This window comes from Nonomuraea sp. NPDC003214, from assembly GCF_053590035.1.
The window spans coordinates 1-83,719 of record NZ_JBSFSX010000022.1 but is presented as its reverse complement, the minus strand read 5'-3'; the positions used below and the strand labels follow the sequence as shown (position 1 = coordinate 83,719).

Genomic DNA, 83,719 nt, shown 5'->3' with positions numbered 1-83,719 from the left:
GTCGGCGCACTTGGCGAGCGTGCGCTTGAGCACCCAGCGGGGGTCGGCGTGGGAGGGCGAGCCGTCGGGCATGAGGATGTCGCAGAAGATGCGGCCGGCGCCGGGCGTCTCGCTGCGCCAGGGCAGGATCTGGAACGTCGACGGGTCGGGCTTGGCCAGCATGTCGGCCTCGTAGACGCGGGCGAAGCCCTCGATGGCCGAGCCGTCGAAGCCGATGCCCTCGGCGAAGGCACCCTCCAGCTCGGCGGGGGCGATGGCGACGGACTTGAGGAAGCCGAGCACGTCGGTGAACCAGAGCCGGATGAACCGGATGTCGCGTTCCTCAAGGGTGCGGAGCACGAACTCCTGCTGGCGGTCCACGGCGTCCCCTCGTCAGTGGCAGTACAGGTCTCATATCAGCATGCCGTGTCCGTGTTTCGCACAGGTTACGCGGGCCGCCGGTGCGAGCCTCGCTGACAAAGGGCCCGGCCGGACTTACTGTGATCACGCAGTCAGTCTCGGGGGAGGCATTGGTGGCTATCGACCTGCTCAATCACAAGCTCGATCGGGCCTTCGACCACATCGACGCCGGGGGCGCGGGCGTCGTGGCGCGCGAGGACCTGCTGGGGCTGGGCGCCCGCCTGCTCGTGGGTTTCGGGGAGTCCCCCACCTCGGTCACCGGCAGCAGCCTCGTCGACAGCTTCGACGGGATCTGGACGGCGCTGTCGGAGGCGCTCGGCCGCGACCGCGATCTGGGCCTGACGCGGGAGGACTTCCGCGTGGGCATGACTGCCGCCTTCGTCACCGGCGGCGGCTACGACGAGGTGTTCCGGCCGGCGGCGGTGGCGGTCGCCGAGCTGTGCGACATCGACGGCGACGGGCACGTGGGCCCGAAGGAGTTCCGCACGATGCTGGCCGCGTTCGGCACCGCCTACGACGACGTGGACGAGGCGTTCGAGCGGCTGGACCGCTCCGGCAGAGGGGCGCTCACCGTGGAGGAGCTGGTCCTGGCGGCTCGCGAGTACTACGTGAGCGAAGATCCGAACGCCGCGGGCAACTGGCTCTACGGACCGCTGTGAACGCCACCAGGGACACGGCGGCGAACACGACGGCCAACACGGCGGCCAACACGGCGGCGAACACGACCGTGCTGGCGTCGGTGCGGTCCGCGCTGCGGTCGGTGCTGCACTGGAAGCCGCTGCTGCCGTTGCCCCGCAGGGGCGGCTCGGCGGCGGTGGCGCTGCTGGCGCTGACCGAGCGGGTGCCGGCGATGGCGGCGCCGTGCCGCATGCATCCGGCGGTCTACGCGATCGAGGCGGCCGTCATCGACTGGGCGCGGCGCACCGGGCTGCGCGCCGATCCGGGGGTGGGCTTCCACCGGATGGCGGGGCGGGCGTTCGCCGAGTTCGACGCGGCGGCGGCGGCGCTGTTCGCGCAGTGGCTGACGTGGCTGTTCCACCTGGACGACGAGCTGGACGAGGGGCAGTGCCGGCTGGAGGTGTTCCAGGGCATGCTGGAGGGCTCGACCGGCCATCCGCTGGAGGCCGCGTTCGCCGATCTGTGGCGGGTGACGAGCTCGCGGATGAGCGACCAGTGGCGGCGCCGGTTCGCGGTCAACCTGCAGCGCCAGCACTACGCCTGCCGGACCGAGGCGGCCAACCGGGCGTCGGGCGCGGCGCCGTCGCTGGCCGACTACCCGGCGCTGCGCCGGGGCACGGTCGGCCCCTACCTGTACGACCTGGTGGAGCCGTGCCTGCGGGTGGAGGTGCCGGCGTGGGTGCACCGGTCCGAGCCGTGGCAGGAGCTGGTCAACGCCTGCAGCGACGTCACCGCCTGGTGCAACGACGTGGCGTCGCGGCCGAAGGAGCGCGGCGACGCGCACAACCTGGTGGTGATCGCGGGGCGGGAGCTGGGCCTGGGCGAGCGTGAGGCGGTGGCCTGGGTGGTGGACCGGATCGCCGAGCGCTGCCGCGACATGCAGGAGGCGGCCAGGCGGCTGCCGCTGGACGACCTCGGACCGCGTACGGCCAGGGACGTGAGCAAGGTGGCGTGCGCCTATCTGGCGGCGCCGCGGGCGCACCTGGACTGGCTGATGGAGTCCACCCGCTACAGCTGAGCGCCGGTGGCGGCCAGCGCGTCGCCGGTGGGGGTGCGGCGGTAGACGACCTGCTTGCCGACGCGCATGCCGACGGCCAGGCCGCTGCCGCTGAGCACGCCGAGGTGCTGGCTGACGGCGCCGGGGGTGAGCGCCATGCGCCCGGCGAGCGCGGAGGTGGTGCTGGGCTCGTCCAGCGCGAGCAGGATCGCGGCCCGGCTGCGGCCGATGAGGGCGGCGAGCGCGCCGGGCGCGGGCGGCGGCCCGCTCTCCCACAGCGTGCCGACGCCGAGGACCGGGTAGACGAGCATCGACTGGTAGGGCGCGGACATGACGGCCACCGACGGCCAGTAGAAGGCGGTCGGGACCAGCACCAGGCCGTCGCCGTGCAGCCCGCCCGTGGCGCACCAGGGCCGGTCGACGAGCAGCCGCTCCCCCGTCCAGGTCACGGCGGGGCCGAGGCCGGCGAACAGCTCGCGGGCGCCGCCCTGGGCGAGCTGCCGCGACCGGCGCAGCACGTCGCGTTCCAGCAGGCCGTAGACGCGCGGCCAGAACTCGGCGAAGCACGTCTCCCAGTACGCCTCCAGCGCGGCGGCGACGCGTTCGACCCCGGCCGCCGGGTCGGCCAGGAACCGGTCGAGCACCGCCCGGTCGGTGCCCTGGACGCGGGCGGCCTCGGCGGCGGCGCGTTCGGGACGGGTGGCGCGTACGCGGGCGAGCTCGGCGGCGAAGTCGGGCAGCGGCGTGTCGGGCGGCGGGGTGAGGAAGTCGGCGAGGTAGCCGGAGGCGGGCACGAGCGCGAACAGCTCGGCCAGGTCGAGGCCCGCCAGGCGGGGCCGCACGCACTTGATCCACGGCAGGTGGATGGACTGGCGGGCGGGGTCCTGGAGCGTGCGCAGGCTGGCCACGAGCTCCCACATCGGGGAGAACGCGAACCGGATGCGCGCCATGTCCTCGGGCTTGAGAGTCCAGGTCACCGACATGCCTTTTAGTGTGCGCTAAATCGTTCGCCCCGCCAAATCCCCCAATATCACTCTTAGCGGGTGAATAGCACGACTGTCGAGAAGCCGTCCTTCCTGCGTTCGCAGCTCGGCGGCCTGCCCCGCCCGTTCTGGGCCCTGTGGGGCGGCACCCTGGTGAACCGCCTCGGCACCATGGTGATGCCGTTCACCGGCGTCTACCTGACCCAGGCGCGCGGCCTGTCGCTGGCCGCCGCCGGGATGGTGATGGCGGTGTTCGGCGCCGGGTCGCTGGTGTCGCAGCTCCTGGCGGGGGTGCTCGCCGACCGGATCGGCCGCCGGGCGACGCTGGCGGGCGGCATGCTGGCCACCGCCATGATGATGCTGTCGCTCGGCTACAGCACGACGCTGCCGGCGATCCTGGCCTCGATGTTCGTGCTCGGCCTGGTCGTCGACGCCTACCGGCCGGCCTCCAACGCGCTGGTCGCCGACCTGGTCTCGCCGGTCGAGCGGCCGCGCGCGTACGGGCTGCTGTTCTGGGCGATCAACCTGGGCTACTCGGTCGGGATGACGGCGGGCGGGTGGCTGGCGCAGCTCGGGTTCCACTGGCTGTTCTGGGTGGACGCGGTGGGCTGCGTGGCGTTCGCGGTGCTGGTCTGGCGGGCGATCCCGGAGACGCGGCCGGCCGAGCGGGAGTCGTCGGGCGGGTTCGGGATGGTGCTGCGCGACAGGCTGATGGTCGCGTTCACGCTGGTGACGCTCGGCAACGCGCTGGTCTACGCGCAGACGTACACCACGCTGCCGATGGCCATGACGGAGCTGACCGGGCTCACCACGGGGCAGTTCGGGCTGGCCATGGCGCTCAACGGGGTGCTCATCGTGATCGTGCAGCCGCTGGTGTCGGGCTGGCTGGGCCGGCTCGACCCGGCCAGGACGCTGGCGCTGGGGCTGGCGGTGATGGGCGTCGGGTTCGCGCTGACGGCGTTCGTCACGACCACGTTCTGGCTGGCGGTGACGATCGTGGTGTGGACGGCGGGCGAGATCGTGACGGCGGGCATCGCGGGCGCGATCGTGGCCCGGCTGGCCCCCGCCCACCTGCGCGGACGCTACTCGGGGCTGTTCGGGTTCGCCTGGTCGGCGGCGGCCGTGCTGGCGCCGCTGCTGGGGAGCTGGCTGCTGGAGGCCGGCGGGCAGGCGGCGCTGTGGTTCACGGTCGGCGGCATCGGCCTGGTCTCGGCCGTCGCGATGCTGGCGCTCGGGCCCGCGATCCGCCGCCGCTGACCGCTGTACCGGGGCCGCCGGTGGCCCTACGCTTGCGCCTACCATGCTGACCTTCACCGCCTTGGGGCCGTTCCGGGCCTGGATCGGTCCCGACCCCCTCGACCTGGGCGGGCAGCGGCAGCGGGCGGTGCTCGCGCGCCTGCTCGTCGCCGGCGGCCGCGCCGTGCCCGTGAGCACGCTCATCGACGAGCTGTGGCCCGCCGGGCCGCCCGCGCAGGCGCTGTCGACCATCCAGGGCTACGTCTCCCGCCTGCGCCGCGCGCTCGAACCCGGCCGGGCTCCCCGGGAGGAGGCCGCCGTGCTGGTGTCGGCGCCGCCCGGCTACGCCCTGCGCGCCGGGCGGGACCAAGTCGACGCGTGGCGGTTCGAGGCGCTGGCCAGGACCGAGGGCACCGCCGCCGAGGTGTGGGCGGCGCTCGACACCGCGCTGGCGCTGTGGCGCGGGCCGGCGCTGGCCGAGTTCGGCGAGCTGCTGTGGGCGGTGACGGAGGCGGCCCGCCTGGAGGAGCTGCGGCTGACCGCCGTGGAGCGGCGCGCCGCCGCCGGGCTGGCGCTCGGCCGCGCCACCGCGCTGGTGCCCGACCTGGAGGCGCACGCCGCCGCCTGCCCGCTGCGCGAGGAGCCGTGGCGGCTGCTCGCGCTGGCCCTCTACCGCACCGGCCGCCAGGGCGACGCGCTGGCCGCGCTGCGCCGCGCCCGCGCGCTGTGGCGCGACGAGCTGGGCCTCGACCTCACGGCCGGGCTCAAGCGCCTGGAGGGCGACATCCTCGCCCAGCGCCTCGACGCCCCCGCCCCGCATCCCGCCGCCTTCACGCCCCCCGCCGCCGCCGCTCCTGCCGGGAGCGCCGGCCGGCCGTTGCGGGTGCTGGTGGCCGACGACCAGGCCCTCGTACGGACGGGCCTTCGGGTGATGCTGTCCGCCGAGCCCGGGCTGGAGTTCGCCGGCGAGGCCACCGACGGTGAGCGGGCGATCGCCGCGGTCCGCGAGGCCGCCCCGGACGTGGTGCTGCTCGACATCCAGATGCCGCACCTCGACGGCCTGGCCGCGGCCCGCCGCATCCTCGCCGACCCGGACCCGCCCAAGGTCATCATGATGACCACGTTCGGCAGCGACGAGAACCTCTACGCCGCGCTGCGCGCCGGGGTGAGCGGCTTCGTCCTGAAGACCTCGCCGCCCGAGCAGCTCGTGGCGGCGATCCGCGCCGCGTCGGCGGGCGACGCGCTCATCGACCCGGCGGTCACGACGCGGCTCATCGCGGGCTTCGCCGGCCGCGCCGACCCGGGCTCGCCGCCCGCGCTGGCGGGGCTGTCCGACTCCCGGCTCGACGTGCTGCGCCTGGTGGCGCGCGGCCTGACGAACGCGCAGATCGCGCAGACGCTCGCGCTGCCGGAGGAGGAGGCCGCGGCGTCGGTTCGGGCGCTGCTGGAGCATCTGGGGCTGTCGCAGCGGGCGCAGCTCGTGGTGGCCGCCTACGAGTCGGGCCTGGTGACTCCCGGCACGACCGTCTCGCGATGACCGACTTCTCGTCGCTTGGACGATAAAAATCGGGCCGTACTAGGCTGGTGCCCGTGGCACAACTGCGCATTGCCTTGGCACAGACCAACCCGACCGTCGGCGATCTGGCGGGCAACGCCGACAAGCTCGTCGCGTGGACCCGCGACGCCGCCGACCGCGGTGCTCACCTGGCGGTGTTCACCGAGATGTTCCTCACCGGCTATCCCGCCGAGGACCTGGTGCTGCGGACGTCCTTCGTGGACGCGAGCATCGCCGCCCTCGAGGCGGTGGCGGTCAGGCTGGCCGAGGAGGGGCTGGGCGAGCTGCCCGTGGTCGTCGGCTACGTCGACCGCGCCGGCCTGGAGCCCCGGCTCGGCCGTCCGAAGGGCGCCCCGCTCGACGCGGCCGCCCTGCTCCACCGGGGCCACGTCGTCACCCGCACGGCCAAGCACCACCTGCCCAACTACGGCGTGTTCGACGAATACCGCTACTTCGTGCGCGGCGACCGGCTGCCGATCTTCCGGCTGCACGGGGTCGACGTGGCGATCGCGGTGTGCGAGGACCTGTGGCAGGAGGGCGGCCCGGTCGCCGTCGTGGGCCAGGCGGGCGCGGGCCTGCTCGTCGTCCCCAACGCCTCGCCGTACGAGAAGGAGAAGGACGACGTACGCCTGGAGCTGTGCGCCCGCAGGGCGCGCGAGGCCGGGTGCGCGCTCGTCTACGTCAACCAGGTCGGCGGCCAGGACGAGCTGGTCTTCGACGGCGACTCGCTGGTGGTCGGCGACGCGGGCGAGCTGGTGGCGCGGGCCGCCCAGTTCCGCGAGGAGCTGCTGATCGCCGACCTCGACCTGCCGGTCTCCTCGGCCGAGCCCGGCACGTTCCCGTACGACGCGGGCGACGGCACGGCGATCACCGTGGAGCGGCTGGTGCTCTCCCAGGACCCGGTCGAGCCGTACGAGCCCGAGCCCCCGTCGATCGCCGAGGCGCTCGGCACGCACGCCGAGGTCTACTCGGCGCTGGTGCTCGCGGTGCGCGACTACGTGGCCAAGAACGGCTTCCGCTCGGTCATCCTGGGCCTGTCCGGCGGCATCGACTCGGCGCTGACCGCGACGATCGCCGCCGACGCGATCGGCCCCGACCGGGTCAACGTGGTGCTCATGCCCTCGCGCTACTCCTCCGAGCACTCGCTGGCCGACGCCGAGGAGCTGGTGCGGCGGCAGGGGCTGCGCTCGCAGGTGGTGCCCATCGCCGAGATCGTCAACTCCTTCGAGAAGGAGATCGACCTGTCCGGCCTGGCCGCCGAGAACCTCCAGGCCAGGGTGCGCGGCATGATCCTCATGGGCCTGTCGAACGAGCACGGCCACCTGGTGCTGACCACCGGCAACAAGAGCGAGCTGGCGACCGGCTACTCGACCCTCTACGGCGATTCGGCCGGCGGGTTCGCGCCGATCAAGGACGTGCCGAAGCTGATGGTGTGGGAGCTGGCCCGCTGGCGCAACGAGCACACCGACCCGGGCTTCCTGCTGGAGGCGGAGCGGCCCGTGCCGGAGAACTCCATCACCAAGGAGCCCAGCGCCGAGCTGCGGCCCGACCAGCGCGACACCGACTCGCTGCCGCCCTACGAGGTGCTGGACCGGCTGCTGGACGACTACGTGGAGAAGGACCTGGGCTCGCGCGAGCTCATCGCCGCCGGGCACGACCCGGCGCTGGTGGAGCGGGTGATCCGGCTGGTGGACCTGGCCGAGTACAAGCGGCGGCAGTATCCGCCCGGCCCCAAGATCACGCCGAAGAACTTCGGCCGCGACCGCAGGCTGCCCATCACCAACCGGTGGCGCGAGGCCGCGCCCTGACGGGCCGGCCCCGGCCGCCGCGAGGGCTCAGGGCCGGGGCAGCAGGCCGGCGAGGACCCGGTCGACGACCCGCTCGGCCAGGTCGGCCGGGAGGTCGCCGGCGGGGCCCCACTTGGTGTACCAGACCATGGCGCCCGACAGCAGCGCCATGCCGACCTCCACGTCGAGGTCCGGGTCCAGCTCTCCGGTGGCGACGCCGCGCGCCAGCACGTCCTCCATGGCCCGCCGGCGCGGCTCGACCGCCCGCTTGAAGAAGCGCTCGGTCAGGCGCGGGTGCCGGTCGGCCTCGCCCATCACGACGTTCATGATGCACCGGGAGCGCATCGACCGGCCGCTCTCCAGCCGCATCACGTCGACCAGCGCGATCAGGTCGTCGCGCACCGACAGACCGGCCAGCGGCGGCAGCGGCGCCTTCAGCGTGGCGAGGGCGTCGACGACCAGGTCCTCCTTGTTGGACCACCGCCGGTAGATCGTCGTCTTGCCGACACCCGCCCGCGCGGCGATCGCCTCGATGGACAGCTCGGAGATCCCCATGCCGTCGGCTATCAGGTCGAGGGTCGCCTCGACGATCGCCTTCTCGGCCTTCTCGCTGCGTGGGCGGCCCGCTGGGCGGGTCGTCACCGGTTCCCGGATGGTCATCGAGGCCTCACACTACCGCTGGTTCCTTCTGCTCCGCCTGCTGCGCCGGCCGGGGCTTTCCCGGCATCCAGCGTGCCACGACGGCGATGCCCACCAGGCCGATGGCCGCCGACACCCACGCCGTGGTGTGCATGCCGTGGACGAAGGCGTCGAAAGCGGGCTGCAGCAGGGCCTGGCCGCGCTCGCCGAGCGACCGGGCGACCTCGACGGTCGCCATGACCGACTCGCCGCCGGCGTGCTGGACGTCGGCGGGCAGCCCGGCCAGCGCGGGCGCGATCTCGCCCCGGTAGCTGGAGGACAGGACGGAGCCGAGCACGGCCACGCCGAGCGCGCCCGCGACCTGCCGGACGGTGTTGCTCATGGCCGAGCCGACGCCGGCCTTCTCCCGGGGCAGCGACTCCATGATCGCGGTGGTGGCGGGCGGCATGACGTTGGCCATCGCCGCGCCCTGCACGAAGAACACCGCCTCGATGAGCACGATCGGCGTGTTCTGGTCGAAGAAGGCGTAGGAGGCCAGCGCCAGCGTGACCACGATCAGGCTGACCGTCGCCGAGAGCTTGGCCCCGAACCGCTGGGTGATCCGCTGGCTGAGCGGCGCGAAGATGAGCTGCGCCGCCGCGAACGGGATCATCAGCGCCCCCGCCTGCACCGGGCTGTAGTCCAGCACGATCTGCAGGTAGAAGGTCAGGAAGAACATCCCGCCCATCATCGCGAAGAAGACGATGCCCATCATGCCGATGGCCGAGCTGAACCGGACGTTGCCGAAGCTGCGCACGTCGAAGACCGGGTTGTCGATGCGCCGCTCCCACCAGACGAACACGGCGAGCACCGCCAGGCCGGCCAGGGTGGGCACGAGGACCTCGGCGGAGGCGATCGTGGCCAGCTCGCCGCCCCGGATGATGCCGTAGACGACGGCCACCAGGCCGACGATCGACAGCAGCACGCCGACCGGGTCGAGCCTGGACGGCTTGGGGTCACGCGACTCGGGCACGACGGTGGCGATGAGCACGAGGCTGATGAGCACGATCGGCACGTTGATCAGGAAGACCGAGCCCCACCAGAAGTGCTCGATGAGCAGCCCGCCGGTGATCGGGCCGACCGCCACGGCGAGGCCGACGCCGCCGGCCCAGAAGCCGATGGCCTTGCCGCGCTCGCCGGGCGGGAAGACGTTGGAGATGATGGCCAGCGTGGCGGGCATGATGGCCGCGCCGCCGATGCCCATCGCCGCCCTGGCCATGATGAGCTGCGTGGGGTCCTGGGCGTAGGCGCTGGCCAGTGATGACAGGCCGAACAGCACCATGCCGACGAACAGCATGCGCTTGCGCCCGGTGCGGTCACCGATCACGCCGAAGGTGAACAGGAGCCCGGCGAACACCAGCGTGTAGGAGTTGATCGCCCATTCCAGCTCGCTCTGCGTCGCCCCCAGCCCCGCCACCGGGTCGGCGATGGTCTTCATCGCCACGTTGAGGATCGTGTTGTCGATCACGACCGCCAGCAGGCTGAACACCAGCACGCCGAGGATGGCCCAGCGGCGTGGGTGTCCTGTGTTCTCGTCCATCAAAGGGAAGCCTTAATTTCGATACGGCAATGTTTCGCTACGCCACCGTATCGCAAGGCATTCCGATACGCAACGGTATCGTTTCGTTAACTCAGGCGGACACCTCGTCCGGCACCGTCTCCGGGGCCGTCTCCGGGACCGTGTCCCGGCGCTCCGCCGCCGTGCCGCCCTCGCCACCCTTGCCGCCACTATCGCCGCCCCGGCTCGTACCGCCTCGCCAGAACGGCAGCGCCACCAGCACCATCAGCACCGCGACCAGCCCCGCCACCGCGAACGCCCAGGCCGAGCCGTGCGCGTCGATGACCGCGCCCGCGATCGGCGCCGAGGCCGCGCCGCCGATGAGCAGGGCGGTGCCGTGCAGCCCCATCGCCTCGCCCCTGGCCGCCGCCGGCACCCAGCGGGTCATGGTCTCGACCGTGGACGACAGCGACGGCGCGCACAGCAGGCCGGCGGGCAGCAGCGCCAGCACCAGCCACCACCAGCCGCCCGAGACCAGCCCCACCGGGACGGTCAGCAGCCCCATGCCGCCGATCAGCACCAGCGGCGAGAACCCGCGCGACAGCCCGCCGTAGACGAACCCGCCGATCAGCGAGTAGAGGCACCAGATGCCGACCGCCAGCCCGATCCACTCGGTCTGGCCCGCGCCCTCGATGCTGCCGACCAGGGCCAGCTCGCTGGCGGTGAGCACGAACGTGGCGGCGGCCGTGGTGCCGAGCAGCGCGGCCAGCCGGGGCGTGAGCCACTGGCGGCGCGGCACCTTGACGACCGCCTCCGCCAGCTCCGCCTCCGACCTGATCGGCGGGTTGAGCACGATCAGCGCCAGCCCCGAGCCCGTCAGGCCCACGGCGATGAAGGCCAGCGTCGGCCCGCTGCCGAACGCGGTCATGCCGAACACCGCCAGCGCGGGCCCGGCCATGTAGGACAGCTCGACGAACATCGAGTCGAGCGAGAAGGCCACCCGGCGCTGGTCCAGCGGCACCATGGCGGCCATGCACTGCCGGATCACGCTGAACACCGGCAGTCCCAGCAGCCCGGCCAGGGCCGCCGCGGGGATCAGCGCCGGATAGGGCAGCGAGGGCGCCGCCGCCCAGAACGCGGCCTGCGCGGCCGTGGTGACGATCAGCACGGGACGGAGCCCGTACTTGTCGACGAACCTTCCCGACAGCGGCGAGCCGAGGGCCATGCCCACGGTGCTCGCCATCGTGACCACGCCGGCCTGGGTGTAGCCGAGCCCGAGGCCCTTGACGACATGCAGCGTCAGGGCCATGCCCGTCGCCGTCGAGGGCACCCTGGCCAGCAGGCCGACCAGGAGCAGAACGCCCACACCGGGCAGCCGGAACAGGCGCCGGTAAGGTTCGATAGCCATGGTGATTGCTTACCTCCCGAGCCATTGTGTCAAGGAGCACCGACACTTTCGCCACCGGTTTGTTCCGCGTGACATCATCGGGAGGAGTCCGGGGACGCCACCGGGGCGCCTCGAGACGTTTCTGGAGGCTGACCCATGTCTTCACCGTCCCTCTACGGCGGCGTCACCGGCCGCCGTGTCACCGTCCGCGACCTCGCCGCCGCCAAGCAGCGCGGAGAGCGGTGGCCCATGGTCACCGCCTACGACGCGATGACCGCCCGCGTGTTCGACCGCGCGGGCATCCCCGTCCTGCTCGTGGGCGACTCGGCCGCGATGGTCGTGTACGGGCACGACTCGACCCTGCCGGTCACCGTCGACGAGTTGCTGCCGCTGACCGCGGCCGTGGTGCGCGGCTCGTCCCGCGCGCTCGTCGTGGCCGACCTGCCGTTCGGCTCCTACCAGTCCTCGCCCGCGCAGGCGCTGGAGACGGCGGCCCGCTTCATGAAGGAGGCGGGCGCGCACGCCGTCAAGCTGGAGGGCGGCCGCCGCGTGCTGCCCCAGGTCGAGGCGCTGACCGGGGCCGGCGTGCCGGTCATGGCGCACCTCGGGCTGACGCCGCAGTCGGTCGGCACGCTCGGCGGCTACCGGGTCCAGGGGCGCGGCCAGGCCGGCGACGAGCTGATGGCCGACGCCAAGGACCTGGCCAGGGCCGGGGCGTTCGCGCTCGTGCTGGAGTGCGTGCCCGCCGACCTGGCCGAGCGGGTGACCACGTCGCTGGCGATCCCCGTGATCGGCATCGGCGCGGGCCCCGCCACGGACGCCCAGGTGCTCGTCTGGCAGGACCTCATGGGGCTGACGCCCGAGCCGGCGCGGTTCGTCAAGCGCTACGCCGACCTGGACGCCGACCTGGAACGGGCGGTGCGGGAGTTCGCCGGCGACGTCGCCTCCGGGGCCTTCCCCGCCGCCGAGCACACCTACCGCTAGCGTCCCTTCCCGGCCGTCGTCCCGGGAGGGACGCGCGCGCTCGCACGGCGCCGCCGCCGGGACGGGGTCACGCCCGTCCCGGCCTGCTCAGAGGGTGGCCGGGTCGGTGTTGGAGCCGCACACCAGCACCGCGACCCGCTCGCCCGGCGCGGGCTCGTACGCGCCCGACAGCAGGGCGGCGTACGCGGTGGCGCCCGCGTGCTCGGCGACCACGCGGTGCTCGGCCCACAGCGTGTGGCGGGCCGCCACGATGGCCTCGTCGCTGACGAGCACGCTGCGCGCGCCCGCCCCGGCCAGGATGCCGTAGGCGAGCTCGCCCAGGCGGCTGGCGCCCAGCGCGTCGGCCGCCACCCCGCTCACCTCGACCGGGACCGGCCGCCCGGCCGCCAGCGCGGCGTGGAAGGTGGGGATGCGCTCGGGCTCCACGGCCACGATCCGCGGCCCCTCGCCACCCGCCGCGCCGGCGCCGACGGTTGTGCCCGCGGCGAAGCCGCCGCCGCCCACCGCCACCAGGACGGTGTCGACGCCGCCGGTCTGGGCCATGAGCTCCAGCCCGGCGGTGCCCTGCCCGGCGACGACCTCGGGCTGGTCGTAGGCGTGCACGGGCAGCGCGCCCGTCTCGGCGGCGCGCTTGGCGGCGGCCTCGGCCGCCTCCGCGTAGATGGCGCCGGTCTGCGTGATCTCCGCGCCGAGCGCGCGCAGCCCGGCGACCTTGACCGCGCTCGTCACCTCCGGCACGAAGATCTCCGCCCGGACGCCGAGCGCGCGGGCGGCATAGGCGACGGCGAGCCCGTGGTTGCCGCCGCTGGCCGCGATCACCCCGCTGTCCGGCACCTCCCCGGCCGACAGCAGCCGGTTGAACGCGCCCCGCACCTTGAACGACCCGGAGTGCTGGAGCAGCTCCAGCTTGAGGATCAGGCCGGGCGACACCTCGAGGACCGGGGTGCGCAGCACGTGCCCGTCGATGCGCCCGGCGGCGGCCACCACGTCCTCGTACGACACCGGCATCACAGTTCCTCCACGATCGTCCGTTTGAGCTGTGCCATCCGCTCCTCGTCGCGCCGGTAGAACACCCACTGCCCGATGCGCCTGCCGCGGATGAGCCCGGCACGCTCCAGGATCTTCAGGTGCCCGGTGGCGCTCGGCTGGGTCATGTCCAGCTTGTTCGCGATGAACTGCGCGCATACCCCGTCGTCCACGAGGTCGCCGTGGACCTGGGGCGGGAAGTGCGCGACCGGGTCCTTGAGCCAGCTCAGGATGAGCAGCCTCGGTTCGCTGGCGAGCGCGCGCAGATCGGACAGCACTTAGGCATTTTCCTAAATGCCTAAGCGTTATGTCAAAGCCTGCTCGATGTCGGCCCAGAGGTCCTCCGGGTGCTCGATGCCGACGGCGATCCGTACCGTGCCCTCGCCGATCCCGTGGCGTGCCAGCTCCTCGGCGGGCAGCGCGCGGTGGGAGGTGGTGGCCGGGTGCAGGACGAGCGTCTCGACGCCGCCCAGCGACGGGGCCAGCAGCGCGAGCCGTACCGAGCGCATGAACCGCTCCCCCGCGGCCCGCCCGCCGGTCAGGTCGAAGGCCAGCACGCCGCCGAAGTCGGGCAGCAGCTTGCCCGCCAGCTCGTACGACGGGTGCGAGGGCAGGCCGGGCCAGTGCACGGCGGCCACGGCGGGGTGCTCGGCGAGCCGGGTCGCCAGCAGGCGGGTGTTGGCGCAGTGCCGTTCCATGCGCAGGGCGAGCGTCTGCAGGCCGCGCAGCGTCAGCCAGGCCGCGAACGGGTCGGCCGACGCGCCGAGCTCGATGGCGAAGTGCCACGTCTTCCGGTGCAGGGCGTCGTCGGCGAACACCGCGAGGCCGCCGACGACGTCGGTGTGCCCGGACAGGTATTTCGTCGTGGAGTGCAGGACGATGTCGGCGCCGTGCTCGATCGGGCGGCACAGCATGGGCGTGGCGAAGGTGTTGTCCACGGCGACCGGGACGCCGAGCTCGCGGGCCGCCGCGCACATGCCGGGCAGGTCGGCGACGCGGCCCATCGGGTTGGCGATCGTCTCCAGGTAGACGAGGCTGGTCTCGGGCCGCACGGCCGCGCGCAGGGCGTCGGGGTCGTTCTCGGGGACGAAGCCGACCTCGATCCCGAACCTGGCCGCCAGCTCGTTGATCATCGCCGCGGTGCCGCCGTACAGGGCCTGCTGGGCGATCAGGTGGTCGCCGGGCTTGAGCAGGCCGAGCAGGACGGTGCTGATCGCGCCCATGCCGGAGCCGGTGGCGATCGCGGCGGCGCCGCCCTCCAGGTCGGCGACCGCCTCCTCCAGGGAGCGGACGGTCGGGTTGCCGTAGCGGCCGTAGACGAACGAGCCGTCGGGGCGGCTCATCGCGTCGGCCATGACCGCGGGGTCGTCGAAGACGAATCCGGACGTCTGGTACAGGGGGACGGCGATCGGGCGGCTGCCCTCGACCGGAGGCTGGGGCAGGTGGACCGCTCGGGTTTCGGGGCGGTATGCGCTCATGACGGTAAGCGTCTCCGGAAATGCCGTGGTAAGTCAGGGCCAATCTGACAAAATTGGTTCATGAATGGGGCCAATCTTGATGGTCTCGTCGACCTGCTGGGCCGGTGGGCGTCCGGGCGCGGGCCGCTCTACCTGCTGCTGGCCGCCCGGCTGCGGGCCCTCGTCGACGACGGCGTGCTGGCCCCGGGCGAGACGCTGCCGCCCGACCGGGCGCTGGCCGCGCGGCTCGCGGTCGGCCGGGGCACCGTGGTGGCCGCCTACGACCTGCTCCAGCAGGAGGGCCGGGTGGTGCGCCGGCAGGGCAGCGGCACCCGGGTCGCCCCGATGGACCTGTCCGCCGCCCGCTCGCTGGACGGCGTGCCCGCCAACCCGCTGCTCATGCACATCCTGCATCCGCCGGACGGCGTGGCGCTGCTGACCTGCGCCGCCCCCGACGAGCCGCCGCCCGAGCTGGCCGAGGCGTACGCGGAGGCCGCCGCCGCCCTGTCCGGCGTGCGCGACCTGGGCTACCAGCCCGCCGGGAACGCGACGCTGCGCCAGGCCGTGGCCGACTACTACACCGGCCGGGGGCTGCCCACCACCCCGCACGAGATCGTCGTGACGAACGGCGCGCAGCAGGCGCTCACCCTGCTCGCCGGGCTGCTGCTGACGCCGGGAGACACGGTTCTGACGGGCTCGCCGACGTACCCGGGCGCGCTGGAGGTCTTCCGCCACGCCGCCGCCGTCGTCCGCCCGGCCCGCCTCGATCCCGCCCCCGATCCGGCCCTCGATCCGGCCCTCGATCCCGCCCGCCCGGATTCTGGCGCGGCCTCCGTGCCGGACGTGGCCGCCGCGATGAGGGACCGGCCCGCCCTGGTGTACGCGGTGCCGACGGCGAGCAACCCGACCGGTTCGGTGATGCCCGCCGGAGCGCGGCGGCGGCTGGCCGAGCTGGCCGCCCGGCACGACGTGCCGCTGATCGACGACGAGGTGTGCGCGGAGCTCTGCTTCACCGGCGAGACCCCGCCGCCCCTCGCCGCGTACTCCCCGGGCTCCCCAGGCTCTCCCGGCTCCCCCGGCTCGCGCGGCGAGCAGGTGATCACGATCGCGTCGCTGTCGAAGGTGGTGTGGGGCGGGCTGCGGATCGGCTGGATCCGCGCCCCCGCCGCGCTGGCGTCGCGGCTGTCGCGGCTGCGCGCCGTGCACGACCTCGGCGGCGAGGTGATGGGCCAGCTCGCCGCCGCCGCGCTGCTGCGCCGCCTCGACGGCATCCGGCGGGCGCGCGTGGCGGAGCTGCGCGCCCGCCACGACCACCTCCGCACCGAGCTGCGCGCCCTGTTGCCGTCGTGGTCGTTCGAGCCCGCCGCGGGCGGCCAGACGATCTGGGTACGGCTGCCGCGCGGCGACGCCGACTCCTTCGCCCAGGTCGCGCTCAGGCACGGGGTCGCGGTGCCGCCGGGCCGCTCCTTCGACCCGCTCGGCGGCCACCCCCGTCACCTGCGGCTGCACTTCCTGTTCCCGGAGGAGGAGCTGTCCCGGGCGGTGCGCGCGCTGGCCGCCGCCTGGGACGCCTACGACGGCACGGCCACGCCCGCCGCCCGGCAGCCGCTCGTCGTCTGATCGCCGGTAGCTGACACGCCGCCGCCGGGCGGGCCGGGTGCGGCAAGGTGAGCACATGACGTTCGTGCTCGTACACAGCCCCAGCGTGGGACCGTTCACCTGGGCCCCCGTGGCGGCGGCGCTGGAGCGCCGGGGCCACACCGCCGTCGTGCCCGACCTGACCGGGGTGACGGCCGGCCCCGCGCCCTACTGGCCGCGCGTCGTCGCCGCCGTGCGCGACGCGGTCCAGGAGACCGCGCCCGGAGGCGGGCCGCTCGTGCTGGCCGCGCACAGCAACGCCGGCCTGTTCGTGCCGGTGATCAAGGAGGGGCTGGGCGAGCGGGTGGTGGCGTGCGTGTTCGCCGACGCCCACCTGCCGCCGCCGCGCGGCCTGGTGCGCCCCGGGCAGGACGACTTCCTGCCGTTCCTGCGCGAGCTGGCCGGCGCCGACGGGCTGCTGCCGCGCTGGACCGACTGGTGGGACGAGCAGGACGTCGCCCCCATGTTCCCGCCCGACGCGGCGGCGCGGGCCCGGGTGGAGGCCGAGCAGCCGCGCCTCCCGCTCGCCTTCTACACCGACCCCGTCCCGGTGCCCGCCGGGTGGGACGCCGTCCGCTGCTCCTGCCTCTGGTACGGGCCGCCGTACGACACCGTGGCCGACGACGCGCGCCGGCGCGGCTGGCCGGTGCTGCACGCGCCCGGCCTGCACCTGCACCAGCTCGTCGACCCCGAGGGGGTGACCGCCGCCCTGCTGAAGCTCTCGCGCAGGTCGTGAATTCCTCACTGCCGCCGCGGCTCCGGCTCCGGAAGAGTCGTCCGCATGACAGCGATTCAAGTGCGGGGGCTCGGCAAGAGCTACGGCGGCTTCCCGGCCGTGCGTGACGTCTCGTTCGAGGTGCCCCAGGGGGAGATCTTCGCGCTTCTCGGCAGGAACGGCTCCGGCAAGACCACGACCGTCGAGCTGCTGACCGGGCTGCGCCGGCCCGACGCCGGGACGGTGCGGGTGCACGGCCTCGACCCGGTCGCCGACCGGGCAGCCGTGCGGCAGCGCACGGGCGTCATGCTCCAGGAGGCGGGGTTCTTCCCCGACCTGACGGTGGCGCAGACCGTCGACACGTGGCGCGGCTTCACCGCCGCGCCCCGGCCCGGCGGCGAGGCGCTGGAGCTGGCGGGGCTGTCGGCCAAGGCGGGCACCCGGGTGCGGCAGCTGTCCGGCGGCGAGAAGCGGCGGCTCGACCTGGCGCTCGCCCTGCTCGGCCGCCCCGACGTGCTCTTCCTCGACGAGCCGACCACCGGCATGGACCCCGAGGGCCGCCGCGACACCTGGCAGGTGATCCGCGAGCTCGCCGGGCGCGGCACCACCGTCCTGCTGACCACCCACTACCTGGAGGAGGCGCAGCGGCTCGCCTCGTCCCTGGCCGTCATGGACGCGGGCCGGATCGTCGCCTCGGGCGGCATGGCCGAGACGCTGGCCGCGCGGGGCGGCCGGGTCGCGTTCCGGCTGCCCGACGGGGTGGACCCGGAGAGCCTGCCGCTGCCCGTCACCCTCGAAGGCGACCTGGCCGTGTGCCGCGCCGACGACCCCGACCTGGCGGCGCAGACGCTGCTGACCTGGGCCGCCGGGCGCGGCCTGCGACTGGCGGGCCTGGAGGTCCGCGCCGCCACCCTCGAAGACCTCTTCCTCGACCTGCCCGGGAGCGTTCGATGACCCTCGCCGCCGCCTACAACCTCGGCACCCGGCTGTTCTGGCGGGACAAGGCCATGCTCTTCGCCTCCGTCGTCACGCCCGTCGGGCTGGCCGTCGGCATGCCGGTGCTCATGCGCAACGTGACCTCCGAGGGCGTGACCGCCGCCACCGAGATCTTCCAGGGCACGCTGGCGATCCTGCTGTCGATCACCACGTTCATGAACATCGCCGTCGCCCTCACCGGCCGCCGCGACCAGCTCGTGCTCAAACGGCTGCGCACCAGCAGGCTGACCGACGCGCAGATCCTGGCCGGGCAGATCGCCAGCACGGTCACGCAGACCGTGGCGCTCGTCGCGCTGTCCACGGTCGCGGTGCGGGTGCTGGCCGACGTGCCGTTCCCGCCCGACCCCGTGCTGTACGCGGCCGCCGTGGTGCTCGGGTCGGCCGTGATGGCCGTGCTCGGCGCCGCCTACACCGCCGCGATCCCCCGTGCCGAGCTGGCCGCCGCGTACACCATGCCGGTGTTCCTGCTCGCCGCGGTGGGCGCGGGCGCGATGCCGATCCCGCTGCCGGGCTGGGCCGACACGCTGCTCGGGCTGCTGCCGACGAGCGCCGTGGTCGACGCCGTCGCCCGCGGGAACGTGCTGGCGCCCGCGATCAACCTGGCCGTCTGGGGGGCCGCCGGGCTGGTCGCGCTGCGGTGGTTCAGGTGGGAGCCTCGGCGATAATCGTGGCCGTGACGTCCTCCCCGGCCTCCTCCGCCGTCTCCTCCGCGTCCTCCGCGTCCTCCGCACGGCGGCTGGCGAGCGGCCTGCTGATCGCCGTGTCCGTGGCCTACTCGATCATCGGGCTGCTCTACTTCCTCACCGGCACGCTGGCGAACGGGCTCGTGGCCAGCGCCGCGATGGCGGGCGTCGTCGGGCTGAACCACGTCAACATGCGGGCCGCCCTGCGCGGCGGGCGGCCGCCGCTGTTCCCGCTCACCGTGCTGCTGCAGGCCGTGGTCACCTACCTGCCCGACTACCTGCTGCCCGCAGGCTACTCGGCGGTGGCCGCGCCGATGCTCGCCGGCGCCGCGCTGGTGTTCCTGCCGCTGGGCTGGGGCGCCGCGGCGGTCGCCCTCATGATGGCCTACATGTGGACCGGGCTCTTCCAGGTCCTTCCGCCCGTCGTCATGCTCTTCTACCTGATGACCGTCCCCATCACCGGCGCGCTCAGCTACGCCCTCGTCCGGTTCGTCCGGGTGTCGGCCGACCTGGAGGAGGCCAGGGCCGAACTGGCCGAGGCGGCCGTGCTCAAGGAACGGCTGCGCATCTCCCGCGACCTGCACGACGGGCTGGGCCACAGCCTCACCGCGATCGCGCTCAAGGGCGACCTGGCCGCGCGCCTGATCCCCCGCGACCCCTCCGCCGCCCACGGCGAGGTCGCCGCGCTCGTCAAGGTGGCCAGGGAGGCGGCCCAGGACGTCCGCCAGGTGGCGCGCGGCTACCGCAGGCTGTCGCTCACCGGCGAGGTCGACCGCGCCGTGGCGCTGCTGGAGTCGTCCGGCGTGAGCTGCCAGGCGCACCTGGCCGACGCGCCGCTGCCCCGGCACGCCGACGAGACGCTTGCCTGGGCCGTCCGCGAGGCCGCTACGAACGTCCTGCGCCACACCCGCGCCACCACCTGCACGATCACCACCTCCGCCCACGCCGGCCGGCTCCGCCTGGAAGTGGCCAACGACGGCGTCACCCCGCCCGCCGCCATGTCCAGCACCCTGCCCGCCACCGTGCCCGCCGGGTACGCGCATCCGGTCCCCGGCGGCGCGGCCGTCACGGAGCCGCCCGCCGGGGGCGGGCTCGTCGGGCTGGCGGAGCGGGTGGAGCAGGCGGGCGGCACGTTGCACGCGGCGCGGTCGGGCCCCGACGGGTTCCTGCTGGCGATGGAGGTGCCGGCGTGATCCGGGTGCTGCTGGCCGAGGACATGCACATGATCCGCGCCGCTCTCACGGCGCTGCTGCGGCTGGAGCCGGACCTCGAGGTGGCCGCCGAGGTCACGCGCGGCGACGAGATCGTGCCCGCCGCCCTGCGGACGCGCCCCGACGTGGCGATCGTCGACATCGACCTGCCGGGCGTCGACGGCATCACCGCCGCCGCCGAGCTGCGCGAACGCCTCCCGTCGTGCCGGATCCTGGTGCTGACCGCGCTGGGCCAGCCGGGCCAGGTGCGGCGCGCGCTGGCCGCCGGCATCGAGGCGTTCCTGGTCAAGGACGCGCCCGGCGACCGGCTGGCCGACGCCGTCAGGCGCACCGCCGCCGGGCTGCGCGTGCTGGACGCGGAGCTGGTGTCGTCGGCGATGGAGTACGGCGAGAGTCCGCTCACGCCGCGCGAGGCGACGGTGCTGAAGGAGGCGGCCAGGGGCGCCCCCGCCGAGGAGATCGCCGCCCGCCTGCACCTGTCGCCGGGCACCGTGCGCAACTACCTGACGGGCGCGATCACGAAGACCGGCGCCCGCAACAAGATCGACGCCATCCGCATCGCCGAGGACGCCGGCTGGCTGTGACCGCCGTCAGATGTCGGTGATCCGCACGCCGGCGTGCGCCTTGTAGCGGCGGTTCACCGAGATGAGGTTGGCGGTCAGCGCCTCGACCTGGTGGGCGTTGCGCAGCCGCCCGCCGTAGACGCCGCGCACCCCCGGGATGACCCCGGCCAGGGCCTGCACGGTGTCGGTGGCCTCCCGGTCGTCGCCGAGCACCAGCACGTCGAGGTCCACCTCGTCCACCGCCGGATCCAGGAGCACGACGGCCGACACGTGGTGGAACGCGGCCACCACCCGGCTGCCGGGCAGCACCGCCGCCGCCTGCTGGGCCGCGCTGCCCTCGGCCACGGGCAGCGCGTAGGCGCCCTGCTTGTCGAACCCGAGCGGGTTCACGCAGTCCACGACGATCTTCCCGGCCAGCTCGGCGGTCAGCGATTCGAGCAGCGCCTTGTGCCCGTCGTACGGGACGGCCACGATCACGATGTCGGCGCCGGCGGCCACGTCGGCGTTGGCGCCGCCGGTCGCGCCGGAGCCGATGGACTCGGCCGCCTCCCGCGCCCGTTCGGCGCTGCGCGACCCGATCGCCACCTGGAGCCCGGCCAGCGCGAACCGGCGCGCCAGCCCCTTCCCCTGGTCGCCGGTGCCGCCGAGAATGCCGATGGAAAGCCCGCTCACGTCAGTCATAGGCTCGATCATGCCAGTCCGGCAGGTCACCGCGTCCCTCCGGGGCCGCCGCTGCCCAGGGGCCCGGCCGGGAAGCCGGGCCCGCTGGGGTGGCGGGCCCGCTGGGGTGACGGGTCCGGTGGGGTGGCGGGTCCGGTGGGGTGGCGGGTCCGGTGGGGTGGCGGTCAGCAGTTGCCCGACGCGGGCAGCCCGTATAGGCGCAGGGCCAGCCACTCGATCGCGAGCGGCCCGCCCTGGACGGCGCCGAGCACGTGGCTGGAGGCCGACAGCGACGCCCAGCGGACGTTCGCGCCGGCGGCGCAGTACTCGTCGCGCAGGGTCGCGCCGACCGCGTGCGGGATCGTCTCGTCGCCGCGCGCGTGATAGAGGAACAGCGGCACCCTCGGCGTGGCCGAGCCGAGCCGGTTCTCGGCGAGGCGGGCCAGCCACTTGGGCTGGTTCAGCAGGTCGACGGGGCTCAGGTCGGCGAAGCTCAGCCCGGCGAGCTCGTCCAGGTCGCCCACGCAGTCGTCGGCGGCGTCGGCCAGCAGCGCGCGGCCCCGCTCGTTGAGGTCGGCCTCCAGGTCGAGCTCCGGGTAGGCGGCGTCGAGCCCGACGCCGGCCGCCGCGGCGAGGCCGAAGTCGGCGGTGCCGTCGAGGTGGTCGGCCACCGCGTGCAGGTCGGCGGGCACGCCGCCCGCGGCGACGCCCTTGAGCCGCAGCTCCGGCGCGTACGAGGCGTGCAGCTCGGCGGCCCAGCCGGCCGTGGCGCCGCCCTGCGAGTAGCCCATGACCGCCACCGGCGCGCGGTCGGACAGCCCCGCGCCGGGCACGCGCGTCGCGGCCCTGATCGCGTCGAGCACGGCGTGTCCCTGGGAGACGCCCGCCATGTACGTGTGCTGGCCCGGCGTGCCGAGCCCCTCGTAGTCGGTCACGGCGACCGCGAAGCCCTTGAGCAGGAGCAGGCTGACGAACGCCAGCTCGGCCTCGGTGCCCTGCCGCATGGCGGCCGACGGCGCGCACTGGTCGCCCAGCCCGTGAGTGCCGGGCGCGTAGCCGACGATGGGCCGCCTGCCCAGCGGGTAGCCGGCCTTGGGCACCAGGAGCGTGCCGGAGACGGCGTTGGGCTGACCGGTCGCGGAGGTGGAGCGGTAGACGACGTGCCAGGCGTTGACCGGCACCTTCAGCAGTTCGCCGGGCAGCAGGTAGACGGTGGTCGGCTCGGCGGAGACGACGTCCCCCGCCGACTCCGCCCGGGCCGGGGCGGCGACGAGAGACATGATCAGTAACAGGGCGATGGACATGCTGACGCGGACACGTAATCTCATGTGCCGCCCCTCCTCAGGGTGGGATCGCTCACGGGACGGCGGCGCCGCGAGCCGATCGTTACCCGGGAGTAACCACCTGTCAAGGCCCGAAATGACACCTTCTGTCAGAAGATTTGCGACGCCCGAACGGCACATCCGGGAGAACGGTCACCGAAACGGCACCAGTCATGCACCATGGGTGGATGGACTCAGGATCGGTCAGCCTCCTGCGCGAGCTCCTCGCCGATACCGGCTGGGTGGAACGCACCCGCGAGCTGGGCCGCGCCCTCCGGACCACCCGCACCCCCGGCGGCCTGCTGCTCGTCGGCACCCCCGACGACGAACCCTGGCACCTGACCGCCCACCTCGCCGACGAAGCCCGCCTGTCCGACCTGCCCCAGCTCACCCCCACGCTGGTGCGCTGGTCCCCGCCCCCCGGCGCCCCGCCCCACCTCAGCGTCACCCTCGACCGCATCCAGCAGGCGGCCCGGGGCGAGACGCTGTTCGTCGTCGCCGGGCAGCAGGCGCCCGTCCCGCTCCTCGAACGCGTCGACGACGCCCGCCGCACCGGGGCCACCATCCTCGCCCTGGAGTCCGGCGACCCCGAACTGTCGAGCCTCGCCCACGACTCGCTCGCCGTCCCCGCCCGCGGGCCCGTCACCTTCGACGGCGCCCAGCACCTCGTCAGCACCGCCGCCGGCGAGATCCCCCAACGCCCCGGCCTCCGCGACCGCCTCGCCCGCCTCCTCACCCGAGTGAGCGGCCCCCACATCCCCGACTAGCGGTGCTCACGCCCGTCCGACCGCCCGCGCCTTCGGTGGTGGGCCGGGCCATTGGAGCGGCCAGACCCTCCAGTGGTGGCCGTCCCTTCGGGGCGCCGGGCCCTCCGGCGGTGGCCGTCCCTTCCGGGCGCCGGGCCCTTCTGGGTGCCGGGGCCCTTCGGTGGTGGCCTGCCCTTCGGGGTGCTGGGCCCTCCGGCGGTGGCCGACCTTCCCGTGGACGGCCGGGCCCTCCAGGGTGACCGCCTCGGAGGCAGCCAGGCGGCCCGGCTGAGGCGCGCGTACGTGCTGAGGGCCGCCCCCCCTTCCCGGCGCCGGGTCGGCGAGGGGGTGGACGGCGGAGTTCGGCGCCTATGTACGGCGGCCCGCACGGGCGCCCGCGTACGGCGACCAGCCCAGGACTCGGCCGGTCCGCCGTGTGCGGGCCGTCGCGGGCGGGCCGTCGCAGGCGGGCTGTAGGGGGCGGGCTGTGGGGGCCTCGACCTTCAAGGGGCCTGGACCCTCAGCGGCCAGGCAGTGGGCGAGGGACGGCGGGCGAGGGCCGGCGGCGGGCCTTCCGGGTCACCTGAGCGCCTTCAGTGGCCGGGGCCGGCGGGCTGCAAGCGCAGGCGGGTCAAGGATCCTGCGGTTGGGGGAGGTGGGTGCGGAGGGTGGGGTCGAGGGCGGCGGTGGCGGTGGCGATGGCGGAGATGACGACCGCCTGGACGGGGTCGGGTTCGCCGGAGCGGGTGCGGCTGACGCGGGTGACGGCGTCGATGCGGCGGGAGCCGACGTCGCGGATGTCGGTCACCCGTACCTGGCCTTCGGGGACGTCCAGGAGGGCAAGGGTGGGGACGATGGCGACGCCGTGCCCGGCGGCGACGAGGGCGAGGGCGGGGCCGAACTCGGTGATGACGTGGAGCTTGCGCGGTTCGAAGCCGTGCAGGCCGGCGAGGCGGTCGAGGGCCTGGCCGCTGGCCTGGCCGGGTTCGCCGGTGATCCAGGGGACGTCGGCGAGGTCGGCGACGTCGCGGGGCGGGTCGGTCCAGGAGGCGGGGACGACGATGCGGTATTCGTCGACGTAGAGGGCGCGGGTGGACAGGGACGGCTGGGCGAGCACGGGCAGGCTCATGTCCTGCTCGGTGATGAGGACGTCGACGACGCCGTGCCTGAGTTCCTGGAGGGCGGGCTGGCCGTACACCTCGTGGATGGAGGGGACGATGCGGGGGTGGCGGTCGGCGAGGTCGCGCAGGGCGGGGACGAGCACGTGCGTGATCACGGTGGGGAAGGCGGCGATGCGGACGGGTCCGGCGAGGCGGTCGGTGAAGCGGGTGAGCTCGCGCCGGGCCTCGGCGAGCTCGTCCTCGACGCGTTCGGCGTATCCGGCGAGGACGCGCCCGGCGGGGGTGAGGGAGACGCGGCGCTGGGAGCGGTCGATGAGGGGGAGGCCGACTTCGCGTTCGAGCTGGGCGAGTTGCTGGGAGATCGCCGAGGGGGTGAGGTACAGCGCCTCGGCGGCCCGCATGACGCCGCCCCGGCGGGCGACCTCGTGGAGAATCCGCAGCCGTCGAGGGTCGATCTCCATAAAGGACAGCTTACGACATCATTTAGGATCTTTTATTTGCGCTTTAACCCTATAAATCCGGACAATGGCGCGCATGGATCTGCTCCTCGACGTCGTGGGCTGGATCGGCGCGGCGCTGCTGCTGACCGGCTACTACCTGGTCTCCTCGTCCCGCCTGAACGGGGACGCGGTCCCGTACCAGCTCATCAACCTGGCCGGATCCATCGGCCTGATGGTCAACAGCGCCTACTACGCCGCCTGGCCGTCGGCGTGGCTCAACCTCGTGTGGGCGGCCATCGGCATCGTCGCCCTCGTCAAGCTGGCCCGCCTCGCCGCCGCCAGAACCCCGTCGGAAGCCCAGGAGCAAGGATGATCGTCGAGCTGAGCCACCGCATCACCCCCGGCCTGGTCACCTACCCCGGCATCCCCGGCCCCGAGCTGGGCGTGCACCTGTCGCGGGAGGACTCCAGGAAGGTGTACGCGCCGGGCACCGAGTTCCACATGGGCACGGTCACGCTCGTCGGCAACACCGGCACGTACGTCGACACGCCCTTCCACCGCTACGCCGACGGCCCCGACCTGGCCGCGGTCCCGCTCGGCAAGCTGGCCGACCTGCCGGGCCTGGTGGTGCGGGCGGGCCCGGAGCGCGAGGTGACGGTCGGCGAGGACCTGGACGTACGGGGCCGCGCGGTGCTGATCCACACCGGCTGGGACCGCCACTTCGGCACCGCCGCCTACGCCCACGGCCACCCCTACCTGGCGCCGGAGTCGGCGCGCAGCCTGGCCGAGCGCGGCGCGGCGCTGGTCGGCATCGACTCGCTCAACATCGACGACACCCCGCCGCACGGCGAACGGCCCGCGCACACGATCCTGCTGGCGGCGGGCATCCCCGTGGTGGAGCACCTGACGGGCCTGGGCGGGCTGCCCGCCGAGGGCTTCAGGTTTCACGCCGCCCCGCCGATGATCGCGGGCCTGGGCACCTTCCCCGTACGGGCCTACGCGGTGGTCTAGTCGTCGGCCTCGTCCGCCTCGTCCCAGGTCTTGTTGCGCTCGGCGGCACGCTGCAGGGCGCCGGCCGCCTCCTGCTCGCTCTCGTAGGGGCCGAGCCGGTCCTTGTTGGGGCAGCCCTGGTCAGGCTCGACGCGCATGTGCTTGAGGCAGAACCACCACTGGCCATCGCTCACGTGACCAATTCTGCCCCGTAGACTCGGTTTTCATGACGACTCTGCTCCAGCCCGGCCGAATTTCGCCCATGCGAAAGGTCCCCGCCCACATCGAGCGGCCGGAGTACGTCGGCAAGAAGCGCCCCAAGACCGGCGAGCCCGACGTGAAGACCCCCGAGATGATCGAGCGGATGCGCGTGGCGGGCCGGATCGCCGGTCAGGCCCTCGAAGAGGTCGGCCGGCACGTCCGGCCGGGCGTCACCACCGACGAGCTCGACCGCATCGGCCACGACTTCCTCGTCTCCCACGGCGCCTACCCGAGCACGCTCGGCTACAAGGGCTACCCCAAGTCGCTGTGCACCTCGATCAACGAGGTGATCTGCCACGGCATCCCCGACGACACCGTGCTGCGTGACGGCGACATCGTCAACGTCGACATCACCGCCTACATCGGCGGCGTGCACGGCGACACCGACGCGACGTTCCTGGTGGGCGAGGTCGACGAGGAGTCGCGCCTCCTGGTCGAGCGCACCCGCGAGGCGATGATGCGGGCGATCAAGGCGGTGGCGCCCGGCCGCCAGCTCAACGTCGTGGGCCGGGTCATCGAGGCGTACGCCAAGCGGTTCGGCTACGGCGTGGTGCGTGACTTCACCGGTCACGGCATCGGCACCACGTTCCACTCGGGCCTGATGGTGCCGCACTACGACGACCCGTCGCTGCGGGTGGAGCTGGTGCCGGGCATGACGTTCACGATCGAGCCGATGCTGACGCTGGGCACGATCGAGTACGACATCTGGCCCGACAAGTGGACGGCCGTGACCAAGGACGGCAAGCGCACCGCCCAGTTCGAGCACACGATCGTGGTGACCGACACCGGCAGCGAGATCCTCACTCTCGCCTAGGCACGACCCCTGACACGGTGGTGCCCTCGCCCTCCACGCTGCGGACGGTGAGGGTGCCGCCGATCTCCGCGAACGCGGCCCGCATGCGGGCGATGCCGCGCCCGGACCGGCCGGGTGCGAAGCCGCGGCCGTGGTCGCTGACCGTCATACGCAGCCCCCCGCTGCTGACGGTCACGGCGACCGACACGACGGAGGCGCCGCTGTGGCGCTCGGCGTTGGCCAGGGCCTCACGCATCGCCGTGAGCACGCCTTCGGCGATGGGCGCGGGCACGTCCTCGGCGGGCAGCGCCCACGTCTCGACGGTGACACCGGTGCGCCGCGACCAGTCCGCGAGGTAGCTTTCGAGCGCCTCCGCCAGGCTCTCTCCCCCGCGCATGCGCGTCTCTTCCGTCAACCGACTTCCGCCTTCCTCAGCGCCCCGAACGGGCGCGGCCCGCCTGCGGCCTGGCGGATCGCGCACACCTTCCCCCTTGCCGGAAAGGCTACCCGCCGGGGCCGGAGGGTGGGGGGCAGGAGGGCTCGCGGCGGCTATTCGGTCTTGTCGAGGCGGTTGAGCTTGGCCAGGTAGTCGTTGTAGGAGTTGAGCTCGGGGTCGCCGCCCTCGGCGCGGTCGGCCTTGCGGTCGTCGCGGCGGGCCTTGCGGTCCTCGCTCTGATACCACTGCACGGCGATGGCCAGCAGCACGATCAGCGTGGGGATCTCGCCGAAGCCCCAGGCGATGGCGCCGCCGTTCTGCTGCTCCTGCAGCAGCGGGCCGCCCCAGGAGCGGTCGAGCTGCTCGTACCAGCCGGAGGCGATGACCGAGCCGGTCATCATCAGCGCGATGCCGAAGAACGCGTGGAAGGGCATGGTGACGAACAGCAGCAGCAGCCGTCCGACGTGCGGGAGCTGGTGGGGGCCGGGGTCGACGCCGATGACGACCCAGAAGAACAGGCTGCCGCTGATGAGGAAGTGCAGCGTCATCGCGATGTGCCCGAGGTGCTCCTGCATGGCCGCCTCGAACAGCGGCGTGAAGTAGAGCGCGTAGGTCGACGCGATGAAGATCGCGGTCGCGATGGCCGGGTGGGCGGCGACGCGGACGAACCTGCTGTGCAGGATCGCCAGCAGCCATTCGCGGGGGCCCCGGTCGCCCCGGACGGCGGCCGGCTTGAGCGCGCGCAGCGCGAGCGTGACGGGCCCGCCGAGGACCAGGAAGATCGGCACGATCATGGCCAGCGTCATGTGCTCGATCATGTGCACGTCGAACATGACCTTGGCGTAGCGGGCCAGGCCGGTCTGCGTGGCGATGACGAGCACCACGACGCCGATGAACCAGGACGCGGTGCGGCCCCACGACCAGGTGTCGCCGCGCCGCCGCAGCCTGACCACGCCCGCCCCGTACAGCCCGGCCAGCAGGGCGGCGACGGTGGCGAAGAACAGGTCGAACCACCACAGCGAGGCGATGTTGGCCAGCGAGATCGGCGGCGGGACCGGGTAGCCGAGCAGGTCGAAGGCGCGGTCGGCGGGCAGGCTGACGGGCGGCGGCGGGGTGCGCGCGAGCGCGACGGCCAGGCCGATGGTGGCGAGCATGAGCATCAGCTCGCCGACGGCCAGGCGGGTGAAGGCGCGCGGCGCGCCCGCCTCCAGCGCGACGAGCGTGCGCTGCCGGTGCCACCAGCCGACGTAGCCGAGCAGGACGAACGCGACGGTCTTGGCGACGAGGAGGATGCCGTAGCTGGACGTCCACAGGTCGGAGACGGCGGTGAGCCGGGCGAGCACGCTGAAGACGCCGGACAGGCCGACGCCGATGAAGAGCCATACGGCCAGCCGGGAGAAGCGCTCGGCGGCGATGCCGAGCTGCGGCTGCTTGCGCACCGCGTGCAGGGCGAGCACGCCCAGCCCGCCCACCCACAGCGCCAGCGTCAGCAGGTGCAGCGACAGGCCGATGGTGGCCAGGCCGTGGTTGGGCGAGGACGAGGAGTGGCCGGTGAGCGCCGGCGGCAGCATCGTGATCAGCGAGAACACCAGCAGCGCGCCCGCCGCCCCGGCGGTGATGGCGCCCCGCGAGAACAGCGCGATCGACACCCCGAACAGGATCACCAGCGTCAGCGAGATGCCGGGGCTCTCCTGGGTGGCGTAGCCGACGAGGAAGTCGCGGTTGAGGATCTCCGGCACGGGCTTGGCCCACACGTCGGAGACGCTGAAGACCATGGTGAGGAACGCGGCCCCGGCCCAGGTCAGGGCGGTCCAGGAGGCCGCGCGCAGGTAGTCGAGCGCGCTCGTGCCGAGCAGGCCCTTGCCGGACTTGCCGTTGGGCAGCAGGACCGCCGCCGCCAGCAGGAGCCCGACGGTGGTCACGCCGGCGACGTCCATGAAGAGCTTGGACACCGGCAGGCCCCACCGGGTGAGCACCCCCGAGGAGGGGACGCCGAGGATGATGCGGGGGAAGGCCGCGCCTCCGGCGACCATGGCGACCACGAGGGCGGCGAGCGCCGCCCCGGCCGCCGCAAGCGCGAGACGCGCGGCCCTGGTCACGGCTTCTTCTTCCGTGCGCTGAGCAGGAACCCGATGCCGATGCCGACGAGCGCGCCGACGACGATGATCAGCCAGACGGGGAACGTGCCGGAGCTCTCCTCGGCCGCCGCCTGGTCGGCGGCGGGCGCCGCGCTGGACGGCGCGGCGGAGGGCGCCGTGCTCGCTTCGGCGGTCGCCTCCGCGGTGGCCTCAGCGCTGCTCTCGGCGCTCGCCTCCGGGGACGGCGACGCGCCCTTGACCGTGAACGGGATCTCCCCCTCGATCGGGTGCCCGTCGGAGGAGACGACGCGGTAGGCGATCGTGTACTTGCCGTCGGGCAGCTCGCCCTTGAGCCGCTGCTTCACCACCGGCCCGTCGGACTCGGGGTCGCCGGCCTGGTGCTGGGCGTCGCCGGGCCCGCGCACGATCACGAACGGCATCCGCACCTTGTTGGAGAACTCGAGCGTGACCTCGTCCACGGACTTGACCGTGGCGCCCTTGGCGGGATCACTGCTCTTGAGCGTGTCGTGCGCCTGCGCGGGGGCGGCGGTGGCGAGCACGAACAGGGCGGCGAGAATCGCGGTGAGGGCCGCGAGCGGGGATTTCTTCATGGCACCCCCAAGGCTACCGACGCCGCCGCCCGGTCCGGACTCCGCCGCTACAATCCCGCGCAGGCGAGCGCACGGCGGTAGAGGTCGGCGCTGCCCTCGGCGTCGCCGAGGACCTCCATCGTCTCGGCGGCCGCGTACCAGGTGCGGGCGGCGCGGCGGGAGTCGGGCAGCGGCTCCAGCCAGTCGCGCACCCCGCGCAGCTCGGCCTCGGCCTCGGCCTGCCTGCCGAGCGCGCCCTTGGCACGGCTGAGCAGCAGGTGCGCCTCGGCCTCCAGGGCCCTGGAGTTGCCCGCCATCAGCGCCTGGCCGGCCTCGCCGTGGACGATCGCCTGCTCGTGGTCGCCGGCGATGAGGGCGGCGCGGGCCAGCTCGACCTCGCTGTTGGCGCGGTCGGTGGTGCTGGCGGAGGTCTGGGCGAGCTCCTGGCGGGCGCGCAGCAGCGCCTGGCGCGCCTCCTCGACGGCGGTGGGGCGCAGCCGCAGCAGCATGCTCGCGTACGCCATGCGGATGCGGGCGCTGTTGCGCGGCTGGCCGTTCTCCGTCTGGACGGCCAGGGCGCGCTCGGCCAGGCTCAGCGACTCCTCGCCGTGGCCGGTGCTCTCGGCGACCAGGGCGGCGTTCCAGTAGGCGGCGACGGTGGCCCTGGGGGTGTTGAGCATGTCGGCGGCGTTGAGCAGCTCGCCGGCGAACTGGCGGGCGCGCAGCAGGTCGCCGCTGTCGAGGTAGGCGGCCAGCAGCGTCGCGCCGAACTCGACGAGCGCGTCGGACCAGGCCGGCCGGGCCGGGCCGCCGAGGATGTCCTCGCCGACCTTGACCGCCTCGCTGAGCCGGTCGCTGACGCGGTAGGCGCGGCACAGGGCGATGGCGACCTCGATGCGGCGCTCCGGGCCGAGCTCCTCGGCCTGCAGGCGGCGGAGGATGGAGATCGCCTCGTCAAGGTCACCGCACGCCTCGACGGCGAGCGCCAGGCCGTATTCGGTGTCTTGACGCAGCGCCGTCAGACCTGTCAGGTTATTGTTCTCCAGCAGCTCGGCGAAGCGCGTGCGAGCCTCGCGAACCTCTCCGTTCTCGAGGGCGAGCCTCGCGTAACCGAGTGCGAGTTCGATATCTTCCATCTGCTCGGCAGTCACGCCATTGAGCAGATAGGAGAGCGAACAGTCCAGCTTCTGAGCGAGCAGCTCCAGCACCGAAGGGGTGGGAGTACGTTTGCCGCTCTCGATCAAGGAAACGTAGCTGTCCGACAATTCAGGGTGCGCGAGCTGTGCCTGCGACATGCCGCGCTGTCGCCGGACCGTCTTGATACGGAGTCCGACCAGGTCTGATGTGGTCACAGCCGCTGCTCCCTGAGATGATGATGTCCAAGCAACGCACACCGCCCGAGGGAGAACCCCCCATGCGCACACGTCTTGCCCTGACCGCACTTACCGCCATCTTCACGGCCGTTGTGGCCGTTGGCAGCAATGGTACGACCGTGGTGGCCGAAACGTCTCCTGCCATCGCGCATTTCGAGGTCTCGCCCTGCTGCTGACCCCCGAGGGCTCCCGCTCTCACGAGTCTACGCAACGGCCCGGGAGATGCCGCCTTCCGCACAAGGAGGCGTCTTCCGGGCCCGCGAACAGCACCGGGAGGCCGTCCGGACACCTCGGACGCCCCCGCATCACGCACAGCCCCCTCAAGCTAGACGATAGTTCTATATTTCTTCTACAGAGCTTCTAGTCGCCCCTTCCAGGACGATCCGGATCACGCAGCGTCGCACGCGGGGAGATCGCTCATGGCCGAGCACGTCCGCATCCGGCTCCTCGGTCCGGTCGCGGCGTTACGCGGCGCCGCCGCCGTCGACCCCGGCTCACCGCGCCAGCGCGCCGTCCTCGCCGTCCTCGCCTCCCACCCCGGGCAGGTCGTGCCGATCCCCCGCCTCGTCGAGAGCCTGTGGGGCGAGCACCCTCCGCGCAGCGCCGAGCAGAGCGTCTACACGTACGTGGCCGGGCTCAGGCGCGCCCTGGAGCCGTCCAGGAAGCAGCACCGCCACTCCGAGCTGCTGGTCGGCGGCGGTGGCGGCTACCGGCTGGAGGTCGAGGCACGCCACGTCGACGCCGTCGCCTTCGCCGGCCACGTCGAGTCGGCCCGCCTGGCGATGCGCCGCGACGGCGCCGCCGAGGCGCTGACCAGCCTGGAGGAGGCGCTGTCGCTGTGGCACGGCGACCCGCTGACGGGCGTGCCCGGCCCCTTCGCCGACGCCGAGCGCGCCCGGCTGGCCGAGCTGCGCCTGACCGCCGCCGAGCGGCACGCCGAGGCGCTGCTCGGGCTCGGCCGCCCGCACGACGCGCTCCCGCCCCTGCGCGACCTGACCCGCCGCCACCCGATCCGCGAACGGCTGCGCGAGCTGCTCGTCCTGGCCCTGCTGCGCAGCGGCAACCGGGCCGAGGCGCTGGAGGTCTACAACGAGGGCGGCCGCATCCTGCGCGAGGAGCTGGGCGTCGACCCGGGCGCCGCCCTGCGCGCCGCCTACGAGCTGGCCCTGCGCGAGCCCGGCCCGGCCCCCGCAGCGCCCCCGCCCGGCCGGTCCCGCTCCCCCGAGGCCGCCCCCGCGGCGGGGCGCATGCCGGTGGTGCCCCGGGAGCTGCCGCGCGATCTGGGCGGGTTCGTGGGCAGACGGCTGGAGATCATCCGCATCCAGACGCACCTGGCCCCCTGGGACGGCTCCGCGCCCAGCCCCCTGGTCGTCATCTCCGGCCCGCCCGGCGTGGGCAAGTCCGCGCTGGCCGCCCGGGTCGCCGCGATGGTGAAGGACCGCTTCCCCGACGGGCAGCTGTACGTGAACCTGCGCGGCGCCACGACCGGGATGCCGGGACTGGAGCCGCTGGAGGTGCTGGGCCGGTTCCTGCGGGCGCTCGGCGCCGCCGGCGACGCCGTGCCCGCCGACGTGGACGAGGCCGCCGCGGCCTGGCGCAGCCGCATGGCGGGCCGGCGCATGCTGGTCCTGCTGGACGACGCCGCCGGGCTGCCGCAGATCCAGCCGCTGCTGTCGGCGCCGCGCGGCACCGCGATCCTCGTGACGAGCCGCGAGAGCCTGGCCGCGGGCGACGACTCCGTGCAGATCCACCTGCCCCGGATGGCCGGCCCCGAGGCCGCCGCCGTGCTGTCCACGCTGGCCGGCGCGCAGCGGATCACCGCCGACCCCGAGCAGACGGCCCGGCTCGTACGCTTCTGCGACGGGCTGCCGCTGGCCCTGCGCATCGCCGGCGCCCGCCTGGCCGACCGGCCCGACTGGAGCGTGGCCGCGCTCAACGCCCGGCTCGGCGACGAGCGCAGGCGGCTGCACGAGCTGGAGGCCGGCGAGCTCGCCGTACGCTCCAGCCTGGCCGCGAGCTGGAACGCGCTGGCCCGCAGCGCCAGGCCGCTCGACCGGCTGGCCGCCCGCACGCTCGCCCTGCTCGGCCTGCCGCACGTGCACGACATCACCGCCGAGGCCGCCGCCGCCCTGCTCGGCACCGGCGTCCTGGAGGCCGAACGCGCGCTGGAACGGCTGGTCGACGCCCACCTCCTCGACCAGTCCGGCTCCGACCCGGCCGCGCCGCCCCGCTACCAGCTCCACGACCTCGTCCGCATCTTCGCCGCCGAGCTGACCTGCGGCCCCGCCGGGCCCGCCGATGCCCACGCCGGGCCGGGGCGGCTGTCACCCGGCGAGGCGGCCGCCGCGCTGGCCCGCGTGCTGGGCCACTGGATCGCCTCGGCCCGCCTGGCCAGCACCACCATGGACCCGCACCGCGTCCAGCCCGACGGGCCCGAGCTCGACCCCGTCGACGCGACCCCGCACCACGTGGGCGACGCCGACGAGGCCCGCGACTGGCTCGCCCGCGAGGAGCCCAACCTCGTCGCCGCCGCGGCCCAGGCCATGGCGTGCCCCGACGAGCGGCTCGCCAGGCTCGGCGTGGCCCTCGTCTTCTCCCTCCAGTGGTACCTGCACGGCGCGCACGACTCGGCCAACCTCATCGCGCTCAACCGTGAGGCGCTGCGGGTCAGCCGGCGGCTCGGCGACCGGCTGAGCACCTACCACGCGCTCGGCCACCTCGCCGGCGGGCTCAGCTTCCAGCGCCGCACCGCCGAGGCCGTCGAACACCTGCGCGCCCAGCTCGTCCTCGCCCGCGAGCTGGGCGACCGCTTCAGCGAGCAGCGGACGCTCGGCAACCTCGCCAACACCTTCCTGGTACGGCGCGAGTACCGCGAATGCCTGAGCCACGCCCGCGCCCAGCTCGCCCTGGCCAGGGAGATCGGCTCCCAGGTGGGCGAGCGGTACGCGCTCATCATGCTCGGCACCGCCCGCCACGGCCTCGGCCGCTCCGCCGAGGCGCGCCAGGCCCTGACCGAAGCGCTGGCCAGCGCGCGGCGGGTCGGCGACATCAGCCACGAAGGGCTCGTCCAGACGGTGCTCGGCGAGATCTTCCTCGACGAGGGCGAACCGGCGGCGGCGCTGGAGCCGCTGCGGCAGGCGCTCGGGCTGCGCCGGGCGAGCTGGTTCCGGATCGGCCAGCTCCGCTGCCTCGTCCGCCTGTCGCAAGCGCACCGGGCGCTCGGCGCGCCCCGGGCGGCGCTGCCGTACGTCACCGACGCGCTGCCCCTGGCCGTGGAGCTGGGCAACCCCGAGTGGCTGGTCATCACCGAGGAGGAGCACGCCGCCGTGGACGCGCTCCTCGGCGCGGTCACCCGGCCCTGAGCGCCAGGAAGAAGTCGACCCGGTCGGCCATCGTCGACAGGTCCCTGCCCGTCAGGTCCTCCACCCGCTTCACCCGGTAGCGGACCGTGTTGACGTGCACGTGCATCCGCGCGGCACAGGCGTTCCACGAACCGGCGCAGTCCAGGAACGCGCGCAGCGTCGCCACCAGCTCCGACTGGTGCCGGGCGTCGTACTCCAGCACCGGGCCCAGCAGGCGGGCGGCGAACGAGCTCCGCACCTCGCCCGGCACCGTCGCCAGGAGCAGCGCGTGCGTGTAGATCTCATCGCTGGTGACCACGCCGCCGCCGCGCGCCGCCGCCAGCCGCCTGGCGTGCCCGGCCTCCTCGACGCCGCCCCTGAGCGCCGCCGCCCCCGTCAGCTCCCCGCTCACCCCGGCGCACACCCGCACCCCGGGCAGCGCCCCCAGCACCTCCGCCCCGGCCCGCACCCGCGCCGCCACCTCCCCGGCGCTCCGCCCCCGCAACGGCACCACGGCCACGGCCCCCTCCTCCCCCGCGACCGCCACCACCTCCCACCCCAGCAACCCCTCCAACACCGCCACCTCAACGCCGAACCCGCCCTCCCCATAAGGAGCACGGGCAGCCGAACCGGCACTCGCAACGGAAGCCCCTTTGGAGGGCGCACCAACCCGGCCAGCCACCGCCCCAGGGGGCGCGCCACCAGCGGCGGGAGCGCCCCCGGCGGGCGGTGCGGCCCCGGCGGGCGGCGCGCCCCCGGCGGGCGGCGCGGCCCCGGCGGGAGCGCCCACCCCTCCGGGAGCGGCACCGCCACGCGCGCCACCCCCCTCCTCGGAAGGCGCGCCACCGACGGCGGGTGCCCTACCGGTGGAGGGCGCGGCCTCGGCAGGGGCGGCCGCCGTCCGGGGAGGGACGCTGCCTGTCGATGGCCCGCCACCACCCCGGACGCCAGCCCCGCTCCCGGGAGGAGCGCCACCAGCGGCGGGGGCGCCCTCAGCAGGAGCGCCCACCCTCCCGGGGGCGGCACCGCCACGCGCGCCGGCCCCCTCCCGGGAAGGCGCGCCACCGGTGGAAAGCGCGCCGCCACTGGTGGAGGGGGCGGCATCGGTAGAGGCGGTTGTCGGCCTGGGGCCGGTTGTCGGTCTGGGGCCGGTTGTCGGTCTGGGGCCGGTTGTCGGTCTGGGGGTGGTGCCGGTTCTGGAGGGTGCGCCGTCGGGGTGGGGGCTGGGGTGGGTGGTGGTGGAGACGATCGTGTAGGGCTCGGCGGGGTCGAGGGCGCAGGTGCGGAGGCGGGCGGTGAGGTCGGCGGGGTCGGCGCCCGTGAGGGCGGCGGTGACGAGCTGGGCGGCGAGCCGGCGTTCGACGCGGCGCCCTGCCTCCATGCGGGCCCGTTCCAGCGCCACGAAGGCGGCCAGTTCGTAGCCGAGGTCGGCCCGGTCGAGCAGGTCGCCGTCGCAGGCGAGGGCCCAGGCGGCGGCCCGGGGCCCGCGTCCGGCGGCGAAGAGCGTGTGCCCGCCGGCCAGGCAGGGCAGGCGGGGCGCGGTGAGGAAGGCGCGCGCGAGCCGTACGGGGTCGTCGGGGGCGCCGGCGATGACCTGGCCGGTGGCGGAGACGACGGCGCCGGTGACGCCGAGTTCGGCGGCGGTGAGGGCGAACAGTTCGGGCAGCCCGGCGCCTTCGGCGACGGCGGCGACGAGCCGCCGGTGGCGGCCGAGGGCGTCGCGGGCGTCGCCTGAGAGGCGGGGGGCGACGAGCTCGGCGAGGGTGCGGAAGGAGGTCTCGGTGGGCACGTCGAGCAGCGGCAGCCCGGCTTCGCGGCAGGCGTCGACGAGGTCGGCGGGGACGTGCCCGAGCCGGGCCTGGCCGGCGCCGAGCGCGGCGACCCCGGCGTCGGCGAGTGCGGTGACGAAGGGGCGGGAGTCGGCGGCGGTGTGCCACCACATGAGGCCGGTGAGCACGAGTTCGCCGCCGGACAGGTAGCGGCCGGGCTCGGGCAGGTCGGTGATGTGGACGGTGCCGAACTCGCGCCCGGCGTCGCCGGTGAGCAGCGTCAGCCGCAGCTCCTCCATGGCCAGCAGATCGCATATCCGCACTTGGAGGAATATACAAGGCGGCCGGTGAACCGCTTACCGTGATTTCACTCCGCGCGCATTCCGGGGCCGGTCGGCCGGTGCTCTACTCGAAGGATGACGGAGCTCGGACGATGACGGAGACGGCACGGGCGTCGCGGCACGGCGTGGGCGAGAGCGCGCGGCGGCCCGACGCGGCGCTGAAGGTGCGGGGCGAGTTCGCGTACGCGTCGGACCTGTGGCTGGAGGGCATGGTGTGGGGCGCGACGCTGCGCAGCCCGCATCCGTCGGCGTGGATCCGGTCGATCGACGTGGGCCCGGCGCTGGCGATCCCGGGCGTGCGGGCGGTGCTGACGCACGAGGACGTGCCGGGCGAGAAGTTCTACGGCCTGGAGCGCAGGGACCAGCCGGTGCTCGCCATCGACCAGGTGCGTTACCAGGGCGAGCCGGTGGCGCTGGTGGCCGCCGACCATCCGGAGACGGCGCGGCGGGCGGTGGCGGCGATTCGGGTGGACTACGAGCCGCGCCCGGCGGTGACGGATCCGCGTGAGTCGCGGGAGTTCGTCAGGAGCCAGCCGGTGGTGAAGGGCGACACGTTCGAGGCGGAGGTCGTGGTCACCGGCGAGTACGAGGTGGGCATGCAGGACCAGGCGTTCCTGGGCCCGGAGTCGGGGCTGGCGGTGCCCGCGGACGACGGCGGCGTGGACCTGTTCATCGCCACGCAGTGGCTGCACGTGGACCGTGACCAGCTCGCGCCCTGCCTGGGGCTGCCGCCGGAGAAGGTGAGGCTGACGCTGTCGGGGGTGGGCGGCGCGTTCGGGGCGAGGGAGGACCTGTCGATGCAGGTCCACGCGTGCATGCTGGCGCTGCGGCTGGGCCGGCCCGTCAAGATCGTGTACGGGCGGGAGGAGTCGTTCTTCGGGCACGTGCACCGGCATCCGGCGCGGATGCGCTACGAGCACGGCGCCACGCGCGACGGCCGGCTCGTCTACGTCAAGGCCGACATCCTGCTCGACGGCGGCGCCTACTGCTCCTCCTCCCCCGCCGTCGTGGGCAACGCGGCGTCGCTGGGGGCGGGCCCGTACGAGGTGCCGAACGTGCGGGTGCGGGCGACCGGCGTCTACACGAACAACCCGCCGTGCGGGGCGATGCGCGGGTTCGGCGCGGTGCAGGCGTGTTACGCGTACGAGTCGCAGATGGACCGGCTGGCGGAGGCGTGCGGGCTGTCGCCGGTGGAGATCCGGGTGCGCAACGCCGTCTCGCAGGGGTCGGCGCTGATCACCGGTCAGGTGATCGACTCGCCGGCGCCGCTGGCGGAGATGCTGCGCGAGCTCGAACGCTTCCCGCTCCCGCCGCCCGCCGGGAGCGACCTGCGCGGGCTGCCGGGCGGGGTGTCGCAGACCACGCACGGGGAGTCGGTGCGGCGCGGCGTCGGCTACGGGGTGGGCATCAAGAACATCTGCTTCTCGGAGGGCTTCGACGACTTCTCCACGGCGCGGGTGCGGGCGGAGCTGGTCGGGGGGGAGCCGCACGTCACCGTGCACACGGCCGCCGCCGAGGTGGGGCAGGGGCTGGTGACGATCCAGGCGCAGATCGCCCGGACGGAGCTGGGCGTGGACGACGTGACGGTGGCGACGGCCGACACGTCGGTGGGCTCGGCGGGCTCGTCGTCGGCGTCGCGGCAGTCGTACGTGACGGGCGGGGCGGTGCGGGAGGCGTGCCGGGCGGTGCGGGAGCGGTTCGGCGGGCTGCCGGCGCGGGAGGCGCTGGCGCTGTTCGGGCCGATCGAAGAGACGCGCGAGTACCGGCACCGGCCGACGTACCCGCTGGACCCGGCGACGGGGCAGGGCGACTCCCACACGCAGCTCGCGCTGTGCGTGCACCGGGCGGTGGTGGACGTGGACGTGGAGCTGGGCCTGGTCAAGGTGGTGGAGCTGGCGGCGGTGCAGGACGTGGGCCGGATCCTGAACCCGCAGGCGCTGGAGGGCCAGATCCACGGCGGTTCGGCGCAGGGGCTGGGGCTGGCGCTGATGGAGGAGATCCGGGTGCGTGACGGCGTGGTGCTGAACCCGTCGTTCACCGACTACCTGATCCCCACCATTCTCGACATGCCGCCCATGACGATGAAAATCCTGGAAAATCCGGACCCGGCCGCGCCGTACGGATTGCGCGGCGCGGGCGAGCCTCCGACGCTCTCCTCCACCCCGGCGATCGCGTCGGCGGTGCGCGCGGCGACCGGGCTCCGGTTGACGCGCGTTCCGATCAGACCCGAAGATATCGCCTTGGTTCAAGACGGGGAGGGATCCTGATGACGGACGCGCGTGAAGCGGCCAAGGCGGAGTTCACACGGTTCGACGCCGACGGCGACGGCCTGCTGACGGCCGAGGAGATCCGGAAGGCCAACGACGCCCTGGGCGGGCTCGGCGCCTCCGAGGCGGAGATCGAGGCGTTCATCGCCTCGGCCGACCGCGACGGCGACGGCCGGATCGGGCTGGAGGAGTTCGCCGGCCTGGTCGGCGGCGGGCGGCACGAGCAGGCGTGATCACGTCCCCCGCCGGGTAGGCCACCCGGCACTCCCCCTTGATCGCGAAGGGGGTTGGCGGTGCTCGACAGGTTCTTCGAGCTGTCCGGGCGGGGGACCACCGTCGGCCGTGAGGTGCGTGGCGGCGTCACGACCTTCATGGCGATGGCGTACATCATCCTGCTCAACCCGATCATCCTGGCGGGCGCGCAGGACGTCACCGGCGCGAAGCTGACGATCGCGCAGCTCACGACCTCGACGGCGCTCGCGGCGGCCATCTCGACGCTGCTCATGGCGGTGGTCGGCAACGCGCCGTTCGGCCTGGCGGCCGGGCTGGGGCTGAACGCGGTGGTCGCCTACCAGGCGGCGCCCTTCATGACGTGGGCGCAGGCGATGGGCCTGGTCGTGCTCGAAGGCTTCGTCATCATCCTGCTGGCCGTCACCGGGCTGCGCACCCTGATCATGAACGCGATCCCGCTCGCGCTCAAGCACGCCATCAGCGTCGGCATCGGGCTGTTCATCGCGCTGATCGGGCTGGTCGACGCCGGGTTCGTCGCGGCGGGCAGCGGCACGCCGGTGCAGCTCGGCGCCACCGGCCACCTCACGGGCTGGCCGGTCGCGGTGTTCTGCTTCGGCCTGCTGCTGATGATCGTGCTGTACGTGCGCCGCACGCCGGCGGCCATCCTGATCAGCATCGCGGTGACGGCGGCCCTGGCCGTGCTGGTCAACTCGGTGGCCGAGATCGAGCCGGGCGCGTGGGGCGTGGTGACGCCGCACCTGCCCGAGCGGCTGGTCGCGGCGCCCGACTTCGGGCTGGTGGGGCAGTTCGACCTGTTCGGCGGGTTCGCCAGGGCGGGCGTGGTGACGGCGACCGTGGTGCTGTTCACGCTGGTGCTGTCCGGGTTCTTCGACGCGATGGGCACGATCATCGGCGTCAGCGACGAGGCCGGGATGGTGGACCAGGTCGGGCGGGTGCCCCGGCTGGGCCGCATCCTCACGGTCGACGGCGTCGCCGGCGTGGTCGGCGGCGTGTCGAGCTCGTCGGCGAACACGGTGTTCGTCGAGTCGGCCGCCGGTGTCGGCGAGGGCGCCAGGACCGGCCTGGCCAGCGTCTGCACCGGGGCGCTGCTGGCGCTGACGCTGCTGTTCACGCCGCTGGCCGCCGTGGTGCCCGCCGCCGCTGCCGCCCCGGCGCTGGTGCTGGTCGGGGCGCTGATGATGACGCTGAGCCGGAACGTGCCGTGGCAGGACCTGGAGCTGGCGGTGCCGGCGTTCCTGACGATCGCGCTGATGCCGTTCACGTACTCGATCACCAACGGGGTGGGGGCCGGGGTGATCTCGTACACGCTGATCAAGGCGGCTCGGGGCAAGTTCGCCGAGATCCCGTGGCTGCTGTGGATCGTGTCGCTGGTGTTCCTGGCCTACTTCGGGATCAACGGGCTGGAGGAGCTGTTCGGTTAACGGATGTCGCCGGAGTTGCAGGCGATGCCGTTGCCGTCGACGTCGGTGTACCACTCGTACTCGGCGCGGAAGCCCTTGCTGTAGGGGCCGTAGCCGCGCGCGACGGCCTCCTTGCAGCTGTCGAACTTGGGGTCGAGGGCGCCGTCGGCGGCCGGGTTGCCGGTGTCGGGCCGGCCCGTGTTCGGTTGGCCGGTGTCGGGCTGGCCGGTGTTCGGTTGACCCGTGTTCGGTTGACCCGTGTCCGGCTGGCCGGTGTCGGGCTGGCCGGTGTCCGGCGGCGTGGTGGCCGGAGGGGCGGTGGCCGGGGGCGCCGTGGAGCCCGCCAGGCGGGCCGCCAGGGTCTCGGCCTCCGCCTTGGCGAAGCCGACGATGCTCAGGCTGTCGCCGTCCATCGCCTGCGTGACGATCGGCGCGGCGACCACCGTCCGCGGCACCAGCACGACCGCCACCTGCCGCTGGTCGGTGACCTGCTCGTCGATGAGGTCGACGAGCTTCTGCTTGAACGCCGGCGCGACGGCGATGCGGACCGAGTAGGTGCCGTCGGGCTCACGGATGGCCTCGATCTCCTGCACGGCGTTGACCGTGACGCCGTCCTCCAGCAGGTAGCACGTGGTCTGCGTGTCGTCGAGCGCGGCCTCCTCACCCGGGCAGGGGGCCGCCTTGGTCTCGCGCACCGGGGCGAAGTGGATGGGCGTCGGCAGCCGCTGCGGCGGGGCGCCGCCGAGGAACGGGCTGTCGGGGCTGCGGGTCATCAGGACGGCGATGGTGCCCAGCACGCCCGCGATCAGCACGACCAGGACGAGCGAGACCGTCAGCACGACGGTGGTGAGCCTGCTGGCCCGCGGCGGCCCCGGATCGGCGGGTGGTGGCTCTTCCGGCTTGTCCAACGTTGACGACCCCATCCTGACGTCCGTGCTGCCGGTGAGCTTATCGAGGACGACCGGATGCCGGGTAATCAGCCGAATATTTCTCGCATGTCCGTCCACACCGGGCAAACGGCCACCCGGCCGCTACGGGCGCGGCCATCACCGGCGGCCGTCCGTCAGGATGGCGAGCAGGTCGCCGTCGCAGGAGAGCGCGGCCTCGCGCAGGGCCGCGACGCGGGCGCCCTGCTCCCGTTCCGGCACGGCGCGCAGGTCCGGCCACGCCTGCTCGACGAGCGCGTTGAGCTCCTGGAAGACCGGGTCGGCCGTGGGGGCGGCGACGTCGCCCATGAGCCAGCCCGCCGCCATCCTCCGCGCGGCCTCCTCGCGCAGCCGCCCGTCGAAGTCGCCGCCCCTCAGGCTGTGGCAGGACGGGGTCCCGGCCCCCGCGAGCAGGTGGCGCGTCAGTTTCTCCCCGGTGCTCCGCGCCTCGCGAACGTCGAAGTCCACGTACACGATCCCGGCGTCCCTGGCGGGCGGGTGGTGGACCGCGTCGCGCTCGGCGGACTCGCGTACCTGGCTGGGCGGGCCGGGGAGCCGGGCGAGCAGCCGCAGCGCCTCCTCCCCCGGCCCGGCGACGACGGGCAGGAGGTCCTCGTGCGCCCTGGTCACGCAGACCCGGCCGGAGCACACGGGCTCGGCGGCCGCGTTGACGACGTAGACGGGCTCGGAGCCGGACGGCAACAGCGGCAGCGCGACGGCCGCGCCGAGCACAGCCGGAAGCAGGGCGGCCGGCCGTGCCCACGGCCGCGTGGCCGCCAGCAGCCCGAACCCGGTGGCGGCCACCCCGAGCAGCCACACCGCCTGCGCCAGGCTGACCTGCCCGGACAGGTCGTGGACGAGACTGCGCGCGTTGTCCAGCGCCGGCGCCAGATACGCGACCTTGGGCACGACCTCCTCCTGCCACAGGCCCACCACGGGGAACATGGCCAGGAGCGTCGCGATCGCCAGCGCCGGCGGCGTCAGCACGGACGGCAGCGCCCGTGCGACGCCCAGGCCGAGCCAGCCCGCCGCCACGAGCGACAGCGCCCCCACCGCCACGACGGGCGCCCAGCCCAGGTGGAAGACCCCGCCTCCGGCCGCCACCTGCACGGCCCCGACGCCGTACAGCAGCAGGTACGCCGCCACCAGCGCGATCGCCAGCGCCCCGGCGGTCGCGGCGGCGTGCTGCCAGGCGGGCCTGGGCGTGGCCGCCAGCAGCTCACCGGTGCCCGCCCGGCGGTCGCGCAACCCCTGCAGCGCCCCCGCCCCGACGACCAGCGGCAGCAGGAAGAGCAGCAGGTGACGCTCCCACAGCGCGGCCGCGCTCCACTGCGCCGTCCACCTCTCCCCGTACGCCGTCCACGGGCCGGTGAGCCCGAACAGGAAGGCGAGGGCCGCCAGCAGGAACACCGTTCCCGCCCACACCGCGATGGAGCGCCGCAGCTCGATGCGGAGGATCCGGCCGCTCACCACGCGCCCCGATCGTCGCCGGGGGCCGCCAGCAGCGCCGAGTAGCCGCGCTCGATCGGGCTGTCGCCGACGTCGCCGGGCCCGCCGGCGGCGGCGAGCCGGTCCGGCGTCCCCTGGAACACCAGCCGCCCCCGCGCCATCAGCACGACGTCCGAGCACGCGGCGGCGACGTCCTCGACCAGGTGCGTGGAGACCACCACGCAGCTGTCGGCGCCGAGCACCTGCAGCAGCTCGCGCAGGCGCAGCCGCTGCGCCGGGTCGAGGCCGACGGTCGGCTCGTCCAGCAGCAGGACGCGCGGGTCGTTGACGATCGCCTGGGCGATCCCGGCCCGCCGCACCATGCCGCCCGACAGCGTCCGCATCCGGTCGTCGGCGCGGTCGGCCAGGCCCACCCGCTCGATCGCCCGCTGCACCGCGCCGGGCACCTCCCGCTTCGGCATCTCCTTCAGCCAGGCCATGTACTCGACGAACTCCCGTACGGTGAACCGCTTGTAGTAGCCGAACTCCTGCGGCAGGTAGCCGATGGCGCGGCGCAGCTCCCGCCTGCCCGCCTGGGCGGAGGCGTCGGCGCCCAGCAGCGTCAGCTTCCCGCCGGCCGGGCGCAGCACCGTGGCCATGGCCCGGATGAGAGTCGTCTTGCCGGCGCCGTTCGGGCCGAGCAGGCCGTGCACGCCCGTGCCCAGCGCCAGGTCGAGGCCGTCGACGGCCATCGTGCGCCGGCCCGCCCGCACCCTCAGCCCGTCCGCCTGGATCTCCCAGGCGTACGTGGCCGGCGCGATCTCCGCCGCGCCCACCGCGCGTGTCATGAAAGTGTCCTTCCGCTCGTTCATCGATGTGCGTCCAGCAGGGAGTAGGCGCTTCCGCGCGCCAGCACCCCGGCGATCCCCAGTGCGGCGAGCGCGCCCCACACGGGCACGCTGCCGGGCTCCAGCGCGAAGGAGAGGCGGCTGAGCAGCGTCGTCGGCGCCACGATCACCACGGCCCACACGCCCGCCAGGACGGCGGCGGCGCGGACCATCCCGACGAGCCCGCCGAGCAGGAGCGTCCCGGCGGTGAACGCCAGGCACGGCAGCAGCCACAGCGCCACCATGACGCCGCTCGCCCAGCCTGCGGCGGCCAGCACGGGCAGCACCACGGCGAGCACCGCCGCGGTGCGCCGCGCCAGCAGCCCCAGCCCGGCCCTCGGCGTCGCCGCCACCACCTCGTACGCCGGATCGATGGCGCGTCCCCACGCGATGGCCACCCCCGCCACGGGCAGCACCGGCGCGACCAGCAGCACCAGGGACACGCCGCCGGCGGCCGGCCGTTCGAGCGCCACGCCCAGCGCCGTCACCAGCACCGTCATCAGCACCCACGGCGCGGTCACCGGAGAGGCCCAGCGGGCCCACACCGGCCCGCGCCGCCGTGGCGCCGGGGCGACGCGGCCCAGCCGGGGCCGCAGCTCGTCCCACACGCCGCCGACCAGCGCCGCCACCTCCGGCGCCGCCGCCCGCGCCAGCCGCTCGCGGCACGGCGCGCACGCCTCCAGGTGCGCCTCCAGCGCCCACAGCTCGTCGCCCGCGAGCGTGCCGCCGCGGGCGTAGCCGGTGATCTGCCGGTCGGACGCGTGCGCGCCGTCCCAGGACCCGCTCATGACAGCGCCTCCCGTACGATCTCCCGCAGGTTCTGCCGCATGGCGATCCGCGCACGCCTGGCGCGGGTCTTGATGGTGCCCTCGGGCACGCCGAGCAGCACGGCGGTCTCCCGGACCGACAGGCCGTCCAAGACCATGGCCTGCAGCACCTGCCGCAGCTCCGGGGCGAGCAGGCGCAGCGCGTCGCCGACGTCGCCGCCGACGGCCGAGGCCAGCGCCTCCTCCTCCGCCGCCGGCGCCGTCCCGGCCGGCGCCGCCGCCGGGGGCGGCTCGGCGTGGTGCGCCCGGCGCCGGAACGCGTCCACCAGCCGGCGGGCGGCGATCGTCCACAGCCAGCCCACGGCCGTGCCGTCGGCCGCCACGCCCGCGAACGCGCCCGCCGCCCGCCACACCGCCAGGTACGTCTCCTGCATCACCTCGGCGACGATCTGCTCGTCGGCGCAGCGGCGGCGCAGCCGCGTCGCGATCCACGGCGCGGTGCGCCGGTAGAGCTCCTCGAACGCCGCCTGGTCACCCTTGGCGACGCGCCGGACGAGCTGTTCCTCGTCCGGTGCCTTCCTCGACCTCACACTTCACAGACGCCACACTTTGCCCGCCCGGTTCTCGCCGGCCGGTGACATGGCTCACACCCGCTCGGCGACCCGCCCCAGCGGCCCCAGTGGCGCGCCTCCCAGGTGACGCGGTCGCCCGCCGCGAGCTGCCCGGAGGTGACGCCGCCGATGGCCCGCTCCCCCGAGCGGGCCATCGAGGCGGTGTGCAGCTCGACGGAGAGCGACACGTCGAAGACGCGCGCGGGCGGGGCGAGGACGCGCGTGCTCACCTCGAAGCGGGGCATGCCGCGGAGCCTACCGGCCGGCACGCGAACGGCCCGCGCCCCCGGAGGGAACGCGGGCCGCCGGTGTCGATGGCGTGCTGCCCGAGGGCCGGCTAGGAGGCCGCAGGGCTGGCCGAGGGGCTGGCGCTGTCGTGCGGCGTCTGCGTCTGCTGCTGCTGCGGCTCCGGCGGGAGCGGCGCCTCGTCGGCGGTCGTCTCGACCGCCTGAGGGCCGCCGCAGGTCGCGCCGGGCTCAGGGGTGTCGGGGCCGTTCTGGTACTTCTTGATGAACGCGCCCAGCTTCGGGTCGCCCGGGTCGGTCAGCTTGAGCTGGTGCCCCCAGGAGGAGACCACGATCGGCGACGGCAGGTTGGGGAACGGGCTGACCAGCATGTAGTCCTGCTGCCCCGTCGAACCGGCGACGTCCTTCAGCTGGTCGATCTGCGCCTTGGGCAGGTCGGGCCGGTAGGTGATCCAGATGGCGCCGTGCTCCAGCGAGTGGACGGCGTGCTCGGAGTGGATCGGCTTGTCGTAGACCCGGCACAGCTGCCAGTAGTTGTTGTGCTCGCCGCCGACCGGCGGGGTCTCCTTGTACGAGACCGTGCTCCACACGTGCTGACCGGCCTCGTACTTGACGCTGGCGACCCCGTCGAGCGAGGTCTCCTGTGCGCGTTTGACCAGGTAGAAGCCGACCACGCCGATGAGCAGCACGATGACGAGGCCGCCCGCGCCCCACATCAGAAAGGCTGCACGGCGCTCCTTGCGCTTCTGCGCGGCCCGCATCTGCTGCAGATGCTCGCGCCGGGCCTGCGCCTTCTCCTTCGTCATCGTTCCTCCATCGGCGTACCAACTTGGGTCACCCTATGCCCTCCGGGCGTATGCGGAGAATAAGCGGCGTATAAGCATGCGATCACAACCGCTCGCGCAGGTGGGTAACCTGGTCATGCCATGGAGAAGCCCGCCGGAAAGCCGCTGTTCGCCGTCCTCGCCGTCCTCGTCGTCGTGGTCGCGGCGGCCTTTCTCGTGTTCGGGGGCCGGGGCACGCCGGGTGAGACGTCGGCGGAGGCCGGCTTCGCCCGCGACATGGCCACGCATCACGCGCAGGCGGTCGACATGTCGTTCACGATCCGCGACAAGAGCGAGTCGCGCGAGATCCGTAACCTGGCCTTCGACATCATCAACACGCAGGCCAACCAGCGCGGCATGTTCCTGGGCTGGTTGCAGCAGTGGGAGCTGACGCAGGCGACGGACCTGCGGCCGATGGCGTGGATGAGCGGTCACGGTCACGGCGCGCAGCAGCCGCAGGGCGGCGCGATGCCGGGCATGGCGTCGCGGGCGGAGCTCGACAAGCTCGGCGAGCTTCAGGGCACGGAGGCGGAGGTGCTGTTCCTCCAGCTGATGATCCGCCACCACGAGGGCGGGGTGCAGATGGCGGAGGGCCTGCTCAAGCTGTCCGACCGGGCCGAGGTGACCGGCATGGCCCGCAAGATCGTCGAGGGGCAGTCGGGCGAGATCGACCTGATGACGAAGCTCCTCGCGCTCCGGGGCGCGCAGCCGTTCCCGACGATCCTGAAATGAGCTGATGGGCGCCGACGCGGTCGTGGTCGGATCGGGCCCCAACGGGCTCGTGGCGGCCGTGACGCTGGCCTCGGCCGGGCGGCGGGTGCTGCTGCTGGAGGCCGCCCGGGAGTTCGGGGGCGCGCTGCGGTCGGCGGAGCTGACGACGCCGGGCCGGGTGCACGACCTCGGCGCCACCGTGATGGCGATGGCGCTGGCCTCCCCCGCGATGCGCGGCCTCGCGCTGGACGGGGTGGAGTTCGCCCATCCGCCGGTGGTGGCGGCCCATCCGCTGGACGACGGCCCGGCGGTGCTCGTCCACCGTGACGTGGACCGCACCGCCGAGGGCCTGGGGCGTGACGCGGGCGTGTGGCGGGGGATCGTGGGGGCGGCGGTGCGGGCCGGGTTCCCGCTCACCGACCTGCTGCTGAAGCCGCTGGGCCCGTGGGAGCCGCGGCCCGCCGCGTTCGCGGCGGCGGCCCGGTTCGGGGTGGCGGCCGCGTTGCCGGCGACGACGCTGGCGCGGCGGGCGTTCCGCACGGCGCGCGGGCGGGCGCTGCTCGCGGGCATGGCGGCGCACTCGATGCTGGACCTGCGCGCGCCCCTCACCGCCGGCTACGGGCTGACGCTGGCCGTGCTCGCCCATCTGGTGGGCTGGCCGCTGGTGGCGGGCGGCTCGCAGCGGCTGGCCGACGCGCTGGTCGCCCGGCTGCGGGAGCTCGGCGGCGAGGCGGTGGCCGGCCACCGGGTGCGCTCGCTGCGCGAGCTCGACGCGCCGACGGTGGTGCTGGACGTGTCGCCGCGCGAGTTCGCGGCGCTGGCGGAGGAGCCGGGCCGCCACGGCCCGCTGCCCGCCCGCTACCGGGAGCGGCTGCTGCGCTTCCGCCACGGGCCCGGCGCGTTCAAGGTCGACTGGGCGCTCGACGGGCCGGTGCCGTGGCGCGACCCGGCGGTGGCGGGCGCGGGCACCGTCCACCTGGGCGGCACGCTGGAGGAGATCGCGCTCGGCGAGGCGGAGACGGCCGCCGGCCGCCACTCGCCGCGCCCGTACGTGCTGCTGGTGCAGCCCTACGCGGCCGACCCCGGCCGGGGCGGGCACACGCTGTGGGCCTACTGCCACGTCCCGAACGGCTCCCGCGCCGACCTGAGCCGGGCGATCGAGGCGCAGATCGAGCGGTACGCGCCCGGCTTCCGCGACCGGGTGCTGGCCCGCCACGTCATGGGGCCGGCCGCGCTGGAGGCGGCCGACCGCAACCTGGTCGGCGGCGACATCGGCGGCGGGCTGGCGAGCCTCGGCCAGTTCGTGCGGCGGCCTGTGTGGTCGCCGGCGCCGTGGCGCACCCCGCTGCCGGGCGTGTTCCTGTGCTCGGCCTCGACGCCGCCGGGGCCGGGCGTGCACGGCATGGGCGGCTGGCAGGCCGCCCGCCTGGCCCTCGGGCGCTAGCCGGCCGCCAGCTCCTCGGCGATCGCCGCGGCGAACGCGTCGACGTCCTCCTCGGTGGTGTCGAACGCGCACATCCAGCGCACCTCGCCGGTCGCCTCGTTCCAGGTGTAGAAGCGGAAGCGCTTCTGCAGCCGGGCCGTGACGTCCGCGGGCAGCACCGCGAAGACGGCGTTGGCCTCGACGGGCCGGGGCACCTCGACGCCGGGCAGCTCGCGCACGGCCTCGGCCAGCCGCCTGCCCATGGCGTTGGCCTGCCGGGCGTTGCGCAGCCACAGGTCGCCCGAGAGCAGCGCCTCGAACTGCGCCGACACGAACCGCATCTTCGACGACAGCTGCATGAACGTCTTGCGCAGGTAGTCGATGCCCGTGGCCGCCTCGGGATTGAGCACCACGACGGCCTCGCCGTACAGCAGCCCGATCTTCGTGCCTCCGAAGGAGAGCACGTCGACGCCCGCGTCGGTGGTGAGCGCCCGCAGGGGCACGTCGAGCGCGGCGGCGGCGTTGGTGAGGCGGGAGCCGTCGAGGTGGACGAGCATGCCGAGCTCGTGCGCGTGGTCGCAGATCGCGGCGATCTCGGCTGGCGTGTAGACGGTGCCCAGCTCGGTGGTGTTGGAGATGGAGACGACCTTCGGCTGGGCGCGGTGCACGTCGCCGAAGCCCCACGCCTGGCGGTCGATCAGCTCGGGGGTGAGCTTGCCGTCGGGCGTGGGCACGGTGAGCAGCTTGATGCCGCCGGTCACCTCGGGGGCGCCGCCCTCGTCGGTGTTGATGTGGGCGGTCTCGGCGCAGACGACCGCCTCCCAGTGCGCGGTCATCGCGCGCAGGGAGACGACGTTGGCGGCGGTGCCGTTGAACACCGGCCATGCCCGCGCCCCCTCGCCGAAGTGGCGGCGGAAGACGTCCTGGAGCGCCTCGGTGTAGACGTCCTCGCCGTAGGCGATCTGGTGGCCGCCGTTGGCCTCGGCGATGGCCTGGAGGATCTCGGGATGGACCCCGGCGTAGTTGTCGCTGGCGAACGCCTTGAGCCGGGGGTCGTGCCGGGGAGTCACGTAGTGAGGTCCAATCGGGTGGCGTTGATCTGGTCGGCCGGCTGGTCGTAGAGGCCGCCGATGGCTTCGGCCAGGTCGCGCACGTCGGTGAAGCCGGGGAACCTCGCCTCCGGCTTGGCGGCCCGCATGGCGTCGTTGACCAGGGCTTTCACGACCAGGATAGTGGCCGCGGAGCCGGTGCCCCGCAGCGCGTCGGCCAGGGAGAGCGTCCACGCCTCGGCGGCGGCCTTGGCGGCGGCGTAGGCGGCGCCGCCGGCCTCGGGCTTGCCGGCGGCCTTGGCCGAGACGATCACGAACCGGCCGTTGCCGCTCTTGCGCAGCAGCGGCTCGAAGGCCAGCGACACGTGCTGCAGGGTGCGGATGAGCAGGTCGTGCAGGGTGTCCCAGTCGGCGAGGTCGGTGCGGTCGAACGAGGGCGAGCCGCGCCAGCCGCCGACGAGGTGGACGACGCCGTCGACGCGGCCGTGCTCGGCGTCGATCCGCGCGGCCAGCTCCTCGACGGCGGCGCGGTCGAGGAGGTCGACGTCGTCCTTGTCCACGCCGATCACGGTGTGGCCGTGCTTGGTGAAGTGCTCGGTCACCGCGGCGCCGGTGGGACCGGCCGCGCCCGTCACAAGAATGATCATGCCCGGATCCCCTTCGTCGACTCGACCACGTCGGTCAGCTTACGGCGCAGCGCCTCGTAGAACATGCTGAGGGGGAACTCGTCCGGCAGCACCGCGTCCACCTTGGCCTTCTGCTCCTCGGGCAGCGCGGCGACGCCCTTGGCCCACACGGAGGCCGGGTCGGGGGCCACGTAGGCGCTGACCAGCTCGTGCGCGGCCAGCCAGTGGGCCAGCTTGGACCGGTCGATGCTGTCGCGGTAGAGCTTCTCCACCTCGCCACGCAGGTCGGCGACGCCGTCGGCGACGCGCTCCCAGTCGATGGACAGCCGGTTGTCGGTCCACCGCACGATGTCGTTGCGGTGCAGGTAGGCGAACAGGAGCTGGCCGCCGAGCCCGTCGTAGTTGCGCACCCGCGCCCCGGTGATCGGGAAGCGGAACAGCCGGTCGAACAGGATCGCGTGCTGGACGTACCGGGCGTGCGGCACCCCGCGCCGCTCCAGCTCCACGGCCTCGCCGAACGCGGTCAGGTCGCAGCGCAGCTCCTCCAGCGAGTACAGCCAGTACGGCATCCGCTGCTTGATCATGAACGGGTCGAACGGCAGGTCGCCGTGGCTGTGCGTGCGGTCGTGCACCAGGTCCCACAGCACGAACGTGTCCTGGGCGAGCTGCTGCGACTCCAGCAGGCGGGCGGCGTCCGGCGGCAGGTCGAGCTTGAGCGTCTCGGTCGCGGCCTTGGACACGCGGCGGAAGCGGGCGGCCTCGCGGTCGGCGAAGATGCCGCCCCAGGTGAAGCGGGCGGGCGCCTGCCGGACGGCGACGGTCTCGGGGAACAGCACGGCCGAGTGCGTGTCGTAGCCGGAGGTGAAGTCCTCGAACGCGATCGGCACGAACATCGGGTTGTCGTAGCCGCCCGCCTCCAGCTCGGCCAGCCAGTCCGGCCAGATGGTGTGGATCCAGACGGCTTCCAGGTTGCGGTCCGGGTTGCCGTTCTGCGTGTACATGGGGAAGACGACGAGGTGCTCCAGGCCGTCCACGCGCTGCGTGTCGGGGTGGAACAGCTCCAGCGAGCGCAGGAAGTCCGGGACGCCGAGGTCCTGCTCGGACCACTGGGCGAGGTCGTCGCGGACGGCCTGGAGGTAGGCGGCGTCATGCGGGAAGCTCGGAGCGATGTCGCCGATCGCGGCGGAGATCTCCGCGACCAGCTCCTTGGCCCGGCCCTTCTCCTCCGGCACCGAGCCGTCCTTGACCTGGAGCGGGCGCAGCTCCTCGACGGCGGCCTTGATCCGGGCGAACAGCGCCGCCTTGACCTCGTCGCGCTCCCCCGCCCCGGCCCCGGCGTCGGGCACCCGGGCGGCCCAGGTGACCACGTTCCCCCACAGCCTGCGGTGGTCGTAGTCGTCGATCGAGTCGTCGCCGAACAGGTCGGAGTCGGCGAACACCACGACCCGGCCGCGCCCGTACGTGAGCGCGACGGCGAGCGGCGCGCCCGCCGGGTCGGCGTCGGCCGAGGTGGCGAACAGGACGGTGGCCCCGTCCCCGGCCGCGAGCACGCCGGAGCGGTAGAAGCAGGCCCGCTTCACGCCGGCCAGCAGGCCGTCACCGGTGGCGCGCTCGCCGAGCACCCAGGTGGCCACCTCGCGGTGGGCGTTCCTGGGGTCGCGCACGGTGGTGTGGCCCACGCTCACGCCGAACCGGGCCAGCAGCTCTGCCAGGTTGTTGCCGTACTTGTCCTGTTCCTCCTCGGCCAGCACGACCAGGCCGCCGCCGCCGGAGACGAACGCCTCGACGGCGTCCAGCTCGTCCGCGGTGAACACCGGGCTGCCCTGGCCGGTGGTGCGCTCCCAGCGCTCGCCGGACGGGTGCGCGATGACCAGGACGTCCTGGTCCTGGAGCGTTCCCGCGTCGAGGGCGCCGGCGGTGTGGGCCGTCACCGTGTGGCCCAGGTGGCGCAGCAGCCCGGCGGCGCGCGCGTAACTGTTGTCGTCGGGGTGGGCGGGGTTGATGGCCTCGGCGACATCACGCCGGATGGTCCACGACTCGCTGTGGGCCTCGTCGAACAGCACTCGGGGGAACGCTCGCATGAAAATCTCCTGTTGCTACCGCCTTATGACGAAAAATATACACATACGTTCCCAGTGCCTCGCAAAAGCCTTCCGCATGTTGAGATCAGTTCGCGTCCCCCGGGCGCACCACGCCCGACTCGTAGGCGAACACCACCGCCTGCGCCCGGTCCCGCAGGCCCAGCTTCATCAGCACCCGCGCCACGTGCGTCTTCACCGTGGCCTCCCCCACGTACAGCTCCCGGGCGATCTCCGCGTTCGTCAGCCCGCGCGCCAGCAGCCGCAGCACCTCCAGCTCGCGCGGCGTCAGATCCGCCAGCCGCGGCGACGGCACCGGCTCGGCCCGGCCCGCGAACGAGGCGATCACCCGGCTCGTCACCGCCGGATCCAGCAGCGCGTCACCCGCGTGCACGATGCGGATCGCCTCGATGAGCTGCTCCGGCGGCGACACCTTCAGCAGGAACCCGCTCGTGCCCGCGCGCAGCGCCGCCCACAGGTTCTCGTCCGTGTCGAACGTCGTCAGCGTGATCACCTTCGGCGGCGACGGCGTGTCCAGCAGCTGCCGGGCGGCGCTCAGGCCGTCCAGGCGCGGCATCGAGATGTCCATCAGCACGATGTCCGGCCGCGTCCGCCTGGCAACGGCGATCGCGTCACGCCCGTCGGCGGCCTCCCCCACGACCTCCATGCCGGGATCGCTCTCCACGACCATGCGCAGCCCGGCCCTGACCATCGCCTGGTCGTCCACGATGACGATTCGAATGCCCACAGCTGTCGAAGGTAGACGCCGGAAGGGCCGTTGAACACCCAGGTCAAGCCGTACGCAAGTCAGTTCCAAGCCACTGGTCAGGAGACGACCACGCTCTGCCTCACCCGGACCTGCGTGGCGTCGTCACAGCTGTTGCGGGCGCAGAAGTACAGCATGAGGATCGGCTTGGGGCGGTGGTCGATGACGTAGCCGACGAAGCCCAGCGCGTTGCCGGTGTTGCGGTCGCGCAGCGAGCCGTCGTAGCGGGTGGCGTCGCGGTTGCCCGCCCGGTCCGGCACCGGGGCGCTCACCTCGATCTCGCCCGGCAGCAGGCCCTCCAGCATCGCCTTCATCTCGTCCCGGCCCGCCCCGGCCGCCAGCGTGTCCGACACCTGCACGTACACGCCCACGGCGTTCTCCGGGTCGCCCGTGATGACGCCGTTGACGGCCGCCCAGTCGGCGTTCGCGCCCGAGACGAACATCGCCTCGAACTCCGCCGCCCGCGGCGACGCCAGCGCGAACAGGTCGGCGTGCGTGCGCGCGGTCCACCCCTCCGGGTGCTCGAACGTCAGCGGCGCCGCGCGGGTGTCCTGGAACCGCACCCACGACTCGCCCCGCTGGCTCACCACCAGCATCACCACCAAGGCCAGCGCCGCCGCCACCGCCACCACCCCGGCCACCACGATCGGCAACCTCCCACCCCGCCCCCGGGACCCGCTCAGCCCGTCCCCGGCCCCTCCCTCGGCCCCGTCACGGTGAGACCCCCCGAGGGCCTGGCCCGGGAGCGACTCAGAGGAACGGGCCACGCCAGCGGCATACCCCGCCCCTCCCTCCGAGGTGTGGCCCGGGCGCGCCTCCGCACCGGACGGGCGGGACAGGCCGGAACCGTACCCCAACCCTCCCTCCGCCCCATCCGGGCCAAGCCCGCCCGGGACGTGGCCGGGGAGCGCGTCCGCACCGGAGGAGCGGGACGAGCGGGGACGGTACCCCGGCCTTCCCTCCAGACCGTCCGGGCCAGGCCCGCCTGGGACGTGGCCGGGGGGCGCGTCCCCGCCGTGGGCGCGTCCCGCATCGCGGGCTGCTCCCTCACCCCAGGGAGGCCCGCCGCCGGGCGCCCCGGCCTCCCTCCAGGGCGGGCCACCGCGGGCGGCACCGTCGCCCCAGGAGGGCCGGCCACGCTGCGCCGCACCTTCGCCCCAAGAGGGGCCACTGCCCGGGGCGGCGCCCGGAGTCCGGGGAGGGCCGCTGCCGGGGAGCGGGCGGCCTTCGGCGTCGGGGGCGGGGGTGTCGATGGCGGCGCGGAGGGCGTCGACGAAGGCGGTGCAGGACGGGTAGCGCTGCTCGGGCGACTTGGCCAGCGCCCGGCTCATCACCGCGTCCACGGCGGGCGGCAGGCCGGGCCGGAGCGTCGTCAGCGGGGCGGGCTGCTCGGCCAGGTGCGCCCACAGCAGCGCGATGTCGTTGTCCCGCTGGAACGGCAGCCGCCCCGACAGCCCCTCGTACACGACGCACGCCAGCGCGTACTGGTCGGCGCTGCCGTCGATGTGCTCCTTGTTGATCTGCTCCGGCGACATGTAGCGCGGCGTGCCGATGAACTGGTCGGTCTGCGTCAGCCCGGAGATGGACGTGCGGTGCTTGGTGATGCCGAAGTCGGTCAGGTAGACGTGCTCCCCCGCGAGGAGGATGTTGGCCGGTTTGACGTCGCGGTGGATGAGGTCGTGCGCGTGGGCGGCGTCGAGGGCGGCGGCCACCTGGGCGAAGATCCGGTTGGCCCGGCCGAGCGGCAGCGGCCCGCGGTCGTGGATGAGCCGCCGCAGGTCGAGCCCGTCGACGTAGCGCATGGCGATGTAGAGGACGCCGTCGGCGTCGGCGTTGGCCTCGTAGATGGGGATGATGTTGGGGTGTTCGATGCTGGCGACGGTCCTGGACTCCAGGATGAACCGCTGCCGGAACCGGTCGTCCACGCTCAGCACCGGGTTGAGGATCTTGAGCGCGACCCGGCGGCTGAGCCGGGGGTCCAGGGCCAGGTAGACGACGGCCATGCCGCCTTTGCCGACGATGTCCTCGATGTAGTAGCCGGCCACCTCCTGGCCGATGAGTGCTCTGTCGTTCACGGGCATCACGTCTCGGCGGGGTGGCCGCAGTAGCCGCAGAAGCGGTGGGCGGGGCCGAGCCGCATCCCGCAGGCGGTGCAGAACACGACCGGCGGCTCGCCCGCGGTGAGCACCGGCTGGTGCTGCGGGATCGCCTGCAACGGCGCCGACCGGCGCACCACGACGGTCTGGTCGGCGCCCTCGTCGAGCGGCTGCGGCACCGCGCCCGCCGGGGCCGGGGGCGGGGCCGGTGGCGACGGCGACGGCGACATGCCGGGTGTACGCCTGCGCCGCCACAGCAGGAACGCCCCGGTGCCCGCGGCGACGAACAGCACGGCCGCCGCCACGATGAACGGCCACAGCGGCGTGCCGCCGGAGGCGGGCGTGACGCCGGCCCGCCGGGTGCCCGCGTCCTCCGGGCCGCCCCGCTTGGCCAGGGAGATCTTCAGCAGCTCGGCGGCGACGACGTTGCCGGGGTACAGCTCCAGCACGCGCTGGAAGCCGGGGGCCGCCTCGGTGTAGTAAGCGGTGTGGTAGCGGGTCAGCGCGCCCTCGAACGCCGAGTCGATCGCCCCCCGGCGGGGCGCGATGCCGGCCTTGGTCAGCGCGGCGGTGATCTCGCGGACGCCGATCATCTTGGCTTCCTTGCCGCCGCCGATCAGCATGCCGATGACGTGGCCGTCCTTGTCGCCGATCACCGGCGCGCCGATCAGCCCGCGGTCGGCCAGGCCGCCCAGTTTGACGGGTTCGTCGGCCTTCTTCTCCGGGTCGGCGAACGGCCTGCCGGTGTCGCCCTTGCCGCCGCCCTTGCCCAGGTGGGCGATCTCGACGGTGTTCTGCACGTCGGGGCCGGGCCGGCCGAGGAAGCCCGCCACGCTGGTGGGCGAGCCGACCTGGTCGGGCACCTTGTCGGCGAGCGGGGCGGTGGGCATGCCGACGCTGCCGACGGCCCGGCCGATCGGCATGAGCACGGCGGGGCTGTCGGGCCCGGACCCGGCCTTGACCAGGTCGGCCTTGAACCCGTCGGTGTCGGCGGGCGCCACGTTCGGGAAGATCGTGATCTCGGTGGAGACGTCGATGATGCAGGTCGCGGTGGACTTCTTCGGCGGGTAGCACTGCTTGAGGTGGCGGTCGAGCAGCGGGTCGTCGAGCGAGTGGCGGTCGGCGTCCTGCGGGATCTTCACGTCGTGGTGCTCGGCGAAGATCTTGTTCGCGGCCCGTACGGCCACGTCCTCGCCCGTCTGCACGACGCGGGTCAGCGTGACGATCGCGCCCTCGGGGTTGACCACGGTGCCGGTGCCCTGGCCGAGCGGGAAGTCGTAGGAACGCTCCACGTGCCGTAATTCGCCGATGTGGTCGAGCAGGGTGATCTCCACGTGGGAGACGGCCTCGACCCGCACGACGGCGGGGGTGACGAGGTCGGTGATGCCGCTGGGGTGCTCGTGCGCCACCGCGGGCAGGGTGAGCAGCGCGATCGTCGCCGTGAGACCGCCGGCCAGAGCTGAGAGACGCGCCATCGCCGCCCCCGTACGAAGGGATATGACCAGGGTCCCAAGCGCCTGCCGTAAGTCAAGAGAACGGCGTGCGGGCATCGGCCGGACGCCGGGAATCCCACCACGACCCCATCGCGCCGACGCCCCCCTTCGTTACGGGCGCGCCCGCCGCCCGATGAGATCTCCCGGGTCGAAGGTGACGGGGAAGGGCGACGCGGGCGAGGCGGCGGCTCCGGCCTTGTAGGAGACCGGGGGGCCGTAGTCGTCGCCGTCGAGCTCGTACACGTAGAGGGAGGGCCCCTCGTCCAGCTCGATCCGCCAGTAGACGGGGATCTTCGCCGCGGCGTAGGCCTCGGCCTTGAACCCCCGGTCGCGGATCTTGGTGCTCGGGCTGACGATCTCCACGGCCAGGCGGATGTGCTCCGGCGCGAACATCAGCTCGACCGACTCGATCGCGTCGGCGGCCACGACCACCAGGTCGGGGATGTAGAAGCTGTCGGGGCTCACCCGGAGGTTCACGGTCGACAGCGGCTCCAGCTCCGGCGGCGCGGCAAGCTGGAGGAGGTGCAGAGCGCGCGTGATGGCGAGCTGGTGCAGTGGTGTGGGGGCAGGGCTCACCAGAAGGCTCCCGTTGAAGAGCTCGTAGCGATTCCCGTCGTCGGGGAACTTGAGCAGGTCGTCGACGCTGAACGGCGGCGCGCCCGGAAGAACCGTGCGCGCGGTCGTCGGTTCGGTCGCCATCGCGGTCACCCACTCAGTATCGCGGCTCTCCCCTTCACCGACATGGTACTTACCCGGATCCGGTCACTTTCCGTCCCAGGGCCGCCACGCTTCGGCGCCGTGGCGGACGGCGGCGTGGACGGCGCGGGCGAGGCGGGCGCCCCACTCGGAGCGGGGGCCGCCGAACAGCTCCTCGGGCCCGGTGGCCGGGACGGCGAGGCAGACGGCGTCGGAGGCGGTGCCGGTGCCCGCGTAGCCGGTCTCGGCGAGCGCCTGCGTCTTGGCCTCGGTGATCGTCATGACGGCGTTGACCAGGGCGGCGTCGGTCATCGCGACGGGCACGACGGCCAGGATGTTGATCGTGCCGACGCGCATGGGCGCGAGCTCGGGGTCGGCGGCGCCCTCGGGGGCGGCGGCCCAGGTGGGGACGCGCAGGCCCACGGTGGCCACGGCGTGGACGCCGCCGTCGCGGGCCTCGCTGTAGCGGTCGACGGAGGCGGCGGTCATCATGCCGACGCCGTCGCCGGTGGGGCCGAGCGAGGTCAGGTGCTCGACCGGGTCGGTGCGCGAGTAGCCGGCGACGACCTGGGCGTTGAGCACCCACGTGCGCGGCCCGATGCCGCCGCCGAGCATGGCCGAGGAGATCATCCGCCAGCCGGGCCCGAACTCCCAGAGCAGCGACCCGAGGCGGACGCCTTCCTCGACCCGGTAGCTGAGCTTCACGGTCCTCCCCTGACGAGGTGCACGACGGGCCGCCCGCCGGGGCCCGGCTCGATCATGACATGGGCGTCGAAGTGCTCGCCGACGAGCGGCTCGGTGAGCACCTTGTCCGGTTCGCCGCAGGCGACGGCGCGGCCCCGGGCGAGCAGCAGGAGGGTGTCGGCGTACTGGCCGGCGAGGGTCAGGTCGTGCAGCGTGGTGACGACGGTCAGCCCGTCGGCGCGCCTGAGCCGGTCGACGAGCTCCAGCACCTGCTGCTGGTGGCCGAGGTCGAGCGCGGTGGTGGGCTCGTCGAGCAGGAGCACGGGCGCCTGCTGGGCGAGGGCGCGGGCGAGCACGACGCGCTGGCGTTCGCCGCCGGACAGCTCGCCCGCCCTGCGGGTGGCGAACGCCGTCAGGTCGAGCCGGTCCAGGACGGACGCGGTGACCTCCCGGTCGTGGCGGCTCTCCCTGCCGAGATAGGGGATGTACGGGGTGCGCCCGAGCAGGGCGTAGTCGAAGACCGTCATGTCGGGCGGCACGGCCGGGGTCTGCGGCGCGTAGGCGATGAGCCGGGCGCGCTGGCGCGGTTTGAGCGTGGCGGCGGAGCGGCCGTCGAGGTCCACCTCCCCCCGGTGGGCCAGCACGCCCATGACGGCCTTGAGCAGCGTGGACTTGCCGGCGCCGTTGGGCCCGATGATCGCCAGCCATTCGCCGCGCCGTACGGTGGCGTCGACGCCGGTCAGCACCTCGCGGTCGCCGAGGCGTACGGAGAGGTCGCGGACGCCGATCATGGCCGGGGTGCCCGTCATGTCGCGGTCCTCCGCGTCATGCGCAGGACGGCCACGAAGAACGGCGCGCCGACGAACATGGTGACGACGCCGATCGGCAGCTCGGCGGGGGCGATGACGGTGCGCGCGGCGAGGTCGGCGAGCACCAGGAAGGCCGCGCCGACGATCAGCGACAGCGGCAGCACGCTGCGGTAGGAGCCGCCGGCCAGGCGGCGCACCAGGTGGGGGACGACGATGCCGACGAACCCGATGAGCCCGCTGACGGCGACGGCGGCGGCGGTGGCCAGCGAGGCGGCCAGCAGCACCGTGAACCGGACCCGGGCGGCCCGCACGCCGAGGCTCACGGCCTCCTCGTCGCCCACCGACAGCACGTCGAGCATGCGGCCGTGCAGGAGCAGCAGCACGGCGGAGACGGCGGCGTACGGCAGCACGAGCCAGAACTGCTCCCAGCCGCCGCCGACGTCGCCGAGGATCCAGGCGTAGATCCGCTGCAGCTCCTCGACCTTGAACTGCTGCACGAACGTCTGGATCGCGGTGAGGAACGAGGTCACGGCCACGCCGGCCAGCACCAGCGTGGACGTGCCGCCGGAGCGTCCGGCGGTGTTGCCGAGCGCGTAGGCGAGGAACACGCCGCCGACCGCGCCCGCGAACGCCGCCACCGGGATGCTCGCCGCGAGCTGCGGCAGCAGCACGATCGCCACGGTCGTCATGAGCCCGGCGCCCGCGGCGGCGCCGAGCAGGTACGGGTCGGCCAGCGGGTTCCTGAACACGCCCTGGTAGCCGGCCCCGGCGATGGCCAGCAGCCCGCCGACCACGGCCGCGACCAGCACCCGGGGCAGGCGCAGCTCGTACAGCAGGCCCTGCTCGACGGGCGACAGCCCCGAGTCGGCGGTCACGAACGGCAGCCAGTCGGCGGCCTGGACCACCACCTGCCAGGGCGAGATGTCGGCCGCGCCGCCGAGCAGGCCCGCGACCATGGACAGGGCCAGCGCGCCCAGCGCGCCGGTCACCCAGAGCGGCCGGGCACGGGACGGCCCGGCCGCCGTTTCGGCGGGCCGCACTAGCGGCCGGCCGCCTTGGTGACGGCGTCACCGATCGCCCGGGCCAGGTCGACGACGCGCGGGCCCCAGCGGGAGGCGACGTCGTCGTCCAGCTCGATCACCTGGTCGCCGGTGATGGCGGACAGGTTCTTCCAGCCGGGGCGCTTGGCCAGCGTCTCCTTGCTCTGCTGGCAGCACTTCACGTCGGCCAGGAAGATCAGGTCGGGGTCGGCCTGGGCGACGAACTCGGCCGACAGCTTCGGGTAGCCGCCTGCCGCGTCGGGCGCCTTGTCGGCAATGTTGGTGAGCCCGAACATGCCGTAGATCTGGCCGATGAACGTCGTGGACGTGACCGCGTACGGCGTCTGGTCGAGCTCGTGGTAGTAGGTGAGGTCGGCCTTGGGGGCCTTGGCGGCCAGCTCGGCCATCGCCGTCTTCATCCCGGCGACGACCTCGTCCGCCTTGGCCCGGTTGCCGGTGGCGGCGCCCAGGTCGGTGATCTCGTCGTACGCCTCGTCCAGGTTGGTGGCGGCGGGCTCCAGCAGGACGGGCACGTTCAGCTTGCCCAGCTCGGCGACGACGTGGTCGATGTCGTCGGAGACGACGACGAGGTCGGGTTTCTGGGCGACGATGGCCTCGACGTTCGGCTTGAAGCCGGACAGGTCCGTCTTCGGGGCCTCGGCCGGGTGGTTGGAGCGGTCGTCCACGGCGATCACCTGGGGGCCGGCGCCGATGGCGAACAGCGTCTCGGTGTGGGTGGCCGACAGCGAGATGATCCGCTGCGGCTTGGCGGCGATGGTGACGTCGCCGTTGCCCGCCTTGACCGTGACGGGGAAGGCGTCGCCGGAGGACGAGGAGGCGGAGGAGGAGGGGGCGGGGGTCGCGGGGGTGGCTGTCGTGCCGGTCTGGCCGCAGCCGGCCAGCAGCAGCGTTCCCAGCAGCGCGCCCGCGAAGGCCGTGCGTACGGGCCTCACGAGTAGTCCTTTCACACTGACGGAACCGAGAGACCCGCGAAGAGCGACGGATCACCCTTTTCCACGAGGGTTGATGACGTCACGCAGAGGCAGGCGACCTGGCTATGACAGTTGCGGGACAGCGCCGGATTCGCACCGGACTTCGCTGCAGCACTGCGCGTCGGACAAACGCTATCAACCCCCCAGAACGACAGCGACGTCAAGGGTGGGGCGTCACAGGGCGCGGACTTGGGACTCCGCCTCGGCGATGATCTCCTGGAGCCGCAGCCCGTGCGCGGCGTCGAGCGGGTGCCCGCCGCCCTGCCTGACCGTGCGGGCGAACTCCTCGGCGACCGCCGCCAGCGGGTCGCCGTCGCCGTGGGCGAGCACGGCGCTGCCCTTGCGGCCGTAGACGGCGAAGCTCGACGGGGGCAGCTCGCCCACGCCGGCCTGGCACAGCGACGCCTCGCTGACGGCGCCGCCCTCGTGCTCCAGCAGCAGCCCCACCCAGGTGAGCGGGTCGCCGTGCGCGCGCACGCCGGTGATCGGGCCGAGCGCGGCGTCGAGCAGGTCGATCACGTGCGGGCCGACGTCGAGCAGCGCGCCGCGCTCCAGCCGCCACGGGGTGGCGAACGGGTGGTCGCCCATGAGGGAGCCGGAGATGTTGGCCGCGTGCCCGCCGAACGGGTCGATCTCGGCGCACCGGGCCAGGAACGCGCGGGTCTCGGCGGCGTAGCGGAGGGTGAGCACCATCTGGCTGGGCACGCCCGCCTCGGCCACGGCGGCGGCCAGCCGCCTGGCGCCGTCCAGCGAGCCGGCGAGCGGCTTCTCCAGCAGCAGCGCCTTGCCCGCGCGGGCGGCGCGCACGCCCAGCTCGGCCTGCACGTCCGGCGGCACGCAGAACGCGACGGCCTCGCACGCGTCGAACAGCTCCTCGACCCGCTCGAACACCGGCGCGCCGAGCCGCGCGGCCGACTCCGGCCGCCGCGCCCACACCCCGGCGAGCCTGGTGTGCGGGCCCTCGGCCAGCATCGGCGCGTGCGCCATCTCGGCCCACGGCCCCGCCCCGATCAGCCCCACCGCCACTGGCTCCATGCCCCGATCTTACGGCGGCCCCGCGGGCGGGAACGGAGCCGGGGGCGCGCCCCGCGGCCCCGGGAGGTTCGCGGCCGCGGCGGGCCGGGATGATGGTGCCATGGACGAGATGGTGTTGCTCAGGCATGGTGAGACCGAGTGGAGCCGGACGGGCAGGCACACCGGCCGCACCGACGTGCCGCTGACCGCGCGCGGCGAGGAGCAGGCGAGGGCGCTCGGGCCGCTGGTCAAGGAGCGCCCGTTCGACCTGGTCATGGTCTCCCCCGCGCAGCGGGCGAGCCGTACGGCGGAGCTGGCGGGGCTGACGGGGTTCGAGGTCGAGCCGGATCTGTGGGAGTGGGACTACGGCGGCTACGAGGGCATCACCACGCCGGAGATCAGGAAGACGCGGCCCGGCTGGTACCTGTGGCGTGACGGCGTGATCCCGGGCGCCCCCGGGCATCCCGGGGAGAGCGCCGCCGAGGCGGGCGCGCGGGCCGACCGGGTGATCGCGCGGGCGAGGCAGGCGGGCGGCCGGGTGGCGGTGGTGGCGCACGGCCACATCCTGCGCGTGCTGACGGCCCGCTGGCTCGGTCTGGAGCCCGCCGACGGGCGGCTGTTCAAGCTCGACACCGGCACGTACTCGCGGCTGGGCCTCGAGCACGGCGAACCGGTCATCACGACCTGGAACGCGCCCGTCGGCTGACGCCGGCCAGGGCGGTCCCCGGCGCCGGACGGGCGGCTCCCCCGTCAGGCCGCCGGGGCGTCGGCGGGCTGCGGCCCCCGGCCGGTCAGCCATTCCAGGACGCGGCGGTGCCCGGAGGCGGCGTCCTCGAAGTGCCCCCAGCGCCAGTAGCGCGGCTGGTCGCGGACGCCCGTCACCCAGGTGCGGTAGGAGACGGTGCCGCCGGTGTCCGCCGGCGCGACGCCGTAGGTGCGGATCACGACCTGGCCACCAGGCGCGAACAGCACGTCGTCGGCGATCGGGTACAGGGTCATCTGCTGAAGCATGACCCGATCCTCCCGGTGCGGGCGGCACGGCCGGTTACGCCTCCGGCGCACCTCGGTTACGTGAACCCGCCGGAGGTGAACAGGCTGTTACACGAGCAGCCCGTCGAACTCCCCGTCCTTCACCCCGAGCACGAGGGCCCGGATCTCGTCGCGGGTGTAGATCAGCGCCGGGCCGTCGGGGAAGCGTGAGTTGCGCACCGCGATGCCCCCGTCGGGCAGTTCGGCGAGCTCGACGCAGTTGCCCTGCGAGTTGCTGTAGCGGCTCTTGCGCCAGGCGACCTGGGTGAGGTCGGTGGCGGGCATGCCGTTGTAGGTCTGGTTCATCTACATCTTTCTGAGAAGGCCGCCGATGAGCTCGACGGTGCCCCCTGGCGTGGTGCTCTCCACGCACAGTTGCTCCATGGCGGTGAGGTACGGGTCGATGTCCTCACGTTTGTCCAGGTAGAGGGCACCCCAGAGCTGTTCGACGTAGACGACGTCCGACAGGTCGGACTCGGGAAACCGCAAGATGCTGAACGCGCCCCCCTCGGCAGCGTGCATGCCGTATTTGAAGGGCATCACCTGAATGGTGATGTTGGGCAGGGCGGCGACTTCCAGCAGATGCCGGAGCTGCTCGGCCATGACCTCTCGGCCGCCGATGGTCCGCTTGAGCGTCGCCTCGTCGATGACGGCCCACAGGCGCGGCCCGTCCTTCTGGGTGAAGCGCTCCTGCCGTTGCATGCGCATATGCACGCGGCGTTCGATCTTGTCGGCGGACAGGTCGGGGTTGCCGAGCTGGAACACCGCCCGCGCGTAGGCGGAGGTCTGCAGCAGGCCGGGCACGAACTGCACCTCGTAGGTGCGGATCACGCTGGCCGCTTCCTCCAGGCCGACGTACGTGGTGAACCAGTGCGGAAGCTCGGCCGAGTATTTGTGCCACCATCCCGGGGTGTTGGCCTCGCGCACCATCTCCAGCAGAGCACGCCGTTCGGCGTTGTCGACGACGCCGTAGAGCGTGAGCAGGTCCTCGACGTCACGTGTCTTGAATCCGACGCGCCCGAGCTCCATCCGGCTGATCTTGGACTCGGAGGCCCGGATGTGGAATCCGGCCTGGTCGCGGGTCAGCCCGCTCTCCTCGCGCAGCCGCCGCAGGCTCGCACCGAGCATGATGCGCCGAACGGTCGAACCGGAACCGGGCGGATCGATGGACACGTGGTGCTCCTTGGTCGTTTCCTTGCCACACAGTCTGTCACTTCACAACCCATAGATCATGGGCTGCGGACAAGATCCCCTTTCCCACTGATTGACCTTTTGACGACCAACCGTAGCGGCTGCACGAGTTGTCTGCACGTGCATTCGCTCTTGCACCTGCACGAGAGTCTGTCGCAGAATGATCACGTGCATCCCACCCTGGCGCCGGGCCTGTGGACCACGTTCGACTGGTGGCCACCGGTCGGCTGGTGGCCCGAGGCCGCGCGCGATCTGCTGGTGCCCGGCCCTGTCTCGAGCGCCACGTTCGTGCTCCCCGCCACCGCCTCGTCCGTCCACGCCGCCCGCAGTTTCACCGCCGGGGTGCTGTCGGCCTGGGACCTTCCGGAAGTGGCCGACAACATGGAGCTGGTGGTCTCCGAGCTGGCCACCAACGCGCTGCGTCACGGCCTGCGCCTGGAGGAGCCCCGCTGCGAACGGCCCGTCCACATGTCGCTGGTGCGCCGCGGACCGCTCGTGACCAGCGCGTTCACCGATCCGGGCACCTCGGTGCCGGTGCTCCGCTATCCGGGCCCGCTCGACCCCGGCGGGCTCGGGCTCCACATCGTCGAGTCGCTCAGCCTCCGCTGGGGCTGGTCCGCCCTCGCCCCGCACGGGAAGATCGTCTGGGCAGTTCTCTCCTGACCGGGTGTGATCTGCATTACCGTGGATGGTCATGGCTCACGGTGAGTCCTACGCGCGACCCATGAGAGTGCTGACCGATGGACGATCACCTGCTCGGCTGGCTCCGGACCCTCGACGAGGACAGGCTCTGCCGCATCCTGTCCAACCGCCCTGACGCCATCGCCGCACCGTGGCCGCGCCGGCTCGACACGCTGGCCCAGCGCCTGAGCAACGGCTTCGCCGCCATGGAGGCGCTGCGCCGCCTGCCGCTGCCCTGCCTCCAGCTCGCCGAGGCCTGCCTGGTGCCGGCCAGGCCGACCGCCGAGCGGCTGGCCGGGCTGCTCGGCAGGCAGCCGGCGGAGCTGAGCCCGTGGCTCGACCGCCTCTACGACCACGCGCTGGCCTGGCCGGGCGACGACGGCGAGATCCACCTGTCGGAGGCCGTGGCGCGCTCGTGGAGCACGCCGCTCGGCCTGGGCGAGCCGCTCGACCACTACCTCAACTCCTGGACGATCAGCACCGACACGCTGCGCGCCCTGGCCCGCAACCTGGGCCTGCCGCCCCACTCCAACAAGCGCCGCACGATCACCCGGGTGAGCGAGGCGCTCGCCGACCCGGCCCGCGTGGAGGCACTGCTGCGTCACGCCCCGGGCGGCACCCGCGACCTGCTCGACGCCTTCGCCTGGGACGGCCCCGTACGCGACGTCGACGGCGGCAGGTTCGTCACGCCGGGCACGCCGGAGAAGTGGTCGGCCGACCACGGCCTGCTCTACCGGCCGAGCTGGCACGTCGCCGAGATGCCGCGCGAGGTGGCGCTGTGCCTGCGCGGGCCCGGCTACCGTCCGCCGTTCGCGGCGCGGGCGCCCGAGCTGCCCACGCTGCCGGTCGACCCGGAGGAGGTCGACCATCTGATGACGCTGGCCGCGCCGCACGTCGTCGAGCGGTGCGCGGCCCTGCTCGACAACACCGCCAAGACGCCGCTGCCGCTGCTCAAGACCGGCGGCGTCGGCGTGCGCGAGGTGCGCCGGGTGGCCAAGGAGACCGGCTGCGACGAGGACGAGACCCGGCTGCTGCTGGAGGTCTGCGCGGTGGCGCGGCTGCTGGCCTGGGACGAGCCGTCGGGCGGGCTGGTGCCGACCGAGCGGTTCGACCGGTGGCGGCTCGACGAGGGCGCGGCCCGGCTGCGGGTGCTGCTGTCGGCCTGGTGGCGGATGGAGCGTTCGTCGCTGCGCAAGGTCGACGGCCGCTACGGCACGCTGCTGGGCGACGACCAGTCGGGCCCGGCCGTGGCGCGGGTGCGCCGCGCCGTGCTGTCGGTGCTGGCGCACCTGCCGTCGGGCACGGCGTTCGCCGGCCGTGACGGCCTGGTGGCCAGCGTGCACTGGCACGCCCCGCTGCTCGACCGCGAGCTGCTGGGCGCGTGCGCGTCCGCGGTGATCGACGAGGCGCGGCTGCTCGGCCTGCTGGCCAACGACGCGCTCACCGACCTGGGGCGGGCGCTGGCCGGGCTGTCGGACCGGGCGGGCGAGGAGAGCGACGACTCGGTGCCGCTCGTCGAGCACGACCCGGCGCTGGTGGAGGCGTCCACCCGGGCGCTGGCGAGCGTGCGCAGGAGCGCCCTGTTCGGGCCCGACCTGACGGCGGTGGTGACCGGGCCGCCGTCGGCGGAGCTGGCCGCGCTGCTCGACCGGGTGGCCGAGCGCGAGTCGCGCGGCGCCGCCTCGGTCTGGCGTTTCACCACCGAGAGCGTACGGCGCGCGCTCGACCGCGGCTACGACGCCGACGAGCTGCTGGAGGAGCTGGCCGAGGTCGGCACGATCCCGCAGCCGCTCGACTACCTGGTGCGTGACGTGGCGCGGCGGCACGGCGAGGTGACGGTGACCACGGTCGGCTGCGTGGTGCAGGCGTCCGACCCGTCGCTGCTGGCGGAGATCGCCGCCCACCGCAGGCTGTCGCGGCTGGGGCTGCGGCTGCTCGCCCCGACGGTGCTGGTCGCCTCGGCCGACGCCGAGCGGACCCTGGCCGCGCTGCGCGAGCACGGCTACGCGCCGGTCCCGGTCGCCGACACCGGCGAGATCGCCATCCGCCGGACCCGTGCCGAGGAGCCGCACGGCGGCAAGCTCATCCTGCTGCCGGGCGGCCAGGTGGCCGAGCTGGACCGGGCGCCGCACGTGATCGCCGAGCCCTCCCCCGACCCGCAGGAGCACGCCCGCCGCCTGATCGCCGACAGCCGGTCGGCGGCCGAGCAGGGCGGGCGCACCTGGGCGGTGATCGGCAGGATGGCCACCCGGCTGCCGACGGCCCAGCAGTCGCTGCTGGGTTTCGTCGTCGACCGGGGCGTGCGGGCCGGCATCACGCTGACCGGCGGCCTGACCGCCACCGTGAGCCACGGCGAGCTGCGCGGCGGCGCGCTGGACGCGTGGTGCGAGGAGGCGGGCGACTACCTGGAGTTCCCGCTCGCCGAGATCGTCGAGGTCAGGGGAGCTTACTAGCCTTCGCCAGGTTGGCCACCATCTCCTCCAGGACCCCCGCGTACGACTGGTAGCTGAAGGGTGCTTCGGCGCGCCACGCGTAGAGCTGCCCGGCCTTGACCGCGGGGAGCCGGGCGAAGGCGGGCTTCTTGAGCATCTCCTCGGGCTTGAGGGCCTGGGTGCGGGTGTCGTGCAGGATCACGTCGGCCGCGTAGGCGTCGGCGTTCTCCCAGCTGAGGCTCTGGAAGAAGCCCGCCTCGTCCACCTTGTCGGGGGTGACGACGTTCAGGCCGAGCTCGGCGGCGTAGGTGAGGTCGGGGTGGTGGGGCGGGTTGGCGACCCACATGCCGTCGGGCCCGGCGGAGATCACCAGGACCTTGAGGTCCTTGAACCGGGCCAGTTCCTTGCCTGCGGCCGCCATCCTGGCCTTGGCCTCGGCGACGCCCGCCATCCCGGCCTTGAGCGAGGCGGCCAGCTCCTCGTAGCGGCCGATGATCGCGGTGGCGCCGCGGCCGGTGAGCATGATGCCGGCGGTGGGGGCGACCTGCTCGATCGCGTCCTTGGAGCGTTCGGGCACGTACCAGAGGGTGTCCTTGTCGTACATGCCGGTCACGAGCAGTTCGGGGCGCAGGCCGATGTACTGCTCGACGTTGAACTCGTCCCAGGCGTTGCCCAGGCCGGTGACCTGGCTGATGTCGACGCTGCCCGCCTGCGGGTCCTTGGCGCCGTCCTTGAGCTTGTGCGGGCCGAAGACGGCGACGGGGCGGACGCCGAAGTCCCACAGCGCGGCGGCGGCGCCGACCTGGGCGACGACCCGCGTGGGCGTGGCGGCCAGCTCGATCTTCTTGCCGCGGTCGTCGGTGAACGTCCACGCTCCCCCGGCGGTGGCCGGGGCCGAGGAGCCCGCCGTGGCCTGCCCGCCGCCACCGCTGCCACCGCCGCCCGTGCCGCAGGCCGACAGCAACAGCGCGCCCGTGGCGGCGAGGAAGCCCCTGCGGGCCAGGACCGGTCCCGGCATGTGCAACTCCTTAGGTTAGGCTTGCCTTTCCAGCAAGGCTTTAGATTAGCCTTACCTAAGCTTGCCGTTGACGAAAGGGGGGCGGGTGCGGCCCGCTGAGCAGACCTCGCCGCCCGGCGCCGCCGCAGCGCCCGCCCCGCCGCGCCCGGGAGGCCGCCGGGCCGCGCTCGCCACCGGGCTCCTCGTCGCGGCCGGCGCCCTCGTGCTGGTGGCGCTGGCCGGCGTCGCGCTCGGCGCCCGGTCCATGCCGTGGACGGCCGTGTTCGACGCGTTCCTGGCCTTCGACGGCTCCGCCGACCACACCGTCATCCGCGACGTACGGGTGCCGCGCACGCTGCTCGGGATCGGCGTCGGCGCCGCGCTGGGGCTGGCCGGGGCGCTCATGCAGAGCCTGACGCGCACCCCGCTGGCCGACCCCGGGCTGCTCGGCGTCAACCAGGGCGCGGCGCTCGGCGTCACGCTCGCGCTCGGCGTGCTCGGGCTCTCCGACCCCGCCGTGTACGTGTGGTTCGCGTTCGCGGGCGCGGCGGCGGCCTCCGTCGTGGTGTACGCGCTCGGCTCGGCCGGCCGCTCCGGAGGCGGCCCGGTCCGGCTGGCGCTGGCCGGGATCGCCGCCGGCATGGTGTTCACGGCCGCGTGCTCGGCCATCCTGCGCCTGGACACGCAGACGTTCGACCGGATGCGCTTCTGGCTGACCGGATCGCTGGCCGGGCAGGGCGCCGAGACCGCGGCGCGGCTCGCCCCGTTCCTGGTGGCCGGGCTGGTGCTCGGGCTGCTGCTGGGCCGCCCGCTCAACATGCTGTCGTTGGGCGACGACGCCGGCAGGTCGCTGGGCGTGGCCGTCACCCGGACCCGCGCGCTCACGGCGGTCGCCGTGACGCTCCTGTGCGGCTCGGCCACCGCCGCCGCCGGGCCGCTGTGGTTCGTCGGCCTGGCCGTGCCCCACGCCGTGCGCGCCGTGGTCGGCCCCGACCAGCGCTGGGTGCTGCCCTACTCCGCGCTCGTCGCGCCCGTGCTGCTGGTCGGCGCCGACGTGGCCGGACGGCTGATCGCCAGGCCCGGCGAGGTGCAGGTCGGCATCATGTGCGCGGTCATCGGGGCGCCGGTCTTCATCCTGCTGGCCCGGCGCAGGAGGCTGGCCGCGCTATGACCGTACGTGTCGGCCCCTGGTCCGTCCGGCTCGCGCCGAGGGCGCTGCTCACCGGCGCGCTGCTGCTCCTGGCCGCGGTCGCGGTGAGCGTGGTGGCGATCTCGACCGGCGAGTTCACCGTGCCCGTGCCGGACGTGCTCGCCGCCCTGGTCGGCGAGGGCACTCCCGTCGCCGAGCTGATCGTCGCCGAGCTGCGCGCCCCGCGCGTCGTCACCGGGCTGCTGGTCGGGGCCGCGTTCGGGGTGTGCGGCGCGATCTTCCAGAGCCTCACCAGGAACCCTCTCGGCAGCCCCGACTTCATCGGCTTCACCGCCGGCGCCTCGACCGGCGGCATCCTGGCCGTCGTCGCCGGCGGCTCCGCCCTCGCCGTCTCCGGCGGCGCGCTGGCCGGCTGCGTGATCACCGCGCTGCTCGTGTACGGGATGGCGTTCCGGCGCGGCGTCCAGGGCTACCGGCTCGTCCTCGTCGGCATCGGCGCCAACGCCCTCCTCCTGGCCGTGAACTCGTACCTGCTGACCAGGGCGAACATCAACGACGCCGCCACCGCCGGAGCCTGGCTCACCGGCAGCCTGGGCGGGCGCGGCTGGGAGCACGCCGTCCCCGTGGCGCTCGCGCTCGCCGTGCTGCTGCCCGTCGGGGCGGCGCTCGCCAGGCCGCTGCGCATGATCGAGATGGGCGACGACGCCGCCCGCGCCGTGGGCATCGGCGTCGAGCGCGTCCGCGCCGCCGCCGTCGTCACCGGCGTGCTGCTGTGCGGCGTCGCCGTCGCCGCCGCCGGGCCCGTCGTCTTCGTCGCGCTCGCCGCGCCGCAGCTCGCCCGCCGGCTCACCCGCTCCGCCGGCGTCACCCTGGCCTCCTCCGCGCTCCTGGGGGCCGTCCTGCTGACCGTCTCCGACCTGGCCGCCCAGCGCCTGCTCGCCCCCACCCAGCTGCCCGTCGGCGTGGTGACCGCCGCCATCGGCGGCACGTACCTCGCCTTCCTGCTGCGAAAGGACCGTTACTGATGGCCGACGCCCGCCTGTACGGCAGCGACCTCACCCTCGCCTACGACCAGCGGGTGGTCGCCACCGAGCTGAACGTGGCGATCCCGGACCGGTCCTTCACCGTGATCATCGGCCCGAACGCGTGCGGCAAGTCCACCCTGCTGCGCGCCCTGGCCAGGATGCTCAGGCCGAGGACCGGGGCGGTGCACCTCGACGGCAGCGTGATCACCGCGCTGCCGTCCAAGGAGGTCGCCCGGCGGCTCGGCCTGCTGCCGCAGAGCTCGATCGTGCCCGACGGGATCACCGTCGCCGACCTGGTCTCCCGGGGGCGCTACCCGCACCAGCGGCTCATGCGGCAGTGGTCCAGGGCCGACGAGGCGGCGGTGACCGAGGCGATGCGCGCCACCGACGTGACGGAGCTGTCGGACCGCATCGTCGACGAGCTGTCCGGCGGGCAGCGGCAGCGCGTCTGGCTCGCCATGGCGCTGGCCCAGGAGACGCCGATCCTGCTGCTGGACGAGCCGACGACGTTCCTCGACATCGCCCACCAGATCGAGGTGCTCGACCTGTGCGCCGACCTGCACGAGGCCGGGCGCACCCTGGTCGCCGTGCTGCACGACCTCAACCAGGCGTGCCGCTACGCGACGCACCTGATCGTCATGCGGGACGGCCAGGTCGTCGCGGAGGGCGACCCCCGGGAGGTGGTCACGCCGGCGCTGGTGGAGAGGGTGTTCGACCTGCGCTGCGAGATCATCACCGACCCGCAGTCGGGCACCCCGCTCATCGTCCCGGAGCACCGCCGCCGCGTCTCCTCCCCCGCCTGACCGCTGGAGGTTCAGCCGGGCAGGCAGCGGCGTACCGCGAGGAGGGCGACGGCGCGGGTGACGGCGAGCAGTTCGGAGAGGGGGACCTGCTCGCGCGGCGCGTGCGCGTAGCGGGCGTCGCCGGGCCCGTAGTGGAGCGTGGGGATGCCCGCCGCCGCGTACAGCCGCAGGTCGCTGCCGTAGGGGGCGGCGGATTCCGGCAGCGTGACCCCGCTGACGTCGGCCGCCGCCTGCCGGACCTCGGCGAGCAGCGGGTGGCCGGCCGGCAGCCGGCCGCTGGCGAACTGGCCGCCGGGCCAGGTGACGGCGGGCGGGTGGGCGCGCAGGAACGGGTGGGCCGCCGACAGCACCGCCTCCTCGAACGCGGCCCGCGCCTCGGCCGGGTCCTCGTCCAGCCGCACCCCGAGCCGCCCTTCGGCGACGAGCAGGTCGGGGACGCTGCTCGCCCAGTCGCCGGCGCGGACGGTGCCGACCTCGATCGGGTACGGCAGCGCGTTCCCGGCGAACTGGGCCGGGATGTCGCGGTTGCGGTCGGCCTCCAGCCGCCGGATCGCCTGGAACACCGGCCAGAACACCTCGACGGCGTTGACCCCTTCGAGGCGGGTGGCGCCGTGGGCGGCCCGCCCGGCGACCTCGATCCGGAACGTCAGCGCCCCGGCGCAGGCGCTGATGACGGCGGCGCTGGTGGGCTCGGTGATGAGGGCCGCCTCGGCGGTGTGCCCCCGGGCCAGGGTGCCGAACGCGCCGAGCCCGCCGTCCTCCTCGCTGACCACGCAGTGCACGGCGAGGGGCCGTTCCAGGGCGATCCCGGCCCGGTGAATGGCCCGGACGGCGGCCAGGTTGGCGGCCAGCCCGGCCTTCATGTCGCACGCGCCGCGCCCGTGCAGGACGTCGCCGGAGATGCGGGCGGCGAACGGGTCGCTGCCCTCCCACTTGGCCAGGTCGCCGGTCGGCACCACGTCCACGTGTCCCTGCAGCGCGAGCGCGGGCACGCCGTCGCCCGCACCGTCGCCACCGGTGACGCCGACCACGCCGTACGCCTCCACGCGGGGCGCCTCGGTGCCGGGGAAGCCGTCGCGGGCGCGCAGGTCGTCGAGGTCGAGCTTCCAGACGTCGACGTCCATGCCCGCCTCGGTGAGCAGCCCCGCGACGTGATGTTGCAGCTCGGACTCGGCGTCGGTGCCGGTCACGCTGGGCACCCGGACGAGGTCGGCCAGCAGGTTGACGGTCTCCGCCTCGTCGATGGCGTTGAGGACTCGGGTCTCGGCGTCGCGCATGGTGCACACCATCTCATGTCAGGACGTGAACCCCCAGGGGCCCGGGTGGCGATACAGGGCGTGCGCATTCTGGTGTGGGTGATGGTGGCGCCGTTCGCGGTGTGGGCGGCGGTGCGGGTGTCGGGGTTCGAGCCGGACTGGCCGTGGGTGCCGCTGGTGGCGTTCACCCCGTACGCGGCGGTGGTGGCGGCGGCGGGGCTGGTGCTGGCGGCGCTGGCGAGGCGGCGGGCCGCCGCGGTGGTGGCGCTGGCGGCCACGGTGGCGCTGGGCGGCGCGGTGGTGCCGCGCGCGTTCGCCGACAGCCAGGCGGCCTCGGGCGGGCCGGCGCTGCGGGTGCTGGCCGCCAACCTGATGTTCGGCCTGGCGGACGCGGCGGACCTGGAGGCGCTGGTGACGCGGCTGCGCCCGGACGTGCTGACGTTGCAGGAGCTGACGCCGGACGCGCTGGAGCGCGTCGATCCGCGCCTGCGGCGGGCGCTGCCGTACGCGGTGACGAGCCCCAAGCGTGGGGCTGGCGGTTCGGCCGTGTACGCGCGGCATCCGCTGACGGCGGGGCCGCTGCTGGAGTTCGGCGGGTTCCGGCAGGCGGGCGCGGTGCTGACGGCGCCGGGCGGGACGCGGGTGGAGATCGTGTCGGTGCACCCGTGCGCGCCGCGCCGCTACGGGCGGCAGCCGTGCTGGCGGGCGGGGCTGGAGGCGCTGCCCCGCGCGGGCGGGCCGCTGCGGGTGCTGGCGGGCGACTTCAACGCCACGCTCGACCATCTGCCGATGCGTGACCTGCTCGCCTCCGGCTACCGGGACGCGGCGGACGTGACGGGGCACGGGCTGGCGGCCACCTGGCCGCAGAGCCGGCTGCCCGGCGTGGCCATCGACCACGTGCTGGCCGACGCCCGCATGGGGGTGCGCGAGTTCGGCGTGCACGGGCTGAAGGGCACCGACCACCGGCCGGTGTTCGCGGTGGTCACGCTGCCGTGAGGGTCAGCAGCCGGCCAGGCGGACGTCGCTGAAGCGGACGGCGAAGCCCTGGCCCGCGGGCGCGGCGGCCATGGCCCCCGCGAGCGCGGGGGCGTCGGGCGGGAAGTAGGCCAGGCGGAGCAGGTGCTGCGGCGCCTCGTCGCCGAGCCCGTAGCGGACGGTCACGGCGTCGCCCTGGCGCTCCAGGTCGATCGTGACCTGGTCCGCCGGGGCGTCCAGCGGCAGCACGGACCAGTCGGAGCGCTCACGGGTGACCACGGTGCTCAGGTGGTGGTGGCCGTCGACGTACTCGACGCCGGCCTTGATCCAGGTGCTCTCGTCGATGCGGAGCAGCGCGCCCGCCTGGTCGTACTGGTCGGCGTAGTCGCCGCTGAAGGTCACCGTGAGCCGCAGGTCCCCCCGGACCTGGCGGCCGAACTGGTGCGCGGTGTCGAAGGTGTAGCCGTAGTGGGTGCGCCGCCACAGGTCGGTGCCCGCATCGCAGAACAGGCTGAGGCCGTCGTCCGCCGTCCACTGGCGGGGCGGGTTCGTCCATTGCCAGCCGGTCGCGCCGAAGGCCATGATCATGGCTTTCATCCTGCCATGATCGGTCATGCCGTGTAAGGAGCGTTCCTCAGGATGAGATGCCGCGTGAGTCCCCGGCCCGGCGCGGAACGTAAACTTGGCCACGTGGTAGAGCCCAAGTTCGAGATTCAGATGCTGCACGACCGGGTCATGGTCCGGCTGGAGCAGGAGTCCCAGGAGCGCCGCAGCGGCTCCGGCATCGTCATCCCCGCGACGGTCAAGCTGGCCAACCGGCTGGCGTGGGGCGAGGTCTGCGGCGTCGGCTCGAACGTGCGCTCGGTCAAGGTCGGCGACAAGGTGCTGCTCAACCCGGAGGACCAGTTCGAGGTGGAGCTGCACGCCCAGGTCTACCTGGTGATGCGCGAGCGCGACCTGCACGCGGTGGCCACCCAGGAGACCGACCACGGCACCGGCCTCTATCTCTGAGGCGCGGGCGCCGTCCGGGTGAAGGACAGCCACAGGTCGGCGGCCCACGTCCTGGTGGGGACGGCGGCGAGCACCCGGCTCACCCTCCCGTCGAGCCCGACCACGGCCAGCCTGTAGGCGCCGCGGTGCGCCATGACGGCGATCAGGTGGCTCTCGTCCCACCAGCCGAACACCGCCTCCGGCTCGACGGGCACGCGGCGGGCGATCCGCCCGGTCGCGGTGTCGGCCAGGCACACCTGCCCGGCGAACCGCGACGGGCACCACAGCGCCATCCGGTCGCCCGACGGCGAGAACGAGTCCTCCGGCCCCGTGGGCAGCCCGGCGCCGGGCAGGGTCCGCACCACCTTCCCGTCGGACGCGCGGTGCACGCGCAGGCCCGTGCCGTGCCGGGTGACCAGGTTGCCGCCGGGCGTCCACCAGAACCCGGCCTCTGCGCCCAGCCCGGCGACCGTGACGGTGCGGGCGCTGCCCGCCGCCACGTCCACGACGGTGAACCCGGCCGGGCGCCACCGCCCGCCGCTCTTCTTCTCGACGGTGAGCGCCACGCGCCGGCTGTCACGGCTCCAGGAGACGTACGACGCGGTGAGGGGCTTCTTGACGGTGCGGATTCGTCTGGTCTTGCCCGTGGCCCGGTCGGTGAGGAGCAGGCTGTCGTGCCCGGCCCGGTAGGCGCGCGGCACGCCGGCGACGGTGCGGCCGTCGGGCGAGAACGCCGCCTCCGACAGGGCCCGCTGCCGGGCGAACCGGTCGCCGGTGCGCAGGTAGGCGCCCTTGGTGCCGAGCCCGTAGGCGGTCAGGCGCACCGGATCGCCGGAGCGCTCCTGATAGGTCATGCCCGTGCCCGGCAGGGAGAGGTCCGCCTGGACGGCCGGGGCGGTCACGACCAGCGACAGCGCGAGTGCGATGTGGGCGATCACGCCCGAAGAATAGACACCGGGCGGCGCGATCCGGCGGACCGATAGCGAAGCGGTCTAGCGCAGGACGTATTGCCGGGCGAGCTGGACGACGTCGACGCCGATGGTGCGCAGGCCCAGATAGACGATCGCGGTGGCGGCGATCACGGTGACGAGCGCGACGAGGATCTTGACGGTCCAGCCCTGCCGCTTGTACCACTCGGTCCAGGCGTGCAGCGTGCGCTTGCCGAACTCCAGCACCTTGTGCGCCCAGTGGAACTCGGTGGCCAGCACGGCGAGCCCGGCGAACACCACGAGCCAGCCCGGCCCGGGGAAGGGCACCATGACCAGGCCCCCGCCGACCATGAGCACGCCGATGACGCCGACCACGATCTTGAGGGTGAGCGCTCCGGCGGGGGTCGAGCGGACCCGGTCACGCCAGCCCCGGATGCCGGACCGGTGCGCGGGCATGCTCGACCGGCGCGCCGCCTCGCCCTTGACGATGTCGGCGTCACCCGTTTCGGAATTCTGCGTCGGCACGGTCCCCCCGGACTGGTCGGTGTCGTTCCCAGGATAGGGCCCGGCGTCCGGCCGGGTGTGCCCGAACCCGGAGAACGCAGCAGACGCCACCTAAACGCGCTATACAGTAAAATTTCCCGCTTGATCAGGCAACTCCCGACAATCGTCGGATATCGTCTGGTATGCCCGAGGTCATGCTACGCACCGTCACCGGCCCCATCCGCGCGGCCGCCGTCACGGGTGCCATTCTCCCCCACGAGCACCTGCGCACCGACATGCGCTGGGCGGTGGGCATCGACTCCGACCCGCAGCGCTGGCTCGACGAGGAGCAGTCCGTCACCGCCGAGCTCCGCGAGCTGCGCCAGTCCGACGACCTCGGCCTGGTCGTGGACCTGACCTGCCTGGGCATGGGCCGCGACGCCGCCGGGCTCGCCCGCGTCGCGGCGGGCAGCCGGGTGCCCGTGATCGCCGCCACCGGCCTGTTCGCCGAGCCGTTCGCGCAGCCGGGCGAGCGGGACGTGGACGAGCTCACCGCCCTGCTCATGACCGACATCTCCGACGGCCTCGACGGCACCGGCGTCTTCCCCGGCGTGATCGGCGAGGTCGGCTGCTGGGGCGCCCGCCCGACGGCCGCCGAGGAGCGCTGCCTGGCCGCCGCCGCCCGCGCGTCGCTGGCCTCCCGCCTGTCGGTGGCCACCTACGGCCAGGACGGCCTGGGCATGCTGGAGATCCTGCTCACCCGCGGCCTGCCGGGCTCGCGCGTGGCCGTCGGCTACGCGGGCGCCGACCCGGCCGTGGCCCGCAAGATCGCCGAGACCGGCGCGTACGTGAGCCTCGGCGCGCTCGGACTGGGCGCCGAGCAGGCGGCCAGGATCGCGCTCGGCCTCATCGAGGAGGGCCACGCCGGCCGCCTGCTGCTGAGCACCGGCGTGAACCGGGTGGCGCAGCTGCGCCGCTACGACGGCCCCGGCTACCGCACGCTGTTCGGCACGCTGCTGCCCGCGCTGCGTGAGGCCGGGGTGGACGACGGCACGCTGCGCGGCATCACGCACGACAACCCGCTGCGCTGGCTGACCGACGGCCTGAGCTGACCGGCCGCGGGCCGGCGCGGCTCATCCCCGTGCAGGCCGCCTCCCGGCGCCGGACGCGCCGCGCCCGGGCCGCCGCGACTGGCTAGGATCGTGGCGACACGAGCCTGGCCGGGTGGGGGATGGTGACGCGGAGACACGAGCACGGCCGTGCGCGCCGGGCGCGCGCGGCGCTGTCCCGGCTGGCGCGGCTGGGCCGGCTCGGCGACGTCCCGGTCGTCGTCATGCTGGCGTGGGCCGGCTGGCTGGCGGTCCCGTGGTCGTTCACCGGCCTCGCCCAGGCGCGTGCCGCCGCCGCTGCCGCCGCCACCCCTCCCCCGCCGCCCGCCTTCCATGACGTGCGGCACGCGGCCTCCCCGCCGCCCGCCGATCAGCGCGTACGCGACGCCGCGCCCCCGCTGGAGGTCGCGCCGGCGGCACGGCTGCGCGCGGAGCTGGCCGGGGAGGTGCACGACGCGGCCGGCCACGGGCTGGCGGCGATCGCCATGCAGGCCGGGGTCGCGCTGGTGTCGCTCGACGACGACCCCGAGCAGGCCCGCCGGTCGCTGGAGGCGATCCGCGAGACCAGCACGCGCACGCTCGCCCGGCTCAGGGCCGCCCTCGACCGCATCGACGGCGGCCCGGCTCCCGGCGCGCGGGCCGACGACCTGACGGGGCTGATCGCCGGGGTGCGCGCCGCCGGGCTGCCGGTCGACGTGGAGCTCGCCGATCCCGGCGTCCCGGCCCATCTGCGGGGCGCCGTCTACGGGGTGGTGCGCGAGTCGCTGACCAACGTGCTGCGGCACGCGGGCCCGACCAGGGCGCTGGTGCGGGTGGCCGCCGACCCGTGCGCGTACGTGCTGGAGGTGGCCGACCGGGGCGTGGGCTGGACGGGCGCGGCCGAGGGCCGGGGGCTCGCCGGGATGCGCGCCCGGGTGGCCGACGCGGGCGGCCGGTTAACCGCGGGCCCGCGCGAGGGCGGCGGCTTCCGCGTCGTGGCCCGCTTCCCCCGCGAACAGGCGCCGACGGCGTGATCCGGGTCGCGGTGGCCGACGACCAGGCCGTGGTGCGGATGGGGCTGCGCGCGCTGGTGCAGCGCGAGCCCGACCTGGAGTTCGCCGGCGAGGCGCCCGACGGCGCGGCGGCGCTGGCGCTGCTGCGGCGCGAGCGCCCCGACGTGCTGCTGCTCGACATCCGGATGCCCGGCATGGACGGCCTCGACACGCTGCGCGCGATCGCCGCCGACGCCGACCTGTCCGCGACCAGGGTCGTGGTGGTGACGACGTTCGCCGAGGACGCGTACGTGTTCCAGGCGCTCCAGGCGGGCGCGAGCGGGTTCGTGCTGAAGGACGGCGCGCCGGAGGAGCTGGTCAACGCGGTGCGCGTGGTGGCGGCGGGCGAGGCGCTGCTGTCCCCGGCGATCACCAGGAAGGTCATCGGCCTGTTCGGCCGGCCCGGTGCGGCCCCGGTGGAGGGCCTGGCGACGCTGACGCCGAGGGAGCGGGAGCTGGTGGCCTGGGTGGCGACCGGCATGTCCAACGAGGAGATCGCCGGCGAGCTGGTGATCAGCCCCGACACGGTCCGTACGCACGTCAGCCGGGCCATGGTCAAGCTGCGCGCCCGCGACCGGGCGCAGCTCGTGGTGTTCGCGATGCGGGCCGGGCTGACGCCGCCTACCTGAGGAACCCCTCGTAGGCGCGCTGCTGCACCTGGGCCTCGACCTGTTTGACGGTTTCGAGGCCGACGCTGACCATGATGAGCACGCTGGTGCCGCCGAACGGGAAGTTCTGCTGGGTGGAGGGGTCGCGCAGGATCGCGAACGCCACCAGCGGCACCAGGGCCAGCACCGCCAGGTAGGCGGCCCCGGGCGCGGTCAGCCGGGTCAGCACGTGGGCCAGGTACTCGGCGGTGGCCCGGCCCGGCCGCACCCCCGGGACGAATCCCCCGTACTTCCTGATGTTGTCGGCCACCTCGACGGGATTGAACGTGATGGACACGTAGAAGTAGGCGAATACCACGACGAGCAGCACGTACACGCTCATGTAGAGCGGGCTGTCGCCCGCGGCGAGGTGGCGTGAGACCCACGCGCCGGCCTCCGGGCCGAGCATCGGCGCGGCGAGGGCGGGCAGGTAGAGCAGCGCCGAGGCGAAGATCACCGGCACGATCCCGGCCTGGTTGACCTTGAGCGGGATGTAGGTGCTGGTCCCCCCGTACAGGCGCCGGCCCACCAGCCGCCTGGCGTACTGCACCGGCACCCGCCGCTGCGCCTGCTCGACGAACACCACGGCCGCCACCACGAACGCCCCCGACACCAGGATCACGGTGAACGCGACGGGGCTCACCAGGAGCATCGTGGACATGTAGCCGGGGAACACGGCCACGACCTGCGTGAACATCAGCAGCGACATGCCGTTGCCGATCCCCCGGGCGGTGATCAGCTCGCCGATCCACATGACCACGCACGTCCCGGCGACCATCGTGACGACGAGCACGGCCACGGCGAGCAGCCCGTCGTCACGCAGCAGCGGCCTGGCGCAGCCCGGCAGGAGCTGGCCGGAGCGCGCGAGGGCGACGACGGTGGTGGCGTTGAGCACGGCCAGCGCGACGGTCAGGTAGCGGGTGTACTGGGTGATCCGCGCCTGCCCGGACTGTCCCTCCTTGCGCAGCGCCTCCAGCCGGGGCACCACGACGGTGAGCAGTTGCATGACGATGCTCGCGGTGATGTACGGCATCACGCCGAGCGCGAACACCGACAGCCGCAGCATCGCGCCCCCGCTGAGGAGCTGCACCATGTCGAACAGCCCGCCGCGCGCCGCGCCCGCGCACTCCCGCACCGCCAGCACGTCCACGCCCGGCGTCGGCAGCACCTGCCCCAGCCTGAACAGGGCCAGCAGCCCCAGTGTGAACAGCAGCTTCCCGCGCAGTTCCGGCATCCGGAACGCCCTGGTCAAGACCGTCAGCATGGCTCCGAAGTCTGGCCGCGCGCCCCCGTCCCGGTCGTCCGCCCAGCCGCGGCTCCGGCGTACGCGGATCCGCGTACGCTGATCGCGTGCGGGCGACGGTGTGGGTGGTCAGCGGGCCGCCGGGGGCGGGCAAGTCCACGGTGGCGGCGGCGCTGCTCGCGCGCCTGTCCCCCGTCCCGGCCGTCCTGGACAAGGACACGGTGTACGGCGGGATCGTCGCGGAGCTCCTGCGCGCCCACGGCAGGCCGCATGGCGAGCGCGAGGGCCCGTGGTACGACGAGCACGTCAAGCACCACGAGTACGACGGCCTGACCAGGACTGCCGCGCACATCCGGGCGCATGGCTGCCCGGTGCTGCTCGACGGGCCGTTCACCGGGCAGGTGCACGACGCCGGGCGGTGGGCGCGCTGGGTGGCCGAGCTGGGTGGCGAGCCGGTGCGGCTGCTGTGGGTGCGCTCCGACGGCCCGACGCTGCGCGCCCGGCTGGCGGCGCGCGGGCTGGCGCGCGACGCGGGCAAGCTCGCCGCGTTCGACGCCTACCTGGCGCGCGTCAGGGCCGGCGAGCCGCCGGTCGTGCCGCACGTCGAGATCGACAACCGGCCGGGCGCGCCCGCGCTGGACGCCCAGCTCACGGCGGCGCTCCTGGACCCTTACGGGCCCACCCGGTAGTCGTCGTCACGCACGTCCATGATCGCCATGTGGCCGGGCAGGTGGCCGATGGCGAACTCGACGCCGCTCGCCATGATCGCCGCCTGCGGCGTCACCCCGCACGCCCAGAACAGCGGCACCTCGCCCGGCCGCACCTCGGCCGGGTCGCCGAAGTCGGGCCAGCCCAGGTCGGCGATGCCGAGCTCGGCCGGGTCGCCCACGTGCACGGGCGCCCCGTGCACCATCGGGTAGCGCCCGCTCACCTCCACGGCCGTCGCCACCAGCGCCTCCGGCACCGGCCGCATCGACACCACCAGCGGCCCCGACAGCGACCCCGACGGCTCGCACGGCCGGTTCGTGCGGTACATCGGCACGTTCGTCCCCTGCTCCAGGTGCCGCACCGGGACGCCCTCTGCCAGCAGGGCGCGCTCGAAGGTGAAGCTGCAGCCGATGAGGAACGGCACCAGGTCCGGCCGCCAGTCCTCGACCACCTGGTCCACGTCCGCGACCGGCCGCCCGTCGCGGTAGACCCGGTAGGCGGGCAGGTCGGTGCGCAGGTCGCCGCCGAACAGCCGGGTCCGCACCGAGCCCGGCTCGCCCACGTCCAGCACCGGGCACGCCCGCGCGTTGCGGTGCGCGAACAGCAGCAGCTCGTAGGCCAGCTCCTTCGGCACCGCGATCAGGTTCGCCTGCGTCCAGCCCCGGCACCAGCCCGCCGTCGGGGCCCGCTCGCCCGCGCGGAACCGCTCGCGTGCCCGCCCGGGAGTCAGGTCTGCGACATCCACCCTTCGACAGTACGCGTGAAGTCATGATTTTTCGGGGTAGCGGGCCGGTCGTGCGTCTCGACGTGAACCTCCTCGACTACGTCCTCATCGCCCTGTACTTCGCCACCGTGCTCGGGATCGGCTTCGCGGCCCGCCGCCGGATCAGCTCCAGCCTGGACTTCTTCCTGGCCGGACGCGGGCTGCCCGCGTGGATCACCGGGCTGGCGTTCGTCTCGGCCAACCTCGGCGCGATCGAGATCCTCGGCATGGCCGCCAACGGCGCCCAGTACGGCGCGATGACCGTGCACTACTACTGGATCGGCGCGGTGCCGGCGATGGTGTTCCTCGGCATCGTCATGATGCCGTTCTACTACCGCTCCAAGGTGCGCAGCGTGCCGGAGTTCCTGCGCAGGCGGTTCAACGGCGCCACCCAGCTGCTGAACGCCATCACGTTCGCGGTGGCGCAGATCCTCATCGCCGGGGTCAACCTGTACGCGCTCGCCCTGGTCATGGAGGCGCTGCTGGGCTGGCCGCTGCCGGTGTCGGTGGTCGTGTCGGCGCTCATCGTGCTCGCCTACATCACGCTCGGCGGCCTGTCCTCGGCCATCTACAACGAGGTGCTGCAGTTCTTCGTCATCCTGGCCGGGCTGATCCCGCTGACCGTGCTCGGGCTGATGAAGGTGGGCGGCGTCTCCGGCCTGTTCGACAAGGTGCGCCAGAGCGCGCTCGGCGAGGGCGGCCTGCACACCTGGGCCGGCACGGCCGGGGACAACCCCATGAACGCGCACTGGATCGGCATCGTGTTCGGCCTGGGGTTCGTGCTGTCGTTCGGCTACTGGACGACGAACTTCGCCGAGGTGCAGCGCGCGCTGTCGGCCCGCAACACGAACGCGGCCAGGCTCACGCCGATCGTGGCCGCGTACCCGAAGATCTTCATCCCGCTCGTGACGGTGCTGCCCGGCATGATCGCGCTGGTGCTGTTCTCGGACCTGGGCGCCGGGCAGCCCTACAACAACGCGATCCCGCTGCTCATGCGCGACCTGCTGCCCAACGGGGTGCTCGGCGTGGCGGTGACCGGGCTGCTGGCCTCGTTCATGGCGGGCATGGCCGCCAACATCAGCGGGTTCAACACGGTCTTCACCAACGACATCTGGCAGGCGCACGTCAAACGGGACCGCGACGACGGCTACTACCTGCGGGTGGGCCGGATCGCCACCGTCGCCGGCGTCGCCCTCGGGGTGGGGACGGCGTTCATCGCCGCCGGCTACTCCAACATCATGAACTACCTGCAGGCGCTGTTCTCCTTCTTCAACGCGCCGCTGTTCGCCACGTTCGTCGTCGGCCTGTTCTGGAGACGGATGACGCCGTGGGCCGGGTTCTGGGGGCTGCTCGCGGGCACCCTGGCGGCCTTCGTGTCGTACCTGTCCTACAAGGCCGGGCTCGTCGACTTCGGCACCGAGCTGAACGCCAGCTTCTGGGGCGCGGGCATCGCCTTCGCCGTGGACGTGGTCGTGTCGGTCGTGGTCACGCTGGTCACCACGCCCAAGCCGGAGGCGGAGCTGCGCGGGCTGGTGTACGGGCTGAGCGCGGTGGACCTGGAGGACGACGCGCTCGCCGGTGACACCAAGTGGTACCGCTCGCCCGTGCTGCTCGGCACGGGCGCGCTGATCCTGGCCGCCGCCATGTACGGGGTGATCCTGTGAGCGACATCCGACTCGTCATCGGCGGGCTGTTCCTCGTGTACGGCGTGATCCTCGTCGTCGCGGGCCTGTTCGGCAGCCCGATCAACCTGTGGACCGGCCTCGCCCTGGCCGCCTTCGGCGCCGCGTTCGTCATCTGGTCCCGCCTCAACCGCATCGAACGCGACTGACCCACCCGGCCGCAGCCCTCGACGGCACACCCGCAGCCTCGGGTGGCACGCCCGCCACCCGGGCACCCCCGCCCCGCCGCAGCCCCAGGTGCCACACTCGGCGGTACGCGCGCCTGTGCTCTGAGCCCGGCCCGGCGCACCCAGCGGAGACGCTCCCGGTGGCACCCGGCTGCCTCCCCGACGCCACCACGGGCGCCACCCCAGGGGGTGCGCCCGACCGCCCCCAGGTCCTCCCCGACGCCACCCTGGGGGCCGCGGTCCGCTCGGAGGGCTTGGGTAGGGGATGACGCCCGCCTGCTGAAGGAGGTGGGGCCCCGGTGCGCCCGCCCGGTGGATGGGGCCCCGGGGCGCGGCCGGGCTCGCGCCGGAGGAGGGCGCGGCTCTGGGCACGGGTCAGCGCCCCGCCCGCCGCCGGACGACCCGAGGCGGCGGCCCTGCGCGCCCCCGCCGCGTCGCAGGCGAACGGGGGGCGCCCTAGGCCGTGTCCGGTAGATCAGCGTTGATCCATAACAGCGTGCTGACCAAGGTGATGGCAGCTCGGTAGTTGCGGGCGAGTTTGTCGTAGCGGGTGGCGATGGCGCGCCATTGCTTGAGCTTGTTGAAGCAGCGTTCGACGACGTTGCGGCGGCG

84 protein-coding genes are annotated in these 83,719 nt (G+C 73.9%); 37 read left to right on the top strand and 47 right to left on the bottom strand.

The genetic code is table 11. The annotated features are described in order from the left end of the window. On the bottom strand, positions 1–360 hold a 360-nt coding region (locus tag ACWDXC_RS41220; RefSeq protein WP_449991785.1), incomplete at its 3' end, for a glutamine synthetase beta-grasp domain-containing protein. 152 nt (positions 361–512) lie between these two features. Here ACWDXC_RS41220 and ACWDXC_RS41215 point away from each other — a divergent pair. Together ACWDXC_RS41215 and ACWDXC_RS41210 are read left to right on the top strand one after the other, a co-directional pair. After that, positions 513–1,058, top strand: coding sequence for an EF-hand domain-containing protein (locus tag ACWDXC_RS41215; RefSeq protein ID WP_219510807.1), 546 nt, complete (start codon positions 513–515; stop codon positions 1,056–1,058). Further along, a complete protein-coding gene (locus ACWDXC_RS41210) occupies positions 1,055–2,095 on the top strand; it encodes a terpene synthase family protein (protein ID WP_449991781.1) in 1,041 nt (346 codons plus the stop codon). Before ACWDXC_RS41215 ends, ACWDXC_RS41210 begins: the two co-directional genes overlap by 4 nt. On the opposite strand, the gene ACWDXC_RS41205 is transcribed toward ACWDXC_RS41210, so the two are convergent. Next, positions 2,086–3,057, bottom strand: coding sequence for a DUF5937 family protein (locus ACWDXC_RS41205; RefSeq protein ID WP_219510812.1), 972 nt, complete (start codon positions 3,055–3,057; stop codon positions 2,086–2,088). The genes ACWDXC_RS41210 and ACWDXC_RS41205 overlap by 10 nt on opposite strands. A gap of 60 nt (positions 3,058–3,117) precedes the next feature. On the opposite strand from ACWDXC_RS41205, the gene ACWDXC_RS41200 reads away from it, so the two are divergent. From ACWDXC_RS41200 to ACWDXC_RS41190, 3 genes are read left to right on the top strand one after another with little or no spacing between them, the layout of a single operon-like run. Continuing rightward, entirely contained in the window at positions 3,118–4,314 is a 1,197-nt protein-coding gene (locus tag ACWDXC_RS41200; RefSeq protein WP_449991778.1) for an MDR family MFS transporter, read from the top strand. A gap of 43 nt (positions 4,315–4,357) precedes the next feature. Further along, positions 4,358–5,830 (top strand): BTAD domain-containing putative transcriptional regulator, encoded by a 1,473-nt coding sequence (locus ACWDXC_RS41195; RefSeq protein ID WP_449991775.1) that lies wholly within the window; start codon positions 4,358–4,360, stop codon positions 5,828–5,830. 53 nt (positions 5,831–5,883) lie between these two features. Beyond that, the gene (locus tag ACWDXC_RS41190; RefSeq protein WP_449991772.1) at positions 5,884–7,656 is read left to right on the top strand and encodes an NAD+ synthase; all 1,773 of its coding nucleotides are present in this window, start codon (positions 5,884–5,886) and stop codon (positions 7,654–7,656) included. A gap of 27 nt (positions 7,657–7,683) precedes the next feature. Here ACWDXC_RS41190 and ACWDXC_RS41185 read toward each other — a convergent pair whose 3' ends face one another. The 3 genes from ACWDXC_RS41185 to ACWDXC_RS41175 form a co-directional block, all read right to left on the bottom strand. Continuing rightward, complete coding sequence (locus ACWDXC_RS41185; protein ID WP_449991770.1) at positions 7,684–8,295, bottom strand: TetR/AcrR family transcriptional regulator; 612 nt, start codon at positions 8,293–8,295, stop codon at positions 7,684–7,686. Positions 8,296–8,302: 7 nt separating this feature from the next. Then, positions 8,303–9,853: an MFS transporter gene (locus ACWDXC_RS41180; protein ID WP_449991767.1), complete on the bottom strand. Its 1,551-nt coding sequence runs from the start codon at positions 9,851–9,853 to the stop codon at positions 8,303–8,305. Positions 9,854–9,944: 91 nt separating this feature from the next. Beyond that, positions 9,945–11,219: an MFS transporter gene (locus tag ACWDXC_RS41175; protein WP_449991765.1), complete on the bottom strand. Its 1,275-nt coding sequence runs from the start codon at positions 11,217–11,219 to the stop codon at positions 9,945–9,947. 135 nt (positions 11,220–11,354) lie between these two features. Here ACWDXC_RS41175 and panB point away from each other — a divergent pair, with 135 nt between their 5' ends. Then, positions 11,355–12,182 carry a 3-methyl-2-oxobutanoate hydroxymethyltransferase gene (gene panB, locus ACWDXC_RS41170; RefSeq protein ID WP_219510829.1) on the top strand — a complete coding sequence of 276 codons (828 nt, stop codon included), beginning with the start codon at positions 11,355–11,357 and terminating at the stop codon, positions 12,180–12,182. Between the two features lie 87 nt (positions 12,183–12,269). Here panB and ACWDXC_RS41165 read toward each other — a convergent pair whose 3' ends face one another. Genes ACWDXC_RS41165 through ACWDXC_RS41155 form a run of 3 tightly spaced genes read right to left on the bottom strand, consistent with a single transcriptional unit; the run spans position 12,270 to position 14,686 of the window. Continuing rightward, positions 12,270–13,190 (bottom strand): threonine/serine dehydratase, encoded by a 921-nt coding sequence (locus ACWDXC_RS41165; protein WP_449991762.1) that lies wholly within the window; start codon positions 13,188–13,190, stop codon positions 12,270–12,272. Next, complete coding sequence (locus ACWDXC_RS41160) at positions 13,190–13,486, bottom strand: ArsR/SmtB family transcription factor (RefSeq protein ID WP_308126043.1); 297 nt, start codon at positions 13,484–13,486, stop codon at positions 13,190–13,192. The genes ACWDXC_RS41165 and ACWDXC_RS41160 overlap by 1 nt, the downstream gene beginning before the upstream one ends. Positions 13,487–13,513: 27 nt before the next feature. Continuing rightward, positions 13,514–14,686, bottom strand: a complete 1,173-nt coding sequence (locus ACWDXC_RS41155) for a trans-sulfuration enzyme family protein (RefSeq protein ID WP_449991759.1) — start codon at positions 14,684–14,686, stop codon at positions 13,514–13,516. A 60-nt stretch (positions 14,687–14,746) separates the two neighbouring features. On the opposite strand from ACWDXC_RS41155, the gene ACWDXC_RS41150 reads away from it, so the two are divergent. From ACWDXC_RS41150 to ACWDXC_RS41125, 6 genes are read left to right on the top strand one after another with little or no spacing between them, the layout of a single operon-like run. Beyond that, complete coding sequence (locus ACWDXC_RS41150) at positions 14,747–16,285, top strand: aminotransferase-like domain-containing protein (protein ID WP_449991756.1); 1,539 nt, start codon at positions 14,747–14,749, stop codon at positions 16,283–16,285. A gap of 55 nt (positions 16,286–16,340) precedes the next feature. Beyond that, positions 16,341–17,039: an alpha/beta fold hydrolase gene (locus ACWDXC_RS41145; RefSeq protein WP_449991754.1), complete on the top strand. Its 699-nt coding sequence runs from the start codon at positions 16,341–16,343 to the stop codon at positions 17,037–17,039. Positions 17,040–17,084: 45 nt separating this feature from the next. Then, positions 17,085–17,972, top strand: coding sequence for an ABC transporter ATP-binding protein (locus ACWDXC_RS41140; RefSeq protein ID WP_375071804.1), 888 nt, complete (start codon positions 17,085–17,087; stop codon positions 17,970–17,972). Next, positions 17,969–18,679: an ABC transporter permease gene (locus ACWDXC_RS41135; RefSeq protein WP_449991751.1), complete on the top strand. Its 711-nt coding sequence runs from the start codon at positions 17,969–17,971 to the stop codon at positions 18,677–18,679. Before ACWDXC_RS41140 ends, ACWDXC_RS41135 begins: the two co-directional genes overlap by 4 nt. A gap of 8 nt (positions 18,680–18,687) precedes the next feature. Continuing rightward, positions 18,688–19,890, top strand: coding sequence for a sensor histidine kinase (locus ACWDXC_RS41130; protein ID WP_449991748.1), 1,203 nt, complete (start codon positions 18,688–18,690; stop codon positions 19,888–19,890). Then, positions 19,887–20,492 (top strand): response regulator transcription factor, encoded by a 606-nt coding sequence (locus ACWDXC_RS41125; RefSeq protein ID WP_219510847.1) that lies wholly within the window; start codon positions 19,887–19,889, stop codon positions 20,490–20,492. The genes ACWDXC_RS41130 and ACWDXC_RS41125 overlap by 4 nt, the downstream gene beginning before the upstream one ends. 6 nt (positions 20,493–20,498) lie before the next feature. On the opposite strand, the gene npdG is transcribed toward ACWDXC_RS41125, so the two are convergent. Further along, the gene (gene npdG, locus ACWDXC_RS41120; protein WP_219510850.1) at positions 20,499–21,152 is read right to left on the bottom strand and encodes an NADPH-dependent F420 reductase; all 654 of its coding nucleotides are present in this window, start codon (positions 21,150–21,152) and stop codon (positions 20,499–20,501) included. 164 nt (positions 21,153–21,316) lie between these two features. Further along, positions 21,317–22,459, bottom strand: coding sequence for a lipase family protein (locus ACWDXC_RS41115; RefSeq protein ID WP_219510851.1), 1,143 nt, complete (start codon positions 22,457–22,459; stop codon positions 21,317–21,319). A 182-nt stretch (positions 22,460–22,641) separates the two neighbouring features. On the opposite strand from ACWDXC_RS41115, the gene ACWDXC_RS41110 reads away from it, so the two are divergent. Then, positions 22,642–23,220 carry a hypothetical protein gene (locus ACWDXC_RS41110; protein ID WP_219510853.1) on the top strand — a complete coding sequence of 193 codons (579 nt, stop codon included), beginning with the start codon at positions 22,642–22,644 and terminating at the stop codon, positions 23,218–23,220. A gap of 610 nt (positions 23,221–23,830) precedes the next feature. On the opposite strand, the gene ACWDXC_RS41105 is transcribed toward ACWDXC_RS41110, so the two are convergent. Further along, entirely contained in the window at positions 23,831–24,781 is a 951-nt protein-coding gene (locus ACWDXC_RS41105) for a LysR family transcriptional regulator (protein WP_449991743.1), read from the bottom strand. A 73-nt stretch (positions 24,782–24,854) separates the two neighbouring features. Here ACWDXC_RS41105 and ACWDXC_RS41100 point away from each other — a divergent pair, with 73 nt between their 5' ends. Next, positions 24,855–25,133 carry a CBU_0592 family membrane protein gene (locus ACWDXC_RS41100; protein WP_449991741.1) on the top strand — a complete coding sequence of 93 codons (279 nt, stop codon included), beginning with the start codon at positions 24,855–24,857 and terminating at the stop codon, positions 25,131–25,133. Continuing rightward, positions 25,130–25,771, top strand: coding sequence for a cyclase family protein (locus ACWDXC_RS41095; protein ID WP_449991738.1), 642 nt, complete (start codon positions 25,130–25,132; stop codon positions 25,769–25,771). Before ACWDXC_RS41100 ends, ACWDXC_RS41095 begins: the two co-directional genes overlap by 4 nt. Here ACWDXC_RS41095 and ACWDXC_RS41090 read toward each other — a convergent pair. Then, entirely contained in the window at positions 25,768–25,944 is a 177-nt protein-coding gene (locus tag ACWDXC_RS41090; protein WP_219510860.1) for a hypothetical protein, read from the bottom strand. The genes ACWDXC_RS41095 and ACWDXC_RS41090 overlap by 4 nt on opposite strands. Positions 25,945–25,976: 32 nt before the next feature. Here ACWDXC_RS41090 and map point away from each other — a divergent pair, with 32 nt between their 5' ends. Next, the gene (map, locus tag ACWDXC_RS41085; RefSeq protein WP_219510862.1) at positions 25,977–26,825 is read left to right on the top strand and encodes a type I methionyl aminopeptidase; all 849 of its coding nucleotides are present in this window, start codon (positions 25,977–25,979) and stop codon (positions 26,823–26,825) included. Here map and ACWDXC_RS41080 read toward each other — a convergent pair. The 4 genes from ACWDXC_RS41080 to ACWDXC_RS41065 all read right to left on the bottom strand — a co-directional run bounded on the left by ACWDXC_RS41080 (position 26,812) and on the right by ACWDXC_RS41065 (position 31,260). Further along, complete coding sequence (locus tag ACWDXC_RS41080) at positions 26,812–27,201, bottom strand: sensor histidine kinase (protein ID WP_357586411.1); 390 nt, start codon at positions 27,199–27,201, stop codon at positions 26,812–26,814. The genes map and ACWDXC_RS41080 overlap by 14 nt on opposite strands. Positions 27,202–27,353: 152 nt before the next feature. Continuing rightward, positions 27,354–29,339, bottom strand: coding sequence for a cytochrome c oxidase assembly protein (locus ACWDXC_RS41075; protein WP_449991733.1), 1,986 nt, complete (start codon positions 29,337–29,339; stop codon positions 27,354–27,356). Then, complete coding sequence (locus ACWDXC_RS41070; protein ID WP_449991731.1) at positions 29,336–29,929, bottom strand: copper resistance CopC family protein; 594 nt, start codon at positions 29,927–29,929, stop codon at positions 29,336–29,338. Before ACWDXC_RS41070 ends, ACWDXC_RS41075 begins: the two co-directional genes overlap by 4 nt. Before the next feature lie 47 nt (positions 29,930–29,976). Next, entirely contained in the window at positions 29,977–31,260 is a 1,284-nt protein-coding gene (locus ACWDXC_RS41065) for a helix-turn-helix domain-containing protein (RefSeq protein ID WP_449991728.1), read from the bottom strand. A gap of 62 nt (positions 31,261–31,322) precedes the next feature. On the opposite strand from ACWDXC_RS41065, the gene ACWDXC_RS41060 reads away from it, so the two are divergent. Together ACWDXC_RS41060 and ACWDXC_RS41055 are read left to right on the top strand one after the other, a co-directional pair. Continuing rightward, positions 31,323–31,457, top strand: coding sequence for a hypothetical protein (locus tag ACWDXC_RS41060; protein WP_281427312.1), 135 nt, complete (start codon positions 31,323–31,325; stop codon positions 31,455–31,457). A 243-nt stretch (positions 31,458–31,700) separates the two neighbouring features. Further along, entirely contained in the window at positions 31,701–34,643 is a 2,943-nt protein-coding gene (locus ACWDXC_RS41055) for a BTAD domain-containing putative transcriptional regulator (RefSeq protein ID WP_449991725.1), read from the top strand. On the opposite strand, the gene ACWDXC_RS41050 is transcribed toward ACWDXC_RS41055, so the two are convergent. After that, the gene (locus tag ACWDXC_RS41050; protein WP_449991722.1) at positions 34,630–36,714 is read right to left on the bottom strand and encodes a PucR family transcriptional regulator; all 2,085 of its coding nucleotides are present in this window, start codon (positions 36,712–36,714) and stop codon (positions 34,630–34,632) included. The two genes, ACWDXC_RS41055 and ACWDXC_RS41050, sit on opposite strands and share 14 nt — an antisense overlap. 110 nt (positions 36,715–36,824) lie before the next feature. On the opposite strand from ACWDXC_RS41050, the gene ACWDXC_RS41045 reads away from it, so the two are divergent. The 3 genes from ACWDXC_RS41045 to ACWDXC_RS41035 are packed head-to-tail and all read left to right on the top strand — an operon-like array spanning position 36,825 to position 40,672. Continuing rightward, positions 36,825–38,999: a xanthine dehydrogenase family protein molybdopterin-binding subunit gene (locus ACWDXC_RS41045; RefSeq protein WP_449991719.1), complete on the top strand. Its 2,175-nt coding sequence runs from the start codon at positions 36,825–36,827 to the stop codon at positions 38,997–38,999. Further along, the gene (locus ACWDXC_RS41040) at positions 38,999–39,232 is read left to right on the top strand and encodes an EF-hand domain-containing protein (protein ID WP_219518917.1); all 234 of its coding nucleotides are present in this window, start codon (positions 38,999–39,001) and stop codon (positions 39,230–39,232) included. The genes ACWDXC_RS41045 and ACWDXC_RS41040 overlap by 1 nt, the downstream gene beginning before the upstream one ends. 60 nt (positions 39,233–39,292) lie before the next feature. Then, the gene (locus ACWDXC_RS41035) at positions 39,293–40,672 is read left to right on the top strand and encodes an NCS2 family permease (RefSeq protein ID WP_449991715.1); all 1,380 of its coding nucleotides are present in this window, start codon (positions 39,293–39,295) and stop codon (positions 40,670–40,672) included. Here the strand turns inward: ACWDXC_RS41035 and ACWDXC_RS41030 are convergent. The 7 genes from ACWDXC_RS41030 to ACWDXC_RS41000 form a co-directional block, all read right to left on the bottom strand. Further along, complete coding sequence (locus ACWDXC_RS41030; protein WP_449991712.1) at positions 40,669–41,559, bottom strand: excalibur calcium-binding domain-containing protein; 891 nt, start codon at positions 41,557–41,559, stop codon at positions 40,669–40,671. The genes ACWDXC_RS41035 and ACWDXC_RS41030 overlap by 4 nt on opposite strands. Before the next feature lie 138 nt (positions 41,560–41,697). Next, the gene (locus tag ACWDXC_RS41025) at positions 41,698–43,050 is read right to left on the bottom strand and encodes a hypothetical protein (protein WP_449991709.1); all 1,353 of its coding nucleotides are present in this window, start codon (positions 43,048–43,050) and stop codon (positions 41,698–41,700) included. Then, positions 43,044–43,853: an ABC transporter ATP-binding protein gene (locus ACWDXC_RS41020; protein ID WP_449991707.1), complete on the bottom strand. Its 810-nt coding sequence runs from the start codon at positions 43,851–43,853 to the stop codon at positions 43,044–43,046. Before ACWDXC_RS41020 ends, ACWDXC_RS41025 begins: the two co-directional genes overlap by 7 nt. A 20-nt stretch (positions 43,854–43,873) precedes the next feature. Continuing rightward, a complete protein-coding gene (locus tag ACWDXC_RS41015) occupies positions 43,874–44,680 on the bottom strand; it encodes a zf-HC2 domain-containing protein (RefSeq protein ID WP_449991705.1) in 807 nt (268 codons plus the stop codon). Beyond that, positions 44,677–45,249, bottom strand: a complete 573-nt coding sequence (locus ACWDXC_RS41010) for an RNA polymerase sigma factor (protein WP_449991702.1) — start codon at positions 45,247–45,249, stop codon at positions 44,677–44,679. The genes ACWDXC_RS41015 and ACWDXC_RS41010 overlap by 4 nt, the downstream gene beginning before the upstream one ends. Then, positions 45,246–45,515, bottom strand: a complete 270-nt coding sequence (locus ACWDXC_RS41005; RefSeq protein WP_449991699.1) for a hypothetical protein — start codon at positions 45,513–45,515, stop codon at positions 45,246–45,248. Before ACWDXC_RS41005 ends, ACWDXC_RS41010 begins: the two co-directional genes overlap by 4 nt. A 92-nt stretch (positions 45,516–45,607) precedes the next feature. Beyond that, positions 45,608–46,321: a DUF3105 domain-containing protein gene (locus ACWDXC_RS41000; protein ID WP_449991696.1), complete on the bottom strand. Its 714-nt coding sequence runs from the start codon at positions 46,319–46,321 to the stop codon at positions 45,608–45,610. Positions 46,322–46,441: 120 nt separating this feature from the next. On the opposite strand from ACWDXC_RS41000, the gene ACWDXC_RS40995 reads away from it, so the two are divergent. After that, entirely contained in the window at positions 46,442–47,071 is a 630-nt protein-coding gene (locus ACWDXC_RS40995; RefSeq protein WP_219518942.1) for a DUF305 domain-containing protein, read from the top strand. Between the two features lie 4 nt (positions 47,072–47,075). Beyond that, positions 47,076–48,494 carry a phytoene desaturase family protein gene (locus ACWDXC_RS40990; protein ID WP_449991693.1) on the top strand — a complete coding sequence of 473 codons (1,419 nt, stop codon included), beginning with the start codon at positions 47,076–47,078 and terminating at the stop codon, positions 48,492–48,494. On the opposite strand, the gene ACWDXC_RS40985 is transcribed toward ACWDXC_RS40990, so the two are convergent. The 12 genes from ACWDXC_RS40985 to ACWDXC_RS40930 form a co-directional block, all read right to left on the bottom strand. Next, on the bottom strand, positions 48,491–49,543 hold the full coding sequence (locus ACWDXC_RS40985; protein ID WP_219501677.1) for a threonine aldolase family protein: 1,053 nt from the start codon (positions 49,541–49,543) through the stop codon (positions 48,491–48,493). The two genes, ACWDXC_RS40990 and ACWDXC_RS40985, sit on opposite strands and share 4 nt — an antisense overlap. After that, positions 49,540–50,169, bottom strand: coding sequence for an SDR family NAD(P)-dependent oxidoreductase (locus ACWDXC_RS40980; RefSeq protein WP_449991690.1), 630 nt, complete (start codon positions 50,167–50,169; stop codon positions 49,540–49,542). The genes ACWDXC_RS40985 and ACWDXC_RS40980 overlap by 4 nt, the downstream gene beginning before the upstream one ends. Continuing rightward, positions 50,166–52,229 (bottom strand): DUF6421 family protein, encoded by a 2,064-nt coding sequence (locus ACWDXC_RS40975; protein WP_449991687.1) that lies wholly within the window; start codon positions 52,227–52,229, stop codon positions 50,166–50,168. The genes ACWDXC_RS40980 and ACWDXC_RS40975 overlap by 4 nt, the downstream gene beginning before the upstream one ends. A gap of 85 nt (positions 52,230–52,314) precedes the next feature. Then, positions 52,315–52,974, bottom strand: coding sequence for a response regulator (locus ACWDXC_RS40970; RefSeq protein WP_219501683.1), 660 nt, complete (start codon positions 52,972–52,974; stop codon positions 52,315–52,317). Between the two features lie 77 nt (positions 52,975–53,051). Continuing rightward, a complete protein-coding gene (locus ACWDXC_RS40965) occupies positions 53,052–55,073 on the bottom strand; it encodes a protein kinase domain-containing protein (RefSeq protein WP_449991684.1) in 2,022 nt (673 codons plus the stop codon). Continuing rightward, positions 55,073–56,563, bottom strand: coding sequence for a zinc ribbon domain-containing protein (locus ACWDXC_RS40960; protein WP_449991681.1), 1,491 nt, complete (start codon positions 56,561–56,563; stop codon positions 55,073–55,075). The genes ACWDXC_RS40965 and ACWDXC_RS40960 overlap by 1 nt, the downstream gene beginning before the upstream one ends. A gap of 129 nt (positions 56,564–56,692) precedes the next feature. Further along, on the bottom strand, positions 56,693–57,280 hold the full coding sequence (locus ACWDXC_RS40955; protein WP_375071819.1) for a Uma2 family endonuclease: 588 nt from the start codon (positions 57,278–57,280) through the stop codon (positions 56,693–56,695). A 63-nt stretch (positions 57,281–57,343) separates the two neighbouring features. Next, positions 57,344–57,982: an adenosylcobinamide amidohydrolase gene (locus ACWDXC_RS40950; protein WP_449991678.1), complete on the bottom strand. Its 639-nt coding sequence runs from the start codon at positions 57,980–57,982 to the stop codon at positions 57,344–57,346. Further along, positions 57,979–58,770 (bottom strand): ABC transporter ATP-binding protein, encoded by a 792-nt coding sequence (locus tag ACWDXC_RS40945; protein ID WP_449991675.1) that lies wholly within the window; start codon positions 58,768–58,770, stop codon positions 57,979–57,981. The genes ACWDXC_RS40950 and ACWDXC_RS40945 overlap by 4 nt, the downstream gene beginning before the upstream one ends. Next, positions 58,767–59,810: a FecCD family ABC transporter permease gene (locus ACWDXC_RS40940; protein ID WP_449991672.1), complete on the bottom strand. Its 1,044-nt coding sequence runs from the start codon at positions 59,808–59,810 to the stop codon at positions 58,767–58,769. The genes ACWDXC_RS40945 and ACWDXC_RS40940 overlap by 4 nt, the downstream gene beginning before the upstream one ends. After that, positions 59,810–60,763, bottom strand: a complete 954-nt coding sequence (locus ACWDXC_RS40935; RefSeq protein WP_449991669.1) for an ABC transporter substrate-binding protein — start codon at positions 60,761–60,763, stop codon at positions 59,810–59,812. The genes ACWDXC_RS40940 and ACWDXC_RS40935 overlap by 1 nt, the downstream gene beginning before the upstream one ends. A gap of 213 nt (positions 60,764–60,976) precedes the next feature. After that, positions 60,977–61,837, bottom strand: a complete 861-nt coding sequence (locus ACWDXC_RS40930) for a Gfo/Idh/MocA family protein (RefSeq protein WP_219501693.1) — start codon at positions 61,835–61,837, stop codon at positions 60,977–60,979. Positions 61,838–61,937: 100 nt separating this feature from the next. Between ACWDXC_RS40930 and ACWDXC_RS40925 the strand changes: the two genes are divergently transcribed. Next, entirely contained in the window at positions 61,938–62,522 is a 585-nt protein-coding gene (locus ACWDXC_RS40925) for a histidine phosphatase family protein (RefSeq protein ID WP_219501695.1), read from the top strand. Between the two features lie 44 nt (positions 62,523–62,566). Here the strand turns inward: ACWDXC_RS40925 and ACWDXC_RS40920 are convergent, their stop codons facing one another. The 3 genes from ACWDXC_RS40920 to ACWDXC_RS40910 all read right to left on the bottom strand — a co-directional run bounded on the left by ACWDXC_RS40920 (position 62,567) and on the right by ACWDXC_RS40910 (position 63,973). Continuing rightward, positions 62,567–62,827, bottom strand: a complete 261-nt coding sequence (locus tag ACWDXC_RS40920) for a hypothetical protein (RefSeq protein ID WP_449991665.1) — start codon at positions 62,825–62,827, stop codon at positions 62,567–62,569. 87 nt (positions 62,828–62,914) lie between these two features. Continuing rightward, positions 62,915–63,151 carry a DUF397 domain-containing protein gene (locus ACWDXC_RS40915; protein ID WP_049559738.1) on the bottom strand — a complete coding sequence of 79 codons (237 nt, stop codon included), beginning with the start codon at positions 63,149–63,151 and terminating at the stop codon, positions 62,915–62,917. Then, entirely contained in the window at positions 63,152–63,973 is an 822-nt protein-coding gene (locus ACWDXC_RS40910; protein WP_219501936.1) for a helix-turn-helix domain-containing protein, read from the bottom strand. A gap of 231 nt (positions 63,974–64,204) precedes the next feature. Here ACWDXC_RS40910 and ACWDXC_RS40905 point away from each other — a divergent pair, with 231 nt between their 5' ends. Next, positions 64,205–64,699, top strand: a complete 495-nt coding sequence (locus ACWDXC_RS40905; RefSeq protein WP_219501697.1) for an ATP-binding protein — start codon at positions 64,205–64,207, stop codon at positions 64,697–64,699. Positions 64,700–64,776: 77 nt separating this feature from the next. Further along, on the top strand, positions 64,777–67,170 hold the full coding sequence (locus ACWDXC_RS40900) for a helicase-associated domain-containing protein (protein WP_449991662.1): 2,394 nt from the start codon (positions 64,777–64,779) through the stop codon (positions 67,168–67,170). Here the strand turns inward: ACWDXC_RS40900 and ACWDXC_RS40895 are convergent. Beyond that, a complete protein-coding gene (locus tag ACWDXC_RS40895) occupies positions 67,154–68,167 on the bottom strand; it encodes an ABC transporter substrate-binding protein (RefSeq protein ID WP_449991659.1) in 1,014 nt (337 codons plus the stop codon). The genes ACWDXC_RS40900 and ACWDXC_RS40895 overlap by 17 nt on opposite strands. An 85-nt stretch (positions 68,168–68,252) precedes the next feature. Here ACWDXC_RS40895 and ACWDXC_RS40890 point away from each other — a divergent pair, with 85 nt between their 5' ends. The 3 genes from ACWDXC_RS40890 to ACWDXC_RS40880 are packed head-to-tail and all read left to right on the top strand — an operon-like array spanning position 68,253 to position 71,124. Beyond that, complete coding sequence (locus tag ACWDXC_RS40890) at positions 68,253–69,317, top strand: FecCD family ABC transporter permease (RefSeq protein WP_449991657.1); 1,065 nt, start codon at positions 68,253–68,255, stop codon at positions 69,315–69,317. Continuing rightward, positions 69,314–70,321, top strand: a complete 1,008-nt coding sequence (locus tag ACWDXC_RS40885) for a FecCD family ABC transporter permease (RefSeq protein ID WP_449991655.1) — start codon at positions 69,314–69,316, stop codon at positions 70,319–70,321. Before ACWDXC_RS40890 ends, ACWDXC_RS40885 begins: the two co-directional genes overlap by 4 nt. Beyond that, the gene (locus ACWDXC_RS40880; protein WP_449991652.1) at positions 70,321–71,124 is read left to right on the top strand and encodes an ABC transporter ATP-binding protein; all 804 of its coding nucleotides are present in this window, start codon (positions 70,321–70,323) and stop codon (positions 71,122–71,124) included. The genes ACWDXC_RS40885 and ACWDXC_RS40880 overlap by 1 nt, the downstream gene beginning before the upstream one ends. Positions 71,125–71,135: 11 nt before the next feature. On the opposite strand, the gene ACWDXC_RS40875 is transcribed toward ACWDXC_RS40880, so the two are convergent. Next, entirely contained in the window at positions 71,136–72,401 is a 1,266-nt protein-coding gene (locus ACWDXC_RS40875) for an ArgE/DapE family deacylase (RefSeq protein WP_449991649.1), read from the bottom strand. A 60-nt stretch (positions 72,402–72,461) separates the two neighbouring features. Here ACWDXC_RS40875 and ACWDXC_RS40870 point away from each other — a divergent pair, with 60 nt between their 5' ends. Continuing rightward, positions 72,462–73,376, top strand: a complete 915-nt coding sequence (locus ACWDXC_RS40870; protein WP_449991646.1) for an endonuclease/exonuclease/phosphatase family protein — start codon at positions 72,462–72,464, stop codon at positions 73,374–73,376. Positions 73,377–73,379: 3 nt separating this feature from the next. Here the strand turns inward: ACWDXC_RS40870 and ACWDXC_RS40865 are convergent, their stop codons facing one another. Then, complete coding sequence (locus tag ACWDXC_RS40865; RefSeq protein WP_246644268.1) at positions 73,380–73,952, bottom strand: DUF1349 domain-containing protein; 573 nt, start codon at positions 73,950–73,952, stop codon at positions 73,380–73,382. A 93-nt stretch (positions 73,953–74,045) separates the two neighbouring features. On the opposite strand from ACWDXC_RS40865, the gene ACWDXC_RS40860 reads away from it, so the two are divergent. Next, the gene (locus ACWDXC_RS40860) at positions 74,046–74,366 is read left to right on the top strand and encodes a GroES family chaperonin (RefSeq protein WP_308125643.1); all 321 of its coding nucleotides are present in this window, start codon (positions 74,046–74,048) and stop codon (positions 74,364–74,366) included. Here the strand turns inward: ACWDXC_RS40860 and ACWDXC_RS40855 are convergent. After that, positions 74,357–75,283 carry a hypothetical protein gene (locus ACWDXC_RS40855; RefSeq protein ID WP_449991642.1) on the bottom strand — a complete coding sequence of 309 codons (927 nt, stop codon included), beginning with the start codon at positions 75,281–75,283 and terminating at the stop codon, positions 74,357–74,359. The two genes, ACWDXC_RS40860 and ACWDXC_RS40855, sit on opposite strands and share 10 nt — an antisense overlap. 54 nt (positions 75,284–75,337) lie before the next feature. Further along, entirely contained in the window at positions 75,338–75,889 is a 552-nt protein-coding gene (locus ACWDXC_RS40850) for a TIGR02611 family protein (RefSeq protein ID WP_308125644.1), read from the bottom strand. Between the two features lie 83 nt (positions 75,890–75,972). On the opposite strand from ACWDXC_RS40850, the gene ACWDXC_RS40845 reads away from it, so the two are divergent. The 3 genes from ACWDXC_RS40845 to ACWDXC_RS40835 all read left to right on the top strand — a co-directional run bounded on the left by ACWDXC_RS40845 (position 75,973) and on the right by ACWDXC_RS40835 (position 78,526). Beyond that, the gene (locus ACWDXC_RS40845) at positions 75,973–76,869 is read left to right on the top strand and encodes a phosphotriesterase family protein (protein ID WP_449991639.1); all 897 of its coding nucleotides are present in this window, start codon (positions 75,973–75,975) and stop codon (positions 76,867–76,869) included. Positions 76,870–76,988: 119 nt separating this feature from the next. Then, positions 76,989–77,879 (top strand): sensor histidine kinase, encoded by an 891-nt coding sequence (locus ACWDXC_RS40840; protein ID WP_449991637.1) that lies wholly within the window; start codon positions 76,989–76,991, stop codon positions 77,877–77,879. After that, positions 77,876–78,526: a response regulator gene (locus tag ACWDXC_RS40835; protein WP_449991634.1), complete on the top strand. Its 651-nt coding sequence runs from the start codon at positions 77,876–77,878 to the stop codon at positions 78,524–78,526. Before ACWDXC_RS40840 ends, ACWDXC_RS40835 begins: the two co-directional genes overlap by 4 nt. On the opposite strand, the gene secY is transcribed toward ACWDXC_RS40835, so the two are convergent. After that, a complete protein-coding gene (gene secY, locus ACWDXC_RS40830; protein WP_449991631.1) occupies positions 78,519–79,808 on the bottom strand; it encodes a preprotein translocase subunit SecY in 1,290 nt (429 codons plus the stop codon). The genes ACWDXC_RS40835 and secY overlap by 8 nt on opposite strands. A gap of 86 nt (positions 79,809–79,894) precedes the next feature. Between secY and ACWDXC_RS40825 the strand changes: the two genes are divergently transcribed. Beyond that, a complete protein-coding gene (locus ACWDXC_RS40825) occupies positions 79,895–80,476 on the top strand; it encodes an AAA family ATPase (protein WP_449991628.1) in 582 nt (193 codons plus the stop codon). Here the strand turns inward: ACWDXC_RS40825 and ACWDXC_RS40820 are convergent. Beyond that, entirely contained in the window at positions 80,458–81,240 is a 783-nt protein-coding gene (locus ACWDXC_RS40820) for a putative hydro-lyase (protein WP_219501715.1), read from the bottom strand. The genes ACWDXC_RS40825 and ACWDXC_RS40820 overlap by 19 nt on opposite strands. Before the next feature lie 50 nt (positions 81,241–81,290). On the opposite strand from ACWDXC_RS40820, the gene ACWDXC_RS40815 reads away from it, so the two are divergent. Next, positions 81,291–82,922 carry a sodium:solute symporter family protein gene (locus ACWDXC_RS40815; RefSeq protein ID WP_449991624.1) on the top strand — a complete coding sequence of 544 codons (1,632 nt, stop codon included), beginning with the start codon at positions 81,291–81,293 and terminating at the stop codon, positions 82,920–82,922. Continuing rightward, the gene (locus ACWDXC_RS40810) at positions 82,919–83,089 is read left to right on the top strand and encodes a hypothetical protein (RefSeq protein ID WP_219501719.1); all 171 of its coding nucleotides are present in this window, start codon (positions 82,919–82,921) and stop codon (positions 83,087–83,089) included. The genes ACWDXC_RS40815 and ACWDXC_RS40810 overlap by 4 nt, the downstream gene beginning before the upstream one ends. Before the next feature lie 474 nt (positions 83,090–83,563). Here ACWDXC_RS40810 and ACWDXC_RS40805 read toward each other — a convergent pair. Next, positions 83,564–83,719, bottom strand: a 156-nt coding sequence (locus ACWDXC_RS40805; RefSeq protein WP_449991787.1) for a transposase, incomplete at its 5' end; no start/stop codon positions are given.

Coding starts and splice junctions, on each gene's coding strand:
- ACWDXC_RS41110 (WP_219510853.1), top strand. CDS start 22,642: ATGGACTCAGGATCGGTCAGCCTCCTGCGCGAGCTCCTCGCCGATACC.
- ACWDXC_RS41015 (WP_449991705.1), bottom strand. CDS start 44,680: ATGAGCGGGTCCTGGGACGGCGCGCACGCGTCCGACCGGCAGATCACC.
- ACWDXC_RS41040 (WP_219518917.1), top strand. CDS start 38,999: ATGACGGACGCGCGTGAAGCGGCCAAGGCGGAGTTCACACGGTTCGAC.
- ACWDXC_RS41155 (WP_449991759.1), bottom strand. CDS start 14,686: ATGAGCGCATACCGCCCCGAAACCCGAGCGGTCCACCTGCCCCAGCCT.
- ACWDXC_RS41135 (WP_449991751.1), top strand. CDS start 17,969: ATGACCCTCGCCGCCGCCTACAACCTCGGCACCCGGCTGTTCTGGCGG.
- ACWDXC_RS41000 (WP_449991696.1), bottom strand. CDS start 46,321: ATGACGAAGGAGAAGGCGCAGGCCCGGCGCGAGCATCTGCAGCAGATG.
- ACWDXC_RS40910 (WP_219501936.1), bottom strand. CDS start 63,973: ATGCTCGGTGCGAGCCTGCGGCGGCTGCGCGAGGAGAGCGGGCTGACC.
- panB (WP_219510829.1), top strand. CDS start 11,355: ATGTCTTCACCGTCCCTCTACGGCGGCGTCACCGGCCGCCGTGTCACC.
- ACWDXC_RS41145 (WP_449991754.1), top strand. CDS start 16,341: ATGACGTTCGTGCTCGTACACAGCCCCAGCGTGGGACCGTTCACCTGG.
- ACWDXC_RS41045 (WP_449991719.1), top strand. CDS start 36,825: ATGACGGAGACGGCACGGGCGTCGCGGCACGGCGTGGGCGAGAGCGCG.
- ACWDXC_RS41005 (WP_449991699.1), bottom strand. CDS start 45,515: ATGCCCCGCTTCGAGGTGAGCACGCGCGTCCTCGCCCCGCCCGCGCGC.
- ACWDXC_RS40920 (WP_449991665.1), bottom strand. CDS start 62,827: ATGCTTCAGCAGATGACCCTGTACCCGATCGCCGACGACGTGCTGTTC.
- ACWDXC_RS41080 (WP_357586411.1), bottom strand. CDS start 27,201: ATGCGCGGGGGAGAGAGCCTGGCGGAGGCGCTCGAAAGCTACCTCGCG.
- npdG (WP_219510850.1), bottom strand. CDS start 21,152: ATGACTGACGTGAGCGGGCTTTCCATCGGCATTCTCGGCGGCACCGGC.
- ACWDXC_RS41205 (WP_219510812.1), bottom strand. CDS start 3,057: ATGTCGGTGACCTGGACTCTCAAGCCCGAGGACATGGCGCGCATCCGG.
- ACWDXC_RS41060 (WP_281427312.1), top strand. CDS start 31,323: ATGCGCACACGTCTTGCCCTGACCGCACTTACCGCCATCTTCACGGCC.
- ACWDXC_RS41020 (WP_449991707.1), bottom strand. CDS start 43,853: ATGACACGCGCGGTGGGCGCGGCGGAGATCGCGCCGGCCACGTACGCC.
- ACWDXC_RS41165 (WP_449991762.1), bottom strand. CDS start 13,190: ATGCCGGTGTCGTACGAGGACGTGGTGGCCGCCGCCGGGCGCATCGAC.
- ACWDXC_RS40885 (WP_449991655.1), top strand. CDS start 69,314: ATGACCGTACGTGTCGGCCCCTGGTCCGTCCGGCTCGCGCCGAGGGCG.
- ACWDXC_RS41115 (WP_219510851.1), bottom strand. CDS start 22,459: ATGAGATTACGTGTCCGCGTCAGCATGTCCATCGCCCTGTTACTGATC.
- ACWDXC_RS40975 (WP_449991687.1), bottom strand. CDS start 52,229: ATGCGAGCGTTCCCCCGAGTGCTGTTCGACGAGGCCCACAGCGAGTCG.
- ACWDXC_RS40955 (WP_375071819.1), bottom strand. CDS start 57,280: ATGGCGACCGAACCGACGACCGCGCGCACGGTTCTTCCGGGCGCGCCG.
- ACWDXC_RS40900 (WP_449991662.1), top strand. CDS start 64,777: ATGGACGATCACCTGCTCGGCTGGCTCCGGACCCTCGACGAGGACAGG.
- ACWDXC_RS41175 (WP_449991765.1), bottom strand. CDS start 11,219: ATGGCTATCGAACCTTACCGGCGCCTGTTCCGGCTGCCCGGTGTGGGC.
- ACWDXC_RS41105 (WP_449991743.1), bottom strand. CDS start 24,781: ATGGAGATCGACCCTCGACGGCTGCGGATTCTCCACGAGGTCGCCCGC.
- map (WP_219510862.1), top strand. CDS start 25,977: ATGACGACTCTGCTCCAGCCCGGCCGAATTTCGCCCATGCGAAAGGTC.
- ACWDXC_RS40865 (WP_246644268.1), bottom strand. CDS start 73,952: ATGAAAGCCATGATCATGGCCTTCGGCGCGACCGGCTGGCAATGGACG.
- ACWDXC_RS41195 (WP_449991775.1), top strand. CDS start 4,358: ATGCTGACCTTCACCGCCTTGGGGCCGTTCCGGGCCTGGATCGGTCCC.
- ACWDXC_RS40915 (WP_049559738.1), bottom strand. CDS start 63,151: ATGAACCAGACCTACAACGGCATGCCCGCCACCGACCTCACCCAGGTC.
- ACWDXC_RS40990 (WP_449991693.1), top strand. CDS start 47,076: ATGGGCGCCGACGCGGTCGTGGTCGGATCGGGCCCCAACGGGCTCGTG.
- ACWDXC_RS40925 (WP_219501695.1), top strand. CDS start 61,938: ATGGACGAGATGGTGTTGCTCAGGCATGGTGAGACCGAGTGGAGCCGG.
- ACWDXC_RS40965 (WP_449991684.1), bottom strand. CDS start 55,073: ATGCCCGTGAACGACAGAGCACTCATCGGCCAGGAGGTGGCCGGCTAC.
- ACWDXC_RS40845 (WP_449991639.1), top strand. CDS start 75,973: ATGCTACGCACCGTCACCGGCCCCATCCGCGCGGCCGCCGTCACGGGT.
- ACWDXC_RS41140 (WP_375071804.1), top strand. CDS start 17,085: ATGACAGCGATTCAAGTGCGGGGGCTCGGCAAGAGCTACGGCGGCTTC.
- ACWDXC_RS40895 (WP_449991659.1), bottom strand. CDS start 68,167: ATGCCGGGACCGGTCCTGGCCCGCAGGGGCTTCCTCGCCGCCACGGGC.
- ACWDXC_RS40875 (WP_449991649.1), bottom strand. CDS start 72,401: ATGCGCGACGCCGAGACCCGAGTCCTCAACGCCATCGACGAGGCGGAG.
- ACWDXC_RS41095 (WP_449991738.1), top strand. CDS start 25,130: ATGATCGTCGAGCTGAGCCACCGCATCACCCCCGGCCTGGTCACCTAC.
- ACWDXC_RS41185 (WP_449991770.1), bottom strand. CDS start 8,295: ATGACCATCCGGGAACCGGTGACGACCCGCCCAGCGGGCCGCCCACGC.
- ACWDXC_RS40880 (WP_449991652.1), top strand. CDS start 70,321: ATGGCCGACGCCCGCCTGTACGGCAGCGACCTCACCCTCGCCTACGAC.
- ACWDXC_RS40840 (WP_449991637.1), top strand. CDS start 76,989: ATGGTGACGCGGAGACACGAGCACGGCCGTGCGCGCCGGGCGCGCGCG.
- ACWDXC_RS41070 (WP_449991731.1), bottom strand. CDS start 29,929: ATGAAGAAATCCCCGCTCGCGGCCCTCACCGCGATTCTCGCCGCCCTG.
- ACWDXC_RS41055 (WP_449991725.1), top strand. CDS start 31,701: ATGGCCGAGCACGTCCGCATCCGGCTCCTCGGTCCGGTCGCGGCGTTA.
- ACWDXC_RS40930 (WP_219501693.1), bottom strand. CDS start 61,837: ATGGAGCCAGTGGCGGTGGGGCTGATCGGGGCGGGGCCGTGGGCCGAG.
- ACWDXC_RS41180 (WP_449991767.1), bottom strand. CDS start 9,853: ATGGACGAGAACACAGGACACCCACGCCGCTGGGCCATCCTCGGCGTG.
- ACWDXC_RS40960 (WP_449991681.1), bottom strand. CDS start 56,563: ATGGCGCGTCTCTCAGCTCTGGCCGGCGGTCTCACGGCGACGATCGCG.
- ACWDXC_RS41100 (WP_449991741.1), top strand. CDS start 24,855: ATGGATCTGCTCCTCGACGTCGTGGGCTGGATCGGCGCGGCGCTGCTG.
- ACWDXC_RS41150 (WP_449991756.1), top strand. CDS start 14,747: ATGAATGGGGCCAATCTTGATGGTCTCGTCGACCTGCTGGGCCGGTGG.
- secY (WP_449991631.1), bottom strand. CDS start 79,808: ATGCTGACGGTCTTGACCAGGGCGTTCCGGATGCCGGAACTGCGCGGG.
- ACWDXC_RS40980 (WP_449991690.1), bottom strand. CDS start 50,169: ATGATCATTCTTGTGACGGGCGCGGCCGGTCCCACCGGCGCCGCGGTG.
- ACWDXC_RS40995 (WP_219518942.1), top strand. CDS start 46,442: ATGGAGAAGCCCGCCGGAAAGCCGCTGTTCGCCGTCCTCGCCGTCCTC.
- ACWDXC_RS40945 (WP_449991675.1), bottom strand. CDS start 58,770: ATGACGGGCACCCCGGCCATGATCGGCGTCCGCGACCTCTCCGTACGC.